Source organism: Niallia endozanthoxylica (assembly GCF_008710145.1).
Lineage (GTDB): Bacteria > Bacillota > Bacilli > Bacillales > Cytobacillaceae > Bacillus_BD > Bacillus_BD endozanthoxylica.
The window spans coordinates 230,686-327,230 of record NZ_VYKL01000010.1 but is presented as its reverse complement, the minus strand read 5'-3'; the positions used below and the strand labels follow the sequence as shown (position 1 = coordinate 327,230).

87 protein-coding genes, 2 pseudogenes and 2 riboswitches (1 of these 91 running past the window's edge) are annotated in these 96,545 nt (G+C 39.3%); of the genes and pseudogenes, 17 read left to right on the top strand and 72 right to left on the bottom strand.

All coding sequences use genetic code 11. The features are described from left to right. Window positions 1–980: 980 nt before the first annotated feature. Entirely contained in the window at window positions 981–1,169 is a 189-nt protein-coding gene (locus tag F4V44_RS04990; RefSeq protein WP_150438878.1) for a Fur-regulated basic protein FbpA, read from the bottom strand. A 332-nt stretch (window positions 1,170–1,501) separates the two neighbouring features. On the opposite strand from F4V44_RS04990, the gene F4V44_RS04985 reads away from it, so the two are divergent. After that, window positions 1,502–2,374: an amidohydrolase family protein gene (locus tag F4V44_RS04985; RefSeq protein WP_150438877.1), complete on the top strand. Its 873-nt coding sequence runs from the start codon at window positions 1,502–1,504 to the stop codon at window positions 2,372–2,374. Window positions 2,375–2,526: 152 nt separating this feature from the next. Here F4V44_RS04985 and F4V44_RS04980 read toward each other — a convergent pair whose 3' ends face one another. Together F4V44_RS04980 and F4V44_RS04975 are read right to left on the bottom strand one after the other, a co-directional pair. Beyond that, complete coding sequence (locus F4V44_RS04980; RefSeq protein WP_223881799.1) at window positions 2,527–4,749, bottom strand: helix-turn-helix domain-containing protein; 2,223 nt, start codon at window positions 4,747–4,749, stop codon at window positions 2,527–2,529. A gap of 224 nt (window positions 4,750–4,973) precedes the next feature. After that, a complete protein-coding gene (locus F4V44_RS04975) occupies window positions 4,974–6,320 on the bottom strand; it encodes an MFS transporter (protein WP_150438875.1) in 1,347 nt (448 codons plus the stop codon). A gap of 551 nt (window positions 6,321–6,871) precedes the next feature. On the opposite strand from F4V44_RS04975, the gene F4V44_RS04970 reads away from it, so the two are divergent. Beyond that, window positions 6,872–8,308, top strand: coding sequence for a PQQ-dependent sugar dehydrogenase (locus tag F4V44_RS04970; protein WP_150438874.1), 1,437 nt, complete (start codon window positions 6,872–6,874; stop codon window positions 8,306–8,308). 40 nt (window positions 8,309–8,348) lie between these two features. Here the strand turns inward: F4V44_RS04970 and F4V44_RS04965 are convergent, their stop codons facing one another. The 8 genes from F4V44_RS04965 to F4V44_RS04930 all read right to left on the bottom strand — a co-directional run bounded on the left by F4V44_RS04965 (window position 8,349) and on the right by F4V44_RS04930 (window position 16,551). After that, a complete protein-coding gene (locus F4V44_RS04965) occupies window positions 8,349–8,909 on the bottom strand; it encodes a YybS family protein (protein WP_150438873.1) in 561 nt (186 codons plus the stop codon). A gap of 139 nt (window positions 8,910–9,048) precedes the next feature. Beyond that, entirely contained in the window at window positions 9,049–9,804 is a 756-nt protein-coding gene (locus F4V44_RS04960; protein WP_150438905.1) for a class I SAM-dependent methyltransferase, read from the bottom strand. Between the two features lie 218 nt (window positions 9,805–10,022). Beyond that, window positions 10,023–10,904 (bottom strand): biphenyl-2,3-diol 1,2-dioxygenase, encoded by an 882-nt coding sequence (gene bphC / locus F4V44_RS04955; RefSeq protein ID WP_150438872.1) that lies wholly within the window; start codon window positions 10,902–10,904, stop codon window positions 10,023–10,025. 79 nt (window positions 10,905–10,983) lie between these two features. Then, window positions 10,984–11,313: a non-heme iron oxygenase ferredoxin subunit gene (locus F4V44_RS04950; protein WP_150438871.1), complete on the bottom strand. Its 330-nt coding sequence runs from the start codon at window positions 11,311–11,313 to the stop codon at window positions 10,984–10,986. A 49-nt stretch (window positions 11,314–11,362) separates the two neighbouring features. Beyond that, window positions 11,363–12,208, bottom strand: coding sequence for an FAD synthetase family protein (locus F4V44_RS04945; protein WP_150438870.1), 846 nt, complete (start codon window positions 12,206–12,208; stop codon window positions 11,363–11,365). A 92-nt stretch (window positions 12,209–12,300) separates the two neighbouring features. Continuing rightward, complete coding sequence (locus F4V44_RS04940) at window positions 12,301–13,482, bottom strand: acyl-CoA dehydrogenase family protein (RefSeq protein ID WP_150438869.1); 1,182 nt, start codon at window positions 13,480–13,482, stop codon at window positions 12,301–12,303. A 102-nt stretch (window positions 13,483–13,584) separates the two neighbouring features. Next, window positions 13,585–14,433, bottom strand: coding sequence for an alpha/beta fold hydrolase (locus F4V44_RS04935; RefSeq protein WP_150438868.1), 849 nt, complete (start codon window positions 14,431–14,433; stop codon window positions 13,585–13,587). Window positions 14,434–14,670: 237 nt separating this feature from the next. Then, window positions 14,671–16,551: a XylR N-terminal domain-containing protein gene (locus F4V44_RS04930; protein WP_223881798.1), complete on the bottom strand. Its 1,881-nt coding sequence runs from the start codon at window positions 16,549–16,551 to the stop codon at window positions 14,671–14,673. Between the two features lie 311 nt (window positions 16,552–16,862). On the opposite strand from F4V44_RS04930, the gene fabI reads away from it, so the two are divergent. Next, complete coding sequence (gene fabI, locus F4V44_RS04925) at window positions 16,863–17,642, top strand: enoyl-ACP reductase FabI (RefSeq protein WP_150438867.1); 780 nt, start codon at window positions 16,863–16,865, stop codon at window positions 17,640–17,642. Window positions 17,643–17,890: 248 nt separating this feature from the next. Here fabI and F4V44_RS04920 read toward each other — a convergent pair whose 3' ends face one another. The 24 genes from F4V44_RS04920 to F4V44_RS04805 all read right to left on the bottom strand — a co-directional run bounded on the left by F4V44_RS04920 (window position 17,891) and on the right by F4V44_RS04805 (window position 43,002). Beyond that, entirely contained in the window at window positions 17,891–19,180 is a 1,290-nt protein-coding gene (locus tag F4V44_RS04920; RefSeq protein WP_191090571.1) for an SLC13 family permease, read from the bottom strand. A gap of 216 nt (window positions 19,181–19,396) precedes the next feature. Further along, a complete protein-coding gene (locus F4V44_RS04915) occupies window positions 19,397–19,888 on the bottom strand; it encodes an aromatic-ring-hydroxylating dioxygenase subunit beta (RefSeq protein ID WP_150438865.1) in 492 nt (163 codons plus the stop codon). A 206-nt stretch (window positions 19,889–20,094) separates the two neighbouring features. After that, the gene (locus F4V44_RS04910) at window positions 20,095–21,342 is read right to left on the bottom strand and encodes an aromatic ring-hydroxylating dioxygenase subunit alpha (protein WP_150438864.1); all 1,248 of its coding nucleotides are present in this window, start codon (window positions 21,340–21,342) and stop codon (window positions 20,095–20,097) included. A 71-nt stretch (window positions 21,343–21,413) separates the two neighbouring features. Next, entirely contained in the window at window positions 21,414–22,391 is a 978-nt protein-coding gene (locus F4V44_RS04905) for a dihydrodipicolinate synthase family protein (RefSeq protein WP_223881797.1), read from the bottom strand. Next, window positions 22,388–23,230, bottom strand: coding sequence for a DODA-type extradiol aromatic ring-opening family dioxygenase (locus F4V44_RS04900; protein ID WP_150438863.1), 843 nt, complete (start codon window positions 23,228–23,230; stop codon window positions 22,388–22,390). Before F4V44_RS04900 ends, F4V44_RS04905 begins: the two co-directional genes overlap by 4 nt. Before the next feature lie 33 nt (window positions 23,231–23,263). Then, window positions 23,264–23,521 (bottom strand): hypothetical protein, encoded by a 258-nt coding sequence (locus F4V44_RS04895; protein WP_191090570.1) that lies wholly within the window; start codon window positions 23,519–23,521, stop codon window positions 23,264–23,266. 46 nt (window positions 23,522–23,567) lie between these two features. Continuing rightward, window positions 23,568–24,092, bottom strand: a complete 525-nt coding sequence (locus F4V44_RS04890) for a cupin domain-containing protein (protein WP_150438861.1) — start codon at window positions 24,090–24,092, stop codon at window positions 23,568–23,570. Between the two features lie 15 nt (window positions 24,093–24,107). Beyond that, window positions 24,108–24,641 (bottom strand): aromatic-ring-hydroxylating dioxygenase subunit beta, encoded by a 534-nt coding sequence (locus F4V44_RS04885; RefSeq protein ID WP_150438860.1) that lies wholly within the window; start codon window positions 24,639–24,641, stop codon window positions 24,108–24,110. Between the two features lie 19 nt (window positions 24,642–24,660). After that, the gene (locus F4V44_RS04880) at window positions 24,661–25,995 is read right to left on the bottom strand and encodes an aromatic ring-hydroxylating oxygenase subunit alpha (protein ID WP_223881796.1); all 1,335 of its coding nucleotides are present in this window, start codon (window positions 25,993–25,995) and stop codon (window positions 24,661–24,663) included. Between the two features lie 30 nt (window positions 25,996–26,025). Further along, complete coding sequence (locus tag F4V44_RS04875) at window positions 26,026–27,477, bottom strand: aldehyde dehydrogenase family protein (RefSeq protein WP_150438859.1); 1,452 nt, start codon at window positions 27,475–27,477, stop codon at window positions 26,026–26,028. Between the two features lie 127 nt (window positions 27,478–27,604). Continuing rightward, the gene (locus tag F4V44_RS04870; RefSeq protein WP_317978301.1) at window positions 27,605–28,861 is read right to left on the bottom strand and encodes a TRAP transporter large permease; all 1,257 of its coding nucleotides are present in this window, start codon (window positions 28,859–28,861) and stop codon (window positions 27,605–27,607) included. A gap of 47 nt (window positions 28,862–28,908) precedes the next feature. Next, window positions 28,909–29,466, bottom strand: a complete 558-nt coding sequence (locus F4V44_RS04865; RefSeq protein ID WP_150438857.1) for a TRAP transporter small permease — start codon at window positions 29,464–29,466, stop codon at window positions 28,909–28,911. 35 nt (window positions 29,467–29,501) lie between these two features. Further along, window positions 29,502–30,518 carry a TRAP transporter substrate-binding protein gene (locus F4V44_RS04860; RefSeq protein WP_150438856.1) on the bottom strand — a complete coding sequence of 339 codons (1,017 nt, stop codon included), beginning with the start codon at window positions 30,516–30,518 and terminating at the stop codon, window positions 29,502–29,504. A 97-nt stretch (window positions 30,519–30,615) separates the two neighbouring features. After that, window positions 30,616–31,920, bottom strand: a complete 1,305-nt coding sequence (locus tag F4V44_RS04855) for an ATP-binding protein (protein WP_191090569.1) — start codon at window positions 31,918–31,920, stop codon at window positions 30,616–30,618. A gap of 83 nt (window positions 31,921–32,003) precedes the next feature. After that, entirely contained in the window at window positions 32,004–33,344 is a 1,341-nt protein-coding gene (locus F4V44_RS04850) for a CapA family protein (protein WP_150438854.1), read from the bottom strand. A 159-nt stretch (window positions 33,345–33,503) separates the two neighbouring features. Continuing rightward, on the bottom strand, window positions 33,504–34,622 hold the full coding sequence (locus F4V44_RS04845) for a CapA family protein (protein ID WP_150438853.1): 1,119 nt from the start codon (window positions 34,620–34,622) through the stop codon (window positions 33,504–33,506). Window positions 34,623–34,654: 32 nt separating this feature from the next. Next, window positions 34,655–35,644, bottom strand: coding sequence for an electron transfer flavoprotein subunit alpha/FixB family protein (locus F4V44_RS04840; protein ID WP_150438852.1), 990 nt, complete (start codon window positions 35,642–35,644; stop codon window positions 34,655–34,657). Next, window positions 35,631–36,395, bottom strand: coding sequence for an electron transfer flavoprotein subunit beta/FixA family protein (locus F4V44_RS04835; RefSeq protein WP_150438851.1), 765 nt, complete (start codon window positions 36,393–36,395; stop codon window positions 35,631–35,633). Before F4V44_RS04835 ends, F4V44_RS04840 begins: the two co-directional genes overlap by 14 nt. A 23-nt stretch (window positions 36,396–36,418) precedes the next feature. Beyond that, window positions 36,419–37,906, bottom strand: coding sequence for an FAD-dependent tricarballylate dehydrogenase TcuA (gene tcuA / locus F4V44_RS04830; protein WP_150438850.1), 1,488 nt, complete (start codon window positions 37,904–37,906; stop codon window positions 36,419–36,421). A 92-nt stretch (window positions 37,907–37,998) separates the two neighbouring features. Continuing rightward, the gene (locus F4V44_RS04825) at window positions 37,999–39,306 is read right to left on the bottom strand and encodes a TRAP transporter large permease (RefSeq protein ID WP_191090568.1); all 1,308 of its coding nucleotides are present in this window, start codon (window positions 39,304–39,306) and stop codon (window positions 37,999–38,001) included. A 72-nt stretch (window positions 39,307–39,378) separates the two neighbouring features. After that, entirely contained in the window at window positions 39,379–39,990 is a 612-nt protein-coding gene (locus F4V44_RS04820; protein WP_150438848.1) for a TRAP transporter small permease, read from the bottom strand. A gap of 41 nt (window positions 39,991–40,031) precedes the next feature. Continuing rightward, on the bottom strand, window positions 40,032–41,069 hold the full coding sequence (locus F4V44_RS04815) for a TRAP transporter substrate-binding protein (protein ID WP_150438847.1): 1,038 nt from the start codon (window positions 41,067–41,069) through the stop codon (window positions 40,032–40,034). Between the two features lie 65 nt (window positions 41,070–41,134). After that, window positions 41,135–42,298, bottom strand: coding sequence for a cytochrome P450 (locus F4V44_RS04810; RefSeq protein ID WP_191090567.1), 1,164 nt, complete (start codon window positions 42,296–42,298; stop codon window positions 41,135–41,137). A gap of 95 nt (window positions 42,299–42,393) precedes the next feature. Then, window positions 42,394–43,002, bottom strand: coding sequence for a hypothetical protein (locus F4V44_RS04805; protein WP_150438845.1), 609 nt, complete (start codon window positions 43,000–43,002; stop codon window positions 42,394–42,396). Between the two features lie 450 nt (window positions 43,003–43,452). Between F4V44_RS04805 and F4V44_RS04800 the strand changes: the two genes are divergently transcribed. Beyond that, on the top strand, window positions 43,453–44,367 hold the full coding sequence (locus tag F4V44_RS04800; RefSeq protein WP_150438844.1) for a LysR family transcriptional regulator: 915 nt from the start codon (window positions 43,453–43,455) through the stop codon (window positions 44,365–44,367). 101 nt (window positions 44,368–44,468) lie between these two features. Here the strand turns inward: F4V44_RS04800 and F4V44_RS04795 are convergent, their stop codons facing one another. Both F4V44_RS04795 and F4V44_RS04790 read right to left on the bottom strand, forming a co-directional pair. Beyond that, window positions 44,469–44,780 carry a 2Fe-2S iron-sulfur cluster-binding protein gene (locus tag F4V44_RS04795; protein ID WP_150438843.1) on the bottom strand — a complete coding sequence of 104 codons (312 nt, stop codon included), beginning with the start codon at window positions 44,778–44,780 and terminating at the stop codon, window positions 44,469–44,471. Window positions 44,781–44,807: 27 nt separating this feature from the next. Next, a complete protein-coding gene (locus tag F4V44_RS04790) occupies window positions 44,808–45,722 on the bottom strand; it encodes a catechol 2,3-dioxygenase (protein WP_150438842.1) in 915 nt (304 codons plus the stop codon). A 397-nt stretch (window positions 45,723–46,119) separates the two neighbouring features. Here F4V44_RS04790 and F4V44_RS04785 point away from each other — a divergent pair, with 397 nt between their 5' ends. Then, the gene (locus tag F4V44_RS04785; protein ID WP_150438841.1) at window positions 46,120–47,031 is read left to right on the top strand and encodes a DMT family transporter; all 912 of its coding nucleotides are present in this window, start codon (window positions 46,120–46,122) and stop codon (window positions 47,029–47,031) included. A 272-nt stretch (window positions 47,032–47,303) separates the two neighbouring features. On the opposite strand, the gene F4V44_RS04780 is transcribed toward F4V44_RS04785, so the two are convergent. From F4V44_RS04780 to allC, 3 genes are read right to left on the bottom strand one after another with little or no spacing between them, the layout of a single operon-like run. Then, the gene (locus F4V44_RS04780) at window positions 47,304–48,686 is read right to left on the bottom strand and encodes an allantoinase (protein ID WP_150438840.1); all 1,383 of its coding nucleotides are present in this window, start codon (window positions 48,684–48,686) and stop codon (window positions 47,304–47,306) included. Between the two features lie 16 nt (window positions 48,687–48,702). Beyond that, window positions 48,703–49,953 (bottom strand): pyridoxal-phosphate-dependent aminotransferase family protein, encoded by a 1,251-nt coding sequence (locus tag F4V44_RS04775; protein ID WP_150438839.1) that lies wholly within the window; start codon window positions 49,951–49,953, stop codon window positions 48,703–48,705. A gap of 15 nt (window positions 49,954–49,968) precedes the next feature. After that, window positions 49,969–51,216 (bottom strand): allantoate deiminase, encoded by a 1,248-nt coding sequence (gene allC, locus F4V44_RS04770; protein ID WP_150438838.1) that lies wholly within the window; start codon window positions 51,214–51,216, stop codon window positions 49,969–49,971. An 80-nt stretch (window positions 51,217–51,296) separates the two neighbouring features. Between allC and F4V44_RS04765 the strand changes: the two are divergent. The 6 genes and pseudogenes from F4V44_RS04765 to F4V44_RS04740 all read left to right on the top strand — a co-directional run. Then, window positions 51,297–51,560: pseudogene (locus tag F4V44_RS04765) on the top strand (PucR family transcriptional regulator); the annotation flags it as partial. Window positions 51,561–51,949: 389 nt separating this feature from the next. Next, a complete protein-coding gene (uraD, locus tag F4V44_RS04760) occupies window positions 51,950–52,456 on the top strand; it encodes a 2-oxo-4-hydroxy-4-carboxy-5-ureidoimidazoline decarboxylase (RefSeq protein WP_150438836.1) in 507 nt (168 codons plus the stop codon). 19 nt (window positions 52,457–52,475) lie between these two features. Beyond that, window positions 52,476–53,933 (top strand): NAD(P)-binding domain-containing protein, encoded by a 1,458-nt coding sequence (locus F4V44_RS04755; RefSeq protein WP_150438901.1) that lies wholly within the window; start codon window positions 52,476–52,478, stop codon window positions 53,931–53,933. Between the two features lie 73 nt (window positions 53,934–54,006). Then, window positions 54,007–54,363 (top strand): hydroxyisourate hydrolase, encoded by a 357-nt coding sequence (uraH, locus tag F4V44_RS04750; protein ID WP_150438835.1) that lies wholly within the window; start codon window positions 54,007–54,009, stop codon window positions 54,361–54,363. A 481-nt stretch (window positions 54,364–54,844) separates the two neighbouring features. Beyond that, entirely contained in the window at window positions 54,845–55,210 is a 366-nt protein-coding gene (locus tag F4V44_RS04745; RefSeq protein WP_150438834.1) for a CidA/LrgA family protein, read from the top strand. Beyond that, window positions 55,207–55,893: an LrgB family protein gene (locus F4V44_RS04740; protein ID WP_150438833.1), complete on the top strand. Its 687-nt coding sequence runs from the start codon at window positions 55,207–55,209 to the stop codon at window positions 55,891–55,893. The genes F4V44_RS04745 and F4V44_RS04740 overlap by 4 nt, the downstream gene beginning before the upstream one ends. Window positions 55,894–56,016: 123 nt before the next feature. Here the strand turns inward: F4V44_RS04740 and F4V44_RS04735 are convergent, their stop codons facing one another. The 11 genes from F4V44_RS04735 to F4V44_RS04685 form a co-directional block, all read right to left on the bottom strand. Then, a complete protein-coding gene (locus F4V44_RS04735) occupies window positions 56,017–57,072 on the bottom strand; it encodes an aromatic acid exporter family protein (protein WP_150438832.1) in 1,056 nt (351 codons plus the stop codon). Window positions 57,073–57,843: 771 nt separating this feature from the next. After that, complete coding sequence (locus tag F4V44_RS04730) at window positions 57,844–58,374, bottom strand: chromate transporter (RefSeq protein WP_150438831.1); 531 nt, start codon at window positions 58,372–58,374, stop codon at window positions 57,844–57,846. Then, window positions 58,371–58,952 (bottom strand): chromate transporter, encoded by a 582-nt coding sequence (locus tag F4V44_RS04725; RefSeq protein ID WP_150438830.1) that lies wholly within the window; start codon window positions 58,950–58,952, stop codon window positions 58,371–58,373. The genes F4V44_RS04730 and F4V44_RS04725 overlap by 4 nt, the downstream gene beginning before the upstream one ends. Before the next feature lie 61 nt (window positions 58,953–59,013). Continuing rightward, window positions 59,014–60,669: a gamma-glutamyltransferase gene (gene ggt, locus F4V44_RS04720; RefSeq protein ID WP_191090566.1), complete on the bottom strand. Its 1,656-nt coding sequence runs from the start codon at window positions 60,667–60,669 to the stop codon at window positions 59,014–59,016. Window positions 60,670–60,729: 60 nt separating this feature from the next. Then, complete coding sequence (locus F4V44_RS04715) at window positions 60,730–61,932, bottom strand: amidase (RefSeq protein ID WP_150438828.1); 1,203 nt, start codon at window positions 61,930–61,932, stop codon at window positions 60,730–60,732. An 81-nt stretch (window positions 61,933–62,013) separates the two neighbouring features. Then, window positions 62,014–62,661 (bottom strand): GntR family transcriptional regulator, encoded by a 648-nt coding sequence (locus F4V44_RS04710; RefSeq protein ID WP_150438827.1) that lies wholly within the window; start codon window positions 62,659–62,661, stop codon window positions 62,014–62,016. A 237-nt stretch (window positions 62,662–62,898) separates the two neighbouring features. Continuing rightward, complete coding sequence (locus F4V44_RS04705; RefSeq protein WP_150438826.1) at window positions 62,899–63,177, bottom strand: hypothetical protein; 279 nt, start codon at window positions 63,175–63,177, stop codon at window positions 62,899–62,901. Continuing rightward, on the bottom strand, window positions 63,162–63,422 hold the full coding sequence (locus F4V44_RS04700) for a CGCGG family putative rSAM-modified RiPP protein (protein WP_150438825.1): 261 nt from the start codon (window positions 63,420–63,422) through the stop codon (window positions 63,162–63,164). The genes F4V44_RS04705 and F4V44_RS04700 overlap by 16 nt, the downstream gene beginning before the upstream one ends. 87 nt (window positions 63,423–63,509) lie before the next feature. Further along, window positions 63,510–64,652: an alpha-hydroxy-acid oxidizing protein gene (locus F4V44_RS04695; RefSeq protein ID WP_150438824.1), complete on the bottom strand. Its 1,143-nt coding sequence runs from the start codon at window positions 64,650–64,652 to the stop codon at window positions 63,510–63,512. A gap of 78 nt (window positions 64,653–64,730) precedes the next feature. Beyond that, window positions 64,731–66,113: a YjiH family protein gene (locus tag F4V44_RS04690; RefSeq protein ID WP_150438823.1), complete on the bottom strand. Its 1,383-nt coding sequence runs from the start codon at window positions 66,111–66,113 to the stop codon at window positions 64,731–64,733. Window positions 66,114–66,126: 13 nt separating this feature from the next. Further along, the gene (locus F4V44_RS04685) at window positions 66,127–67,464 is read right to left on the bottom strand and encodes an aspartate aminotransferase family protein (RefSeq protein WP_150438822.1); all 1,338 of its coding nucleotides are present in this window, start codon (window positions 67,462–67,464) and stop codon (window positions 66,127–66,129) included. Window positions 67,465–67,915: 451 nt separating this feature from the next. Here F4V44_RS04685 and F4V44_RS04680 point away from each other — a divergent pair, with 451 nt between their 5' ends. Next, window positions 67,916–68,782, top strand: a complete 867-nt coding sequence (locus tag F4V44_RS04680) for a LysR family transcriptional regulator (RefSeq protein ID WP_150438821.1) — start codon at window positions 67,916–67,918, stop codon at window positions 68,780–68,782. Between the two features lie 88 nt (window positions 68,783–68,870). Here the strand turns inward: F4V44_RS04680 and F4V44_RS04675 are convergent, their stop codons facing one another. After that, a complete protein-coding gene (locus F4V44_RS04675) occupies window positions 68,871–70,115 on the bottom strand; it encodes an MFS transporter (RefSeq protein ID WP_150438820.1) in 1,245 nt (414 codons plus the stop codon). A gap of 320 nt (window positions 70,116–70,435) precedes the next feature. After that, window positions 70,436–70,526: riboswitch (SAM riboswitch) on the bottom strand. Window positions 70,527–70,690: 164 nt separating this feature from the next. On the opposite strand from F4V44_RS04675, the gene F4V44_RS04670 reads away from it, so the two are divergent. Next, complete coding sequence (locus tag F4V44_RS04670) at window positions 70,691–72,745, top strand: molybdopterin-containing oxidoreductase family protein (RefSeq protein ID WP_150438819.1); 2,055 nt, start codon at window positions 70,691–70,693, stop codon at window positions 72,743–72,745. Window positions 72,746–72,821: 76 nt separating this feature from the next. Here F4V44_RS04670 and F4V44_RS04665 read toward each other — a convergent pair whose 3' ends face one another. The 4 genes from F4V44_RS04665 to F4V44_RS04650 all read right to left on the bottom strand — a co-directional run bounded on the left by F4V44_RS04665 (window position 72,822) and on the right by F4V44_RS04650 (window position 76,634). Further along, complete coding sequence (locus F4V44_RS04665) at window positions 72,822–74,030, bottom strand: 2,3-diketo-5-methylthiopentyl-1-phosphate enolase (RefSeq protein ID WP_223881795.1); 1,209 nt, start codon at window positions 74,028–74,030, stop codon at window positions 72,822–72,824. Window positions 74,031–74,160: 130 nt separating this feature from the next. Further along, window positions 74,161–75,345 (bottom strand): S-methyl-5-thioribose kinase, encoded by a 1,185-nt coding sequence (gene mtnK / locus F4V44_RS04660; protein WP_150438817.1) that lies wholly within the window; start codon window positions 75,343–75,345, stop codon window positions 74,161–74,163. 46 nt (window positions 75,346–75,391) lie between these two features. Then, window positions 75,392–75,904, bottom strand: a complete 513-nt coding sequence (locus F4V44_RS04655) for a cupin domain-containing protein (RefSeq protein WP_150438816.1) — start codon at window positions 75,902–75,904, stop codon at window positions 75,392–75,394. A gap of 46 nt (window positions 75,905–75,950) precedes the next feature. Then, window positions 75,951–76,634: a 2-hydroxy-3-keto-5-methylthiopentenyl-1-phosphate phosphatase gene (locus F4V44_RS04650; RefSeq protein WP_150438815.1), complete on the bottom strand. Its 684-nt coding sequence runs from the start codon at window positions 76,632–76,634 to the stop codon at window positions 75,951–75,953. Between the two features lie 130 nt (window positions 76,635–76,764). Next, window positions 76,765–76,869, bottom strand: a riboswitch (SAM riboswitch). 234 nt (window positions 76,870–77,103) lie between these two features. Here F4V44_RS04650 and F4V44_RS04645 point away from each other — a divergent pair. After that, window positions 77,104–78,777: a glycerol-3-phosphate dehydrogenase/oxidase gene (locus tag F4V44_RS04645; protein ID WP_150438814.1), complete on the top strand. Its 1,674-nt coding sequence runs from the start codon at window positions 77,104–77,106 to the stop codon at window positions 78,775–78,777. A 160-nt stretch (window positions 78,778–78,937) separates the two neighbouring features. Here F4V44_RS04645 and F4V44_RS04640 read toward each other — a convergent pair whose 3' ends face one another. From F4V44_RS04640 to F4V44_RS04630, 3 genes are all read right to left on the bottom strand, one after another. Next, on the bottom strand, window positions 78,938–79,417 hold the full coding sequence (locus F4V44_RS04640) for a CBO0543 family protein (protein ID WP_150438813.1): 480 nt from the start codon (window positions 79,415–79,417) through the stop codon (window positions 78,938–78,940). Between the two features lie 154 nt (window positions 79,418–79,571). Continuing rightward, window positions 79,572–80,432: an EamA family transporter gene (locus F4V44_RS04635; RefSeq protein ID WP_150438812.1), complete on the bottom strand. Its 861-nt coding sequence runs from the start codon at window positions 80,430–80,432 to the stop codon at window positions 79,572–79,574. A 585-nt stretch (window positions 80,433–81,017) separates the two neighbouring features. Then, complete coding sequence (locus tag F4V44_RS04630; RefSeq protein ID WP_150438811.1) at window positions 81,018–82,484, bottom strand: DHA2 family efflux MFS transporter permease subunit; 1,467 nt, start codon at window positions 82,482–82,484, stop codon at window positions 81,018–81,020. 173 nt (window positions 82,485–82,657) lie between these two features. Here F4V44_RS04630 and F4V44_RS04625 point away from each other — a divergent pair, with 173 nt between their 5' ends. After that, window positions 82,658–83,206 carry a TetR/AcrR family transcriptional regulator gene (locus F4V44_RS04625; RefSeq protein WP_150438810.1) on the top strand — a complete coding sequence of 183 codons (549 nt, stop codon included), beginning with the start codon at window positions 82,658–82,660 and terminating at the stop codon, window positions 83,204–83,206. An 86-nt stretch (window positions 83,207–83,292) separates the two neighbouring features. On the opposite strand, the gene F4V44_RS27230 is transcribed toward F4V44_RS04625, so the two are convergent. Both F4V44_RS27230 and F4V44_RS04620 read right to left on the bottom strand, forming a co-directional pair. Continuing rightward, window positions 83,293–83,466 carry a hypothetical protein gene (locus tag F4V44_RS27230; RefSeq protein ID WP_191090565.1) on the bottom strand — a complete coding sequence of 58 codons (174 nt, stop codon included), beginning with the start codon at window positions 83,464–83,466 and terminating at the stop codon, window positions 83,293–83,295. A 15-nt stretch (window positions 83,467–83,481) separates the two neighbouring features. Then, window positions 83,482–83,670 carry a hypothetical protein gene (locus tag F4V44_RS04620; RefSeq protein WP_150438809.1) on the bottom strand — a complete coding sequence of 63 codons (189 nt, stop codon included), beginning with the start codon at window positions 83,668–83,670 and terminating at the stop codon, window positions 83,482–83,484. 129 nt (window positions 83,671–83,799) lie between these two features. On the opposite strand from F4V44_RS04620, the gene F4V44_RS04615 reads away from it, so the two are divergent. Then, window positions 83,800–84,981: an MFS transporter gene (locus F4V44_RS04615; RefSeq protein WP_150438808.1), complete on the top strand. Its 1,182-nt coding sequence runs from the start codon at window positions 83,800–83,802 to the stop codon at window positions 84,979–84,981. Between the two features lie 197 nt (window positions 84,982–85,178). Here the strand turns inward: F4V44_RS04615 and F4V44_RS04610 are convergent, their stop codons facing one another. The 11 genes and pseudogenes from F4V44_RS04610 to F4V44_RS04560 all read right to left on the bottom strand — a co-directional run bounded on the left by F4V44_RS04610 (window position 85,179) and on the right by F4V44_RS04560 (window position 95,870). Next, window positions 85,179–86,195: a pirin family protein gene (locus F4V44_RS04610; protein WP_150438807.1), complete on the bottom strand. Its 1,017-nt coding sequence runs from the start codon at window positions 86,193–86,195 to the stop codon at window positions 85,179–85,181. A gap of 214 nt (window positions 86,196–86,409) precedes the next feature. Further along, a pseudogene (locus F4V44_RS27760) lies at window positions 86,410–86,484 on the bottom strand (YjcZ family sporulation protein); the annotation flags it as partial. A gap of 244 nt (window positions 86,485–86,728) precedes the next feature. Then, window positions 86,729–87,562, bottom strand: a complete 834-nt coding sequence (locus F4V44_RS04600) for a protein-glutamine gamma-glutamyltransferase (RefSeq protein WP_150438806.1) — start codon at window positions 87,560–87,562, stop codon at window positions 86,729–86,731. A 203-nt stretch (window positions 87,563–87,765) separates the two neighbouring features. After that, window positions 87,766–89,040, bottom strand: a complete 1,275-nt coding sequence (locus tag F4V44_RS04595; RefSeq protein ID WP_150438805.1) for an MFS transporter — start codon at window positions 89,038–89,040, stop codon at window positions 87,766–87,768. Between the two features lie 117 nt (window positions 89,041–89,157). Continuing rightward, window positions 89,158–90,138: an alpha/beta fold hydrolase gene (locus F4V44_RS04590; RefSeq protein WP_150438804.1), complete on the bottom strand. Its 981-nt coding sequence runs from the start codon at window positions 90,136–90,138 to the stop codon at window positions 89,158–89,160. 84 nt (window positions 90,139–90,222) lie between these two features. Next, window positions 90,223–90,978, bottom strand: coding sequence for a CPBP family glutamic-type intramembrane protease (locus F4V44_RS04585; protein ID WP_191090564.1), 756 nt, complete (start codon window positions 90,976–90,978; stop codon window positions 90,223–90,225). A gap of 71 nt (window positions 90,979–91,049) precedes the next feature. After that, window positions 91,050–91,397: a DUF4260 domain-containing protein gene (locus F4V44_RS04580; RefSeq protein ID WP_150438802.1), complete on the bottom strand. Its 348-nt coding sequence runs from the start codon at window positions 91,395–91,397 to the stop codon at window positions 91,050–91,052. 144 nt (window positions 91,398–91,541) lie between these two features. Then, entirely contained in the window at window positions 91,542–92,162 is a 621-nt protein-coding gene (locus tag F4V44_RS04575) for a TetR/AcrR family transcriptional regulator (protein ID WP_150438801.1), read from the bottom strand. Window positions 92,163–92,354: 192 nt separating this feature from the next. Continuing rightward, the gene (locus F4V44_RS04570; protein WP_150438800.1) at window positions 92,355–92,801 is read right to left on the bottom strand and encodes a BsuPI-related putative proteinase inhibitor; all 447 of its coding nucleotides are present in this window, start codon (window positions 92,799–92,801) and stop codon (window positions 92,355–92,357) included. Between the two features lie 25 nt (window positions 92,802–92,826). Next, complete coding sequence (locus tag F4V44_RS04565) at window positions 92,827–95,091, bottom strand: ATP-dependent DNA helicase (RefSeq protein ID WP_150438799.1); 2,265 nt, start codon at window positions 95,089–95,091, stop codon at window positions 92,827–92,829. A 161-nt stretch (window positions 95,092–95,252) separates the two neighbouring features. Next, the gene (locus F4V44_RS04560; protein WP_150438798.1) at window positions 95,253–95,870 is read right to left on the bottom strand and encodes an HAD family hydrolase; all 618 of its coding nucleotides are present in this window, start codon (window positions 95,868–95,870) and stop codon (window positions 95,253–95,255) included. Between the two features lie 294 nt (window positions 95,871–96,164). On the opposite strand from F4V44_RS04560, the gene F4V44_RS04555 reads away from it, so the two are divergent. Further along, window positions 96,165–96,545, top strand: the beginning of a protein-coding gene (locus F4V44_RS04555; RefSeq protein ID WP_150438797.1) for a benzoate/H(+) symporter BenE family transporter. 843 nt of this gene lie beyond the right edge of the window; the window shows 381 of its 1,224 coding nt (coding positions 1–381); the start codon lies at window positions 96,165–96,167; its stop codon lies off the right edge, out of view.

Here is a 96,545-nt window from a genome sequence, read left to right as displayed (position 1 = left end):
TTGTATAACTAGCACGAAACGGAGTTTTTAAGGTTCGATACACGTTCCCACCTCCTAACATTTGGTATATATCTATTATAACAAACAGAACATTTGTTTGCACATAGATTCAAATGCTTTTAGGGAAAAATTCCCCAGATACAAAGTAGAGAAGGTCGAAAATCGAAGAATACAGAGAGCAGGCTTTACAGGGACAAGCGTGGCCATTACATCACGTATCCTAGTGAGTCATACAAATAGATCAATCTGAAAGGTGGCGAGTTTCCCTATCATAATAATCATTGGCAATATGTCGAGAATCTTTAGGCTATCGCCTAACCGAAATTCATCTCCCACCTACTCACTATCGTTCCTTGAGGATGGGAGACTTCTTTCGGAAATCAGTTAAAATTGGAAAAGTTGAAAAGTGATTTTTATGAAGAAAAAGGAAGAATTTGTTTTGGCTCAAAAAACTATTCCAAAAACAGTTAATCTTGAAGAAAACAGCCTGACTTTTAAACAGTGGAAAAAGGAATGGAAAAAAAAACAGAGATGCCCAATTTACTTTTATTGGATTAAAGGACGAAACATACGGGAATCAATTGTGTACGTATGATTTAGAGAATAACCTTAGAATTCGAGTGTTTTTAAAAGATGAAGAGGTGTTTGGCAACTACGCTACCCTTACACATGTAGAGTTTGGTTACGGACAAAAAAATATAGATAAGATAAGGCAAAAAAGAGTATTTTGTATATGGCTCTTGAAAAGTATTGAATCCATGATTTTGATATTTGGCTGCCCACCGATGTAACATCGTTTTACTCACACGATACTTTTCGTCTATCATTCTTAACGATTCCACACCATCGAGATAGGATTTAACCGCTGCTAATTTAGTTTCTAAAGAATATTTCTTCATAAATAACTGCACCCCAATTGTTAGTTTTTGTGTCTAACAATTGGGGTGCAGTTCAGAAACTGTCTCCTTGTTTCAATTTATTTACGTCCATCTTATAGAACCAAATTCACCATGCGGATGGTATTGGGATTGATACTTTCTGTATTCACGTTCTAATATAGAAAGCGGCAATTCATAAAGCTGTTTGCCATTAATTTTAAACACACTATATCCAAAAAGTTTATCGATTAGTTTTTCTCGTCTTTTTTCCACACTATTTCTCGTTCTCATTTGAACCTCTCCCTTGAACATGGTTGTTTTCATTTCGTTAGATGCTTGCTATTGATCTTTTCAGGTTATATTCAAAATCACTTTAATTAATCCGATTAATTTCATATGTTTTATTAGTTATAATTTTAAACCTTATAATCCCTACCTGTCAAGTATGTTTTAATAAAAACTGCAGTGTCCAAGAAACAGTCCTCTTTTGGATATCCAAAATAATTCATTTGTCATTGCTCTTAAAACCTTCAAATGATGATATCATGATTCATATAGTTTTTTAGAACTTGAGAGGTGCGTTCATTAGTTTACGAAGAGAATATGATGTGTTAGAGGAGAAGATGAATGTGATCATTGATTGCCATTTTCATATAGACGAAACAATGTTGACACTAGAAAAAATGATAGAAGGTATGGACCAACATCATGTAGCGAAAACAGCCTTGATTGCGCCAATGAACGAAACGATGTTTGAAGTAGACAGCACCATTCATCATAGGATACAAAACCTATTCCGCTTCCTCATCCTGCATGTCCCTCCTATCGGTTTTCCTATTTATGATGGACTCGTTCGTGATGGCCTGTTCAACCTTTATGGACAGTCATACAAAATCTTTCCGAAACCAAAGAATGATCTGGTCGCTGCGGCCATCCATCGATTCCCAGATCGTTTTCTAGGATGGGCAGCCGTGAATCCTACGATTCCCGAATCCATAGAAGAAGTCGAACACTATCTCAAACAACCCGATTTTATTGGAGTCAAGGCACATCCCTTCATGCACCAATATTCAATTCGAGCACTTGATCCTGTTGCAGCCATGTGTGAAGCAAAAGGAATTCCCATCATTATTCATCTATCATCAGAAAAAGAGTCTTATAAATATTTGCCGGAGCACTACCCTAAACTGAAGGTCATTTATGCACACGCCGGTCTCCCTTTTTGGCGAAAACTATGGACATTCGCAAAGAATCAACGGAATGTATATGTTGACACCTCCAGCGATTATCTGACCCCATCCATTGTACAGGAAGCCGTGGATGCATTAGGTTATCGGAAGGTTCTTTATGGCTGCGATGGCCCGTATGGGATGAAACAATTTAACCAATATGATTATGGAGATAAGCGAAGCTGGATTGATTCACTTCACATTCCTGATCATCAAAAGGAATACATACTAGGTAAAAATTTTTTAGAATTGATTGATAGATTCTAGGCCTATTTTTGGTGAATGGACCTGTCCCCTTTACTCTAAATCTTTACTCATTTTAGTAAAAAGAGAAAAGAAAACAAATAGAGAAGCTAGTAATCTGCTACATTTAGATTACTAGCTTCTCTATTTTTTGTATTAAACGAAGACCTTGCACCTTAAGAAGGAGCCATGTTACCTATATATAAGTCATATAATTTATACGCCATCATTAAATTAAATCGACACTCTGAATCAGTAATATCCATATCAAGTAAATGACTTATTTTTTCAAGCCGATAAAGAAGAGAACTTCGATGAATATACAATTCTTCCGTTGTTTCTTTAATACTGCCATTATTCTCAAGATAGACTCGTAAGGTATGGAACAAATCCATCCCTTTCGTACCCTTCCCTTCTGAATATTGAAGCAGAGGGGCCAGATTCTTTTGAATAAACAAGTGAGTGGTTTGTGAGTCGTTTAATTCATGTAAGATTGTATAAGGTCCTAATTCATCAAATAAAGCAAAACCAATATCATGAAAACGATTGACCACTACGTTCAATGCTTTTAATGCTTGCATATAACAGGCATAGTAATTACCTAATGTTTTGGTTTTTCCACCCACAGTGATATAAACCTGACATTTTTCACTGTGCATGTCAACCAAATTTTTAACATATTGATATAATTTAGACCAATATACTTTTGGCTTATTATCCTCTTTATTTTCCGGAGCAATCAGGACCCATTCGCCATTTTTGTTAGCCATTTTTATTTCTGGATGACGGTGTGCGATTTTTGCTTTTATTTGTTCCCAAACCCTCGATTTCTCCGCTTCTACTTCCAATACATTCATATTCATCTCTTCATTTTTGATAGATAAGGAGAGTACAGCCACTCGATGCGGCAGAAACAGGTCCCAATCGAACAAATTCGCATATTGAATAATACTTTCTGTATCCTCTATTTTCTCAACCAGTAATTTATTCATAAAACTGTCTTTTACTTGCTCACTAGAGTCTAAAGCAATCTTTTGCTTTATAAATTGGATAGAATAAACATTTCGAGTTAAATTAATCGTTAGACGATTAAAATCATTCATTTCTTTATCGGTTACATCAACCACTAAATACCCTAATAAATTGCCTGAACCATTAATTGCCCAGGTTGCCACTTTCCTCCCATTATTAGGATTAGGTGTAAAATGCGACCCTGTACCCTGTTGACCTTGAATCATTTTATAGGTGGCAAGTTCCACAAGTTGATGGAGCTCCTCTTCATCAATCTGGTAAAGTTTAAATGAAAGGGGTCTCATAAAGCGGTCTACTAGGATAACAGAAGTTGAAAGAAGATGACTTAATCTATCTGTAATTCCATCAAATTGATCTCCCTCAACCGTTTCCTTTACAAGAGACTGCTGGTAATCCAGTAAGTGATGAAGTCTTTGTTTATGCTCTTTTTCATTTCTATACAAACGAGCATTTTCTAACATAACAGCTACATGATTCGATAAAAAGCCCAGTGTTTCCAAATCATCTTGTGTAAAAATGCTTCCATTATGATTTTCAATGTATAAAACTCCAATTATTTTTAAGTTAATGACTAAAGGAATCGTTAATTGATGCCCTCCTGGGGTTTCTACGTAAGGAAAGTAATGCTTCAACTCGTAATTCTTATCAACGACAATCTTATGCGCCGGTTCCATTCCGCCATATGATGGGGGCTGAAAGATAAAGCAGTTGTCACTTTCATCATAAAAATAGATACAAGCCACACTAGCCCCTACTAATTTCCCTGCCCCTTTCACTAACTTGGCAACTGCGTCATCAACAGAAAGTTCTAATGAAGAGTGTTGGTTAATCCACTGGACTCCTAGCATTCTCGTTTTCTGTAATTCTTTACTTCTTGATATAGTGATGGCTGCAGCAACATCTTTTCCAAACTCATCAAAAGATTGTTCCATTTCTGGGATGAGCTTTATCGGCTGAAGATAACCAACAATGAAAAATCCAATCGAATTCCATTCGCTCATCAATGGAACCGTAAACCACGTGGAGACTTTTTCATTGATCCATAAATTTGTAAACTCGCATGAAGAATGTCCTTCAGAAGCATCAAACATCAAACTTTTCACTAATAGACTAGGGTTGCAAAGATCCATCCTAATAGGAAAACGTTCGGTTATAGAAGGTAAAGCGCCGCTCCATACCTTTGGAATCAAATGATCTCCGTCCTTTACAAGAATGCCGACAAAGTCACAGGAAAATTCCAAACGAAATGAATCAGATAAAAAGTTCAATGTTTCTTCTTCTGTATCAAACTTAATCAGTTGTCGAGAGGTTTGTCGAAGATGATTGTCCCAGTCCTTTACTAGTTTTTCCTTAATTGTAAGTTCCATTGTCACCTCTCCTTTAAACGCTGATAGTTATAACAAATAATGAACCCATCTACTAAATGATATATTCTGTACTCTAATAGACTCTATTATCTTTGATAAGTTCGAATGTTATTAAAAAATGATACTATTTCATCAAAGGGAATTCTTAGAAATATAGTAAGCCGCTGTCTCATTAAAAATCCCCTTTAAACGAATGGTTTAAGGGGATTCCTAACGCAAACAGATTAGCTAACTCGTTCAGAATCCGAAAGCTTTTCTGTCTGACGGTAATAAGCATGCTTCTCTTGAACTAAGATAATAGAAAGTGTTCCTAGTACTCCAGCAATAGCAATAACCATGAAATTTAGTTGAACAGCAAGATTTAGAGACATTAACATCCCCACAAGTACTGGAGAGACAATTCCACCCACTCGGCCAAAAGCCATCATAATACCTAATCCTGTCGATCTCATTTCTGGTGGATAGTATTGTGACACAAGCGGGAAGATGAGAACATGAATACCTATTGATGCTGCTCCAATAATTCCCACTAATACATAGGCTAATAGGATGCTTTTTGTTACAGAAACAAACACCAATGCAATAGAACCAGCAAGGTAAATCGGAACAAGAACCTTTTTGAATCCATATTTTTCCATTAAAGAACCGCCGACAATGCAGGCAATAATGGCTCCGACATTTAATATAGCTAAGAACAATAAACTAGATTCTAAGTTATAACCCGCTTGAATCATTAATTTCGTCAGCCATGTATTCATTGCATAAATAAGGATAAAGCAGCAGAATGATGCTACCCAAAACATGATGGTACTGAAACCGCGTTTATCTTTAAATAAGGAACCGATAGCTGATTTCTTTTGTTTGTCTACAGCAATCTGTTCAAAAACAACGTTATCAGAAATATGTTCATTCGGAACGGCTTTTTTAAGAATCGCTCGAATTTGCGCATGTTTTCCTTGTTTAACAAGAATCTGTAATGATTCAGGTACTGATTTGATAAGAACGGGAGTTAATACAAGCATGATTGCTGCTAACCAATAAAGCGGCTGCCATCCCATAGAGCCAATAATCGATTTACTTAATAGAGCGACAGACATCGATCCAACAGAGTAACCACAAAATACCGTAGCGATCATCGCACTTCTGATTTTCTTTGGTGCAAATTCTGTCGTTAAAGCAACCACATTCGGCATAACTCCGCCAAGTCCAAGTCCTGCAATCACGCGGCAAACCGTAAATAATACGGGTTCCGTTGCAAAGCCTGCCAAAACGGTAAATGAACTGAAAATAACCACACTAATGACCGTAATTTTCTTTGGGCCCACTTTATCAGCCATGAGTCCAAATATAAAAGCACCCACAACCGTACCAATTACCGTGTAACTTCCAATAGCACCAGCAGCGACTGTTGAAAGGGACCACTCTTCCATCAATACTGGAACAATGGCACCATAAACCGCCGTATCATACCCATCAAACAAAATAACCACAAAAAGCAAGAAAAGCATATTAAAATGATAGCGGTTAAAGGTTCCCTTGTCGTAAATCTCATTGGCATTCATTATTTTCATAAAAAGCCTCCTCTGTTATCTTCATTTGGTGCTCTGTTCATGATGAATGTTGAAAATGACCCATGGGACAATCGAGTTTCAGCATGATTAACAGGCTGAACATATGTCCTAGAGGAATTTGGACTATCAACACTCCTATTTAACAGAGCATAATTTTAATAATTTTTTATATTCTGAAAATGGCGGACAGAATGTCTTTCTATCGTCATTACCCTCCCTTTCGTTTTGCTAACGCTTTCATATATTCAATTTACAGTTTTTTTCGTATAAAATCCTCATCGCTTATGTAGGAAAGATTAGGCTTATTTTCATTAAATTTGCGGTTGCTTATTATAATGGTTACTGAAAATAGTAAAAATTCATCTATTTCTGAAAGATGCTTATTTACCTTTCCTTTAGCAATAAGATTATCCGCTCAAAAAATAGAATTCCCCCCTTGTCATTATTCATTGAGGAACGAGATACCATTAAATTTTAGAAGCTTGGGGACTAATAGAAATGTTCTAAACATATTCTTCTAAAGGAAAATAATGAGAAGGAGTGTATCATTTTTGATGAAAGTGAAAATTGGTTTACAGCCTATTGTTAGCAGGATTAATTTACCCACTGTTTTGAAAACAGCTATCCTGCCTGGTGACTCTATGGAAAGATTATTTATTGCCACCCAGCTTGGAGAGATTTTTTATATAGGAAACGGGGATTTAAGGACTTTTTTAGATATCCGTGCTCGAGTCATAAAATTAGGTGGTTCCGGTGGATATGATGAACGGGGATTACTGGGTTTAGCGTTTCATCCTGGATTCTATTATAATGGTCTGTTTTATCTTCATTATTCCGCAGCTGGAACACAAGGTCCAGGTGCCCTTCCTGGCGGCTTTACCCCTGACCCGTGTAACCCTGAAACGTTAAACTTAAGGTGGACAAATAGGGAGACTCAATATGATCATATAGATACGGTTGAAGAGTGGATTTTACCATCGAATGGGCAGCCTCGTATACGACGCACCTTGCTTCATTTAAGAAGACCTTTTTCCAATCATAACGGTGTCAATAGCTTAAATTTTTCACCTGAAACAGGTAAGCTTGTCCTCACAACCGGTGATGGCGGGTCGGGCTATGATCCCTTTAATCTAAGCCAAGATGATATGGAGATTGCCGGTAAAATCATTGAAATCGATGTAGCGAAGAATACATTTATCAATAATCCACCGGCTGTTACACGTTTTCATGAACTCCCCTTACCGGCTCAGGAGACACTTACGGTAATGGCTAAAGGAGTTCGCAATATACCCGGCATTTCCTTTCAAAGGTACAATAATCAGTATATTAAATTCGTGGGAAATGTTGGACAGGAGTTGGTAGAGTCCATTTTTTCATTTGTTCACTACAAACCTATACCGGTTACGCAGCTTGTTCAGGCTTCTAACAGGAACTCTAGAATGAACCATGAAGGATTGATTAACCTTGGCTGGCGCGGGTGGGAAGGTGATTTTCCTACTATGATTCTTAATGGCTGCTCGGCAAATCCGGCTTTAGATAAGAAAGATATTGCCTTTTTCAATGAAGCAGTAAAAACTTCCGTGAGGCGTCTTCCGCCGTTAACTAGTTATCTTCATAAGGATCAAAGGCCCGATAAGTTTGGCGGAACTGCACTTACCGGCGTACAAGCCTATATGGGAAATGGAATCCCCGCTTTAACGGGAAGTGTTGTATTTACCGACCTTGCTCAGAAGAAAGAATCTCAACGTCAGAATAGAGGAGTTTTAGCTTATACCAGGGTAAGAACAGATGGCAAACCAAATGATTATCGTGTGATTGAAACGGATGATCACTATGGATCTCAATCAGCCTATTATGTTAGTTTAGGAAGTAATCTCAATCAAACCAGACTGTATTTAGGAGTCCATGGTTCAATGAAAGTGACCGACTTTAACCAAGGAGCGGTTTTTGAATTAGTGGGACATCAGGACCGCGGACCGATGTATTAGTCAAATGGGGACAAACCTATCCCCTTAGTCCTTTGAAAAATCAGGAAGAGGAACTTTTAATCCTTTTAAAAAAGAATAAACCTATTTCAACCCACAACAGGCTATAAAGGAAAGAAAATAAAAATATACTTCCTGCGGTGTGAAAGGAATAAGAATCCGATACCGCTGAACCAAGAACGGGAAAGTGAAAAATATATAGCAGGATCATCATTCCTAGAGTTAAGCAGGTGGCGCCAATAGAAATAATGGTTAATCTCTTCTTGAAAAAGGAAAAAGCTGCGCCTATTCCAATCCCTAACAAGCCAGTTGTAAACGGAAAAATGACTAGTTCACTTGGAAACAGAATGAAGAGCAACAGGATGGTTAGAACATAAGACAGCACCCCCATCTGAAAGGAAAGCATCGCGCCAATCAGAATAGGCAAAGTGGCAAATGGACTGACAAAGTATCCAATCCCTGGCAATAATTCTCCTGCCCCTTGAAGGATAACAGCCATACAAGAAAGAAAGGACCCTAAAACTAGTCTCTTCGCTTTTGTCTGTTTGCGAAATTCAAATTGGGCCATTCGAACATCATCTGAAATGGATCTAAAAAAATACACCAGGCCACCTCATTTCAATTGGTTTATAAATATAGCATATTAACCATTGATTAGAGGTGGAACTTTTGAAGAAACAAACCACTGGGGAATTGAGGACCGGTTCTCGCGTTTCAACTGTAGATATTAAGAAGATAAATCATTACACTTTACCCAAGTAGCTTCTTGTTATATTTGGAATAATTATTTTCCCATTGTTACTATACTTTTCAAATACATTCGATAAGGCAGTAATGAAGGGCTGGTACTCCTTGTCGGTCTTTTTTGGGGAAAAGGAAGCGGATAAGTACCTGCCTAAAAATCCAATTAAATGAAACGGTAAGTCATTGCGAAAGTAGTTAAACTCATACTTTCCATCTTTAAAAAATTGCTGAAATGGAATCGGGTTTTCCTCCATACCTCCGCTGAAACCTTTAAAATTTGGACAGTATTTATAACAAACATCAGCACTTTCCTTGTTTATATCGCTTGACACATCCCGGCTATTCCACACAAGGGCTACTTGCGCATCATGTTTCAAAATCCGCTGACATTCCAATCTAAACTTCTCCATGTCGAACCAGTGAAATGCCTGTGCTACTGTTATTAAATCTAGACTATGATTATTTAGAGTTGTGTGTTCAGCCGTGGCTTTCACTGAAATAAAACGGGAATCAGGCTTTAAAGTTTGTTCTGCCACTGTTCTCATATGATCATTTGGTTCCACTCCGATTACGGTAAATCCCCTTTCAAGAAGCTGCTTACTTAAAATTCCAGTCCCCGAACCTATATCCGCAATCACACAATCCTCATTTAAGCCAGCCTCAGAAATTAAATATTCAATATATTCAAGAGGGTAGCTTGGACGATATTTTGCATATACCTCAGCTTTGTCTGTGAATGTATCTGTTGATTTCATCAAACCACCTTCTCCTATTGTAACCTAATTTCCTTATAACGTTTTATTACATAAAATGCCTTGATTATTTAAAAAAGCTAATGACACATGTTTATATTATTATTTACATTACCAAATGAACTATTTCGGACTTATCTTCAGAGAAACACGAGGACGGTTCCATTTCATTTTTTGGAGCTTACTCTCCATTAATGAAACGTGAGAACCGTCCCCGTATTTCAAACTTTTAAAGTTTGCTTGAGCGGCTTATGTCCCCATGCACTGATGGTGTCATGTCTTACTACACTCCAAGCTTCATCAATCGGTCTGCCATCCCACCCATACTCGACTTCAATTCCAGATGGTGTCATCGCATAGAAAGATATCATATGATCATTGCTATGTTTTCCAAGTGATAGAGTAATAGCATCCTCTTTATCAAGACGGTCGTAAGCATGTCCCACATCATCCAGTGACTTCACTTCAAACATGAAATGCTGAATTCGCTTCGGCATTGGCATACTTGCAAGGGCAAGCGTATGATGACGTCCGTTACAGTGTAAGAAATAGATGGGAATCACCACTGGTCCTACGCTCATCTCAATAATGTCGGATAACTTAAAGCCTAAGATTTCCGTATAGAATGACATAGCCTCCTGTACATCTGGAACGTTGCGCACAATATGCCCTAACCCTTGTTCACTAGTAAGGAAACCTGACACTCCTGCTGGCGACACAAATGGTCTATTAAAAGCCTCGGTTGCACCGTAGTAGATTTCGATTGGTAAGCCATATGGATCTGTTAATGAAATGATATCTAGTACGCCGCGTTGTTTTGCTAATTCAATATCCCCTGTCTTTACTTCTATTCCATTATTAATCAACTTCTCCGTCAGTTGTTCTAAACTTTGAGCATTGGCTACTTCAAACCCAATATAAGAGACATCATCTTCTTGACCATAATCCACGGCAATTCTCCATGCTCTAGAATCTAAGCGAAAGAGGGCTGTTTCATTGTTACTTTCCACTTCTTCTAAACCCAACCCGCTTGTTAATAGTTGACTCCAAGCTGGAACGTCTTTTACCGAAAAACCTAAATACCCTAATTGTTTAATAGTCATTTTAATCAACCTTCCTTTTTTAGACTTTATTTTTATTTATAGAAACGATTTATCTGTCTTTCCTATTTTTATGCTTAGCCTATTCCGCAATGTATCCTTCATCAAAAGCAACATAAACATCTTCCCCTTCAACAAGAGCCGGATATTTTTTCAGCGGCCGGTTGGGCGGTAATGATGTGACCTTTCCTGTATGAACACAAAATTTCCCCATATGCAAGGGACATACAACGGCGTCACCTTCCAAATACCCAATTTCTGAAAGTGACCAGAGTCCATGAGAACAGAGGTCCTGTATGGCAAATACTTTCCCATTCACTTTGAAGACGGCTACACTAGCCTCTCCATTCTCCACCTTTAAACCTTTATTTTCTGGTATATTCTGTAACGTACATACTTTTGTAAAAGCCATCCCCATCTCACTCTTTCTATTAAATTCCCATCCTTATAACCCTCTAAATTTATAAAGATGATAAAGAGATCTTCTCAGACAAGCTTAAATGATTTTCCCCTATCATGCGCTGAAGCCAAACAATGGAAAGCCTCCCTGTCATCAAGTTTGAAATCTCTGACAAACATGTTAACGATAAACCATCTACTGTTTCTGATACGATCATTTTTGTTTGGATGGACTCCGTTTTATTTTTTAAAATAACCTCATAGCAACCGGGGGCAGGAAGTGTGTAGTATGGCAGCATTTCTAATGCATTCCCGTCCCATACACTTTCCACTTCGTAAGGCCTTCCTAGAAGAGATGGTAATTCTTCTACATACCCTTTCATCAAATTTTCCCGAATGAGGGTTGAACTTATTTTCACTCCATGAAACTCTAATTTTTTCACTTTTGTTACATCAATGAGTCCAAAGGAATCCTTTTGTAATCGACCCATATGTCCGGTACCCTTGTAGCCATAAGAAAAATCAAAACCAGCGACTGCATGAACAATACCAAGATCCAGCAAGTATTGAGCTACAAATTGGGCAGGGAGAAGAGAAGCAAATTCTTTAGTAAATTCAACGATATAGAATGTATCGACACCAAGTGCACGGAGCCTTTCCTCCTTTTCAGACAAAGGCATGAGATAGTTCACTTGTTTTTTTCCATTAGAAATCACTTCCTTTGGATGAGGAAAAAAGCTCATTACCGAAAGCGAAAGATTTTTCCTTTTAGCTATTTGTGAAGCCGTTCGAATCACTTCCTGGTGCCCTTTATGAATCCCATCAAAGAAACCTAAAGCTGCGACACTCCGTTTTGCTTTCCCTTGCCAATAAGCCAAACTATCTTGGTTTAAATAAATCGTTTCCATGCAATCTCCTTTCCTACATCGCCATTCCATTCTCTTGGTTTATTATTTTTTGCATCAGACTAAAATTTTGAGCCTGATGCAATATAAACTCATTAACCATTCCGTGTTGTTTCGTAACCAAAGAGATTTTTACCATAATCTGCTACGGCATCTTCGTATAACGCAGTAATATGAGTCGCAACAGCTAAAATATCTCTCGTCATTAATTCCACAATGTCACCTTTAGAAAGCGCTGCTCCTCCTAGTGTTAAAAGGATTCTATTCGCTATTTCTGTGCAATGTTTGATAGCTGTTGCCCTGATAGCAAAAAACTCCTCAGGTGGTGTTGGATTTTCCTCATCATAATTTTCTAACAAATCAATATAATGATTGACTAATAACTCTGCTTGTTTATACTTCATCGTTAGTTCTGAAAGCACTCTTTGGCTGCGTGGAGATTCTTTTTCAGGTGTTCCATCAATACGAATCCGTTTTTCCGTACGCTCTTTAAATTCCTTTAACAGACGCTCTGCTCCGCCAAGTGCGATGTTTTGGAACCCAATATAGAAAGCAGAGAAAAATGGTTTATGGTAAAATGGATAATCCCTATCATAGTGATCAAACGGCGGGCGTTTCCTTTCTACCGCTACTCGATCTAAACGCAGGATTCGCTCAATGGGTACATACACATGATCAGCAATGACCGAGTTGCTTCCGGAACCTCGTAATCCAAAAGTATCCCAGTTATTTAAAATTTCCACTTCAGATGTTTTCATAAGCGGCATACAAAACTCAGGACCTGTGCTATCCGGTAATTCCATGATGACCCCAAGACCAATCCATTCACTATGCAGAACACCGCTGGCAAAATGCCATTTTCCTGATATGCGATATCCATCGCCATCCTTCTCAGCTTTTCCTACAGGAGCAAAGACATCAACGATTAACCCTTCTGATGCCGCAATTTCATCCATCCCTTTTTCCGGAAGATAAGACGGAAGCGAATTATGAAGCGGATATAGATAAGTCAACCATCCTGCTGAAATATTATGATAAGAAACTTTTCGAATAATTTGTGCAAATGTTCTTAGATCAATTTGAGGGCCGCCATATTTCTTCGGAAGCAACATGCGTGAGATTTGAGTTTCTTTTATTAAATTGACAACGTTTTCAGAAATGGTCCGATTTTGCTCGGCATCTAGCGCTTCCTGTTCTGCCAATTGACCGATTCTTTCAGCCCCCGCTAATAATTGTTCAACCGTACTATGTTCTGTTTTTAATAACTCATTTGACATAGTAACCCCCCTTTTTTAATAATATTATGAATATTGAAAATATTTTAGTTAGATATATACCAGGCTTTAAGTCAGCCTGGCATATACGAATGTTTAACTATATCAATCTAATTTCCCTTCAAAAAACTGTGTTAATAGATTTAAGAATATTTCACGCTTTTCAATTTGCATCCAATGGCCGCAGCCTTTAATCAAATGTAGCTGAGCGTTTGGCAGATGCTGAAGCAATGATAAACTGCTTTCTTTTGCAACAAATCGGTCTTCCACGCCATGAAGTAATAGAAATGGTTGTTCCATTTGTCTTAACGCATTTGGAGGAATCACACTCTCCCCTGGCATGGTTGGGAATGCATTACTCATATAAGACTTTCTAATTTCAGGGCGCATGACGTTTTCATAACGCTCGTTTATAACCGTTTCTAGTTCTTCTCCCAAACTCTTTTGGTCATGAACAAACCAAGTGGTTAAATTCTTTAATGCCGAATACGTTGGATTTTTATAAAACCCTACCATTCTCGCTATCTCAGGGGTTGGAGCCGCTTCTCCCCCTCCACTGCCCATTAATAGTACTTTTTCAAATCGTTCTGGTGCCGTCATCACTAAGTTCATTGAAATGACACCACCCATTGAATTTCCGACAAGCTTTGCTTTTTCGATATTTAAATAATCCATTAACTCTAAAACCTGCTCCACTCGGCAATGAGTCCACTCCCAAAAACTCTTTGGCGGTGTCTCAGGGTGATCAGAGTTGCCAAATCCGTAATAGTCAGGAGCAATCACATGATAGCGATCCGTTAATGCAGGAAGAATATTTCGCCAATTGGTCTCTGAATTGGCTCCCGGTCCTGAACCATGAAGGAAAATAATCATTTCGGAGTTTGATTCCCCACCTTCACAGAAAAATGTATTGTATTTTCCAGTATTGATTTTTTTAGTCTGATATGAACCCATTAGATAAAACTCCTTTCTCATGTATAGATCTTGAACCTTATATTTGAATTCGCTTTCAAAAGATTTATTGAAGCCATCATTAACTCAGGTTCTACCTAAATAATATAAATTTCTGAATCCTTTGAATATAATAAAAAACTGTTAAAATACAATCCTTTTTAGTAAATTTTTTTTGGTGCATCTATACGTTAAATGGTGTAAAAAAACTATGAGAGTGAATCCGTGTTTACATTAAACCTAAAGACTACATTCCCCTAGTGCAATTAAAGATTCTATTAATAGTAATAATTGATAGGCATCAGTGGGATTACGAAGATCTTTATCTATTATATTTTCAATTTTTTTAATTCTATACAGAAGGCCGCTCATTGAAATAGATAAATCAAGGAGTGTTTGCTCGAGCTTTCCGCCATTCAACAAGAATATATACAGAGTTTTCATCAACTCTACCATTTTAGGATCTTCTTTATGTAGTAAGGGTCCTAGCTCTTGATGGGCTAACATTTTAATACCATCCCTATTATTGGAGTTAATCAAGAGTCCAACAATCCCAAGAGATTTAAATAACATCACTTGTTTTGCGGTATTCAGCCGTAAGGCCACAGAAGCCTCTTCATATTGCTGCTTCAAATTCTCTATCTTGTGTCCTTCGTTACTGATGCCCAGTTTAAATGTAAATTTTGGGTATTTTTTATTTAATTCTTGGTAGAGTCCCTCCATAATGGACTCAATGTTTTTCTTTTCCTTCCCCTCTCTTGTGATAAAAAGAATGAAATTTCCTTCATACAGTCCAATTAAACTATTTATTTCCTCCCTCTTAATATATTGAGAGAGAGTTTCAAAGATTTTTTCTTGAAAATGAAATTCCTCCTCCAGAGCAAGCGATGGATTACTATATTCCAAAATAGCTAAGTAGTATGGCAACTCCAAATTTAATCCTGTATATCTTCCCTTAACCATCATTTCCTTTTTAGAAGAAATCGTACCGTTTAATACCTGCTCAAGGAATATCCCTTTCATTCTAGTATAGGATTCCAATCTAGTTTTCTCATTTAATAGGATAAGAGACGCGGCATTTGCAATTCGAGCCAATAACATATAATCATCTTCCGTATTCACCGTATTCATATCGTTATAAAGAAATGTACAATATCCAAAAACCTCTTTTTCTATAAAAAATGGAACAATTAAATGCTCCTGATAATCCATTTTGATGATTTTTTTTCGAAAAGGCAATTGATGTTTCTCTTTTCGAGTCTGAGGTAATATGGTTCTATTTTCTTGTATGTAACGATTCATTTCATCCTGAATTTTATTAAATTCATCCTGTGATAGTCCTGAATAAGCGATGCTCCGGAAATCTATATCTTGAACTAGAATCGGAATTTGAATTAAGTTATATACCATATCGATAATCGTTTGTAAATTGCTCCCATTAGCAATCTCTTCCGTTAAAACCTTTTGAAACTCCATCAATCTCGTCACCGTATTTTTTTGTTCAAGCAATTGTTCATACGTATACTGAAGCTCTTTGACAATGGGTTTTTCATTGTAGTAGGGGAGCTCATCTATTAGTTCATCATCCCATTCATTTTGCGACTTTATAACCCAGCGGCATTCTGAATCTCCCTTTCCGACACAGGCTACTTCTTTTGCCAAAACCTGCTGGTCACTAATGGTTGACATAAAACCACTTGCATAGCCAATAAGAGTATAACAAACAGGATGTTCAACTATTCCAAATCTCTTCAGATGATCCAAAGCCTCATATGAATTCTCCCAAGTACCTGTTCCAAATAAGGAGATAATCTGATTATGTTCATCTATTTCCGCACGACCCTCATACTCTGATCCGGAAATCTGTCCATTCATACAATGATAGATGGGTCCCTGTTTAAATAAATCCTCTATTGTGAACTCTTCCTTTAGAGCTTGATTGGCATCATATACTCCCATTTCCCAGCCAAAACGAATAAGGAATCCTTTTAATCGTTCTTGTCCAATATTTGAAACCAGTGTTTTCCTCAGAATGCCAAACGCTGATTCTGGAGTGACTATTTTCCGGTTATGAATATCTAAATCATGATTGTAACTTTTTCCTGTTGTATGGATGATCATAGAAATCCCCCCTTCTTTATTATTTATAAATGTAAACGCCACCATAACAAATTACTCTATCCGTAATAAATCGATATTATTACACCTACCTTTCTATTATACTAGAAAAAATGTTGCCCAAATATCTTTCATTTTTATTACGTGGCAAACGTTATAGGATGAGTATCCTTCAGAAATTGAACATCGACAATTCTAAAAGCCATAACAAAGCAGTTTAGATTAAATCGGAAATATGATATAGTTAATTTTAGTACCTGCTATTAAAACTAGGTATAACTATATTGGTTTATTAGTCAACTTAGGAGGAAAAAATGGAAGATTTGCTTAAATTAAAGGGTAAAAATATTGTCATAATGGGCGTGGCTAATGAGCGCAGCCTTGCTTGGGGTGTGGCTAGATCACTTTATAAAGCAGGTGCTAATCTTATTTTTACCTATCGATTAGAACGCTCACTGGGAAAATTAAATAAGTTATTAATGGAAAATAACTATTCTGCTCAGTTAATCGTACCATGCGATGTAAACAACGATGAAAGTATTAAAGATGCCTTTCAAGAAATCGGTGAAAATGTAGGAATAATCCACGGAATTGTACACTCAGTCGCTTTTGCACACTCCGAAGATTTAAAAGGGGATTTTATAAATACTTCAAGGTCTGGATATGCTTTTGCTCAAGATACTAGCTCGTACTCACTAATAGCTGTTGCAAGAGAAGCAAAACCTTTTATGACTGAAGGCGGCTCTATCGTTACAATGAGTTATCTTGGAGCTGAAAGAGTGGTTCCTGGCTATAATGTGATGGGAGTAGCAAAAGCAGCTCTTGAATCATCGGTAAAATATTTAGCATCAGATTTAGGGAAAGAGAACATTCGTGTTAATGCCATTTCTGCTGGAGCCATTCGCACTCTTGCTGCTAAAGGCGTTGGTTCTTTTAACGAAATACTACATAAGATTGAAGAATCTGCACCGTTAAAAAGAAATGTAACACAAGAAGAGGTGGGTGACATGACAATGGCAATGCTTAGTCATCTATCTAGAGGCGTTACAGGTGAAGATATCTATGTAGATTCAGGTTATAATATCATCGGCTAGTCTCTTTCCAACAAGCATTTTAGTATACTTATAGCAGTATATTAAAATCGTCTAAATACAAACTTCTTGAAATTGTTTATAAATCCTTCTTACTTATTCCATAGTTACTAGCGATGCAGAAATTTATTGGATATTAAAAACGAGAAACCGTAAAGCTGGTTTCTCGTTTTTTGTTCATTATGGTTGTTCCGTTTCCTTTATTTGAAGCTTATTCTCCATGTATGACACGTGAGGACCGCCCCTCTGTTTCACCACGGCATCCCGACCACAATAAACAAAAGCCAAGCCAATCCTGGACCAAGGGCAATAAGAATACCTGTTGTCATTAACAACTGCTTAAAAAATACCCTTTCCTTTATTCCTTGTACATTGGCAAGCAAAATGGCCCCTACTGAAGACAGTGGACTTAAGTCAACAATGCTTGATGAAACTGAAATGACTGCTATCACATTGTTAGTTGATAAATGGGGGTTGAGAAGAACGGATTCTGCCATGGGAATAATGGAGGCCAGGAAACCGGTTGTTGAAGCAAAAGAGGAAATCACTCCACTAACATACGAAAGTGCTAATGCGGCTAGAGCAGGATTGCCTATGTTTTCTATCATGACTGCCACATCATCCATCACCCCCGCTTTTTCCATCACACCTACATAAGTGACAATACCCGTTACAAGAAGGGTGATTCTCCATGGCATCCTTCTGAGAACACCCGCTTGTTGATGAGGGGCAATCAGCGTAATCACCAATCCTACGATAATCGCTGCTACTCCTAAATTCATCCCAAAACCAAACGACAAAATGCCTAAGATTGGAATAGAAATCAAACAAATTCCTTTATAAAAGTTGAATCCTGCTCTTTGATTTTCTATCCTGCTCTCTATACTTGCTGCTTCTAACGCTCCCGCCTCATAGACAAGGGCCATCGAATCCCGCTTAAATAGGCGAAGTCCTCCAAATAGGGAAAAGGTGATGAAAGAAACAATACTAAAATAGATGAAACAATTGAGGAGAAGCAACGCTGGGGAATATTCGTAACCGCCAGTCTTCATGACTCCATTGACAATGGCACCAAAGAGGTTTAATGGCGAGAAGGAGCCGGCTTGAATCCCCATAATAATCATCATGCTCATCATCAGCTGGCTGATATTTGTTTTATAGGCTAGCCTTAGAGCGATGGGAGCAAGCAGCGTCACAACCGCAATCCCGAAGGTTCCCACACAGGCTAAAGCAAAGCTCAAAACAAACATGAGCCAGGGAATGAAACCAACCTGTCCTTTTACCCATTTCAGACCCGCCTCTGCCAGCAAATCAATGGCACCGCTGCTTTGAATAATCGTAAACAGATAGGTAATGCCCACGATAATGAGAAACAGTTGTACAGGAAATACCTGAATCATCTCATGTAAACTAAGATCATACATGAAGAAACCAACAATAAAAGCAGCAACCAGCCCTAACACACCAATATTGATTGGAAGGATTGTCCCTAAAATGAAGATAACTAGAAGTCCAAGAATCGCTATTACTTTTATGGTCATGAACATATTCTCCCTATTTAATTATGGGCAAATCATACGATTGATTCTATTCTTCCTTCCATACTCTATTAACTATATAAATAACTGAATTTTTAGACTAATCGTTAAACTCATTATAGATTAATAGTCGAAATAAATCCATGTTTGTAATATTTTAGCACGCAAAAAGAAGGGAAGATTGTCCTGCTTATATAGCAGTCACTCTTCCCTTTTTCATCAAATAGGTGTAACAAGTAAACTTGGAATATTTAACGTATCATAGACAACTAGACGTTCTTTCAGCTTTGGTTCTCCTTGTTCAAAAACCACTTGATCGACATATTTTCCCGTATTGTAGACTTCTGTATTTCCATCTAATTTGGTTTGAAAAACGACATAATTGGATTGAACTTGGTAGACTCCATTCGACTCACCCATGATTAAACTATTGCTAACAATATGCCGGTAAAAATGAGCTTCAAAGATATTCGCATTTCGATGGGCGGAAACACGGTCCTTCAGCATTCCTTTACTTTTACAATAAATTAAGGCAGACGGCAAATTTCTCGCATAATTTTCTCTTGAAATGATTTTATAGGTACAATCTTCTGTAAAAAATTCCGGCCATTCTTCTAAGCGATCATCATCAATACAATGAATATATTGGTCACTTAACTGTTGAATCTTTTCCTTAATCTCTGTCAAACCTAGCGTTTCCTGATTACTCATTCTAATTCCTCCTTGTCTAGTGAATCAAATTCGCCCCGTCGAATTTGCGCCCGGATTACCTGAGCTCGCTCGATAAATTACCTTTAAAAATCCGAGGCATCCGCCGGAGGCTACTTCATTCAGCTGGGGTTTAACCCCCATCGAATCAGTAAACTTATTGTATTCATTCCCCACTTATAGAAGTGAAGGACTTCTGCTGAATGAAGTTAAAGTCCCATTAATGTGCGATAATTCTTCCAAAAGCCGCGGATGGATGTTTCTGTAATCCGGTAGTTTTCACTTTTCACATCCTTGCCGCCCATCTCGATAAATGCCGTTTTCTCCCCGTCTCTTACAATCGCTTTTTGAACCATTTCTCCAATACCGCCATCTTCTAATGAAACGTACCCTGCTGGTCCCACTAAATTATTTTGCTTTAAGCGCATTTCAATCTGCTCATCACTGTCATCTTCATAGCCGATAAACGTCCATACCAGTTCACATTCTCCTGGACTCTTCGGCAATAATTGGCGCACAGCTAACGTATTATGAATTTGCTGCAGAACAACTCCAGGGAAGATCGACTGAATCGCAAGGGTAATGCCGTCATCAAATTCATCCCACCCATCTAGTAGGGATGGATCGTCTAACGTATATTTAGAATACGAACGAACTTTTTCGTTTTTATACACATTCTCATTCTCATTTTTATTTCCAAACGTATAGCTGACATGATGCATGCCGCGTTCATCTAAATCAATGCCGCCTTTTTGTGATAGACGATTGATGCCAAAAGTCGTAAAAAACAGATGCAGGAGGCTGGCATGATAAGAATCTTTCACATTTTCAAAATATAATTTCCAATTATTCTGCATTTTTTGGCGCTGATAGCCTAATATTTTAATAGGACGTCCATTAAAGACCCGCTGCAAATAGTGCCCCATTTTTTCCCCAATATATTGATCAACCGGCTCCAAATTTTCATCAAAGGTTCCAAATAACATTCCGTGATAGTTTTCTACTCTGACCTTTGTCAAGGACAGTTTCTTCGTGTCAAAATCATCCGGCATCCCGCCGTTTCCATTAACACCATTTTTAAATGGAACTCCCTTTAAATTTCCTTTATCATCATACACCCATGCATGATAGACACATGTAAAATTCCGGCTATTGCCGCAGGAATCCATACATACCGTAGCCCCGCGGTGAGCACAGCGATTAACAAAGGCGTTGAACGTACCGTCTGATGACCGTGTAACAACCACTGGGGTATCCCCAATAAAACCTGTCTTATAATCATTCGTTTTCGGCAGCTCCGCTTCTAAGCAGAGATAATTCCAGGTTGGACCGCGGAAAATATTCTTTTGTTCTTCGTCATACACCTTTTGATCTAAAAATACTTGATAGGGAACTCTCGTAATCCCCTCTTCCGGCCACGTTAAATTTAACTCTTGATTCTTTGTTACAGCCTCCATTAATGAACAACCCCTTCTCATGTATTTGAATACTCGCGCAAAGCTCTACCTTCCTGTTCTCAAATCTTTGGTCACCTAACTGCTTTCCCGCCATATTTTTCCCGCAATTGCGCCAGACGTCTGCCCGCTTCTCTTGCGCCTTCTGCATATTCTTCTGGAACTTTCGTATAAGGCGGTCGGCTTGGACCCGCATGGATATAACCAGCTTCATTGATTCTAATTTTTTCCAACTGAATATTGTATTTGGCAAACAATTTGAATTCTCCGTTAGGGAAAAAGGTACGTGAGGCATGCTGCATTCCCTCTGTGATTTCCTGTGCCTTTTCCTCATCTCCGTTCAATAGACTATGTTTTAGCGCGACGGCTGCCTGTGGTCCGCAAGATGCAGCACCGCTCCAGCATGCTAGAATTTCATCTGGATTCGTTTTCCACCCTTCATACCAATCCCGCTCCATCGGCAGCATTCTGATTTTTCCTTTTACAGCCTCTACATCATTCCAAAATGCTTGGCCAAGGGAGGTACATTTAGCTGCGATAATAGAAGGAATTTCAGCAAGCCTAGCGTAAACGTCTGAACTAATCTTTCCTTTAAAGGCTACCGGATTGTCATACACAATAATACCTAAATCCGGAACCGCTTCTGCCACATCCTGATAAAAGCTGACAATGGTCTCATCGTCACATTCACACCACATCGGCCGGCCTAGCAGCAATCCAGAAACACCCTTTTCTTGGAAAGCCTTCGCTCTTACGATGGTATCCTTTGTATTTAACGTCGTTGCCCCAGCATAGATGGGAACGCGGCCTTTTGCTGCTTCCACGACGGTTGCGACAAAGTTTAGATGCTCATCCCATGTCAGTGTTGCGGCCTCGCCGAACGTACCCGTGGTCATAATCGCATCCACACCATCTTCAATCAATTGATGAACGGCTCTTACCGTTTCTTTATAATCTACTGTATCTTCTAGCGTCATCTGATCTGCACCAGGTAACGCAGGTGTAGGCATAATTGCATAGATTCCTTTTATATCATGAACAGTCTCTCTCAAACTCGAACACCTTCTTCCACTTTCATTTCAACAAAGCCTAGCCCTGTTACCCATTCCTTCACGTTTTCATAAGCAATGACCTGACCTTGATTGGATAAAGAAGCACCAACCACCGCTGCCCAAGCGCGAACCTCTTCTGCTCCATTACCGGCAGGGATAATTTCCTCATCATTCATGCAGGCAAATTCCTTTGCTCGGCCTGATTGAATCAAAGCTAAGACGCGGCGGTCCCATTCTTCATTAACAGTGCCCATTTCTTTCGTACCGACCCAGTGTGACAAGCCGCCAGTTCCGAGAATGGCCACCCTTTCAAAGATCTCCTGCTCTTCAATCGCTTCTCTTAGTACTTTTCCAAATTCATAACACCGCTTCATAGACGGCAATGGAGGCGTAATCCCATTCAACACGACAGGGATCACTACCACTTCTTCCTCTCGCGGTTCCACATAATGCAATGGTTGAATGATTCCATGATCAAGAGCTAACTCACCCGCCATCGCGACATCAAAATGATTTTGGTACAGCTTGGACAGAAGGAAATGGGAAAATTCCTGGGATCCTTTATATTCCTTTTGCGGAATGCCGATCCATTTATCAAGCGGGCCTATGTAGCTTTCGGCCACCCCTAATGTAAAAGGTGGGATTAATTGCGGCGACAATGTGCTCATATGCTCGGCAGATATAATAATAATCGCCTGCGGTTTTTTCTCTTCTAATATGACCCTGCATTGATCATAGGCCTCTTGTACTTTTTCTTGTTTTTCGATGGGCGGAGCCGTTGGAATCGATGGAATTAACGGACTGTGACTCATCGCAAGGGCAGCTACCAGTTTACTCATTCTTTTACCTCCAGATTGTTTTTTACTCTATATCTATAATTCTCGCGATTTTAAACTTTTTAACATGTCCGGAACAGGAACTTGATGAACGTCTTTGATTCTCATTAAAATCAGCCCATTCACCCCATATTCCGTCAGTGCGGCAAAGTCATTTTCCACAACCATCCTTTGTTCCTGCTTGTTCAAGTGATATTCATTCATGACCGTTTCCCGATTTTCTATATATCTTTGTTTCACTTCTTCATTAACGGAAATGGCGTGAAACAGTTTATTAATCTCATAAGCAGACAAGTCCTTTCTCCCCCTTTCGATTGTTAGATTCCAGTCTCGCTGCAGATTATATTTGAATCTCAGCGTTTTTCTTTTTTAACTTTTCCTGAAGTTCCCTATAATCAATCGAACCTTCTGATTCGCGATAATTCAACCCAAGGTTTTCTAAGAGCTTTGAATTTTCCACGAGGAACATTCGAACCGGCTCCTCCTGACTGCTGTTATAATGCCTGTGCCAAACCATTGGCGGTGTATAGACAAAGTCACCTGTTGACCAATGATACGTTCTGCCTCCAATTTCACTATAGCCTGTCCCAGACATGACATAGTGAACACTTTCATGATGGTGGCGCTGCATATCAGAGGCAGAACCTGCTTCAATTTCTTGCAGAAAAATTTCAAAGCTCTTTACCGGTAACTGAAGAACAGGTCCTAAACGAGAAGGATTTGTTTCCTTCCCCGGACTGTACCATGGGATTTCATCAGCATGAACGACGACATGTTCCCATTCATCCTCCGGCACTCTTGGTAATGGTGTCCGCTGCTCTGCAATCACTTTTCGAAATTCTGCTAATTTATCTGCTTTATCCATCGTATCCACTCCTAATTAGAAAAAAGTATGCAAGTTTTGTGTTCCAATCACGGCATGATCAGGGTATATTGTTCGTTTCGCAATCTTCCAGTCATGACCATCCCTTTGTAGAAGATCTACTCGTTCTCCTGTCAGCTGATCATTGATCGTTTGATTGCCTCGATTTCGAATAAATTGGAAATAGCTTTTCACTTCTAATTCGTCTTCATTCCTGCCCTTTTTGATTCGAATATGACTGATAAAATGACGAGTGCGGGATGGGGGATCATGAGACCAGGCTGATTTCGTATACAAGCGGTCCACCCTCGTTTTCATTGTCGTATAATCATCCTCAAAGTAGCTCATTTCATCAATAATGTCCGATTCGCTTGAGCTATCACATGTCACCCTCGCCGGCATGCGGTAGATAATGTCCTCAGTAAGCAGCTGAAACCACGATTGATAATCTCTCGTATCTAACAGCTCTGCTTCGCGATAGTAAAACATCGTAATTTCATTTTGTAATTCTAAATCTATGACATATTGATTAGGTTCCTGTATTTTAACCATGAATGTTCCTCCTTTTAAATCATGATTCCTTTGATATTAGTTCCTGCCAATACTCATAAAAGCCACGGTGTACCACATCTAGGAAGGTTGTCGGATAGGCAATGCCCGGCCCCGGAAAATCGTCAACAGGCTCAACGAAATCCATTCCCATCAAATAATTCACCACATTATTGAAATGCAGGTTCTTATCCCTGGCGGTTACTCCTTTACTCGCATCTGCAAGCCTTGTCCATAATTCCGTATCATCCTGCTCCAATGTTCCTCCTGGACCAAAGGTGTTCACGTATCTTTTGTAGGAATTTTCTTTAAATTCCTCTGGTGCTTCTTTGTCTACCAATACCCAAGACCACGCTTCAATCTTGTCCGGTCCAAGCGGACGCCATTGCCTAATCGTTAAGAAGTTTGTTAAGTTCTCATGTTCTCCTTTTCCATGCATTGGACTCAGGAAAGAAAGATTTGGAAAGCAGTTTCCGTTGAACACCATGGTATTTTTAAAGACAGATAATTGTTCTTCTGTTAAATTTTCTTCAAACATCGGCCACAGCTCTTCAGGTAGACCCTGATATGGCGGAATGGAAACAGATTCTGGAGGCTGAATCACGTTTAATCCATGTCCGTTCTCTAATTGAATTTGATAACCGTTGCTCGCAAATAACGGATCCTTCGGACTGATTCCAAGCTCAACGGTCGAGCGATGTGTCATCGCCGTATGATAAGCATCGCCCACAAATACTTCCGCACTTACCTTCCAGTTGGTATCAACGACCCAGCGCTGCGGTGCCCCTATAACTTCCATTCCCTTGTTACTTCGGCCTAGCATAATATCAAAATACCACTTCATTCCGCCTAAAAATTCTTCTAACGGTTCCACATCCGGATTAAGAGAGGCAAAAATTAATCCATGATAGCTTTCAACCTTTGGTACTTTCCTGAGCCCCCACTCTTTTTTATCCATTTCTTCTCCGTATAATTTATTGCCAGCAAGAATTCCGACCAGTTCGCCTTCAATGTTATACGTCCAACCATGATACGGACAGGTGAAGGTTTTCTTATTGCCTAAGTCCGCTGTACATAAGTGAACACCGCGGTGTGTGCAGGAATTGATAAATGCGTTTATATCACCTGCGCCACTCCGAATTAACAGAACAGGGTCATGAACAATCCACCGTGATACATAATCTCCTTTATTTGGAATTTCTGACTCATGGGCGATAAAATACCATTTCTTGCTAAAGATTTTTTCAATTTCTAATTGATGGATTTCAGGATCGGTCATAATCCATTGCGGGAGTTTTCCTGTTTGAAGTAAGTCCTTAATGTTTGATAAATGATCTTTATTTACCGTTTTATTCAATTTATCTACACACCCTTTTATATGAATTTATCATTCTTTCAACATACGAATCGCTTGATACTCGATGTATTCAGAGAAGCCAATCTCTGTTCTTTCTCTCCCTAATCCGCTTTGTTTGACACCGCCAAACGGCATATCAAGTGAAAGGGAATCTACATTATGACTGTTGATGAAGGTACCGCCTGCTTCTATTCTCCGGGCTACGGCTAAGGCGCGCTCGTGGTCTTCTGACCATACAGAAGAACACAACCCAAATTCAGTTCCATTCGCCATTTCAATCGCTTCTTCGATTGAGTTATACGAGATGAGAGGAATAACCGGCCCAAACTGCTCGCTGACAACCAATTCGTGACGATGATTAATATCCCTAACAATGGATGGAAGCATATAATAGCCGTTTTGCCATTGCTCTGGGTCGACTTTTTTCCCTAGCTGTCTGACCACAGCACCCGATTGCTTGGCTTTCTCCGCTAACCCTTGAACATAATCATATTGCTTCTGATTAATTAACGGTCCAAATGTCGTTCTTTCGTCCAATCCGTGGCCGACTTGATAGTCATTCACGATGTCAGACATCGCCTCATATACCCTATCCATCATATATTTTGGAACATAGACCCGCTTGACTGCAAAGCAGATTTGACCTGCTCTGGTGAAAATTCCTTTACATAGTCTAGGCATGATTTTGTTTATATCTGCATCATCCAAAAGGATGGCTGGGTCATTTCCCCCAAGTTCTAAACTAACCCTTTTAACCGTCGAGGCTGAACTAGCCATGATTGAGCTGCCTGTTTGCGTTCCACCGGTAAAAGAAATTTTACCCACTAAAGGATGTTCGGTTAATGTAATCGTGACATCGGAACGGCCGTTCACTACATTGATAACACCATGCGGAAGGACTTTCGCCATTTCTTTTAACGCTAATGTCAAGGCAACAGGAGCCTCACGTGAAGGCTTGACAACGACTGTATTTCCAGCAAGTATGGCAGGAGCTAATTTGGACATGGTCAATATGATGGGAGAATTCCATGGGACGATTAATCCAACGACCCCAATCGGATTCTTTTCAATGCTCATCCAGCTCACTGTATTTTCAAAACTTGATCGTTCAAGAAATGCTTCGGCACGATCCGCCATATTGTGAATCATACTAGCCCCTCTAATAAAATCTGCAGTAGATTCTTTAACCGTCCCGCCATTTTCTCTTATCAGTAAGGGTCTTAAGGATTCTGTTGATTCTTCCAAAACCACTGCCGCCTGTTTGACCAATTGAACCCGTTCCTTTACTGGTACAAACTTCCATTTCAGATAAGCTTGGTGGGCCGTTTCTACTGCTTGATTGGCGGTCTCCTTTGTCCCTCTGGCTACACTTGCTACCACATCTGTTTTATTTCCTGGGTCATATACTTCAAAATATTCCGTACTTTCAATTTCCTGATGGCCCAACACATTGTTTATTTTTCCAAGTGATACCTTTAGCAATGCGGGATCCCTCCTTTTATTTTTCTAATATTATGAATACTAAGGATACTATTAACTTATTAAGCTACTTCAAATGATATTGGTATAATGCAGACATGATAGGTATTACTTTCGCTGTGTTTTTGTGTTACTTAATTAAAGATGGTAACCAAGTAGTGACTGCCGGAATATAGGTTACAATCAGAAGAACCACAACCCCAACGGCGAAAAATGGCATAATCACCTTAGAAAGTCTTTCAAATGAAATCTTTGTAATCGATGATGTGATAAATAAGACAGTTCCAACTGGCGGTGTAATTAATCCTAAGGTTAAATTCAGGCATATCATGATTCCAAAATGAACTGGATCAATTCCATATTGAACAGCAACCGGCAACATGACTGGAACAAGAATAATCATCGCTGCTGCCCCTTCCATAATCATGCCTATGAATAAAAACAAGATAAGGCAGATTAACAAGAAGCCGAATTGACTTTCTGTAATGGTTACCAAAAAGGAAGCCATCGTTTGTGGAATTTTCTCAAACGATACAAGCCAGCCGAACATCGTCGCCATAGCAACGATAAAGGTAACGATGGATGAGATGACTGCTGTATTAACAAGAATGTTCGGAAGATCCTTTAGTTTTAACTCGCGATAGAAAAAGAAACCAACTAGAAAAGCTAATAAACTAGCAATAGCTGCAGATTCGGTTGCCGTGAAAAAGCCAGATATGATTCCCAAAACAATTAGTAAAGGAATAGAAATACTTGGTAATGCGACCAATACTGATTTAAACATTTTTTGGGCGGAAGCTTTCGTTTGTTTAGGATACTTTTCTTTGATTGAAAAAAGAGAGATTAGTAGGATAAATCCGATTCCTAATAGGATTCCTGGAATAACTCCCCCAATAAACATACTGGCAATTGAAACCTCTGCTATTACACCATATAAGATGAAGGGTATACTAGGAGGAATCGTTGGTCCTATTAATGATGCGGAAGCAGTCAAGGCTGAGCTGAATTCCTTCTTATAGCCTTGTTTTTCCATTTCTGGAACAATGACCTTACTCATCATCGCTGTCTGAGCATTAGCTGAGCCAATAATGGAAGCTAAAAACATATTTGTCACTACATTTACATAAGCTAAACCTCCCCGAAAATGTCCAACTAGAACCTGCGACAATCCAATTAACCTAGATGTAATTCCACCGCGATTCATTAACTCTCCCGCTAGAACAAATAATGGAATAGCCAGTAACCCATAATTTTGAACGCTTGTCGACATCTTTTGGGGGATAGAAACTAGCATATTTAGATTTTCAGATAATAGCATATAGACAATGGTTGTTGCTCCTAGCACATAGGCAATCGGTAAGCCGATGAGAAGGAGTACCAGAAACACGATCCCCGCGATTAGCATATTTATTTCATTCCTTTACGTTATGGTATTTAGCCTTGCTTCAGATAGTATCGAATATTAGCAATACTGTAGATGACCATAATCAACATAGAAAGCGGAAATATCATATTGGGAATCCACATAGGTATTTTCAAGGCTGCTGTTGTGGCATTAATCAATGCTGTTGTCATCACCCATTGATAGCCATAATAGAAAAGTGCTGCTGAAATTCCCAAAATCAAGATTTGGCAATGAACCTTCATTTTTGTTTGTAATGTAGATGGGAGCTTTTCTACTATAAACGTAACAGCAACCATATCTCTTTTACTTAACGCAATACAGGCACCCAAAAATGTAATCCAGAGCATGAAAAACATCGCTATTTCATCTGTACCAATAAGAGGACTCTTCAAAATTTTCCGAAAAAAGACTCCGAGGATCAGACTTACACACATCAATCCAACGCTAATCATGGCAAGAATCTCTATACCCCTTGTTAAGCGGTTTAATATATGATCAATCCAATGTGTGTCAGCCTCAACTAGTATCGATAGATCCTCATTCTCGTTGGAAGCTAACAAACTTTTATTATCCATTTCTTGATTCATATATTAGTCTCTTCCCTTCTGGAGATTTTCCCTGTCTATTCAGCTATCTCTTTTGCTTTTTCGATAAATGTCTGAATGGAATCGTCTTGACCTCCATATTTTTTATGAATTTCCTCTGCTACCTTCATGAACGGCTTTATATTGGAAAGCTCCGTCACTTTTCCACCCTGTTCTTTAAACGCTTTTAGATTGGACTCTTCTCGCTCTATATTATTCTCTTTGTTAAAACCGATGGAAACCTGCAGCGCTTCTTTTATAATCTTTTGCTCCTCCTCAGAGAAGTCTGCCCACAGAGCTTCGTTTATCACTACACCACTTGCCCACACCATATGATTCATCGTCGTTAATTGGTCCCCAACCTCGTAATAGGCATTTCCTATCGTAGCATCCAAATCGATATCAATGACATTGACAACATTTGTTTGAAAAGCACTATATAATTCAGGCAGTGGAACCGGTGTTGGTCCTGCCCCCACTTTCTCCCAGAAATCAACGATGGCCGGGCTTGGAGTCACTCGAATCGACGCACCTTTAAAATCATCAATGTCTGTAATAGGATTACCCTTTGTTAAAACATGGCGCATTCCAGCGAAATAATAGCCTAATCCTTCTACACCATTTATATTGTCAAATAATCCCAAAGCTTCGTCTGTTGCTGCCATTTTGTAGGAATCCTCGTGATCCTTTAAAATAAAAGGCATAAACCAGGCGGAAAATGAATCTGAATAATTTGCCATCTCGGCAGCCGTTACAATCATCATATCAAGTGATCCTGCCTGTACTTGTTGAAACATATCTGCTTCATTCCCCAATGTAGCATTTGGATAAATATCAAGACTTAATCGTCCATTAGAACGTGATTTCAATTCCTCGTCAAACTTTAAGAGACTTTGGTGCCAAACATTATTTTCAGGAGCGAGATGTCCGATTTTTATTTTTCGTTCTCCCCCTTTTTCTGAATGGTTATTTCCGCTGCTTTGTTCATTGCCACATGCTGTTGAGATTAAGAGAAACATAAGGAGAATGAATACTAAAACTGTTTTCCTTTTCATCAAATAAACCACCCCTTCTATCAAATGTTTGAAACTAAATATAAGTATTCTAACTTAGATAGGGTGCGAAGTATCCCCCCTATGTACGTTCATTTTATTACGTATGAATATGGACTTTTCCAGGCTGCACGTTTTGGTCAACTGTACTCAGTTCATCGTTTTCTGCTGTACATGGCAGATAAATATGAAACCTTGTTCCTTTCCCTTTTTCACTGTTCACTTTGATTTGTCCATTTAATTGCTGGATGACTCGATAAGCCACCATTAACCCCAACCCGGTTCCCTTCTGGCCTTTGGTTGTAAAATAGGGTTTTCCTAAGCGTTTGATTTGTACTTCGTCCATCCCCAAACCCGTATCTTGTATCACAATTTCATAGTGATTCTTATGCTGCTTCATCGAAATGGTTAATTTTCCGCCATTTGGCATGGCTTCGACCGCATTTTTCATCATATTTAAGAGAGCCTGCTGCACCACTCTTCTTTCGCCTATAATGGAAAACGGAAAAAGATTCTTTTTCACTTCAACGGAATTCATACGGGCAAGAGGATTAAGAATCTCGATTAATTCCGTCAGCAATTGTTCTACAGGGATGACTTCCACCTTTTCAGGTGCTGGTTTGGCAAAAGTGAGAAAATCGCGAATAATCATATCGGATCTTTCCAGTTCACTTAAAGCAATCCCAATATATTTTTGTTTTTGAGGATCCTTCTCTTCCTCTTTTAGCAGCTGGATAAATCCTTTCGCACCTGTTAAACCATTTCTAATTTCATGTGCGACAGATGCGCTTAAGTGACTGACCATTTCCATCTTTTCCATTTCAAGCAATTCATTTTTCAGTTGATGATTTAAAATGATTTTTTCGTACGTCCAAACCGTCAGGACAATACACACTAATTTAATGAAGGCACCTATTAAAATAATGTTGAATGGAGCAGATAAGTGAAAAATGAAATTATTTATAATTACACTGAAACACATATGAATGAATAAAATGCCAATCGAGATCCATAGTTTATGATTCCTATTTGCTTTTAAAAAAGGTTTGTGAAAAAAGATAGTTAGTAACGGGATTAATGCATAGATAGGTGCTGTCATCCCAGAAGTTTCATGCATCCCTAAACCTAGCCGGACAAAAAAACCGCAAATATATAAGCAAAAACTGGCTAAGGGTCCCCCATAAAGACTAGCGACAATAAACGGTACCACACGGATATCATAATTCATGCCTTCATTACTGGCGAATGGAAAAAAGACGAAAAAGATAAAAGAAACCAGTCCTGATAAAAACACAAATACTTTAATATCCTTTGTTGTCCATTCTTTTTTGTAAACGTCTAGAAGAAGCTGTGTCAAAAAGAGCATAACGAGCAGAAAAAGAACATTGACCAAAATATCGCTCATAAGAAAAACCCCAAACATTTAAAATCTACTCATCTAGCTAGTCAGTCGATCCAACAATCCATGAGATTTTGGATCGACCATCATTATTTCACTGGATGTTTTAATCGAATAAGCCCTTTACCCTCTGAGTATTCAACCTGCGTTCCAAATGGTGCTGACAACTCTCCTAGATATTCAATAATCTGTTCGCCTAACTCACCTTCAGCAAGCCTTGGGATGCCTCCGCTCGAGCGCGGTTTATGATCCATCGTTACTGGATAAAGGACTAGTTCAGTAAATTCTCCTGCCTCATTAAACGTACACACAGGAATGATAGAGCCGAATACTTTCACAGCAAAATGTCCGCCAGGCGGGTTTAATGGTTTTGGTAAGGCATCACGGGCATCGAAACCGTCTGCCGTCGTCGCATGGCCGTTTTTTAATTCTGGTTCATAACCCGGTCTGGCAAAGAAGTCAGCCGGCAGTCTTGTAACAGTGCTGCTCATGGCAAAGAAATCACCTGGATCGTAAAAGATTGGTTTGCCGTTATAGATTTCAATTCCTCTTAGTGGCGCATGGCTGCCCTGCCCGACAAAGACACTTGCACCTGCATCAATACAAGACTTAGCAAAGGATTGGACAAACTCCGCCGGTACATTTAAGCCTTTTTCCGGATGCATTTCATGACTATGCAGAGCGACAATTACATGATCTGCCTGTCTTGCAGCCTCTTTGATCGCTTTTAGATTCCCTGCTGCATCTCCCTCATCCACTACGGTTGTAATCCCCGGTTCGTCTCTTTCGACAAATCGTTGAATCGCCATCATCAAGCCAGGCGGATTGAAATACCATTCCTTCCCATTATTTGCAATTCCCCAGCCCATCTTATAAGCAAGATCTTTCACCGTTTCAATGATTGTACGGTCTGCACGGTAGTAATAGCGAAGTGGATTTAGTCCCGGTCTGCCCTTCACATCCTGCCTTGTTTCTCCTGCTCTCGCCCAGCCTGTGAAAGTAGAACTCATGGATATAAGAGCGACTCTTCCTTTTGGTGTCTCCAAATATTTCGGTTCCCTGGCTTCTCCCAAATTTCGTCCTGTTCCCGCATGTACAAGACCTGCTTCATCAAGAGCTTTCCATGTAGAGAATAAACCTCCGTAGGAATAATCTAGAGAATGGTTCGAAGCATGTGAAACCATATCAAACCCTGCCCATTTCAATTCATCAGCTACAAAACGAGGGGATCGCATCCACGTCCAGCCGGCCTCCGCGGCAGGATAGACTTCAGGTCCGTCATAATCATGAATATTAGACTCAAAATGAGTATAGGATACATCTGCATTTCTAAGTACATTGACTAACGATAGAAATCCTGGATCCCTTTGAACGGATATCCGGCGGTTGATAATGGAATCACCTGTCACAGCAATCTTAAAACCTTTCATAAGATACCTCCATTAAATATATGTATTTTTTTACACCTCTCCGGTAAGATGCCAGGGGAGTAAAGACCAAGCATGATCCTTTGTAAAACCTGACATCTTAGCGAGTGTGTAGCAAAAGCTTTTATTAATCATAGATAAGCAAACGAACAGTCTAGTAAGCTACTCTCCTGGTTGGATTAATACTTCGTCTCCGTCCCAGCTAAACTTGACAGAAAGGTTTTCACTCTTTGAAATATCTTCTATATAGTTAAACACTCCCTGCGCTAACTGATCATCTTTTACCACGATTTCCGGTTCACAATTATTATTGATATAGCACGGAATATAAGTGACCTTTTTAATTTCTCCATCCTCAATATAAGCCTTGGCAATCATCGTGTTTCTTGCCTCACGAGACACATAGCCCTTTGGCATCTCCGGATCAGCCGTCACATTATATCTCTCTAATAATCCTGTCGGCGGTCCTCCTGGCCCATCAGCCGTACCAGGTCCAATCTCTGCGGCAAAATTCCCTGTAGAGTAGAAAATGGCTTTCCCTTTATACATTTCAATTCCTTTAGCAATATGAGTATGAGTTCCGAGAATTAAATCCGCTCCTGCATCAATCGCCGCATGACCGACTTCATGGCAATACATTGGAATGACTGCCGGAATCATATGCTGGCCCCAGTGATAGGACACAACGACAACATCCACTTCCTGCTTTAATTTCTTAATATCTTCGACCATGGCCTCTAAATCTTCTTTATAGGCCATGGATACAATCTTTGGCGGTGTTCCTGGCTGATAGTCAACCTGATCATAAATGGTCCAAATGCGTACAGGGGCAAGACCTGATTTTTTCGCATCGGCTTCAAAGCCTTTCGGATGAACGCAAGAGTAAGCTAAAAAGCCAACCTTTGTCCCATCTCGATCGATAATCACTGGTTTTCTCGCTTCCTCAATATTTCTACCCACACCGCAATACGGCAGATTGACCTCATCAAATTTCTCCATCGTGTCAATTAAATTTTCTCGGCCCCAATCTAATGTGTGATTATTCGCTAATGAGAGGACATCAAAGCCTCCGTAAAGAAGAGCCGGAATATTTCTGCTGGCGGAATAAGTGGCGCTGCCGCGAATCGCATAACCAATATCAGAATAAGTTTGATCACAATTGGCAAACGTGATATCTCCTGAACGCAGAACTTCCGCTACATGCTGAAAGATTGTTTCTGGTTCTTCCCGGTCAATAATGACATCTCCAACACCAAGAACAGTAATAGGTTTCTTTGACATAATTTCTCCTCCAATTTTCCACTTTGTATTTTCTAGGCTTGCGGGACGCTTTCTAAAAGGGCTGGAACCACTTCCATAATGTCCCCGACTATTCCGCAATCTGCTACCCTGAAGATAGGGGCATTCGGATCATTATTAATCGCAATAATATATTGTGAATCAATCATCCCGGCAACATGCTGGGATGCTCCTGAAATTCCTAACGCAATATAGATTTTCGGACGGACAATCCGGCCTGAAATTCCCACATGGCATTCATGCGGCAGCCATCCCATATCTGTAATCGGCCGGGAGCCGCTCACGGTTCCATTCAGCTTTTCAGCCAATTTTCTTGCCAACTCAATATTTTCCTTCGTTCCAATTCCCCTGCCGACAGACACTAGGATATCTGCTTTTGTGATATCAATTCCTTCAATCGTAGGACTAAGTATGGATAAAATTTTGGCTCGAACATCATGTTTCTGTTGGTTCGGCTGAACGACAATGACTTTCGCAGGCAGAAAACTACCTTCAATGACCGGTAAGTAGTTTTTCTGTACACTTGCAATCAGTGGTAATTCATTCACCTCGATTTTGGCAAATACATCACCGTTAAACATCGGTCTTGTCACAAACAGACTGTTATTTTCATGAGTGATATCGACACAATTGCTGATTAAGTTTGTCCCTAAGCGTTTGGATAAAATCGGACCTAATTCCATCCCTAAGTACGTATAGCCGACTAATAATAAGGAAGGTTTTTGCTCTTTCATAAACTCGGTAACGGTATTCACATAGATTTCAGGGTGGTATGGCTCAAACTCTTCATGATCCACCACATAGATAGTATTAAAGCCTTTATCCGATAATTGCTGGACAGGAGCATCAAGGTCATGTCCTAGGATTAGCGCATTCAGCTCACACCCCCACTCGTCGGCAAGCTGTCTTGCACGGCTGGCCATTTGCAGGGCTAATGTATCTAGTTCACCATCTTTTGCTTCTGCTAAAATGAAGATATTCTTATTTTCCTTATCTAGCTGCATCAGCAATCCTCCTCATTAAGACTGTTAAGATTTCTTCAATATTTCCTTCTAGCATTTCACATGAATTATTTACTGGCGGATCAAATAGATCGACAATGGTAAACGCATTAGACTGCTTGTCTTCAGTTAACCCCAGACTATCAAGTGTCATGGATTCCACTTTCTTCTTTCGAGCCTGCAGAACTTTCATGACAGATGCTTGGCTAATGGTTCTTGTCGTCGATTGAACAGATATTAATGAAGGAAATGGTAAACCAAGCACTTCATATTGACCCTGTCCAAGCTCGGAAGTGGCCTTCATGATTTGTTGATCCTCATCATATTCGATGTTTGTGACGACAAACGCATGTGGCAGCTGTAATTCTTCAGCCAGCAGCATCGCTGTCTTAGCGGTCATCGCATCACTCGATTCGACACCCGTTAAGACAAGATCACATTCAAGCTGCCCAATCGCTTTTGCTAAAATCTCCGCGACATCATCACTTTGGTCAGAGCTGACCCGAATGACTCGGTCAGCTCCTTTCGCCAAGGATTGATACAACATTTCTTGTGAGGTTAAACCGCCAACGGTTAACACAATTACTTCTGCACCATATTCTTTTTTTAGAAACAAGGCCTCTTCGAAAGCTGCTTCATCAGATTCATTCATCACTAACGCACTGCCGTCATAGTTAATTTTCTTGTTAGATTCATCGTATTCTAGGTTATCTACCCAAGTGGGAACGGCTTTGCAGCACACTACAACACGCATTCTATCACTCCTTTTACACGGTATTAGTTTGTTTTCACCATGCCATCAGCTAACGCAGCAGCATGTTTCCCAGCCTTGCGTCCTAATACTAAATTTCTTACAATCCCAGATCCGCCTGGATAGTTTCCAATATAAAAGCCGCCGACTAGTTCACCATTAGCATACAGTCCTTTGATTGGCTGATCGGTTACATCCAGCACTTGGCCGTTCTTATTCACTTTCACTCCGCCAAATGTGAAAGTGATTCCAGATGTGACAGGGTACGCTCTGAACGGAGCTTGATCAATTTTCTGTGCCCAATTGGATTTATTAATATCAAGACCCTCTGTGTGCTTGCCATCACGTTTCGCTTGATTAAACTCACCATCTACAACCGCTGCATTATATTCTTCTACTGTCTTTTTGAATGTTTCAACAGGAATATCCAGTTTTTCCGCCAGTTCTTCAATCGTATTCGCCTCTACTGGTGTTTGGTGGGAATAATCACTCATAAGTAAGTCAAATACTTTTGAATCAAACACTTGAAAAGCAATTCCATTCGGCTGATCACGCGTGATTCTTCCTAATTTGGCATACGTATAGCCGTGGAAATCTTCGCCTTCATCAAAGAAGCGCTGTCCATTCGTATTAACTAAAATGCCATACGTATAAGACTTACGGTCTGTACTTAAACCGCCGCCGACATCTTCAGCACTCAGGTCAATTTGCGTACAATGGGAGCCGCTCCATTCACCTGTCGCTTGAGCACCCACATCTAACGCCATTTTGATCACTTCACCGGTATTATGCTTAGAACCTCGAACCTTCACTAAATCCCAGCCTTTGCCTAAATATTTAGCACGCATTTCTGCATTGGCAGAGAAGCCGCCGGCAGCGATAATAACTGAGTTGGCGTAAATATCTTGACCTTCACCCTTACTAATCGTTCTTACTCCGCATACCGCTCCATCTTCATCGACTAATAGCTTGGCTGCTCTTGTTTCAAAGCGGACCTCTACGCCTTTTTTGATGGCCACTTCAATCATGGAATCAACAAAACCTTCTCCGCCGCCCTTTACATTCAAAGGAATGGCTCCTTGTGTAAATACCATCCGTTCTCCTACTCTTGTTGCCATATCATAGTTAACATCCCAGCCCAGGTTTAAAGAATCCACCCATTTAAACGCTTTATTGGACTCTTTAACAATCATTTCTGTTAAACTATTATCAGCCATCCCATTTGTCACACGCATGATATCAGAATAAAATTCATCTTCAGTGTATTCATTAATATCAATTAATTGACGCTGACTTTCCGGGATTGCCGTCATGTAGTCATATAACTCGGAATTTCCTTTATGGACAATCCGGAAGCCTCCCCCTGTATAACGTCCATTACCGCCGGCTTCATGCTTCGGTGCTTTCTCAATCATAAGAACTCTTGCCCCTTTTTCTACTGCTGTTATCGCTGAAGCAGATGCCGCAATCCCTGCACCAATTACTACTACATCAAATTGTTCTCTTTGTTTCATTATGAATTTCTCCCTTCATTTACCTAGTTATTTTTTACAGAATATTCTGAAATATAAAACTGAAATAATTCTACTGTTCTAGTTATGCTGCGCTAACTTTTCATCGTTTCCGGCAGCCAGAGGACAATATCTGGTATAGCCACCAAGAGTCCAAGGAAAATCACCATTATCACAAAGAATGGCATCGAACCGCGGAAGATTTTTGCCATCGGTACATCCTTAACAGCTCCCGCTAAGGCGAACACAACCATTCCAAGCGGTGGTGTGATATAACTCATTTCAATGGTAATAACAAGTAAAATTCCAAATAGGATAGGGTCTACTCCAATGGTTTCAACAACTGGAAAGACAAGCGGAAGCGTTAATAGCATCATTGCCAATGAATCCAAAACACACCCTAAAAGGATATACATTAATAGAATCATAATGAGAATCCCTGTACTGCCAAAAGGAAGACTTGTAAAGAAGTTCGCCAGTAAACTCGTTACACCACTAACGGTCATAAATTCTCCAAAAATCATGGCCCCCATAACAATAAGTAAGATCATGGCTGTTGTTAAAACAGTGTCCTTTAATCCTTCTAAAATCGCACGGATATCAAATCCTTTTAACATCACAAGCGTGACTAAGGCGAAGAAAGCACCAATTCCTCCTGCTTCTGATGAAGAAAAGACACCGCCCCAAATTCCACCTAATACGATAAAGACTAAGAGACATGGCATCCATAGAGACTTAGAGGATGCTAGAATTTCACTAAAGCTAGCTTTCGCTGCAGCGGGTCCGAGTTCCGGCTTCCACTTGCAGAGAACATAGATCCCAAGCATAAACATCCCTGACAACATTAATCCTGGAATGATTCCACCGATAAACAAAGAACCAATAGAAGCACCTGTCATAATGGAATACACAATCATTGGTGTACTTGGAGGGAGCAGAATGCCTAATGTTCCTCCAGCAGCAATGGCACCTAATGACAACTTATCATCGTATTTGTATTCTCTCATCGATGGCAGGGAAACTTTTGTCATCGTCAGAGAAGTGGCTAAGCTTGAACCGGTACAAGCAGCGAAAAGGGTACAAGTAGCAACAGAACCCATCGCAAGTCCGCCAGGCAGCCGGCCGATTGTTTTCTGGACGGCGCCAAACGATTTGGTCATCATGCCAGAATGCGACAGCCATTCTCCCATTAGCACAAACAGCGGCAGAACACTAAAGGTGTAGCTTGCAACCGTTGAATAAGGAACCCTCCCCAGCTGATTCAGTGCTCCATCCACGCCGGAGATAAGTGCAAAACCGCCAAATCCTACCAATGCCATCCCAAGCCCTAACGGCATTCCTAGAAACAATAGAACAAACATGACAAAGAATCCTATGATCCCAATAATTGCTGGATCCATCATTCTCACCACCATTTAGTTTTTATCACAGATACATGTTCACATGTATCCTTGTTTGGAAGATTATTTCATTGTTCATTCTTGAGGTGATGGAACGGCTTCACTTTCATTTAGGCTGCCTTGAAAGTTGGTACCTTTTCCAAATGCCAGTTTAACTGATGCATATAACCATGTACAAAGCTGTATCGCTAATAAAGCACTTCCAAAAGCAGCAAAGGCAATAAATGGCATCAGCTCCCAGCCATAATAACTAGTTGTTGGTCCCGGAGGATTATTGATGATTGTGACTGCTCTCTCTCCTAATTTCCACGAAATCAACACCACAATCAAAATACTAAGAATGGAGGTCAAAATGTCCACATAACCCTTTAGGACTGGTGAAAATCGATTGTATAGGAAATCAATTCGTACATGTTTGTTTTCCGTGGCACCATAGGCAAAACTGCTATATACCATGAGTATCATCATGATTTCGATGATATCCGTTGAACCATCAATCGGACTATTGAAAAAATAACGGCCGGCAACATCGACGGTAACAATCAGTACCATCCCCATAAGGACTGCCATTCCTAAATAACTCCAGTAACGAGTCAATCGGTTAATCATATTCGTTTTGTTAGGACTTGGAGATTGATCAGCATTCTCAACAGAACGATTTTTATCAGGAATAATCGTTGACTTCATCCATTTACCTCCAACATCTTTTTTTCAGTCCTTTTTCCCAATTATTTACTAGCAGCTTCTCTCATAGATTCTAATGCTGCTTTACCTGGGTAACCTTGTTTTTCAAGTTCTTCTGCATACTTTTCAGCTACATGCTTCGTCTCTTCATGCCATCTTTTTTGTTCTTCTTCTGATAAGGTATAGACTTCCATTAAGCCATCTTTCTCAAGCTTATCCCATAATTCTTGATCCATCGCCTCTACCCGCTTAAGCTCCTGGGCTGTTAATTCATCTACTGTTTCTTGTACCGTTTTTTGTAATTCAGGAGATAGCGAATCCCATGTTTCTTTATTCATTAATAAAGTAAACGTAGCTTCATATAATGGCAGCTTAAGTGCATAATCGGCTGTTTCAAATAATTTTCGGTCATGAATATTATCAATTCCTGTCAGAGTGCCATCAATTACACCGCGGTCAAGACTCATATACACTTCAGAACCTGAAATCGTTACACCTGATGCCCCTAATGCTGAAAGTGTTTCTGCCTGTGTAGAAGATACAGCTCTTATCTTCAACCCTTTTAAATCCTCCATTTTTTCAACCTTTTTATCACGAAGGAAAAGATGGCTGGCTGAAATCGGTACATATCCAAGCACTTTGAAGTTATCTGTCAATTCTGCTAAATGGCCCTCTTCTTCCCACTTTTGAAGCACCTCTAATGTTGTGGTTGGATCCGTTACTTCAAAAGGAAGCGCTATCATTTGTGTCACAGGCATACGGGAAGTATTATAACCTTCAGCCGTGTACGTTATTTGAATCGTATTATCTTTCGTCATATCCCATGCTTCAGGCGGTTTACCAAGTGTGTCTTCATGAATCGTCACATTAATAGCACCGTCTGTCCGCTTATCCAACTCATCCTTTATATTGTGAAGTACATCATTCATATTGTGGCCTGCTGGGAAGCTTGAAGTAAGAGCCCAATTATATTTTTTAGCGCTGCCCCCATCTTCACTTGTAGATGAGGATGAAGAAGAACAGGCTGCCAGTAATGAGAAAATCAATAAGAATACAACCGTGACAAAGAAACGCTTTTTCATCTTTTATTCCCCCCTAATAGAATGAAATTCTCGTAAACTCTTACCTTCTCTTCCAGCCCTGATTTCTATTTTTCGATTAGAAGTGGCAAGGAACTAACTCCATAACGGGTAAAGCCTATTCTATGAATCTCACCATTTAAACGGAAAGAATCTGTTCGGCTTAACAGCTCCTCGATAACAACCCGGAGTTGCGTTCTGGCAACAGGAGCTCCAATACATTTATGGATACCTGAGCCAAAGACAAGACTTTTCTTCGTATTTCGATCGATAATACATTGATCTGCATTCGGGAAGACTTCTTCGTCGCGATTTCCTGCTCCCCATTGTAAAAATACCTTTTCCCCTGCTTTAATCTCTTGTCCCTGTATCTCAGTATCTTTTGTCACGGTTCTCGGGTGAAATTGTACAGGTGATTCATAACGTAATATTTCTTCAATTGCATTTGGAATCAAGGCTGGGTCTTCTTGCAATCGCTTACGGTCTTCTGGATGTGTCGCTAGATAATTGATAATGATTCCTAAAGAACTAGTGGTTGATTCATGTCCCGCTGTCAGCAATAAATGCAGGGTTCCCACAACTAAGTTCTCAGTAACAGTAGCGCTGTCACTTTCTGAGCTGTTATGTAGCATTTTACTAAGCAAATCTTCTTGTGGATTAAGCATATTTTCTTTTCTTTCTGCAACTACCTCTCGACAGTAAACTTCCAGTTCATCTGCCGCTGCTTTTCTGGCTACAAGATTTCCTTCTGCCGCACGATAGTAAAGCTCTTCAGCCCAATGCATAATACGCGGCCAATCTTGATCCGGCAGATTGAGAAAAGCCATGATACCCCGGACTGGCAATGGATAATTGACTTCTTTTGCGATGTCGCCATAACCTCTGTTGATAACAGGCTCTAACAACTCGATAGCAATAGGCCTCAGCTTATCTGCAAAAGCTTTCATTTTCTTTTCCGTAAAAAACTCCTGCATCACTTTACGGTATGGTGTATGAAGAGGTGGATCGGCTTCAAAAGGGAACCGCGGCAAATGTGGATACCTGATTGCACCTGCGTTAGAAAAGGTATTTGGATCAAGGGCGGTTTTGACAATATCCTCATGTCCGATAATGTTCCAGCCTCCGCCAAATCCATCTGTATGCGAAACGGGACATTTCCCGCGCAGCTCTTCAAATGCCAAAGCAGGATTCTCAAGATTTGGATTATCGAGTTCCATTTTATAGTTTTTCATGTTTACCACCTTTCCTTTCATATTAAGGCTGTAGGAGAATGAGTCATCACTTGATTCTCCTACAAATCTTTTAACAAAGAGTATTGACTAGTCCTTCACTCTTCTTCACCCAGTTGTTTAAAATCTGGAGGCAGCATGCGAACGTGGACATTGCTAAGCACTGGAGAATCATAGAATACTACCCAGCTAATCGGACGGGCTGAATCGTTTACCTTACGAAAAACAAGCGGGCCATGAACAAGTCCTGCTGGTATATGAACCATTGTTGGCTTTGTAAACGTAAACTTTTCAGCTTGATCTCCAAGTCCCAGCCAAAGCTCTACTTCACCACCTAAATCTAGGTTGTCGTATGGATTGGTACCAGTAAAAAGATATACTTCGTCATACGTATGATAATGCGGTGAATTATCCAGCATGGACGTTTCATCATCTTCAGCAAACATTCCAGGCGGTCTGCAGTCTAAGTGCTTATGAATCCCTCCCTTAGGACTCATCGCGCTGAAAGCCTTTGGCTCAGGAATAATCCATGACTCAATATGATGTGTAGCGGTAGGTAAATTAAAACCATCCCCAATAATCGGAGGGGTAATTCGCTTTTCTACTACTTCTTCCCTCGTTAAATTCCTTGATTCCGGCCCCCAGCCGATCTCAGCAACATACTTGGAATACTTCAGCTTTTGTTCTGTCAATTGGTTTTCTGCCATGTTTCATTCGCTCCCTTATCTTTTATTTTTTTGAAGAAGCTCACTTTCGCGACAATAACCTGCATCATTTAGACATCACTCATTTCCATTTCTATGAATAAATAACTTTCATAATATTCTAAATTTACAGGTAATTAACTTCTATAAAAATCATAAAACAAATTGCATTCTACTACTATACCGATTTTTCTTAACATACCTTTAAGAAAAAACTTAATAATAGAGCGTTTTTTTTGAAGAATAGTGGATTTTATTGGAAATATCTCTGTTTACCCACTACCCTTTCCCGACAGGATGAACAGTAATTATTCAAGATGGTTTAGAAATTTTACTATTTATAAGCTGAATTTTTATTATTTTGAAGGACAAAACGTATATTTGTCGAATACTCATCTTTAGTAATTATCTAAATATTCTATATTTTCATATAAAAAATTTAGAGGTGAGGGAATGAACTTTTACAACTTATCTATTTTTTGTAAAGTCGTGCAATTAGAGAGTATTTCAAAAACGGCAAAGGAGTTGCTGACAAGTCCTGCAGCAATCAGCGGGCATCTTCGAGAAATTGAACGTCATTTTGGAGTGAAATTAACCGAACGTTCTGGGAGAAATATTAAGCTGACACCTTCTGGTTTAGAAATATATAAGTATGCCTTAGAAATTGAAAAAATGGATAAGGAAGTAAAGAATAAGCTTTCCCAATTAGAGCAGCCTTCTCAATCCGTATCCATTGGCGTGACACCTGTATTATTTAATTTACTGAGCGAAGCATTGAAACGGAGATATGATCCTTTTACTTCATTACAATTAAACTTAAATCCCTCTCCGTCTTTTGATACCTGTAAACTCGTTGAAAAAGAATCTTTGCAATTTGGTTTAGTTTCAACCCGCATGATTACACAAGTCTATCAAACCGATCAATTAGATCATGATATTATTTTTTCTGTCCCATTAGTAATTATTTGTTCAGAAAGACATCCGTTTGCAGGCAAGACAGACGTGCTAAAGAAGGATTTGGAAAATCAACCATTTCTGATGACTCCGCATGCAAAGAAAAGAGCCAAGTTTGCCCAAAGCGGTTTAAATTTCCTCAAAAATATCGTAGAAATTGGGGATATTGAGACAATCAAAAATGCGGTCATGAGTGGAAAAGGATTATTAGCAATTTTAAGTTATCCAGATGTGAAAGAAGAAATTGAAAGCGGTCAGCTGTCAATAATACATGTTCAGGATTTTCAATTTGATACACGCTTTTCCATCATTTATCGAAGGGAAAATAGGAAAAACAATGAAATCATCAAAAATCATCTTCAAAAAACCATTCAGCAAGAATGGATGCAGCCTCCGCTGTTACTAAGTAAGTGATTAAAATAGAATTCTAACTTATAAGAAATAAAAGGCAAAACGCATTTATACTGCTAGTTATGCCTTTTATTTCTTTTATTTCTTTTCTTAATTAACTATTTCTAGATTTCTACCTTTTCTGTTTTCGCATAATCTTCTGCTGTTATGATATGCAGATCACTTTTTGGCACCATACAACAGGCTAATGCATAACCGTTTTCTAATTCCGCATCTGACAAAGCCTCGTGGGAACGAATGACTTCTTGGCTATATTCGCCCTCTAGCACCTTTATCTTGCACATTCCACAGCCTCCCTGCTTGCAGCCTGTTGGAATAGGAATAAACTGATTTCGTGCAGCTTGCAGGGGAGTAACGGTCGATGAACAGGAATATTCAAAAAGCTGTCCGCGTGCATGTAATTTCACTTTATACATAAGATTTCTCCTTTCATCTTCCACCCATTAAGTTAAGGCCTTCATAAAGGACTCTGATAATTCCCTGCGGTGATAGAAAATACCTTGTCCGATTTTATCTTCCGTCCATGTAATGGTTGGAAAATCCGCATAAGTGATATATCCATTGGCAAAGGCTTCATTGCGATTTCCGGAAGGATCAAAGAAATAAATCGTTTCCCCTCTTGTAATTCCATGGCGTGTAGGGGTTACATCAAATGGAACTTCATACATGGATAAAATATCCGCTGCTTTAAACACCTCATGAAGAGAATCGACATAGAAGGCAGCATGATGAAGTTTCGCATCCGGTCCTTTGACAAACGCTAAATCATGGGCTTTATTGCTTGTAAATAAGAACGTTCCGAGTAGTTCTTCCCCATCAACAGAAGTAATTCTTTCACTTTGTCTGAAATTTAACGCTTCAATAAAGAATCTTGTGACCGATTTCAAATCATCGCCCGTTAATAAGCAATGATCCAAACGATGCGGAGCAATCCCTTTTTTACCTAACGGCCATGGATGCGGATTTAACGTTCCTACCGCCGTTCCGAGAAACTCCACTTCATGATAAAGTTCACCATGGTGGCCTGTTGGCAAAATAAAGTGTACCGCTTCGCCTTCAGCAAGTCTTGTTCCATAAGAAATACGAGAGGTTGCACAGCCAAATTGTTCAATTTTCTTTTCATAGTAAGCTAGGTCATCGAGCGTTTCCACTTTGAAAGCAAAATGGGCAATTCCAGCAGAGTTGGACTTCGTTAAAATTAAGCTATGGTGGTCATATTCATCCCAAGCCTTTAAATATACACTATCTCCTAAGCGGCCTGTTTCTTCCAAACCAATAATCTTTGTATAGTATTCTACTGATTTTTCTAAATCCAATACTTTTAGTTCTACTCGACCAAGACGCATGACTCTTACCATCTTTCCTTCCCCTCCTAGTGCAAATAATTAGGCACATCATTTCCTAATGCTCCTCTAGTTCCAAAATAATTGAAAATGACCAAAAGAACTATAACGAATTTTGTTAAAGAACCATTAAGAATTTTCTTGAACATGACTAGAAAAATAGTGGGCTGAGCAGTAAATGAGCTTGTCTGTTTATGCAGTTAAAACCCTGTAATCATACGGTTTTATGGTATCCTGATTGGGTGTATGAAAGGAAAATTGTTTAAGACTGTGCAAGCGAAAAAAAGCCGTTTTTCTTAGATTTCCTCTCCTTTTCATCCCCTTCTAGATTATGAATAAAAACAGGGGTTTCATTCTTCGTCGCGAATAGTCAATTTATTCAGATTTTTATCCAAAGGAGTGGAACGAAGCTATGGTAAAAACAATTGCCCCAATCGTCATTGTTATCGCCGGATGTATGTGGGGGTCTGTCGGACTTTTTGTCAGGCATTTGGAAACGTACGGTCTAAACAGTATGGCCATTGTCGAAACTCGAATGCTAGGAGCATTCATTATCACATTGATTGGAATTTTGTTTTTTAAGAGAGATGTACTGAGGATTAAAGTAAAGGATTGCTGGTATTTCATTGGAACAGGGATTGTCAGTATGCTGCTCTTTAATTATCTATACAACCAGACGATTAGTTTGGTGACACTTTCCTTAGCGGCCACTTTGCTATGCACAGCCCCCATCTTTGTCCTGCTGCTTTCAGCGGTTTTATTTCGGGAAAAAATGACACCGATCAAGCTCGCGGCTGTTACATTAGCTGTTATCGGCTGTATATTGGTCAGCGGTCTCCTAGAAAATGCCGTTGCTTTTTCTCTCGCAGGAATCCTAATGGGAATAGCCGCAAGCTTTGGCTATGCATTGTATAGTATTTTTACCCGGTTAGCGATGAATAAAGGATACGACTCACTAACGATTAATCTATATAGCTTTCTATTTGCGAGTTTAGGTGGTAGTTTTTTCACTGATTTTGGACCTATCACTCTAGCATTGAAAGAATCACCTATTTCTTTTGGTTCCTTTTTATTCTTACATGCAGTTATCGCTAGTGTGGCACCTTACATTTTATTTACGTGGGGAATGAAATATGTAGATACGGGCCGTGCGGCGATTCTATCATCCTGTGAACCTGTTGCCGCCACTATTTTCGGCTTAATGCTCTATCAAGAAGTCCCTAGCTTATTAGCCATAACCGGGATGTTGCTTGTAGTAGGATCCATTGTGTTACTCAATCGGCCAACAAGTCAATCTGTCATCGCTCATTCCCAACAAGGATAAGAACAGTGAACAACCTAATTTTTCTATTCTTTTTCGTCTATATAGTTGCGAGGAATGAGTAGAACGAAGGTGACACAGGCACCATCCATGGTGCCTGGTCACTCTCTATTAGACTGAATCAGTTTTTGAATACTCCTGATAATGCCGCCATAGCCTGTGCAGCGGCATAGGTTCATTTTTCTTTTCCACTTTCATATTAGACTCTCTTACATATTCATTCATCATTCTAAAAAAATCATGTCATGGAAACAGAACCTTACTGCTCTTTTTTACTATGATTGTGCCGTATTACTATAATCCTTTCCTGACTTTAACCAATTTCCTTTTCGATTCTCATCCACAATGAACCCATTTTCATAGACGATGGAACCTCTATTCATCGTAAGCTTAATCTTACATGGAAACGTATGACCCATATAAAGGGTTTGTTTATGTTTGGCAAAGAAGTTCTCTTCTAATACCGTAAAAGATTCTTCTAATGATACAAAAGCTAAGTCCGCATCCATTCCAACTTCAATTTTCCCCTTTGAATCTAAATGGAACCTGCTTGCAGGAGTTTCTGCTATGAGACTAGCAACTTTTATAAAAGGAATCTTATATTGAACAGCTAATTCAATCAAGGCTAATAGCGTAAATTGACCGCCGCTGATTCCGCCCCAAGCATCGAATAAGTGATGGACGGCCGGATCCTTCATCGAATAGGGAGAGGGAGAATGGTCTGATGCAATCATATCGAAGGCTCCATCTATCAATAACCTAATCAATCTTTCTTGTTCCTTTTTCTCACGTAATGGAGGGGCACATTTGGCAATAGCGCCTTTTTCAACTAAAGCGTTATGATTGAACAACAGATAATGAGGACATGTTTCCACAGTCACATCCTGCCCTTCTGCTTTGGCTTTTTCAATTTTTTCAACCGCTTCACGAGAGCTGATATGAACAAAATGCAGGGAGCAGCCCGTTACTTTTGCATAGAACAGAGCTCGTTCCACCGCTTCTACTTCAGCAACAATCGGCCGGGAAGCTAAATAATGATCAGCAGTCAGCAATCCCCGCTCTCTTTTTCCCTTTGTAAGCAGTCCAGTGATCGCCGCACTTTCTGCATGCAGAGCAAGAATTTTATTTAAAGAAGAAATCTCTTTCATACCTTCTAACAACGTTCGTTCATCTACCCGTTGGAAATCATCATTCCCGCTGTCAGATAGAAAGGCCTTAAAACCAATCACGCCATTTTCTGCAAGCCCTTTTAGTTCCCCGATATTCCCTGGTACCAATCCGCCCCATAATCCAAAATCCACTAGTGATTTAGCCTTGGCATGCTCCACTTTTTCCAACAATGCTGCCTTATTAACCGTAGAAGGAATACCATTCAGCGGCATATCAAAGTAAACTGTACCGCCTCCTGCAGCCATCATCTTCGAACCGGTTTTAAAGCCCTCCCAATCGTCTCGGCCAGGGTCATTAAAATGGACATGAACATCAATCATTCCTGGGAAAATGTATGTTCCTTCTGCATTTCTCTCTTCTTTACTTGTCCCTGTCAGTTGATGTCCAATCTCCGCAATCACACCATCTTTTATCGCAAGGTCCGTTTTCTTTATTTCATTTGGTAAAACCACGAAACCATTTCGTATGATAAGATCATATGATGTCATTCGTTACAACCCCTTTCTAATATGCTATTGTTTTTTTTGCTTCTGCTGCATACACATCTAGCGCAGCTTGCAAGGCTTCCCCGCGATTCACACGAACCTTGTGACGAATCAGAACGGCTTCCAATCCTCCTAGAACGGCCAGAACATTTTCTTTACGGCAGCTATACCCCATAGTTCCGATGCGCCAAATTTTTCCATGTAATGGCCCAAAAGAAGAAGCCATTTCTATGCTAAATTCCTCAAGCAGCATGTTTCGAACAGATTCACCATCAACCCCGCTTGGAATATCAATACATGTGACACACGGAAGTTTATGATGAGCATCGCCAAATAGCTTCAATCCCATCGCTTCTACTCCGGCTGTCAACGCTTTCTCATGAAACATATGACGGAAAAATCGATTCTCTAACCCCTCTTCCAGCACAAGGCGTAATCCTTCATGCAAGGCATAAATCATCGAAGTGGCTTCGGTATGATGGTTCAATCTTCTTGGACTCCAATAATCCATTAACATTCCTAAATCAAAATAATTGCTGGTAATCGCTAAGCAGGTTCGGTTATAGAGTCGATCCTCTTCTGTTGCAATCCCAGCCTCCACCTTTTTACGCTCTAAGATGATTTTTTCTATTCGGTCATTGAACGAGATCGGCGCCATTCCAGATGGAACAGACAAGCACTTTTGCGTGCCGCCAATGATTCCATCGATATGCCACTCATCTGTTTTCACATCCACACCGCCAATAGATGCCACGGCATCAACGACTAGTAAGATATTCTGCTCCCGACATGCTTTTCCTATCTCCGCTAAAGGCTGCATTCTTCCTGTAGAGGTTTCACCATGCACGATGGCAACAATTTTAGGAGAAATCTTTTTCATTTCCTTAATCACGACCTGAGGATCAAACACCTCTCCCCATGGACATTGGATCGAATGAACATTAGCACCATATCGTTCACAAATTTCTGCAAGCAGATGACCGAACCGTCCATAAATGGGAATGAATACTAGATCACCTGGTTCAATGATGCTAGCTAAGAGCGCTTCATTTCCGGCACGGGAGGTTCCGTCAATCGGAAAAGTCCAACGATTATTTGTTTGAAACACCGCACGTTGCATTTCCATCACTTCATTCATCAGCTTTGTAAAAGCCGGGTCGAACTGACCTAAAACGGGATAACTCATCGCTCGTAATACGCGGGGGTCAACCTCAACAGGACCCGGTGTCATGATCGTTCGCTTTGGTATATTTAGCTCCATATAGGCCATTTGACAGCACTTCCTTTAATAAGCTAATTGATATAAAACCTCGGTTAACAGCTCGATGCCCATTTCTAACTCTTTCACACTTGTAAACTCTTTTGGACTATGACTGATTCCATCTTTGCTTGGTACGAAGATTAAATTAGCAGGAATTATACTTGCAAAGACTTGTGCATCATGTCCAGCACCACTAATGATGTCTTGAAAAGGCAAGTTTTTTTGTTGAGCTATTTTCCTTATGACCTTTAGCAGCTCTGTATCCATTGAAACAGGTTTCACATTCATCCATTGCGAATAGTCGATGTCAGTATGGAAAGCTTTGGATACTTGATGAAACTCTGAAAAAATCATTTGGCAATACTGATCTAATATTTCTTCTTTGTGATGACGGATATCTAAGCTAAATTCCACTTCACCTGCCACCACATTTGGAACATTAGGAGAAACATGGATTCTCCCTACAGTAGCTACTAAATGCGAATCCACTTCCTTTGCTATATTTGTTACGATAGAGATAAGCTGTGATGCGGCCGCTAAAGCGTCCTTTCTATATAACATGGGGGTTGTTCCTGCATGATTGCATTCCCCTTTGATCCGGACATGGTACCGCCGTTGACCGACTATATGGGTTACAACACCAATCGTTTTTTGATTTTTTTCCAATACCATTCCTTGTTCAATGTGAACCTCTATAAATCGTTCAATGTCCTTTCGAATCGGTGTTTGATATTGTGCCGGATCAAACCCAGCTTGCTTCATCGCATCCAAAAAAGAGATTCCCTCCCCATCTGTTAGGTCCTTGATGTGATCAAGGGTATACATTCCAATCGTATTTCTGGAACCCCAAAAGGTCAGTGGAAAACGACTTCCCTCTTCTTCACAAAAAGAGACTACTTCAATGGATTTCTTTGGATAGCCATAGGTTTCGAACAATCTTGATACAGCGATAAGACTCGCAATGATTCCATAGGCACCGTCATATTTACCGCCTTCTGCCACCGTATCAATATGAGAACCGGTTAGTATGACAGGACCAAGATCCATTCCCTGTAATTGGCCAAATAAATTCCCTACTGAATCAAAATAGGTAGCCAATCCAAACTGTTCCATTTTATGTTGTAAAGCTTTTTGTGCTTGGCACCAGGCTTTTGAGTATAACAATCGAGTGACGCCATCCTTTTTTGTTTTTCCAAACGATGAAAGCCATTCAATCATTTCTTGTATATTTTCTTTTTCTGCCTGTTGTAAATTCTTCACATGAATGGCCATACGCTTCACTCCTCCTTTTACTTATGGTATGTTTTATAACATAAATATGTATTAACACTTTACATTTTTAGAATAAAAAACTTCATTTGATTCCCAAAAAGGAAATGAACAGTTTTTACAAATATACCTTTCAAGGATTCTCATCCCTCAAACAGGATGAAAAAGAGTCACTACTCCAAACGCTTTCTGTTTATTTAGAAATACATTGTCAAATCTCAAAGACAGCCAAAAGATTATTTGTTCACCGAAATACGACTGTCTATCGGATTGAGAAATGCGAAGAAATCCTAGCTAAAAGCATGAAAAATCCAGAGACCACTTTACAATTAAGAATCGCTTTATGAATGAAGAAGCTTTTAGACTCCTCCTTTTTAAAAGGTGCCGTTCCGTAAGTCAGGCTGCCGCAATATATCTATATACAACGTAACTTTGCATTAAAGGATACTAAATATATTGTGGCACCTAACCCGTTTGCATTTAGGACACTCCTTTTACTTTTCTTCCACCCTCTTTATGCACTTTGCCTATAAAAATATGTGAATTCCAGCCAAAATATACAATGGCAATAATCAGAAAATTTAATTTTATGTGAAATATAATAACTCGTTACGTTATATTTATTAACATAACTAAAAAGAAGATCATAACACAGAAGAGAATTCTCTTCTATCGAATGGCTGCATGACTCAAGAATCGAACCTTATGTAAAAACTCATCGGAAAGGAGTTTTACTTTGCTTACAATCCATCAACTAAATAAATTAGAACCAGAACAATTTATTGAACTTCTAGGAGGGATCTTCGAACATTCACCATGGATTCCTGAAAAAGTTTTAGAATCGAGACCTTTCTCATCCTTCGATCAACTTTACAGGAAAATGCTCCATGTGGTTGAATCCTCTTCAAAAGAACAGAAATTATCACTTATTCAGGCACATCCAAATTTAGGGGACCGCGTTCAAATGAGTACAGATTCAGTTAACGAGCAAAAAGGTGCAGGCTTGAATGAACTCACACCTGAAGAATATGGCCGCTTTATTTCGATCAATCAACAGTATATGGATACATTTGGCTTCCCTTTTATCCTTTCTGTACGCGGTAAAAACAAGCACGACATTTACCAGGCGATGGAGGAAAGAGTTCATAACGAAAAAGAGATTGAATTTGAAACAGCTTTAAAAGAAATCTATAAAATTGCCTTCCTTCGATTAGAAGAAAAAGTGATGAAGGACTCATTTTAAAAGGAAAGGAATGAAGAATATGAGTTTAGCAGAGTTAAACGAACGAGTAAAAAAGGACCTTTCGTATTTGAATATTAAAGGGGCAGACAACGTTCAACCACTTGAGCATCCAGAAGGACATGTCTATGATGTGGTGATTGTCGGCGGAGGTCAATGCGGCTTAGGGGCAGCTTTTGCTCTATTACGTGAGGGGGTTTCTAACATCCTTATTATTGATGAAAATCACGAAGGTTATGAAGGGCCATGGGAAACCTATGCACGAATGGTCACATTACGAACACCAAAACAATTAACATCCATTGACCTTGGTCTTCCCTCCCTCACCTTCCGCTCTTGGTGGGAAGCACAAGTTGGACCAGAAGGATGGGAGAAAGTAGAGAAGATTCCACGCAGAGACTGGATGAATTACCTTCGCTGGTATAGAAGTGTCCTTCGTTTACCTGTTATCAATAGAGTCAAATTAACATGCATACAACCATTAAAAGAAGGAATTCACCGCTTAAATATTGAAGGCTTAGGCGCTCCTTCACCACACCTCTTCGCACGTAAAGTCATTTTAGCAACAGGCATTCAAGGCGGCGGAGAATGGCATGTACCATCTTTGATTTCTGAAAATGTACCGAAACATCTATATGCCCACACCTCCGAAGCCATTGATTTCAATGCATTAAAAGGAAAAAAGATTGGTATTTTAGGCGGCGGAGCATCCTCTTTTGATAATGCCCATTTCGCCCTTTCAAAAGGCGTTGCCCAGGCACATGTTTTTGTCCGTCGGAAAGAAATCCCTCGGATTAATCCAATCCGTCAAATGGAAGCTTCCGGCATAATCGAACGTTATCATTCCTTAACAGACGCCGACAAATATGCCGTAATGGCTCATTTCTTTAAGCATAATCAACCACCAACAAATGACACCTTCACTCGCGCTGCCTCCTGGCCTGGTTTTACTCTTCATTTAGGCTCCCCGTGGCTTGATGTGAAAAGCACTGTTGATGGCGTTAGAATCACAACTCCCCAAGGAACCTTCACCTTTGATTATCTCATCATTAGCACAGGTCTCCTTACCGACCCTCGATTACGGCCAGAGTTAAAGCTTGTTGAAAAGCATATCTTGCGCTGGGGAGATAGGTATCAAGCTCCATTAGAGCTTGCCAACCCTGTCCTTGATGCACACCCCTATCTTAGTCCAGGCTATTCATTCGTAAGTCGTGACAAAGCTGGCAAGAAACTTCTACGCGGACTATACGCATTTAACTATTCCGCATTAATCAGCTGCGGAATCACTGCCTCCGCTCTATCTGGAATGAGATTTGGATTACCTCGACTGGCAAGCGCTGTAGCGGATGAACTTTTCCAAGATAACCGTGAACACATTTTGAAAAACTATTTTGAATACAATGTAATGGAATTCAAAGGTGAATGGCCTGCAAAAAACCAGACGAATCCGGACGATGCTGTTTCAAGCAGAAAAAAATAAAGATACCAATCTACCTTGTTATAGCAGCAAGGTAAATTGGTATGTATCACGACATAAAGAGAGGGGTAAAAAGATGACCGGAATCACCACACATATTTTAGATTTAACCCACGGTACACCTGCAAGCCATGTAAAAATTGAACTATTCATCCAAGAAGGAACTTCAGGCTGGAAACATTTAAAGACTACTGCAACCAATGATGATGGTCGGCTTGATGTTCCCCTTCTCACGGAGGAAGAAATGAAAATAGGAGTCTATGAGCTTATTTTCCATATTGGAGAATATTTCCGCAGGAAGGATATCCCCCTTCCAGACCCTCCATTCTTAGAACTTGTACCTGTTCGTTTTGGGATTTCAGATGTAAACAGACACTACCATGTACCATTGCTTGTGTCTCCTTGGGGATATCAGGTGTACCGCGGCAGTTAAAAAAATATAGGATAATTTCCCCCGCCTCAGTACTTGAAACTGGGGCAGTTTATCTTTTTGAGATCATAGAAAAAAGCCAGGCACCTATCCGGCATCGGGCTTCAATCAAGTTTATTGACTTGGCAAAAATGCTGTAGTAAATATTTCCTTTGCACTAAATTTTTCTTTCACTAAAAACCAAGGCCTAAAAATCCACTTTTTCAATATATAATACTCAGAAGCCATTCATTTTCCATTTGTCTTGTCAGTTTTTATTACCATTCTTAGTATTCGAACCAAAAATCTCGTTAGATGTTCTTACATACTGGTAGAAAAAAGTGCAAAATACAATTAGAATGGTTTCCATATCTTGATTGTTTTTTAAAATAATCTGGTAAAAGAACCCTTTAAAGCATGGGAAACTTCCATGAACAAGATTACTTACTAAATCAATGCACCTTTCTAAACTTAAACCATTCAACCGGAAGGAGGAAATGGAACGATGAAACGAGGTTGGATTTTGCAGGTTTTACTGTTAATCGGCTTCCTTTCTCTTGGCAACTTAGTCGTCACTCTTTTACCCATTCCCCTTCCAGGCAGTACTGTGGGCATGCTGCTGCTGTTTCTTTTCTTGATGACAGGAATTATCAAACTTGAGTGGGTGGAGAAAATTACTTCTTTTCAGCTCAAACACCTGCAGCTATTATTTATCCCACCCATTGTCAGTCTCATTATTTCCTTTCACTTTCTAGAAATTTTAAAATGGAACATCTTCATCATATTATTTGTAAGCAGCCTTTCCTGTTTGCTAGGAACAGCCTATACAGTCGAATGGTATGAAATGAGAAAAAAGAGGGAATGCAAATGAATATATTATTGACCTATCTATTCTGTATCCTCATCACACTTGGAAGCTATGGGATCTGTACCGTTTTCTATCGTAAATACAAAAAAAGCTGGCTGAATCCATTATTTTCTTCCTCTTTTTTACTCGTATTGCTTCTTCTCCTTTTTCATATTCCTGAAGAAACCTATAGCCAAGCAAGCTCTCTTTTTCAATTTCTGTTACAACTGGTCGTTGTTTCTTTAGCGGTTCCGCTTTATAAGCAATGGACTTTTATTAAAAAGAATTACAAAAAAATCTTTATCGGTGTAATGGCAGGAACAGCTATGGGATTATTGACCGTTGTGCTGCTGGCACATTTCTTTCATTTAAAAGAGCAGCTGCTCGCTTCATTGATTCCTAAATCCATTACACTTCCGATTGCCCTGACGATTTCAAGCAATTTAGGCGGTTTATATTCCACAACGATCATCTTTGTTATCATTTCCGCTCTCATTTCTGTTCTTATCGGACCCAAATTAATGCAGCAATTAGGGATTAAAAGCAAAGCAGCCAAAGGGTTGGCAATGGGCACAACCGCTCAAATGATAGGAGCAAATACCTCCTCTATTTGGGGAGAAGAAGGAAGGACAATGGGTAATGTAGCGATGACCACCTCCGCTTTACTGTTAACCTTAGCAGTACCCATCATTCGTTTCATTTTTTGATGAGGTTGCAAAGAGCAAGCCTTGTGAACGATTTAGAGTGAATAGATGGTGCCTAACAAACGAAAGTTCAGAGGAGATGAAGAACCCCTCCTCTGATATCAGTTCCACATGAGAGAACACACGTCATCCAATAGAAGACTTCACTATCTTTGGCTCACTATGTCTGTCTTCAAGATTGTAGTAGTGGTGCAACTCCTTTGTTAATTCAAAAATAGAAATGAGCTCAAATAAAAGAACGGTTTCCATTTTCATATATGAAACATGCTCTTGATACACCTCTCCGAAAGCGCTTTGAGTTTTTTGTTCTGTAAACCATTTGGTTAATTTACTCACAAGCATTTCTTCCTCTTGATTAATAGAAAAGTATGGATCATTTAAAATTCGATTTAAACGATTAAAGGCTATTGAGATTAACTCTTCTTTTTCCTTGTTTAACTTTAAATGATGAAAAGGGATAAAGATTAGATTGCCTATATGAAAAACAATCTGTTCCAATAAGGTTATTTTTTTGGACATATAGAAAAACTCACGGATATATTTTCGATTAGAACGATGAAATTTCCATTCCTGTTTTTGATAATAAAGAAGTTTCTTTACCTTTTCCAGTTCATTAATAAGATGTTCAAAATCATCATGAATTTCTTTTTCATGTTCAAATGACAGGTCCCCTCTTTTCATAAGAAGCTTCCCCGTGTTCGACAATAAGGTTTGAAAGCCTTTTATAATGGAAGTCGAATAGTTAGGCGGGATAACTAATAGATTGACAATAGACGAGACAATTAACCCAGTAGATGTAGTACCCAAACGTATGAAAAAGGATGAGATATACTCATCGTGTACGGTTGTGATCATCGCAACACCTGTTAAAGTGGCAACAAGCAGACCATCGTGTAATTTCAGCTTGGTACAAGCAATAATTGTGCAAAGGGCAACCAAGGTATAAGAAATGGGACTGTCTCCAAAAAGGAATGTAAAAATAACCGCAAACGCAGCACCAATGGCTGATGCCGGAAAACGAATAAAAGCTTTCTTTATGGAATCTGCAGCAGTAGGCTCAATGGTGACGATGGCGGTAATCACAGCAAACATGGCAGGCCAATTTAATATTTCACAAATGATTGCTGTAGCCAACACCGATAAACCCGTTTTAAAAATTCTTCCCCCAATAACATTCTTCATAATGAAAACTCCTCAAAAACACTTATATTTTACAGAATAATATGATAATTATAACATTTATTTCAAACTGTTTGACGACGTAAAGAAAACAACGGACTGCCCCAGCCCATTTCTGTTCAAACCTTGCCCCTTCGACAGAAGATTCCCACTTCAACTTTGTGCAGAGCGTAGCCCAAAAATAAGTGAGAGATGAATGGCGGTTGGCGCTATCCAAAACATATGTTTGCATGGTATAATATTCCTGTAAGTTGTTCTTTGAAAACTGGATATATAGGGTTCGTGCGAGAAAGGCTTCGCACGGTAAAATATCCAAGCATCAACCGTCTTGCACTTGCCGAAGTAGCGAAAACCAAGCAAAGTAAGCAAGTGCAATGAGTCCAACGTACAAGATTACAACACCGCAGGAGACTGAACGTAGTCGCTTGTACTGCTAACTGTCGGTGCGACAGGGATCGCCTACTAAAAAACTGGTGGATATACTGGTGTTCGCAGGAATCTCCCACTTCAACGAAGTAAGTGGGAGTAGTTCAATGAATAACTACTATTTCATATCTGTCATTTGATTTCCATTTCTTTCAAAGAACTGATAATTTCTAAATGTATCCCCCTTATTAGATTGCAGTAAATCAGTCCATATAACTAGTTTCTAGCGGTTGAATAAAAAATTAAAATTGGAGTTTTCCGTTTTGACTATAATACAAAAGAGGCAAGCGATGCTACCCATTTACGGTTCACATCGCTTGCCTTTCCTCAGTCTTCATAGCAGCTGTTTTACACTAGAAAAATAGCCCCAAAAGTCAATCCTCCGACAATCACAAATGCAGGATGCACCTTCCACTTTTCTAATAGCAATAACGTTAGGATGGCAATAAAAATCGTTTCCCAAAGTCCGTTTGAAAAATAAGATTCATAGAAAAAATCAAACGTAAGAGTTCCCATTAAGATTGCAACAGCAGGCAGAACCACTTTTGACAACCGTTTAACTCTTGGTGAATCTTTATAACGATAGATTAGACTTAATAATAAAACCATTAAAATCAATGATGGTGCCACCGTGGCAAACAAGGCTACCAAGGACCCTACTACTCCCCCTACTTCAAACCCAATATATCCGGCCATTTTTGTAGCAATCGGGCCCGGCAAGGAATTTCCTAAGGCCAGCACCTCACTAAATTGACTAGTTGTCATCCAGCCATAACGGTTAACCACCTCGTGTTCAATTAACGGAATAGAAGCAGGTCCGCCTCCATAACCAACGATTCCCGGGATCAAAAAGGCTAAAAATAATTGTAAATAAATCATAGGCTCTCACTTTTTCCTTTTGCATGTACTTCGATTTTATTTTTCTTTTCTGGTAAAACGAATGCCCCAGCTAACAACACTCCAATCACGACACCTGGGTGGATTCCAAGGAACACAATACAGATCAGGCATCCGATTAAAAGAAGACTCGCTTTTTTCCACCCCAACCCGCTTTTCGCCTTCTTCAAAAAGCTCCAAGTCAACACACCCATCATGACGCCTACAATAGGAACCACCGCATGCGTCATTCCTTGAACTCTTGGGTTATCTTTGAATTGATTAAAGGAGGTTAATAAGGCCAGCATCAAAAGAACGGTTGGTAAAATGGCCGCGGTCAAAGCAACAATCAGTCCCGTTATGCCTCCGACTCGGTAGCCGATATATCCAGCCATTTTCGTATTAATCGGACCTGGCAACGTATTCCCCAGCGCTAACACATCGCTAAATTGATCATCATTCATCCACTTAAATGTACCGACCACTTCTTTATGAACCAGCGGAATCGCTGATGGACCTCCTCCGAATCCTAATATTCCCGATCGAAAAAATGCAACAAATATATCTCTATACAGCTTCACTTAATAAACCACCTTCGATAAATCTCTTTTAATACATAGGAGAGTAAAAGTTTTAAAGGTCTTAAAACCCTAATGCAGCTCCGTCTCCTCTAGGGTCAGCACCCCCGAACTTCACTCCCGTATTCTGGTCGATTTTAATGGCTCCGGCATGACCCATGACATCTGTAAAATCATCTAAAATCTCAACCTCATGACCTCTGCTTTGAAGGTCTCGAACGACATCTTGATCTATTCTTCCTTCTAGCTTCAAACTGTTTGAGGAAGCACCCCATGTTCTTCCATACAACCATCTTGGGGCTTCAATCGCGGCTTGAATAGGAAAATCATAATCTAGAATTCTCGTCACAAGTGCTGCTTGTGTTTGCGGCTGACCTTCTCCTCCCATCGTCCCATACACTAAGTAAGGTTCGTCATTTTTAAACAACATGGCCGGGTTTAATGTATGATACGTTCGTTTTTTCGGCTGCAAAGAATTTATATGGTTTTCATCTAAGGAGAAAAAGCTGCCTCTGTTTTGCAGAACTATTCCTGTACCTTTTGGAATGATACCAGAACCAAACTCATGATAAATACTTTGAATCAATGAAACGGCATTTCCCTCTTGGTCCACAACTCCCAGCCAGATTGTATCCCCTTTTGGGTCTAACTGTTTTTGTACATTTTTCACCCTTGTAAAATCAATCGAATCCGCTAAATCCATTCCTCTTTTAACGGATAATAATTCATCCAGCGGGATGTGGGAAAAATCCGGATCAGTTAAGTATTGATCCCGGTCAGAGAATGCTCGTTTCGTTGCCTCTGTTAGTACATGATAATAATCAGCAGAGCCTTCTTCAATAGTAGATAAATCAAAGTTATTGATAATGTTCAGAATGGAGAGCGAGGCAAAGCCTTGTGAATTGGGCGGGACATTATAGACCTGATAGCCCCGGTAACGGACAGAAATCGGATCCACCCAATCGGAACGGTGATTCCGAAAATCTTGATAGGTTAATAGTCCCCCGTGATGTTGCAAACCTTGGGAGATTGCCTTAGCCAGCTCTCCTTGATAAAGATAAGAGCTTCCTTCACTTGCAATGCCTTCTAACGTTAACGCTAAATCATGCTGCTTCATCAATTCTCCAGCACGATACGCCAGTCCGCTCGATTTTGTAAAGATTCTTTGAAACTCTGAAAAACGTTGGAGATGTCTAAATTCATTATCATATGGATCCTGATTGACATTCGTCCAGTATTCCTGACTAGGCGTAACCGGAAAGCCATCTTTTGCATATTGAATGGATGTTTGCAGCAATTGATCCCAGCCAAACGTTCCCTTCATTTGGGCCTGTGAATATTGAAAAGCCTTTTCCCAGCCGGCGACTGCCCCTGGAACGGTATTTGCAGAAAGAGCTCCTCTTGAAGGGATTTTCTTGTAACCTTGATTCTTATAAAATGAAATACTTGCCTTTTCACCTGAACGGCCACTGCTATTTAAGGCTTTTAATTCGTTCTTTTTCTTATTATAAACAAGCCAAAAATTATCCCCGCCCACTCCATTCATATGAGGGTACACCACTCCAATAGTTGAGGCAGCGGCGATGGCCGCTTCAACCGCATTCCCTCCCTCTTGAAGCACGTTCAAACCTGCCTGAGAAGCCAAATAATGCGGAGTCGTGATCATCGCCTTTGGTGCCATTGTCGTTGGACGATAAGATTGCTTACTGCTTTTATTCATACCCATCCTCCTTATTGAAACAGAGGGACGGTTCTTTTGTTTCCATTAATTATTCCATATTTACTTATCAGGGAAACAGAAGAACCCTCCACTTGCTTCGATTAATTTATGGACCCATTTGATTAAATGGAGATCTTGATTACGATTAGCAATAAAGGATAATCCAATTGGAACTCCATTTTGATTTTTAAATGGAACCGTTATTTGCGGAAATCCTGCTAATCCTGCGATACAAGTTAATTGCATGGTTCTTGTACGATGTTGTTCTCTCTTCTCTTCCTGTAAATGTCTTAAAGGTGCTTCACCAGGAGAAGTGGGAATCACAAGTAACCCGTTGTCTTTTAAAATCGTTGATAAGCGCTGCCTAATTATTTTCTTTTTTTCCATTAAAGCAGGCAAATCTCTTTCCTTTAAGGTGGAAGTCCATGTGAAACGTTCGGCGATCCCGGGACCGAATACAGGGTGTTCTTGTTCAATCCACGCACCATGCTCTTTCCATATTTGGATTCCTTGTATATAGCGAAATAGTTCAGCCCATTGTGTAAGGCCTTCCGTTGATATCTTTAAGGATTGTTTGATAGAACCCATGTCTTCTAACACTGAAGCAGCCTGTAATAAAATCATTTTCGACTCTTCCTCGATAAACGTCCATGCTTCTTCTTCAAAATATAAATAGGAAAATGAATCTTGAGCAGGCGCTTGATGGTCAAGGAATACTTCTCCGACTTTTAACAGGGTGTTAAGATCCTTTGACATCCAACCAACCGTATCAAAGCTTTTGGCCAGAGGAATGACCCCATCGATATTCACCATTCCATGCGTAGGACGAAAACCATAAATCCCACAATAGGACGCTGGAATTCTTACAGAACCGCCCGTATCTGTTCCAATGGAAAAATTGACCATCCCAGCAGCAGCTGCAACCGCGGATCCACTTGAAGACCCACCCGGAATTCGATTCGGAGCATTCGGGTTCACCGGTGTTCCATAGTGGGAATTTTCACCGTTTAAACTGTACATTAATTCGTCTGTATGTGTCGTACCCATTAGACGCGCCCCATTACTTAAGAGAATCTCGATAACTGGCGCATTTCTTTTACCTGGAGAATGCGTACGGTACCAGTCAGGATTCCCTGCCGTACTTTTATAGCCTTGAATATCAAATACATCTTTAATGGCAAAGGTTAATCCATCCAATACACCTGTACCTGTAGGTTCTAAAATGAAATCTTTCGTTATAAAAGCATTCCAGTTATCCTTCAATTCTCATCACCTGCAAATCCCTATAATTTGATGAAAATGTTGATTTTTCCTTATTAAATAGTGTTTGGATTCCTGATTCAATTAGGGTAACTTTTCTAAAATGGCATGACAGGTCTTTTGAATATGATCGCTCGTTAATGCTTGTAATCGATCCCATTCTTTTTTTGCCATATATTCAATCATTTGACCATGTTCTTTCTGCGATAAGGATAAGTGATAAGCTGAGGCGGCATAAATATTCATATAAGGTTCCACTCTTCCCCAGACCGCGTTCAATATTTCTAACATAGGCTTAGAATGAGAATACGAATAAATCTTTGTATGAAATTGTTTGTTTAGTACATTCCATTCAATAGGAGAATCAATTTTGTCATCCATTTCCTTTACCAGCTTTGTTAACTCAATTAATTCATTTTCTCCAATGTTTGGATACGACCATTCCATGGCCATTTCTTCCAAATTCATGCGGATTTTAAAAATTTCAATCAAATCTTTTGATGAGAGTTGACTGACATATATACTTCTTCTTTCAAAATGGACAAATCCCTCTGATTGCAATTTGTTCAGTGCTTCTCTCACTGGCATCGTACTAACAGCATATCTTTCTGCAATTTTTCGTATCGAAATCTTTTCTCCTGGTGAAAAATCGCCATTCATTATGTTTTCACGCAGCCGTGAATATACCTCTTGAGCAAGGGTCGGGACCGCTACCATTTGTTTTTGATCCATCTCGATGTTTCCACCTCCTCATGTGATATGTGATCACACTTTATAATTACATCATATATATGTAAAATTTTCCTTCAATATGTTTGTTAGAAAATCTGACCATATTTTTTAATAGGACCCTAGATAGGTTTGAACTGAATCCCAAAAATGGGACAGGGGATTTAGTACAACAAAAAGAGACAGTTTCCACCCATATTTTCCAGATGGTGACTGTCTCTATTCATTTTCACAAATGACTCACGGAAAATAAATCTCAACCCGATTAGAGTCGTTTTTCAATATATAATAGTTTTGAAAATCATCATTAGCAACAAAACACGAGGTTTTCTCTAGTGTTAGGATGAAATCATTGTTGTTCATTCTTTGAAACAGAATACTATTTTCTGTAACAACAATCGTCTCAAAATGAAAACCCGTTCTATTCTCTAAAAAGTCTTCCTCCTGATATTCATTGATAATCACTTGTCGATTACGATAGTTTGCTAGAATACTAGTATCCATTATTCTTTTTTCCATACTCTTAGTACATATCCCCCGCATCCGCACTGATCAATGTATTTCATTTTGATGGCATCTTTAAAATGCTCTTCTAATACTTCTATTAAATAGCTTTCAGGATGACCCAATACATCAGGCGTTACTAGATTCACATAATAACCTTTTGACGTCTTTTCTACTGCTTCCATTGCTTCCTCTATGATAAGATCCCGATTCCCTTCATATTCTTCATGTTCAAATGAAACCGACCAATTCTTCCCCATCATCTCACCCCTTTTTTCTCATCTTACAACAGTAAAAATAGTAAAGAAGTGAGATGCATCATACACCGCGAAAAGAAGGAAGATATCCTACTGTCTTACCATTTTCAGCTTGGATATTTGTTTCAAATCGGCCATCCCTGATAGAGCAAGAGAGACTTCAGTTTCCTGAATAAACCGTTCCAACACTTTTTCGACTCCTTTTTGCCCGGCTGCCGCTAAGCCATAAAGAAATGGACGTCCGATAAGAACACCAGCTGCACCCAGCGCTAGTGCTTTAACGGCATCAATCCCCCGGCGAACGCCACTGTCTAGCAAAATCGGAATCTGCCCTTTAACTGCTTCCACAATTTCTGGCAGAGCATCAATGGAGGCAATCACTCCGTCAAGCTGACGTCCGCCGTGATTGGAAACAATGATTCCGTCTACACCGTATTCTACAGCTATTTTGGCATCTTCCGGATGTAAAATTCCTTTGATTAAAACAGGCAGGCTTGTTCGTTTTTTGACCTCAGCAATGTCTTTCCAGGTGAGATTGGGATGCTGGATGTTTTCAAAGATACTTGCTATCACGGATTCTTGATCATGGTTTGGCAAAGACTTCATAAACACTGGATCATTGACATAGTTTCCCTTTCCGTACCCTAATGCCAGAGGCGAGAAGCCGCTCCTTATATCCTGTTCCCTCCAGCCCGCCATAACGGTATCCACCGTAATGACGATTGCTTCGTAGCCAGACTTTTCAGCTCTTTCCACCATGCTATAGGAAAGCTCAGGATGGACACTGGAAAAATAAAGCTGGAACCACTTCGGAGCAGAGGGCACTGCCTCTGCAATCTCCTCCAAGGAACAGGTGGATACCGTGCTGACAATCAAAGGAATCTCCATCACAGCAGCCGCTTTCGCCGTCGCCCGCTCTGCCTCCTCATATGCGAGCACCTGTACTCCAATGGGAGCTAGGAAGAAGGGCGTTTTGTAGCTGCGTCCAAACAACTTTACACTCATATCCACAGTAGATACATCCTGAAGGATTCGTGGGACAATTGCCCACTTGGAAAAAGCCTCGGCATTTCGTTTCTCCGTCTCTCCCCTGCCCGCTCCCGTACTGGCATATCCAAAACCACCCGGCAGCATGTTTTCAGCCGCTTGTTGTTCCCATTCTTCAAACGTAAGAGGAAAATCCTGTTCCTTACTCATATTTTTCATTAAAAGATCTCTATTAACAATCGTCATATCCATGCCTTCTTTCTACAGAAATAAGGGACAGGTTCACTGTCACACTTCACAACGAACCTGTCCCATATACTTTTTTTAAAAAACAAACAAATGTGCAATTACAACAATGACTGGCAATGTAATAATCGTTCTTTCTAGGAAGATAACGAATAGTTCAAAAATGGTTAATGGAATATTTGAACGAAGAATTAAAATTCCAATTTCAGACATATAGATTAACTGTGTTAACGAAAGACCTGCGACAACAAAACGAGTTAATTCACTTTCAATGCCGCTTCCGATAACCGGCGGCAAGAACATGTCCGCAAATCCAACGAGCATTGTTTTCGCCGCAGATTCCGCTTCTGGCAGCTGCATCCACTCTAACACCGGCACAAACGGAGAAGAGATAATCTGAAAGACCGGTGTATATTCTGCAATAATTAATGCCGCTGCACCTAAGCTCATCACAAGCGGAATTAAGCCTAACCAAATATCAAGTACCGTTTCGACTCCATTGGCAAATAATTTACCGGCACCGGGCGCGGATTTTGCCTTATTCAATGCCTGTTCCCATCCCCATTTCCATTTAGAGACTCCTTCTGGAATCGTTTCATCAATCTGCTGCCCGACCGGCTCATAGTACGTGTCCGGTTTTCTGGAAAGCGGCGGAATTCTAGGCATAATAATCGCTGCTACTACACAAGCAACGGCAACCGTTAAGTAAAAAGGAACAAATAAATGTCCGATCCCTACCACATTGGCTACAACTAAGCTAAAGGCAATCGATGCAATCGAAAACGTCGTCGCAATGACAGCCGCTTCACGCTTCGTATAATATCCTTCATCATATTGCTTCGTTGTTACCAGCACACCGACCGTTCCAGCTCCCATCCATGAAGCCAAACAGTCGATAGAAGAACGTCCAGGCAGCTTAAATACCGGTCTCATCATTTTCTGAACAAGTGCTCCGATAAACTCCATTAAGCCAAACTCTACTAATAAAGGGAGCAAGATGCCAGCAAATAGAAACCACGTTAATAATACTGGAGCCAAGTCATAAAGAACGACTCCACCTGTGTTGCGGGACCAAATAAACTCTGGTCCCACCTCAAGAATAGTCATGAGTCCGACCATAAATCCAATTACCCGTGCGGCAATTCCAAATAGTCCAACATCAAATAATCCTTTTAAAAATTTATGATTCAAAATAAATGATGGTTTCACTAATTTTGTTACCATCGATAACCCTGCAGATATTCCTAAAAGGAAAACGATAAAAGCAGGAATATACTCTTTAAATACACCATTGACCATTGAAGCAAGAATGCCTACGCCAATCGTCACTTCTCCGTTAAACTTAACGGGTAAAAGAAACAACAACGTCCCTATTAATGAAGGAATAATAAATTTTAAATATCCTGATGAACCTGACGCGGCATGTTTCTGACTCACTTCTACTTTTGCTTCTGCCTTCATTCTTTTCCCCCCTTTAGCTCATTGCTAGACCTGTAACAGCCTCACGCAATCCTAATTCACTCTCATACTCCGTAATCGCTTCATCAAGTATCGAAAGACCAAGGTCCATATGTTCTTTATCTACTGTCAACGGTGGCATCATACGGATTACCTCGCCTTTATTTCCGCTTAAATATAAAATGAGACCCTTCTCCAGACACTTTTCAAGAATCGTCATTAAACCTTCCCCATTCGGCTCTCCCGTTTCAGGCTGAATCACTTCAATTCCTAACATTAAGCCAATGCCACGAACCGTTCCCATCACAGGATGCTTTTCTTTCAACTCTGTTAATTTACTTAAAGCATATTCGCCTAGCGTTTTAGCATTTTCAACTAAGCCCTCTTCTTTTAACACATCAATTGTTGCGACTGCAGCCGCACATGCAATCGGATTTCCGCCAAACGTTGTACTATGACTGCCAATCGCCCATTGCTCCATCAATTCTTGTGAAGCCACCGTTGCACTTAGCGGTAATCCGCTGGCAATCCCTTTGGCGATGGCCATAATATCCGGCGTGACACCAAATCGATTCGCAGCAAACCAGTCACCCGTACGTCCAAACCCTGTTTGAACCTCATCGAAGATTAGTAGAATCCCATGCTGGTCACAGATTTCACGAATCTTTTGCAGCCATGCCTTTGGCGGTACAACATAGCCGCCTTCACCAAGAACAGGTTCCATAATAACTGCAGCCACTTCATCCGGTGACACTTGATGGTTAAATAATCGCTCAAAATCCTTTTCCACATGCTCTGACCAATATACCTCCGGGTCCAAGCCATCTGGTGTTTCAGTCACCTGTGCATATGGCAGCTGGTACGTCATTCCCGCACCAACAGGCAGACTTTTTCTATACTTGCTTTTCGAAGTCGTCAGGCTCAGTGCCCCCATTGTTCTGCCATGAAATCCCCCAAGGAAAGAAACGACATAATTTCTTTTTGTCACATGACGCGCCAGTTTCACGGCTCCTTCAATGGCCTCAGCACCGCTATTTCCAAAGAAAAAGCAATCTAGCGATTCTGGTAAAATGGTTCTCAGCTTTTTAGCTAAAAGCATAATAGATTCATAGTTGATAATGCCAATCGGACCATGAACTAAGTGATCCACTTGATCCTTAATCGCTGCAATCACCTTTGGATGTCTATGTCCTGTATTTTCCGTTGCAATCCCTGATGTAAAATCCAAATATTTTTTTCCATCAACACCTATATAAAATAGCCCTTCCGATTTAACAACTGGCAGGTTGGGAAAATCCTTTGCCATCGTCGGTGCTAATAAACCTTCTTCATTAATTGTATTCCAATCTATCATAACTACATCTCCTATTTACTATTTGAATATTTATGAATTATTCCACACAATACACTATCAGGCAACTTTGAACCATAAGGATTTTTAATAGTAAAAAGGGATATTTAAGAAGAAAATCATACCTGAGGAAGAAAGCCACCATCGTTGAAAAAGAGTGATAATCATGCCCTTATAGCTGTTACATAGGCATTAATAGATAAAAAAAAAGAAATGAGCACATGAGGAAACCTGATTAAAAAGCAGATTGAACCATTAAGAAAAATTATGAATCATTATGGATATCTATGAATATTTATAAATCCCTACTCTTCTTACTTCCAAATCCTACCGCTAATAACGCGCAATTTTACTATGTTATAATAATAATATCTTTATTTTCTATAAGATTATATCGGAATGATTTAACATTTAGCTCTGTGGAAACGGAATTTTTTAGAAAAGAGGTGATGGAATGGAGTTGCGAAACTTAAAAACCTTTAAAGTTGTTGCAGAGGAACTGAATCTGACAAAGGCAGCTAAGAGATTAGGATATACGCAGCCTACACTCACATTACAAATACAATCTCTTGAAAAAGAGCTTAACCATACACTATTAACAAGAATTGGAAAAAAGACGTTATTAACGACTGCAGGGAAAAAACTAAAGGTCCATGTCGATCAAATCTTTGCACTGATGGATCAAATGGAAAAAGAAATGGATGAACTGCGAGGACCCTCAGGTATTCTTACGATTGCAGCATCTGATTACTATTGTACACAGCATCTTTCACCTATTATAAGAAGTTATACGGAATTGCATCCCGATGTAAGAGTGAGTCTGTTGCCGCTTAACAGTGTCCATGCCATCCAAAGTGTTAAAGACCAAGTGGCAGACCTAGCGATTATTGCTAGTGATTGTCATGAAGTTGATATGAGGCAAACCTTTTTAGAGGAAGAAAAGACTCTTTTGGTCGTATCATCGGACATTAGCAAGGGCAGAGATTTGGAAGAGATTTTTCGTCAGTATCCATTTATCTCCTACGACAAAGATTGCAGCTTCAGCAGCATCATTGACCAGTATTTCAAAACAAGCGATTTGCAGCCCCAATCCATGATTGTTGTTGGAGGCAGTGATGAAACAATCAAAAGAGCTGTCTTAAACGGTACTGGCTATGCCATTTTAGGAGAAAATATTATAAAAAACGAACTGAAGGATGGCTCCATTACCATCCTCCAACCCGTATCCGAATCCATTATCACTTCCATCATCAGTTTAAAGGTTCGTTCGGAAGAGCCCAACATTCAAACCTTTAATGAGTTTATCCAAGGGGCTTGGTGATACAAGAAGAAGGGCTGCCCTTATGGACAGCCCTTCTTCCTGTATCACTGATTAAATTTGAAACAATCGCCTTTTAATAACCAATTTGTTAAGAAACCACCGAAACCTTCTCGTTTCGTAATTCCTCTTGTTCTGGTACACGAATAAATTTAGTAATAATAGCACTAATAATATAAAGGACTGCAAAAATCCAGACAACCCCTTCTGCTCCAAGAGGACCAATAAAAATCCCTGCGAGAGCCGGTGCAACAAAAGTTGATAAACCAGCTGCTAAGTTTAGAACAGACATCGCAGGTCCCTTGTCTTCTCCTGCAACAGATGGAACGATTGCGCTGATTGGAACGAAGGCTGCTAGACAAATTCCCCAAATGAATCCGACAACACTTGTTATCGCAAGATTTCCATTTGTAATAACTGGAACGTAGAATAATAGAAGGGAGAACACCGCACATCCAATACCGCCAAACCAAATAACTGTCTTTTTCCAGCCTATTTTATCTCCAACAATTCCCCATACAATATTGAAAAAGATATTCCCCATAAAAATCGTGCCCCATAATTGCAGCCAAACCGTTGTGCCAATTCCATGTTGAGCCATATGCATCGGCAAGAACACAGGAAATCCATATGTTCCAATCGTATTAATAACCCTTACCACTCCGCCGGCTGCTACTCTAGGGTTTTCCTTCAAAATTGTAATCCCTTTTACTAGCTCTTGTACTTGTTCTTTTTTATTTGTAATTGGTTTCTTTTTAAATTTATCCTTGTTAAGAACTAGGGCAAAAAACGCACCTAAGCAAACAAAGAAAATGGAAGTCCATAATGTATTGACGTATCCAAGGTACTTAATGGCAACACTTGAATACCAAGCGCCTAGTACCATCATTCCTGTACAAAAAGCAAACCAGAACCAGCCAATCGCCGTACTTAACTTATTGCTTGGTGTCCGGTAAATGACCCATGTTAAAAAGGAATAAGTAAACAATGGATAACCAAAACCTTTAATAAAATAGGAGAGAAGCATCACCGGGTAGTTCATCGTTTGAAAACCAAAAACGATAAATGCAGCAGTCCCAATCACATAAAACAATACCCCTGCGAACATTGATTTTTTCGGACCATAAATTTCTAAGCAAACACCCGAAAACCATGAAGCAATCGTAATCGAAATTCCATATACCGTAAAGATGGTTGCTGACTGTTGAATTGTCAATCCATTTTCAACTAAGAATGGACTAATCCACCCAGCTTCAAGCCCGTCTCCCATCATAAAGATTAAAATCCCTAAAAATCCCCAACTCAAACTTTTCGGAATACCAATTTTATCCAGCATCTTATTTTCTTCCCTTCATTCTATTTATTTACTCTCTCATTCCATCCATTCAGTTGATAGTCAACTCTTCATTCATTCCCTTACAACCATCTTTCAAATAATAGTTAACCACTATGTTTAGTCTGCTATTAAGTTATAACTACCTGCCCCCTTAAACGTCTCTAAGGGGTTTCTGTAAAAAGCTTACTCATTCTCTGAAAGCGTGGCAGCTTATTGTTCCCTCCCATCCTCTGTTAAACAAAAAATCTCTTTCCGATAAACAGAAAGAGATCTTCACTGTACAAATATTGTCTAAATAACAATAAAATAAGTGCATTCTCTTTCTATCTCTCAAGCTACGCTTGCTGGAATTGGCACAATCATGTTGCCGAGGTTTCATAAGGCCAGTCCCTCCACCTCTCTTGATAGAAATATTACAATATTATTATGTTGAAAATATTGCTATTCTTGTAGAATATACTTAATATAAAGAATAATAGATTATATGTCAATCATTTTCTCAATCTTTTAAATATTAATTTTTGTGATATAATTTATAAATTCATTTAAACTTCATTCAGAAAGGGAGCATAAAGATGGAAACCTATAAAGATATGAAAAATGGCGTATTCCCTTCTGTTTGTTCTCTAGATTGTCCAGATCAATGTGGATTACTCGTACACAAACAGGATGGGAAAATTGTTAAAATTGAAGGCGATCCTGATCACCCGATTACAAAAGGGAGCATTTGCAACAAAGTTCGAAATATGACAGAGCGCATCTACGACCGCAATAGAATCGAAACACCTTTAAAACGTGTGGGACAAAAGGGTGAAGGAAAATTCACTCCGATCAGCTGGGAAGAAGCAATCGAAACCATTACAACTCATTGGGAAAAATTGATTAAAGAGGAAGGTCCAGAATCGATTCTTCCTTACAGTTTTTACGGCAATATGGGGAACCTTTCAGCCGAAGGAATGGACCGCCGCTTCTTTAACCGCCTTGGAGCCAGTCAACTAGATCGAACCATTTGTTCTTTAGCCGGAACGGTTGGCTATGACTATACAATGGGTGGAAGTTACGGAACGGATCCTGAAGATATGACGGAAACCCAATTGTTTATTTTCTGGGGTGTAAACGCCGTCAGTACCAATATGCACCAAGTCATGATTGCCCAAAAGGCGAGAAAAAAGGGCGCAAAAATCATTGTCATTGACGTCCATAAAAATCAAACCGGAAAGATGGCCGACTGGTTTATTCCGATTCTTCCAGGGTCTGATGGTGCCCTTGCGTTGGGAATCATGCATATTCTCTACAAAGAAAACCTAGTCAATCAAGCGTTTCTAGAAAAATACACAGTTGGTTACAAGGAATTAGAAGAGCATCTTGAACAATATCATCCTGAGATGATTTCCGCCATTACTGGCGTTCCTATAGAAGATCTTTATCAATTGGCTAGAATGTACGGCAATACATCTCCTTCTATGATTCGAATCGGAAATGGCTTGCAGCACCATGATAATGGAGGAATGAATGCCCGAACCATTTCCTGCTTGCCTGCTTTAACAGGACAATGGCTTGTAAAAGGAGGCGGCGCTGTCAGGGCCAATGCGGATTTCCTTTCTTTTAATCGAGCTGCCTTACAGCGTCCGGATTTGCTAAAAACAGAAACACGTGCCATTAACATGAATCAAATTGGGAAAGCCTTACTGCAAAAAGAGCAGCCAATTCAATCCTTATATGTTTATAGCAGTAATCCAGCTCTTGTGGCACCAGAATCCAACCTAGTACGCGCCGGTCTTGCACGTGAAGACTTATTCACGGTTGTTCATGACTTGTTCATAACGGAAACAGCGTTATTTGCTGATATTGTCCTGCCGGCTAAATCAGCCTTTGAAATCACTGATTTTTATACGTCATACTGGCATAATCATATTCAATTACAGGAACCGGTTATTCCTCCTTACGGGGAAAGTAAATCAAACACAGAGGTTTTTAGGCTGCTTGCACAAGGCATGGGATTTGACGATCAGGCACTTCAAGATAGTGATATCGAATTAATCAACCAAGCATTGCAAGGTGCAGGGAATCCTTATTTACCTGATTTGACCTATGAACAATTGAAGAAAGAGCGCTATATCAAAGCAAGCAATATGGAGAACTTTCTTGAAGCCTTACCGACACCAAGCGGTAAGATTGAATTATATTCTAAAAAGATGGAAGAGGACGGTTACCCAGCATTGCCTACGTATATGCCATTAGTCGAGGAGAAAGAGTATCCATTGCAGTATGTACCTGCACCAAACCATAATTTCTTAAACTCTACTTTCTCTAATAACGAAAAGCATATCCTATTAGAAAAAACGCCAAAGCTATTTATCCATCCAATAGATGCAGAAAGCCGAGGCATTGAGGATGGGATGACTGTCCGCATTTGGAACAATCGCGGGGAATGTGAATTAACGGCGGTTGTGGGAGAAAACGTCCTGCCTGGCGTGGTTGTCAGTCAAGGTCTATGGTCAGACATGACTGGTAAAAAACATCTCGTCAATTCCTTAACCCCTGACCGGATTGCGGATATGGGCGGCGGAGCAACCTTTTTCTCCGGCCGCGTCAATGTCGAAACAATTAAAAATGAATCATTACAATAAAATGAACAAAGCCCAAATCATCTACGATTTGGGCTTTGTTGTTATCTTCCCTGCGAAAAGGGAACCATTTAATTCTTTAAGAAACCGTCATTTCTCCCCATTGCTCAAGAGCACGTTTTAATGGTTCTGACGTGTTGGCCGCTTCACTAAGCGGAATATGTTGAACACTCGCATCGATTGCAGCTCTAAAGGCCTGTGCCCCGCTGATTGGGCCATCCGGATGTCCAAAGATACCGCCGCCTGCATTTACTACAAGATTGTCTCCAAAGTCTTTCAACAATTGCGGAACGAGTCCTGGATGAATACCTGCAGATGGAACGGAAAAGGTTTTTTCAAAGCCATTTTCTTCTGTTAACGTACGGTTAATAGCCGAAGCTTCTTCTTTAGAAATCGTCACATTGCCCTTCGATTTATCTCCATATGGGCTTGGGAACAAGGATAAATCCCCGCCCACTAGACGTGTTAGTTTACCTACCAATAATTCATAAGAGAATCCCCCGCCAGCTTGTCCAGCAAGAACACCTGATAGAGCTGAGTGGGCAACAATCGGCAAGTTAATCTGATGATTTTCACGAAGACTTTGAAGGGCATCTAATCCATAAGCATGCACATTAAACAATAAACAATTGGCTCCTAATTCCTGAGCTCGTTCTGCTTTTTCACTCAGTGTACTTGTCTTTCCTGACAAATTCACCGCATATAACACTTTGTTTCCTGTCTTTTCATAATGGCGGTCTAAGATTTCCTTTGCTGTTGTAATCCGCTTATAAAAAGGAGTCAACTCATTCTCAAACAGAATTTCATCGTCTTTGACAAGGTCGATTCCACCAGCTAATAAATCTTCTAATTGTGCTGAAAAGAAAGAAAGATCTCTTCCCATAATCCCTTTAAAAATCGCCTTTAATAGCGGACGATCATACACATTCAATTGTTCCCGAATTCCTTTTGCGCCAAAACGCGGGCCCGGAAACTGTGAAAGTAAGTCTTGATCAAACTCTAAGTCAATCAATTCATAGCCTTCAAAGAAGGAAAGCTTGCCATATACTGTTGTGAAAATAGCTGGAAGATCTGCTGAAACATTAGCAGAAGGATAAAAGATTTTGACCTTATCCTTTGTTTCCCCTTTTTCAATCGATACAACTTCACCCTTGTGCTTCTTTAATTGTTCCATCTCAAGATGGTGAATATCTGTCCAAGAGCCGATAGTTAACCCAAGTGCATGCTGTTCGGCTATTTCACTTTGATTTGGCTTTGTTGGAAATAAATATGTTGCTGTAACGCCCATTAAAAAACCCTCCTGCATTCCAATCATTTTCTTAGTCTGTGTTACTGATAATAGTTAATCATATGACCATAGGCCATTAAAGCATCAACAAAGTTGTTTAACATAGCCTTTACTTAAAACCTACTCCTGCTTAGCGAAACCAATTCTCCAATTCTTCTAACGAACGAATCTTGCTGCGTTCCATAATTAAATACTTTCCTAGCTCAACCGTCTTCCTTCTTCTTTCCATTCGCTTTTGTTCATCCTGTTCATGATTTAAATCATCAATTTGGGCGATGCCGATCGCACGGCGAATCATCTCACAGCCGGCATACCCTAACATATCAGAGAAGATTTCTTCTAGTAAGTCCGTCAAATAGCCATCAATCTGAGTATAGGCTTCGTTAGACTCGTTTCTCCAAAGCTCAGAGAATTTAGCACTGAACGCATACCATGTTTCACGCGCCTGTTCATAACGTTTATATTCGTACTGCGGACTGCCGATTCCATTGATAAATAAATTGGCGATAAAATGAGCCATATCAAAGCCAAACGGGCCAAAGCAGGCAAATTCAGTATCAAATACAACCGTTTTATCTTCAGAAACGAAAATAGCCCCGCTGTGTAAGTCACTATGAATCAACGCATCCGCTTTCGTCATAAATTTATGCTTGAGCTTTGCTACTTCTTTTTTTAGCTTTTGATCCTGACTTAAGAATAACACATCATTTTTCAGTCCTGCTTCAAAATAATTGCTTTCGTGGAATTGAAACGGACGATCAAAAACCAATTCCTCTGTCAGCTGTCTCATACCAGGATTCATTAAGGAGGCATTCAGCTCCTTTTTCACCATTGGATCTAGATAATAATCCGATGTATAAAAAAGCGTTTGGGCGCTAAATTCAGCTACATCTTTCGTAAATCCTGCTGGTTCCGCCCCATGAATCAAGGCCGTTCTCCCCACTTGCATGGGAGACATATCTTCTGTAATCAAAATGGCCATATTCTCATCTAAAAGGAGAACTTTTGGAGCCGAACCAGGCAGAATGCGATCATATTCCTGTAAGACCCTTGCCTCTACTCTTACCCGATCTAGCGGCAATGGCATCGTTTCTCCAACCGTTCTGGCATACGGTACTGCCTGCTTATAAATAAGTGTCTTACCTTCTCCGGTCAATCTATATACATGATTGATTTTGCCATCACTAATTTCTATCACCGAAACAGGCTCATCCTCACGAAAGAATCCATGCTTCTTCACGTAATGAATAATGTCTTCTTCATTTAAAAATTGATACTGGTTACTGCCTTTTTCTTGGACGCTAGGTAAGCTCATCCTACTCCCCCTCTTCTCTTCCTAAGCCGAATTTATTATAGTGTTTTTAATAAACAGGTACCCATCCTTCTTCTGTCACAAAGATGCGAATGGCCACTGTTTTACGGTCAAAATCCAATGTAAAGTAGTGGCGTACTCCCTCTGGAACAGAAATAAGGTCTCCTGCTTCTAGATGCACTTCGAAAAATTGACCATTTTTTCCTTGAATAATGAAAACAGCATGTCCACTTGCAATAAATCTTACTTCATCATCTGTATGGTGATGCTCACGCTCAAAACCTTTCAATAATTCTTCTAGATTCGGCGTATGATCTGCTAATGAAATCACATCCCATGATTTGTATCCTCGTCTTGCCGCAATATCCTTAATTTCTTCCTGAAATGCATTCAATACGGCTTGCTTTTCATCATCACTTAATACATACTTTTCCTGTAATTGTACAGGCAATTTATTAATATCCCATTTTTCATAAATCACATCTTGTGTTTGTAAAAAAGAAATCACTTCTTCTTGATTATCAATGATTTGGTTTGTTTCTTGAATTTTGATTGTTGTCATGATTCGTCCTCCATCTTTATCGTCATTTTAATATTCTGACTCTATTTTACTGACTTACATATAGATTTTCTAATATATTGATACAATCATAGAAGGTTTCAAAGGATTGAGAAGGAATCGAAAGCTCTCCGCATTTCTCTAATAAATAATCCCTCGCAATCACTGTATCAGCCATTTTTGCTGCTTCTAAGTCTGTCACCGAATCTCCAATCACAATCGAGTGGGTATCTTTCGTTGACATCTTTCGAATAACCGATGGCTTACAACAGCCGCAATTTTGGTTCAAGCATGTCTCATCACAGCTGTGAGGCCAATGAATGTGAATATTTTCACCATTGAAATCTGCTTCATTACAAAAGATCCCAGTCATAGAACCAAAAGGCTGTAACATCGGTTTCACAAAGAAATCCATTCCCCCGCTGACAATATAAAGAGGAATGCCTTTTTCTTTTGTATATTGAACGAAGTCGCCAAATCCTTCTCTTATTTCTGAAGTTTCTAAAAGGAAGTGAACAATTTCCTTTTGTAAAGAAGATGGAAGGAGACGAAACATCTCTCCAACACCCTCTCGAATGCTAATCGATTGTGCTAATACTCCATCTTTCCATGCTTCCCACTCAGGGGGAGCAAATTGCTTCATAATACTAATGATGTTATCTTTCTTCGTGACCGTACCATCAAAGTCACAAAATATCATGGGCTGCTTCAAATTTTCTTCTCCTCTTTCCATTCACGATGAACGATGAATCACTTATCATCCTTTTCTTCTATCGATTAACCTTATTCAGATGCCTGATCTCTCATTGATAAAGAACTCAAAAAAACCCCTTCAAATAAGAAGAGGTTTTAAAAAAAACAACTTCTTATCTACCAACATTTCTGTTGCAAGAATTAGCACCGTGCTCAAGTATGAGTCGGTTGCCGGGCTTCTTAGGGCTTTTCCCTCCACCTGCTCGTGATAAGAATTTATCCATCATTTACTTTTTTCAGATAACTTTATTAGGATTATCACAGATTCTATTAACACTGTCAACATCTTAGTATTATAATAATATATAAATTAAGATAGAATTATGTGAAAATAGTAATATAATATCTAACCCTCATCTACTATATCCGACTTCATCTTTTTTCACCTTTTACACCGAACATACGAGTATGAACAAATATTTATTTTTTACACAATGGAGGAATTCATCATGCGTGAAGCATTTTCTAGTTTAAAAAGAAATGAAATCATAGCAAATATGCAAGAAACGGAATTTGATTTATTAGTGATTGGAGGGGGCATTACAGGAGCAGGGATTGCCTTGGATGCTGCAAGCCGCGGAATGAAAACAGCCCTCATAGAAATGCAGGATTTTGCCGCAGGAACGTCCAGTCGTTCATCCAAAATGGTTCATGGCGGCCTGCGTTATTTAAAAAAATACGAAGTGAGAATTGTAGCAGAAACAGGGAAAGAACGGGCCATTGTGTATGAAAATGGACCGCATGTGACGACCCCTGAGTGGATGATTCTACCAATATACAAAGATGCCGACTATGGAATGTTGATGACCTCTATCGGGTTACGTGCCTATGATTTCTTAGCAGGAGTCAAAAAGAAAGAAAGAAACAGCATGTTTAAACGAGAAGCCATCTTAGAAATGGAACCTAAATTTAAAAAAGAAGGGCTGCTCGGCGGCGGAAAATTCGTTGAGTACCGGTCAGATGATGCTAGATTAACCATCGAAGCCATGAAAGAAGCGGTACGTTTTGGGGCAGCTGTTATCAATTATACAAAGGTCACTGATTTTATTTATCAGGATGGAAAAGTAACCGGTGTTTCAGCTGTTGACCAACTCAATGGCAGAGTAAGCGAAATACGCGCAAAAAAAATAGTGAACGCTGCCGGTCCATGGGTTGATACATTACGAGAAAAAGATCATTCCTTAGATGATAAGAAAATGCATATCACAAAAGGCGTCCATCTCGTTTTTGACCAAAGTGTCCTGCCTTTAAAACAATCGGTTTACTTTGATACGCCTGATGGCCGGATGATTTTAATGATTCCAAGGAATGGGAAAACGTATGTCGGAACAACCGATACGGAATACAAGGGAGACTTAACAAAACCAAGAATGACCAAAAGTGATATCGAGTACATCTTGAAGACCATTCGTTTTATTTTTCCTGATACAAAACTGAAAGAAAGTGATATTGAATCAAGCTGGGCAGGTGTTCGACCATTGATTCATCAGGAGGGGAAGAGCGCATCTGCCATCTCAAGAAAAGATGAAATTTGGGAATCACCATCCGGGTTAATTACGATTGCAGGCGGCAAGCTAACAGGCTATAGAAAAATGGCGGAAACCATTGTCGACTTCGTCTCAGCTAAATTCAAACAAGAATATGGGATCATGTTTTCAGCCTGCGAAACGAAACACATGCCTATCTCAGGGGGACATGTTGGCGGTTCTAAACAGTTCCCTTCCTTTATAAAAGAGAAAGTAAGACTGGGAGCAGACTTTGGCCTGGACAAGGAAAAAGCTTATTCACTTGTTCATAAATATGGTTCAAACATTGACCATCTCTATCATTTGATTGATCAGTACAAGACGGAAGCTGAAGCCTATGGAATGCCCGTCGACCTCTATGCACAAGTTCGTTATTCCATCGAAGCTGAATTGGCCTGCACCCCTGTTGACTTTTTCTGGCGACGAACAGGCACCTTACTTTTTGATATCCAATGGGTAAAGAAATGGAAAGAAAAGGTCGTCCAATTGATGGGTGCTCTACTTCATTGGAACGAAGAACAAAAAGAACGGTTTCTTTTGGATTTGAATCAACATCTACACCATGTCACGCATCCACTTGATCAAGAATCTGTATAAAGAATGAAGAGAATACTAGAAATCAGCATCTTAATGACTCAAAAAGGGAAAGCCGCTGTCCCGTAAGGTGTAAAAAAGAGGAAGGAGTTTGTCATCTGTTCAAATTCCTTCCTTTTTTCATGCCCAATAACAGAAAAGGTTTCTGTAACCGTTACAGATTCTAAGAATCCTCTTTAAAGAACCACTTGTAGAATTTATGTGACAGGAAATTAGAAAACCAAATAGTAATAAAGCTCCAATACCAGTTCCATTTTTTATAACGGATTAATTTTGTATACTTAAGAATCAATACTTCAAGGGCAGTTATGATTGATGCATGAATAAAATGGTATAAAGTCTTGATCAAACCATTTCTCTTTTCAGGGTAATAAAGATTAAATATTACGCTCAGTACAGGATAAAAAACATATTCAAAACAAAAGCTAGCTTTATATGTTCCTTTAAAAAAAGGACGATACGGATAAGAGATGAGTTTCCTTTCAACAACGACTAATCCAAATAACCATGTAATCATCTGTTTAAAAAGAAAAGCTACTGATGCATGACGAATTTTATCCTTCGGTACAAATTTAAACAATAAAAAGGCATTTATTATATAAATACAAAAAATAATTGCTTTTTCCTTTCGATAAGAAGTCATTCCGCAAAACTCCTGTAAGACATATTATTATTACTATCTACTAAAGATTTGAAAATATTCTTACTCTAGGAAGCCTAGGGACGCCTGACTTCAGACATATACAAGAGGAAAGTCCTGTAGAAATTCTTCTACAGGACTTTTCTTCTATCTTCATTTATATAATCAGCAATATGGTTCCAATCGTTATGACAACACTTCCAATTATCGTATGTTTAGTCGCTTTTTCTTTTAAAAGGATAAAACTTAATAACATCGTGATAACCACACTGAATTTATCAATCGGTGCAACAACAGACACTTCTCCTAGCGCAATTGCGGCAAAATAACATAACCATGACAAGCCGGTTGCAGCACCTGAAAGAATCAAAAAAAGGTATCCTTTTTTCGATATATTTTTCATATCTTTATAGGTTCCTTGGAAAAATACGATGGCCCATGCAAACAAAAGAATAACGATGGTCCGCAAAAAAGTAGCTACATTAGAATCAACATTCTCCATCCCTATTTTTGCCAGTATAGAAGTTAAAGCAGCAAAAACAGCCGCCAAAAGGGCATATAAAATATAGATTTGTGAACCGGAAAATCGTTTCTTTTCACCGCGGGTACCTATCAAAATGAAGGTACCCGCGGTGATGACACCCCCTCCCAATAGAACAAGAGGGTCTACCGGCTCCCTTAAGACTAAAATGGAGAATGCAATGGTCAGCACGATGCTTGATTTATCAATCGGCACCACCTTGGATACATCCCCTATGGCAAGTGCCTTAAAGAAAAACAACCAGGATAAACCGGTTGAAAAGCCGGATAATAAAATAAACCATAGGGCACTCTGTGAAATCAGCAGGATGGAATCAAGCTGACCCGTTATCATAACAATCATAAAAGCCATGATGACAATCACAACAGCCCTTATCGCCGTCGCTAAGTTAGAATTCACATTTTCAATGCCAATTTTAGCTAAAATAGCTGTAAGTGAAGCAAATAAAGCAGCTAATAAGGCTAAAAGAATACTCATACTGTTCCTTACTTAGACAATTACTTTGTTTAAAACTAATAACGATGAAAAACTCCGTCGTTCCTGAACGGTTCTAGTTGTGGATTAATAGAATTCCTTTCCAACTGTCTCCCTGTTAATTATTAGCAATCTGTCTATTAAACTATAATTGCGAATGATAACTATTGTCAATTAAAAACAAATGATTGCAATCAGTGATAGTAAGTTAACATTCCCAAGCGGGATTAGTGAAACATAAATCATTATAATACAAAGAATACATTTTCTTAATAGAAACAATATATAAATATTAGGCTGTGTTAAAGCACTATGTTAATAAGCCTGATTTTTGACTCATTCGTGTGAAATGTTCATTTCACACGCCTTTCAGCATAGCTGAAAGGTAGCTGTATTGTCATGGAATGGTAGGAGAAAATGCATTTTCTCCTACCATTCCATGACAATACAGCTTAAATGAGTCAAAAATCAACAACATTATTTAACAAAGCCAAATATTAAGAAAGCATATCCTAGATTTCTAGGATATGCTTTCTTGGTGATTACAATGGATAAACATACTTTATATAACTGCCCTCCCATTGACTTTTAGCTTTTTTGTAAGGCTGTTTTTTTCAAGCTATCTTTTTGTTTTGATGTTTTGTTAGGCATAAAGCAGGTAACAATTAACGCCACAAAAGATAAGATTAACATCAATACATAGGCATCACTTGCGCCAAAGATAGAAGCTAATTTCTCAAGTTGCATAGCCGTAATATTTTCATCCACTAAAGAAAACTCTGAGGCATGCGAGGCAGATTGAATGGTGTACACAGTTACGACAATGGCTGTTCCTATGGCACCTGCTAATTGGCGTACCGTATTATTTACTGCTGAACCATGTGAACCCAATTCTCTTGGTAAAGCATTTAGCCCTGCTGTATTTAATGGCATTGTAATGAAGCTTAATCCAATTCGTAATATACAGGTACGAACCAATAAATACATATACGTTGTGGATTCCGATAAATCGATGACTCCCCACATTGAAATAATGATAAGTACTAAGCCTGTTATAAAGAGTGGTTTCGCACCATACTTATCATACATTCTGCCTGTGACAGGAGATAAGAAGGCATTAATCACAGCTCCTGGTAATAACAATAAACCCGCTTCGAAGGCTGTAAATCCTCTTCCATTTTGCATGTAAATGGGTAAAAGGATTAAATCCGCATACATAATCATCGTAATAAGTATATTGATGATTGATGTCAGAGTAAAAATTTTATACTTAAATACAGATAAGTTTAATAATGGATCATTGGATTTCATTTGACGTATACAAAATGCCGTCGTCACCGAGACTCCAATCAAAATCGTTGAAATAACCACCGGATGATCCCATCCCTTGCTTCCTGCACTGCTGAATCCATATAAAATACAGCCAAAGCCAACGGTTGATAAAATGACACTTGCTATATCTAATTTCGCTTTTGTTGTTTCAGCAACATTCATTAAATATCTGAACGCGAGAACAATCACGATTAATACAAATGGAATTAACCCAATAAATAGCCATCTCCATGATACATATTCAATGATAAAACCAGCCAATGTAGGAGCGATGGCCGGCGCAAAAATGATTGCAAAGCCAATGGTTCCCATAACGCTTCCACGCTTTTCGCTCGGATATAAATATAAAATAACCGTCATCATGAGAGGCATCATAATTCCTGCACCAATGGCTTGAATCATTCTTCCGGTTAACAGCAGGCCAAAATTCGTCGCAACGGCACAAAGTACAGATCCAATCAATAAAAAAAACATAGAGCTAATAAATAGCTGCCTTGTTGTAAAACGTTTCATTAAAAATGCCGTAATCGGCACTAACACACCGTTTACGAGCATAAAGCCTGTTGACAGCCATTGTACAGTTGCAGGTTTTATATGAAATACCTCCATTAAACCACTCAATGCAACATTTAATAAGGTCTGATTTAAGGTTGATAAAAAACAGCCCGCAATCAATACAATTAATAAGATTTTTTTATTTCTTTCTGTTATTTCCTTCACCATCTATATACCCCTTTATTCTAAAACTTGCATTTTCAACATTGTGTCGATAAAATCTATAGTAACAAAATTAGTGATTGATAACCATGAACAGTTTTTCACCAAATGTTGACTAATCAACACCAATCCTAGTTGCTGTTGAGGAAGTTAAAGAAAAATCAATAAAGGAGTTAAAAATGTCTACTTCTAAGAAAGAAGATCCTCGTACGACTCGTTCAAAGGAAATGTTAAAACACGCTGTCTTTTCTTTATTAATGGAAGACTATACGATTTCAAATTTAACCGTCCAGAAAGTTGCAGCCAAAGCAGGCTTAAATCGTACAACCTTTTACTTGCATTATCAGGATATTCAAGATTTATTAACACAAATCACCGATGAGATTTTACAGGAGCTTTCTCATAAAATAGATGATTTATTGCATGCAAAAGATTTAACGGAAAAACAACAGCTGACACAATTGCTTGATTATTTATATATCCATCGAAATTATTTATATCTTTTATTTAATATGAATCACTTTGAGGAGCACTTGTTTTTATTATTAAGACAATTAGTAGAAACAAGAAGGAGGAATACCAAGAAGGATTTACCTGCCGATTATGTTGCGATTGATATTAAAACAGCCTCATTGGCAGGCATCATTATGTGGTGGATGAGAAAGGGACTTCATTTTAGTTCAGATTACATGGCAGACCAAATTTATTTAATGTATAAAGGACAATGATTCTAATGAAAAGGAGCACTCTCTGGAAGATGCTGATACAATTGTCAAACGCATGGGTTTAAGAGGATTCCATGCGTTTTTTAATTCTAATGTAATAAATGACTCTTTTCATTTAAATGGTGGTGCTCAGTGTAGGAATCATCCGTTTCCCCTTGAATATGCTGATGAATGACATCTAGTACTTCCTGTAATGAATTGATTTGATAGAAAGCCCTTTCCGGCTCCACGTTAATGCCCACTTCATTGTATTTCCATTCCATTTCAGCTTACATCTGTTAATAGATTTCTTTTATGAAAATAAAATGCTTACGCAGTTCACTTTCGCTGATAGATATCCGATTCGTTAGATCCTTCGTTCGCAAAACAAACTCCTTCACTCCGATGAATTCCGATTGTGCAATTAAGTAAAACTCTGTTCCTTTTTCATATCCATTAAACGGTCTTTTAAGTGTATATAATTTCATTGATTAACCTCTTAGTAAAAGTAATTATTTGTGCTAGTCTTGTAAGTTCTTTTCATTGTTTATCCTTTTGAACAAAGCTATAATATTATTTATTTAGGGTCACTAAATTAATAGAAAAGAGACGATGATATGAAGCTCTCAAAAAAATTGGCACTATATATTTTAATGTTCAATATGTTTATCACTTTTAGTGCCATTGGTCTAATTCTTCCCGTTATGCCTTCCTATTTAAAAACTTACGGAGCTGCAGGACAAGCATTAGGCTTTATTATTGCTATTGTCGCCTCTGCCCAATTTATTTTTTCTCCTGTGGCAGGAAATTTATCGGATCGCCATGGACGAAAAAATTTAATTATCTTTGGTCTTGTCGTAAGTGGTCTTTCCCAAATTGCCTTTGGACTGTCTGACGAACTATGGATGCTCTATCTTTGCCGCTTCTTTACTGGTGTTGGTGCAGCCTTTATCGTGCCTCCTGTTATGGCCTATGCTGCGGATATCACAAGCGAAGAAGAACGCGGAAAAGCTATGGGATGGATTGGTGCTGCGATTTCATTAGGCTTCATGATTGGGCCTGGGATTGGAGGCTTTTTATCAAATATCAGTATCTATTTTCCCTTCTATTTCGCCGGCTTTGCGTCAATCATGGCCGGAATCTTATCATTGATTTTCCTGCCGGCCATCAAACCTGTCATGAAGGATCAATCAAAAGGAGAAAACATATTCCAACAAATGGCGCGCTCCTTTAAAACTAGCTATTTTGTCTTATTAGTCGTTGTGTTTGTCTTCTCTTTTGGAATTTCTAACTTCCAATCTACATTAACAATGTATTTAACCTATAAATTTAATTATACGCCAAATGACATTGCCATTGTCATGACTGTTGGAGGCTTTGTCGGTGTCATTGTTCAAGGGTTTGCCCTTAACAAATTATTTAAAATGTTTGGTGAAATGAGGATTATTTTATTTGGCCTGCTTGTTGCAGCTATCAGTCTTTATGGCATGTTATATGTTAACAGTTTCTATATCATTTTATTTGTTGCCACTCTGTTCTCAACTGCCACTACTTTAATCCGACCGGCCGTCAATACGTTAATTTCAAAAACAGCCGGCAATGAGCAAGGGTTTGCCGCCGGCATGAACAATTCCTACATGAGCTTAGGAAATATGATTGGGCCTGCGTTAGCTGGTACTTTATTTGATTGGCACCAAAACATTCCTTTCACATTTGGTACCATTATTTTACTAGGCTGTTTCTTCCTAACCTTTGTTTGGACAAAGAAATCTGCCGCTCAGCAACAAAAAGCATCCTAAAAAAACAAAAGGAGCGAGGAACTATCCATACTCTGGATGGTACCTCACTCCTTTTGTTTTTTTCGAACTCTATTTGCTTTTAATGCATTTTCCTGTCCGAATCCGTCGCTCATTCGGACTCTACTCACCCATTTCTCATTGAAAGCGACCTATGCCCCTTTAATATACAAAAACTAGAGTGTTTCTCCCAGCTTTCATTATCTTTTTTCAATCTTCCCATCTGAATAACGGGCAAATCTTCCAGCGTTTCGTTCATTCACTGGATCCGGCCGTCCCCATGTCCAGCCGCCAAATTGCGTTCTTTGATAATCCTGAAAGGCTTCACGAATTTCCTCTTGAGTATTCATCACAAAGGGACCATATTGAGCAATCGGTTCTCGTATCGGCTCTCCTTCAAGAACAAGCAAATAACTCTCTGCGGAACCATTAATAATGGTCGTATCCTCAGCACCAGTAAGCTTGACTCGATTCATCTGTTGGATTGTTTTATCTTCAACCCTTATCTCGTTTCCTCTATAAAAATAGACGTTTCTATTTAATGTTTCAGAAACCGCCGGTAACGTGATGGATGCTTCCGGCTCCATTTTAATCAGATAAATCCCCACATGATTCTCCTTTTCTTTTGCCCAAGAAGCCTTACTCGGCTCCAAACTTTCTTTACCTAATAAACTCCCAGCAATCAGCCGAACTGTTGATTTTTTTCCATTTGCTGAAACAGAATCGATGACAGGAATATCCTCCGCCCATAACATCTTATATTCCGGCTCCTCAAATTTTTTCTTTGCAGGAAGGTTTAACCAAATTTGAAAAAGCTCTAGCGGATTATCTTGATCCATATGTACAAGTGGAAACATCTCTGTATGAAGACAGCCTTTTCCTGCAGTCATCCATTGAACATCGCCATTGCCGTAGCGGCCAGAAGCTCCCGTAGAATCAAAGTGATCCACATAGCCTTCCAAAACGACCGTTACCGTTTCAAAGCCCCTATGCGGATGATAAGGAAATCCCGGAACCGTTTTTCCATGATACATCCGGAAACCATCTTTTATCGTAAAATCCTCTCCCAAATTTCTTCCTTCTAATGACACATTCGGTCCTTGTTCCTCATTACCTGGGGGATACATATCTCTATGGTGCATAGTCACAAGAAAAGGACTCTCAGCCTGCCATTGAAATCCTAATTTTTGTACTTGGATAATCGTCTTTTTTTCCATACTTTCGCTCCTATTCATCGTTTGTATAAAATGTTATACCGCTACCTTCATAAATATCTCGATTTCAAGATAAATGATAAAAGGAATATCTATGATTGTCAATTTTTTGTGACTAGTGTTCAAACTAGTCTACACCACTTGCTGGCAAACCATAACAAAAAAAATTCCTGATTGTGTGTACACTCACAGGAATTTTCTATTAATCACAGAGACATTAGCATTTGCTGCCGCAGTAAAAACTTGCACCTACAATGATTAGGAGGATAAATAATACAACAATTAAGATAAAATCATTGTTTTGACAAGTTGGAGCGCAATAACCATAACCATAAGCAGGAGCCGTATAAGAAGGCATTGGAGGAACATTCGCACCAAGCATTGGAGGAACATTCGCACCAAGTGTTGGAGCTGCGTTTACGTTTGAATACATTTTAACACTCTCCTTCAAGTAAGGAATTTCTATATATCTTACTCTAGGAAATGAAATTGGAGCCCGTCTACAAAAAAATGGGTGAGTGTCAGGGGTCTTTCCCTTAGTTAAAAAAGTAATTTAAATATTGTGCATATGAAATGGAACTATTGTTATGGTGCACGATAGGACGCTGTATTTTGTATGCTCTGCTGCTGCTTTGCCAACCAGTTACTCTTGCTAAATAGCTAAAAGAAGGTCTTGTTACTAATCTTGTTAAATAGGCCGATTGTTGACTGTTTGGTTTTCGTTTTTCATTAAGAATTTGAATCATTTCTTCTGCTGTCCTTATGTTAAATCCATGTCCAAAAAACTTGCCATCGCTAAGTACAACAGCATTAACACCCTTGAAATGCGGCATTGTTCTGTGGTAGTCAGGATTATTCAGGTACACCACATCTCCAGGTACAAAATGATTGGAATAGAAGGTGACAATCCCAAGGTCAGTATCTGTATGCCAGCTGTAAAGATACAGATTTTGAAAAAGTCGATTAAATAAAGAGCTGCCAATACTATTCAATATCGCATGGTAATAGATAATGGGAATGGCAGTTGCACATTCAAATGCATATTGCGAGCTGTTGCGATAAATGTCCAAAATCGCCTCAGCAGGTCTCACCCCCGGCCTTAACAGAAACCCGCCTGTCCTTGTTAATTGCCAGTAATTTGGATTGCAACGCGCATATTCAAAGATGGTAAACTCTGCTTGCCCTTGATTCATTTCCATTGCGCTTTTTATAATATTTTTTCGCACTTTGATTTCAAACAAAAACTCGTTTAAAGAATAATAAGAATAAATATTAGGAGCATTTTGTATCTGCCCGATAATATTTTTTTCTATACTGTCAAACTTCCAATTTTCATTAGGTTGAAACAGGACGCCTGATATTTGTATCATACAATCCTCCATTTCTTCTTACTTTTATCTTCACTCCTATCTATCGTATTCTCGTTTTTGCTAATCATGTTTTTTATAAAGAAAAGGTCTAACATCCTTTATAGACATAAAAATGACGTATGCCCTATTCATACGTCATTTCTCATATTCCATGATTCACTTTATAAAGAATCCTTACCTAGACAGGACCTATACATTTCTATTTATATCACTCCAGTTGACTTTTTTAATTGTCGCTCGCTATTTTGTTGTTCTTTTATCATGATACAGCCTACAAGACCAATAAATGAAAAGATAACAGGAATCAAGAATCCGTAATGGTAACCCACTTCAATCGGGGCTAGATGAAAGTGATCTAACATTTTCCCAAAAAGAAAGGGCAATAGGACAGCGCTGATAAACCCGCCTGTATTAGCAAATCCTGTTACCACCCCTATTTCCTTCGAAGGAAAAGAATTTCGAACAATAGCAAACGTTAATGGACCGCCCCCATGCCCAAACCCAATCAAAAATAATAGCAGCACGACCAATAAAAACGACGGCTTCTCAAAGATAAATAAAGCGAGCCAGCTAAGAAAAATCATGAATTGAATGAATACATAAGGTCGTTTCACCGTTTCTAATTTACTTGTAAACCAACCAATTAGAAAGGAACCCGCAATGGCTCCGATAAGGCCATACATCATCAACTGACTAGCAGCTGCGCGGCTGATTTCAAGCACATCCATCCCATAAGGTACACCCCATGAACCGATAAATCCAACATATGTACCTACCACACCAAAGTGACAAAAGAACGTCGCCCATGCCTGCCGGCTTGATAGCATTCGTTTGAGAATAATCCCTGTTTTTTCATACTTTTGCTTTTGTCGCAGATTTGAAGCGGCACTTTGTATGGCTTCTTGTTTCGGTCTTTTTTCAAGGACAACATAGAGAAGGATAGAAACCATGCATAAAACCATTCCCGTTATAAAAAATACAGGTCTCCAGCCTGCCAGTTCAATAAAATGCGAGAATGGAACTGTTGCCAAAAGCGAGCCAAAACTTCCAGCAACCGCAGCTAATCCAAGTAATCTTGTAAATTCCCCTGGCTTAAACCACTTGCCTAAAATTAATACTAAATTGACCCAAATAGTCGCATCTCCCACTCCAACCAATAGTCTGGAGAATAATAAAATCGATTCATGTGGAGCTATACTATAGATAATGGTCCCTATCCCGTTTAAAAGCGTTCCAATAATTAGAAAAAGATTAGGACCAAACCGGTCAGATAGAAGACCGACAGGAATCTGCAGCCCAGAATAGGCAACAAATTGAATGCTGGTCATTAAGCCCACAACGGCCGCAGAAATTTGAAAATCCTTCATCACCTGATCGGTGATCAACCCCGGGGCCGTTCGTTGACTCACAATCAGAAAGTAAGCAAGCAATACTGAAATAAAAACAATCCACCTATAAGAACTATTATGTTTATCCAATGTGTTTTTTCTCCTATGTTAAGTTATCCCCTATTATACTCCTTCAAACGTATATTTTTAAAAAAATTTAACTACAAAAGGTGCCATCCACTTTCCGGATGACACTTCGTACAGGTATTATTCATCTTCAAAGGCTGCCATGAATTCATTCACATGATGACCCATTTTTTTTGATTGAGTCCAATGGAGATAATGATGGCCTTCTAAGGTGACTACTTTACTCGCCGAATGATTTGTTACTTGCGTCTCATAAAAGGTTACATTGGATTTGCCTTCTTCATTTACTTTGTCTTCCTTTGTAGTAAAAAAAAGGACAGGCATTTCAGAAGGGAAAGTCATATGAACGGTTTTATCCATATTATTTCCTATTTCATTTGCTTCGTCGACCACATTCCTGTTATAACCTTTCCATGCGGAAATCGCTCTAGTCATGTTAAGATTCTCTTTTGAATAAGTACCATCCTCCGCTATTGGAAAGAAATGGTCAGCCATCATATTTACGGCCAATCTCGTTATTCCGGTTGGGGCAAGATAACTTAAATAGTTCGGCATGATTGGAGGAGCTTCTTTAAAATACTCCAATGCCTTTGGCAAAGTAGGGTCAATGCCGATGACTGCCTTCACTTCAGTTGGATAATTATTAACATAATACATACTGTATATCCCAGAAATGGAGTGCGGCATTAAAATATAAGGTCCTTTGATATTCGATTTCTTTAAAGCAGTTCTTATTTCCTCTACAATATGTTCCACTGTTCGTTCTTTATCTGTGCGATTACTCCATCCATATCCAAAGTATTCTACAACTGCTACTCTATTATTCTTTGACAGCTCATTGATAAGGGGTTCAAAATCCAATACAGGAGCGGCAGTCCCTAACCCGCTCATTAAGAGAATCGTATTTTCCCCTTTCCCTTTTGTATAGACGTGCATCTTCTTACCGTCGACTTCCACTAATTGACCGATTGGCGGATATTTATGCTGTTCATAAGCTGTTATTCCTTTATGAAAAAAGAACCAAAGAAGGAGTGCAGCTGCCAGAAATAACAGAATGTTTCTAGTTATTACTCTAAAACGAGATGTTCTTTTTGTTTTCATTTTTTCTCACTTTCTAGCATTTTGAAATGAGTATATCACTTTATTTTTGAAACCATTTGTTTATATTGTTAACGTTCTTTGTTATTAAATAGAATTCATAAACATCTGCGAAACGAGCTGGAGGTCAATAATAAAATGAATGATGACAATTGGCCGTAACCGCTTTGTCTTTGTATAGAAGATTCCTAAAATAATAGCCAAAGGAATAAACGAGAACAGACGCCATAGCATATAATCTGCTTCCAGCACGATGGGGAGAAATATGTGTTGAAGTGCTAAGAAAAATCCGGCAATCAGAATCGGAGTATACATTCTTCCTGTTACTTTTTGTAATCGTGGCAGCGCGTACCCGATATACGTAGGTGTTTCAACCAACGCATTTGACAAGGGAAAAAGAATGAGCGCGATTACGGCATATCCAACTGGAAGTGCCTGAAAGTGAGTATCCGGTGGAGGAATGGCGCCTAATAGCAGATACGAAAACAAATATAATGGAACAGCCCCGCCTATTATCGCTGCTAGAAAAAGAATCACATATTCCCGGACTGTTTTTCTATTTTTATCCTTAGGTGATTGAAACAGACTTTTGTAGGAAAGTCCTTCTTTTTTCAAAAAGCCTTTGATAATGAAATAAGTGAACAGGTTTGCAGCAATCACTTGAAACGGCCACCATTTTTCCGCATCATGAAAAGGTTGCTCACTCCCCTGCAAAGCAAGAATTCCTGTAAATATCAAGCCAGCGATTAAAAACAATACCGTCCTCAATACTAACGAAAAATAAACATTGTGGACTAGCTTTTTTGAAATTGACGTCGGGTTAACCGGTAATTCAGGTTGCATGTTACATTCCTCCATCTATTTGGATTTTTTCACCATTTGAATCCTCTCAATCCCCTATTGCCTTCACCATTTTAAATGTTTTGAATATGAGTGTCTTTAAAGCCAGATGCATACTTCAAGCCATATCCCAGCATGCGATCCATTCCAATATGGGCCAACCAAATTAAACTAATCATGGTCAGATTATTCATTGAAATTATGTTTCCTGCTAATAGAAGCAGTAACGGAGTGGTGTAGGTATGGGCAACATTATACAAATAAGCACCTATTTTGTTGTTTATCATATAACCAATCATGAAAACATCTGGCGCTAACAACAGCAACAAAAACATTCCTAAGCTATAGCCATTTGAAAAATAAAAATAAGAGGCTGCGGCCAAAACCAAAAGGCCCTCCATTCTAATAAGTATTTTATTCATTATTTTTTCCCCTTCCTTTTTAGATAGAAAGCCATAAATATCGTCTTAATCAGCATACAGCTAAAAACTAACGTTCGTTAGTTAAAAGGACGTAAAGAGCTCATTACCTTTTCGGTAAAAATGAAATATATAAACCTTTAATATTCAATATATGTGAAGGTTATGAAGAAAGAACTGTAAATGCCCCTGCATTTTATTTTCAACATCCGCCGTATCCTTGTCATCATATTTTAAAAGCAAATATTCTGTCATCATCGTAAAAATAGGGTATTGATACTGAATCGCAAGCAATCTAGCATTGCTTTGTTTCATTTTATTTTCATCCATAAAAGCTTGAAAAGCGTGTTCTAGAAAATCAATGGTCCCCTTATACACTTGATTGAGAATGATATCGCGGGCACGCTGGTCTCTGAATTGTTCAATGTTTAAAATCCGCCACATTTTTTCATGCAGCTCATCCTCTACAGACCTTTTAAAGCTCTCCATTCCCTGAAGCAGGAATGTTTCAATGCTGGTGTTCTTTGCAATAAAAGACAGTTTACCTTTGCTTGGAAGAGCAAGGTCACGTTCTGCTTTAAACATTTGGTAAATGGATTCAAGGATTTCCTCTTTTGAACGGAAATGATTGTACAAGGAGCTTTCCTTAATCCCAACCGCCTTGGTTAATTCTCGAACAGAAACAGCAGAGTACCCTTTTCTTGAGAATAAATCAATAGACGCTTCGAGAATCTTTTTTTTCGTTCCTTCGGCTGGTAACCGATCCATTGCTAATCCTCCTTCTGTGTTTTAAATATGCTGTTGGAATTTCTACAAATTCAATTTAATTTATGTTTTATTATATGTAAAATTATAACTAACGTTCGTTAGTTAATCAAGATTATTTTTCCATTTTTTGTTTAATCTATACCTAAAATAAAATCGGAAACACAACGATAATGTTTCCGATTTTGTATCCCTTTATTTCACCGTAAACGCTTTTGTAACCTGATACGCTTTCCCATCTTTTGGTGTCATCCATGCAGTTAAAAGATAGTCACCGGCTTTTAAATCCAGCTCATGAAGGTCCACTTCATAACTCAATGTCTCACCAGGCTTCATGGTCTCTTCACCCATCACCGCCATAAACATGGCAACACTTGAGAATAGATAGACTTGTTCTCCCGTTTTAGTCTCTACCAAGTAATCAAACCTCTGGGAGCTCGAAAATTCCAGTGTGACTTCTTTTTCCGTTTGATTTTTCACTTCATATTGAAAAACGAAAGGACTTGTCTCCGTTAAGACCGCCGCCATTTCACCTGCCACTATACCACTCCCATCACTGTTTTGTTCATCAGAATTGTTATTTACTGCTCCACATCCAACTAAGAATAATCCAAGAACCAATAGAATCCATGCTTTTTTCATGGTCTCACCTCATTTTAAGATGATGTCATTGCCTTGACTGTCTCCATTCCGGCGGAAGAAGTTGATAGTAGTCTTTTTGCAAAAAGCGGTCATCAATTAGGACGATGGTTCCGCGGTCTTCTTCCGAGCGGATTAAACGGCCGCCTGCCTGGAGAACTTTGTTCATGCCTGGGTAGACATAGGCATAGTTATAACCGTTTTTTTCCTGCTTGTTAAAATAATCCTTAATCAGGTCCCGCTCAAAACAAAGCTGCGGTAAACCTACACCTATCACCACAACCCCATTTAAACGATTGCCGATTAAATCAATCCCTTCCGAAAAGATCCCTCCAAGCACCGCAAACCCCAATAAAGTTTCATTTTGATTCGGCTGAAAAGCATCCAAAAAAGCCTCTCTTTCTTCTTCCGTCATCCCCGTAGTTTGAATGAGTGTTTGTGTCTCAGCATCCTTCTCTTTAAACTGCTCATACACAGCAAGTAAATATTGATAGGACGGGAAAAAGATTAAATAATTACCAGGTCGGCTCTTCAGCAAGGCTTGCAGATTCGAGACCATTTCATCCTTTGTGCTCTCCCGGTCTCTATAGCGGGTGGACAATGGTTTGATAAAGACATCCATCTGCTCGCTTGAAAAAGGAGATGGAAGCGAGAGATGGTAATCCCCCTCCTTCCCGCCAAGGATATCCTGATAATAGGGAAGAGGCGAAAGTGTGGCAGAGAAAAAGACTAGGGTCCGGAAACCTTTCCCCATTTTTTGGAGAGAATTCGCCGGATTGATACAGAAAAGCTTGAGATGCACATCATTTTTCTCTTTTTCACAGTATATGAGATAAGATTCATCAAGAAGCTCAACAATCTTCAGAAAATTTTTCACTCCAAAATACGCTTCTAAGAGATTTGGAGAGGAATCCTTTTTTAGCCTATCTTCAGCAGCCTTCAAAAATTCCAAGAGCAGGAGAGGCAAGCTGCTATCTAGCTCCTCTAAAACAACATTAGGTTCTGCGGTTTCCTTTCTCAGCCTAATGAACCAAGCATTAATGTTAGAAACAGACTCATAAATTCCTGTTCCCTTATAGTCTTTTTTTAACTGCAAAAAGGTCCTTTTATTCAAAGTGGCAGAAAACATCTCCCGGCCGCGGTCAACCAGATTGTGCGCCTCATCGACCAACAGCGCTGTAGATTTCTTCTGCTCTTCAATTAGTCGCTTTAATGATACTCGGGGGTCAAAAATATAATTGTAGTCACAGATGACTGCATCCGCTTCATAAGCCAGGTCAATGGAAAACTCAAACGGACAAACCATGTGCTTGCGGGCATACTTTTCCAATACTTCGCGAGTAATCCCGTCTTCATGTGTCAATATATCAAGAATGGCTTCATTGATTCGGTCATAATAGCCATTTGCATACTCGCAATAATCCTTTTGGCAAACCGTTTCTTCCTTAAAACAAACCTTATCCTTAGCCGTGATTGTAATGGTGTTTAGACAAAGGCCTCTAGCACGCATCTTGGTAAAAGCTTCCTCAGCCGCTGTTCGAGTAATGGTTTTAGCCGTGAGGTAAAACATCCGATTCAAAAGCCCCTCACCTACTGCCTTTACGGCTGGAAAGAGTGTCGAAATCGTCTTGCCAATCCCTGTCGGTGCCATCGCAAACAGATTTTTCTCTTCCATAATGGTCTTATACACGGCACCTGCCAATTTTCGCTGCCCTGATCGGTAAGTTTCAAATGGAAATGGCAAGTCTTTAATGCTTTCGTTTCGGATACGTCGCTGTTTTTGCTTGAGAGTCGCATAAGATGCGTATCCTTCCACCATTTCGGCGGCAAAACTTTCTAATTCGGAAAAAGTAAACTTCTTTTTAAAATACTGTTTTGTTTCTGATTCCACATGGACATATGTCAGCTGTACCGTTATTTCTGCTAACTGATTGTCCTTTGTATACATATAAGCATACATTTTCGCCTGCGCCCAGTGAACCGGGTACCCTTCTTCTGTCAGCTGGTAGAGCGGCTGTGAAAAAGACTTAATTTCGTCAATGACAACCTCATCCTCATGAAACAAAAGACCGTCACATCGCCCATCAATGACAAACATAAGATCTTGAAACGGAATTTCTGCCCGTAAGTATACTTCCTTCTGATCCTGATCCTGATAGGTTTTTTGAATTTTTTGATGAATTCTCGTTCCCTCTACTAGCGCTGATTGAGAAAGAAAACGCGAATCAATGCTGCCGCTTTGGTACACATACTCCACAAGTGTCCGTACGGATAGATGGACGTCATTTGACATGTTATCACCCGCTTGCCGAAAAATAAGAATATACGTTTCATTAAAAGTATAACAGATTTAAACTTATGTTAGATACTTACAGAAGGCAGGGGCACGGTTCTATTTCAACCGTACCCCTGCTCATAAACCTTTTTTCCCTTATTTCTTGGAAGATTGGTAGATTAAAAGATTCTTACAAGCTCATCAAATGTCTCAATCACATAATCATATTCCCTTACCTGCCCAAAGCCGTACTTGGCATATACAAAGGGAATTCCGGCATATCGCGCTGCCTTTTGATCCCCTTCTGTATCACCAACATAGACGGATTGGAATAAATGATTTCTTTCCATGATTAATTTAATATTTTCACCTTTTGAAAGAAGGGTTCTTCCTGGGTTCTCATAATCAGTGAAATACTGATCTAATTGATGGTACTGATAAAAAGCTTCAATGTATCCATCCTGACAATTGCTCACAATAAATAGTTTATATTTTTGTGAGAGAACCTTCAGCACATCCTCTACATAGCTATACAGGATTCCGCCATATTTCTCTATATATTTATTTTCTGCTAGACAGCAATCCTCTAATATTTGTTCCCGTGTTTGTTCATCTAAATAGGGAAAAAGTCTCTTTCCTATCTCTGGAACCTGCAAGCCCATCACACTTTTCAAATCCTTCTTTGTGATTTTGCTTATGATTCTTTCATCCTCTTTCAGTATACTTTCCCACGCTAATAGGATTGTATCTGTTGGGTCCCATAGCGTACCGTCTAAATCAAAAATCATGCTATCCATTTTTACAAACCCCTTAAACGTATTGTTTTGCACAAATTTATTACTATTTTACATTCTAACAGAAAAAGCGGGACTAAAATCACCTTCATAAATAGTACACAGCGCAATATAAGCTACTATTTTCTTCTATCTATGTATCTGATATTATGTAAGAAAAGATAAAATTTTTCGAAAATAATGTTTCACTATTGTTGATTGATTTAGAATCGATTTTATTGTAAAAAATGTTCCTTTTATTCCGAATATTAAAAACTACCATTCCATCACCAAAGAAATGAGGCATAAGAGAAATTTATGAGGGGAAATCCATTTTTAACTAACTTTAAAGATTTACGTCACACGCTTAATTTAAGTACCATTAGTACAGCGGTCGTTACGGCTAGTTTTGGATGCACCGGCCCTGCTTTAATTATCATTGGCGGAGCTGCAAACGGCGGCTTAACCTATGCTCAGACAATCAGCTGGTTGTTTGCTATTTATTTCTTCAGCGGCTTACTGGGAATTTATTTAGCATTAAAATACCGGCAGCCGATTGCGGGTGCTTATACGATTGCAGGAGCCGTACTCGTTTCAGGTTCATTGGCAAACTTCACATTAAATGAAGCCATTGGCGCCTATTTAATTGCCAATATCCTCGTCATCATTCTTGGATTATCTGGTCTAATTGATAAAGTC

What these genes read in the sequence shown, in the direction of transcription:
- F4V44_RS04990 (WP_150438878.1), bottom strand. Translation starts at nt 1,169, where the DNA reads ATGAGAACGAGAAATAGTGTGGAAAAAAGACGAGAAAAACTAATCGAT.
- F4V44_RS04985 (WP_150438877.1), top strand. Translation starts at nt 1,502, where the DNA reads ATGAATGTGATCATTGATTGCCATTTTCATATAGACGAAACAATGTTG.
- F4V44_RS04980 (WP_223881799.1), bottom strand. Translation starts at nt 4,749, where the DNA reads ATGGAACTTACAATTAAGGAAAAACTAGTAAAGGACTGGGACAATCAT.
- F4V44_RS04975 (WP_150438875.1), bottom strand. Translation starts at nt 6,320, where the DNA reads ATGAAAATAATGAATGCCAATGAGATTTACGACAAGGGAACCTTTAAC.
- F4V44_RS04960 (WP_150438905.1), bottom strand. Translation starts at nt 9,804, where the DNA reads ATGAAATCAACAGATACATTCACAGACAAAGCTGAGGTATATGCAAAA.
- bphC (WP_150438872.1), bottom strand. Translation starts at nt 10,904, where the DNA reads ATGACTATTAAACAATTAGGGTATTTAGGTTTTTCGGTAAAAGACGTT.
- F4V44_RS04950 (WP_150438871.1), bottom strand. Translation starts at nt 11,313, where the DNA reads ATGGCTTTTACAAAAGTATGTACGTTACAGAATATACCAGAAAATAAA.
- F4V44_RS04945 (WP_150438870.1), bottom strand. Translation starts at nt 12,208, where the DNA reads ATGGAAACGATTTATTTAAACCAAGATAGTTTGGCTTATTGGCAAGGG.
- F4V44_RS04940 (WP_150438869.1), bottom strand. Translation starts at nt 13,482, where the DNA reads ATGTCAAATGAGTTATTAAAAACAGAACATAGTACGGTTGAACAATTA.
- F4V44_RS04935 (WP_150438868.1), bottom strand. Translation starts at nt 14,433, where the DNA reads ATGGGTTCATATCAGACTAAAAAAATCAATACTGGAAAATACAATACA.
- F4V44_RS04930 (WP_223881798.1), bottom strand. Translation starts at nt 16,551, where the DNA reads ATGATCATCCATACAACAGGAAAAAGTTACAATCATGATTTAGATATT.
- fabI (WP_150438867.1), top strand. Translation starts at nt 16,863, where the DNA reads ATGGAAGATTTGCTTAAATTAAAGGGTAAAAATATTGTCATAATGGGC.
- F4V44_RS04920 (WP_191090571.1), bottom strand. Translation starts at nt 19,180, where the DNA reads ATGACCATAAAAGTAATAGCGATTCTTGGACTTCTAGTTATCTTCATT.
- F4V44_RS04915 (WP_150438865.1), bottom strand. Translation starts at nt 19,888, where the DNA reads ATGAGTAATCAGGAAACGCTAGGTTTGACAGAGATTAAGGAAAAGATT.
- F4V44_RS04910 (WP_150438864.1), bottom strand. Translation starts at nt 21,342, where the DNA reads ATGGAGGCTGTAACAAAGAATCAAGAGTTAAATTTAACGTGGCCGGAA.
- F4V44_RS04900 (WP_150438863.1), bottom strand. Translation starts at nt 23,230, where the DNA reads ATGAGTAAACTGGTAGCTGCCCTTGCGATGAGTCACAGTCCGTTAATT.
- F4V44_RS04890 (WP_150438861.1), bottom strand. Translation starts at nt 24,092, where the DNA reads ATGGATAAAGCAGATAAATTAGCAGAATTTCGAAAAGTGATTGCAGAG.
- F4V44_RS04885 (WP_150438860.1), bottom strand. Translation starts at nt 24,641, where the DNA reads ATGGTTAAAATACAGGAACCTAATCAATATGTCATAGATTTAGAATTA.
- F4V44_RS04865 (WP_150438857.1), bottom strand. Translation starts at nt 29,466, where the DNA reads ATGAATCAAGAAATGGATAATAAAAGTTTGTTAGCTTCCAACGAGAAT.
- F4V44_RS04860 (WP_150438856.1), bottom strand. Translation starts at nt 30,518, where the DNA reads ATGAAAAGGAAAACAGTTTTAGTATTCATTCTCCTTATGTTTCTCTTA.
- F4V44_RS04855 (WP_191090569.1), bottom strand. Translation starts at nt 31,920, where the DNA reads ATGAGCGATATTTTGGTCAATGTTCTTTTTCTGCTCGTTATGCTCTTT.
- F4V44_RS04850 (WP_150438854.1), bottom strand. Translation starts at nt 33,344, where the DNA reads ATGAAAGGTTTTAAGATTGCTGTGACAGGTGATTCCATTATCAACCGC.
- F4V44_RS04845 (WP_150438853.1), bottom strand. Translation starts at nt 34,622, where the DNA reads ATGTCAAAGAAACCTATTACTGTTCTTGGTGTTGGAGATGTCATTATT.
- F4V44_RS04840 (WP_150438852.1), bottom strand. Translation starts at nt 35,644, where the DNA reads ATGCAGCTAGATAAGGAAAATAAGAATATCTTCATTTTAGCAGAAGCA.
- F4V44_RS04835 (WP_150438851.1), bottom strand. Translation starts at nt 36,395, where the DNA reads ATGCGTGTTGTAGTGTGCTGCAAAGCCGTTCCCACTTGGGTAGATAAC.
- tcuA (WP_150438850.1), bottom strand. Translation starts at nt 37,906, where the DNA reads ATGAAACAAAGAGAACAATTTGATGTAGTAGTAATTGGTGCAGGGATT.
- F4V44_RS04825 (WP_191090568.1), bottom strand. Translation starts at nt 39,306, where the DNA reads ATGATGGATCCAGCAATTATTGGGATCATAGGATTCTTTGTCATGTTT.
- F4V44_RS04820 (WP_150438848.1), bottom strand. Translation starts at nt 39,990, where the DNA reads ATGAAGTCAACGATTATTCCTGATAAAAATCGTTCTGTTGAGAATGCT.
- F4V44_RS04815 (WP_150438847.1), bottom strand. Translation starts at nt 41,069, where the DNA reads ATGAAAAAGCGTTTCTTTGTCACGGTTGTATTCTTATTGATTTTCTCA.
- F4V44_RS04810 (WP_191090567.1), bottom strand. Translation starts at nt 42,298, where the DNA reads ATGAAAAACTATAAAATGGAACTCGATAATCCAAATCTTGAGAATCCT.
- F4V44_RS04805 (WP_150438845.1), bottom strand. Translation starts at nt 43,002, where the DNA reads ATGGCAGAAAACCAATTGACAGAACAAAAGCTGAAGTATTCCAAGTAT.
- F4V44_RS04800 (WP_150438844.1), top strand. Translation starts at nt 43,453, where the DNA reads ATGAACTTTTACAACTTATCTATTTTTTGTAAAGTCGTGCAATTAGAG.
- F4V44_RS04795 (WP_150438843.1), bottom strand. Translation starts at nt 44,780, where the DNA reads ATGTATAAAGTGAAATTACATGCACGCGGACAGCTTTTTGAATATTCC.
- F4V44_RS04790 (WP_150438842.1), bottom strand. Translation starts at nt 45,722, where the DNA reads ATGGTAAGAGTCATGCGTCTTGGTCGAGTAGAACTAAAAGTATTGGAT.
- F4V44_RS04785 (WP_150438841.1), top strand. Translation starts at nt 46,120, where the DNA reads ATGGTAAAAACAATTGCCCCAATCGTCATTGTTATCGCCGGATGTATG.
- F4V44_RS04780 (WP_150438840.1), bottom strand. Translation starts at nt 48,686, where the DNA reads ATGACATCATATGATCTTATCATACGAAATGGTTTCGTGGTTTTACCA.
- F4V44_RS04775 (WP_150438839.1), bottom strand. Translation starts at nt 49,953, where the DNA reads ATGGCCTATATGGAGCTAAATATACCAAAGCGAACGATCATGACACCG.
- allC (WP_150438838.1), bottom strand. Translation starts at nt 51,216, where the DNA reads ATGGCCATTCATGTGAAGAATTTACAACAGGCAGAAAAAGAAAATATA.
- F4V44_RS04755 (WP_150438901.1), top strand. Translation starts at nt 52,476, where the DNA reads ATGAGTTTAGCAGAGTTAAACGAACGAGTAAAAAAGGACCTTTCGTAT.
- uraH (WP_150438835.1), top strand. Translation starts at nt 54,007, where the DNA reads ATGACCGGAATCACCACACATATTTTAGATTTAACCCACGGTACACCT.
- F4V44_RS04745 (WP_150438834.1), top strand. Translation starts at nt 54,845, where the DNA reads ATGAAACGAGGTTGGATTTTGCAGGTTTTACTGTTAATCGGCTTCCTT.
- F4V44_RS04740 (WP_150438833.1), top strand. Translation starts at nt 55,207, where the DNA reads ATGAATATATTATTGACCTATCTATTCTGTATCCTCATCACACTTGGA.
- F4V44_RS04735 (WP_150438832.1), bottom strand. Translation starts at nt 57,072, where the DNA reads ATGAAGAATGTTATTGGGGGAAGAATTTTTAAAACGGGTTTATCGGTG.
- F4V44_RS04730 (WP_150438831.1), bottom strand. Translation starts at nt 58,374, where the DNA reads ATGATTTATTTACAATTATTTTTAGCCTTTTTGATCCCGGGAATCGTT.
- ggt (WP_191090566.1), bottom strand. Translation starts at nt 60,669, where the DNA reads ATGAATAAAAGCAGTAAGCAATCTTATCGTCCAACGACAATGGCACCA.
- F4V44_RS04710 (WP_150438827.1), bottom strand. Translation starts at nt 62,661, where the DNA reads ATGGATCAAAAACAAATGGTAGCGGTCCCGACCCTTGCTCAAGAGGTA.
- F4V44_RS04705 (WP_150438826.1), bottom strand. Translation starts at nt 63,177, where the DNA reads ATGGAAAAAAGAATAATGGATACTAGTATTCTAGCAAACTATCGTAAT.
- F4V44_RS04700 (WP_150438825.1), bottom strand. Translation starts at nt 63,422, where the DNA reads ATGGGGAAGAATTGGTCGGTTTCATTTGAACATGAAGAATATGAAGGG.
- F4V44_RS04695 (WP_150438824.1), bottom strand. Translation starts at nt 64,652, where the DNA reads ATGACGATTGTTAATAGAGATCTTTTAATGAAAAATATGAGTAAGGAA.
- F4V44_RS04690 (WP_150438823.1), bottom strand. Translation starts at nt 66,113, where the DNA reads ATGAAGGCAGAAGCAAAAGTAGAAGTGAGTCAGAAACATGCCGCGTCA.
- F4V44_RS04685 (WP_150438822.1), bottom strand. Translation starts at nt 67,464, where the DNA reads ATGATAGATTGGAATACAATTAATGAAGAAGGTTTATTAGCACCGACG.
- F4V44_RS04680 (WP_150438821.1), top strand. Translation starts at nt 67,916, where the DNA reads ATGGAGTTGCGAAACTTAAAAACCTTTAAAGTTGTTGCAGAGGAACTG.
- F4V44_RS04675 (WP_150438820.1), bottom strand. Translation starts at nt 70,115, where the DNA reads ATGCTGGATAAAATTGGTATTCCGAAAAGTTTGAGTTGGGGATTTTTA.
- F4V44_RS04670 (WP_150438819.1), top strand. Translation starts at nt 70,691, where the DNA reads ATGGAAACCTATAAAGATATGAAAAATGGCGTATTCCCTTCTGTTTGT.
- F4V44_RS04665 (WP_223881795.1), bottom strand. Translation starts at nt 74,030, where the DNA reads ATGGGCGTTACAGCAACATATTTATTTCCAACAAAGCCAAATCAAAGT.
- mtnK (WP_150438817.1), bottom strand. Translation starts at nt 75,345, where the DNA reads ATGAGCTTACCTAGCGTCCAAGAAAAAGGCAGTAACCAGTATCAATTT.
- F4V44_RS04655 (WP_150438816.1), bottom strand. Translation starts at nt 75,904, where the DNA reads ATGACAACAATCAAAATTCAAGAAACAAACCAAATCATTGATAATCAA.
- F4V44_RS04650 (WP_150438815.1), bottom strand. Translation starts at nt 76,634, where the DNA reads ATGGAAAGAGGAGAAGAAAATTTGAAGCAGCCCATGATATTTTGTGAC.
- F4V44_RS04645 (WP_150438814.1), top strand. Translation starts at nt 77,104, where the DNA reads ATGCGTGAAGCATTTTCTAGTTTAAAAAGAAATGAAATCATAGCAAAT.
- F4V44_RS04640 (WP_150438813.1), bottom strand. Translation starts at nt 79,417, where the DNA reads ATGACTTCTTATCGAAAGGAAAAAGCAATTATTTTTTGTATTTATATA.
- F4V44_RS04635 (WP_150438812.1), bottom strand. Translation starts at nt 80,432, where the DNA reads ATGAGTATTCTTTTAGCCTTATTAGCTGCTTTATTTGCTTCACTTACA.
- F4V44_RS04630 (WP_150438811.1), bottom strand. Translation starts at nt 82,484, where the DNA reads ATGGTGAAGGAAATAACAGAAAGAAATAAAAAAATCTTATTAATTGTA.
- F4V44_RS04625 (WP_150438810.1), top strand. Translation starts at nt 82,658, where the DNA reads ATGTCTACTTCTAAGAAAGAAGATCCTCGTACGACTCGTTCAAAGGAA.
- F4V44_RS27230 (WP_191090565.1), bottom strand. Translation starts at nt 83,466, where the DNA reads ATGGAATGGAAATACAATGAAGTGGGCATTAACGTGGAGCCGGAAAGG.
- F4V44_RS04620 (WP_150438809.1), bottom strand. Translation starts at nt 83,670, where the DNA reads ATGAAATTATATACACTTAAAAGACCGTTTAATGGATATGAAAAAGGA.
- F4V44_RS04615 (WP_150438808.1), top strand. Translation starts at nt 83,800, where the DNA reads ATGAAGCTCTCAAAAAAATTGGCACTATATATTTTAATGTTCAATATG.
- F4V44_RS04610 (WP_150438807.1), bottom strand. Translation starts at nt 86,195, where the DNA reads ATGGAAAAAAAGACGATTATCCAAGTACAAAAATTAGGATTTCAATGG.
- F4V44_RS04600 (WP_150438806.1), bottom strand. Translation starts at nt 87,562, where the DNA reads ATGATACAAATATCAGGCGTCCTGTTTCAACCTAATGAAAATTGGAAG.
- F4V44_RS04590 (WP_150438804.1), bottom strand. Translation starts at nt 90,138, where the DNA reads ATGAAAACAAAAAGAACATCTCGTTTTAGAGTAATAACTAGAAACATT.
- F4V44_RS04585 (WP_191090564.1), bottom strand. Translation starts at nt 90,978, where the DNA reads ATGCAACCTGAATTACCGGTTAACCCGACGTCAATTTCAAAAAAGCTA.
- F4V44_RS04580 (WP_150438802.1), bottom strand. Translation starts at nt 91,397, where the DNA reads ATGAATAAAATACTTATTAGAATGGAGGGCCTTTTGGTTTTGGCCGCA.
- F4V44_RS04575 (WP_150438801.1), bottom strand. Translation starts at nt 92,162, where the DNA reads ATGGATCGGTTACCAGCCGAAGGAACGAAAAAAAAGATTCTCGAAGCG.
- F4V44_RS04570 (WP_150438800.1), bottom strand. Translation starts at nt 92,801, where the DNA reads ATGAAAAAAGCATGGATTCTATTGGTTCTTGGATTATTCTTAGTTGGA.
- F4V44_RS04565 (WP_150438799.1), bottom strand. Translation starts at nt 95,091, where the DNA reads ATGTCAAATGACGTCCATCTATCCGTACGGACACTTGTGGAGTATGTG.
- F4V44_RS04560 (WP_150438798.1), bottom strand. Translation starts at nt 95,870, where the DNA reads ATGGATAGCATGATTTTTGATTTAGACGGTACGCTATGGGACCCAACA.